Below are 113135 nucleotides of genomic sequence, written 5' to 3' on the forward strand. Positions count from 1 at the left end.
TCCAGCGGCGCTCCGGGCTCCGCCGACGCCTCCGGGGAGCATGCAGGGATGCCCATGGGGCACTGACGGCCGTCTCGATTCGGCAGCAGCTTGCCGGGCGGGTTGCGGTCACCACCGTCCGGCAAGGTAGCGTCGGGTCTTGCCATGAACCTTGCCTTCATTCCCAGTCCGTCGACGGGCGTGCTCCATCTCGGACCGATCCCGCTGCGCGGCTACGCGTTCTGCATCATCATCGGCGTCTTCGTCGCCGTCTGGCTCGGCAACAAGCGCTGGGTCGCGCGCGGCGGTAAGCCGGGCACGGTCGCGGACATCGCCGTGTGGGCCGTGCCGTTCGGCCTGGTCGGCGGTCGCCTCTACCACGTGATCACCGACTACCAGCTCTACTTCGGCGAGGGCCGCGACTGGGTCGACGCCTTCAAGATCTGGGAGGGCGGCCTCGGCATCTGGGGCGCCATCGCGCTGGGCGCGGTCGGTGCCTGGATCGGCTGTCGCCGGCGCGGCATCCCGCTGCCGGCCTGGGCCGACGCCCTGGCCCCCGGCATCGCGCTGGCCCAGGCCTGCGGACGCTGGGGCAACTGGTTCAACCAGGAGCTGTACGGCCGCGCCACCGACCTGCCGTGGGCGGTGGAGATCACCGACGGCCCGAACCGGGTCGCCGGGACCTACCACCCGACCTTCCTCTACGAGTCCCTCTGGTGCATCGGTGTCGCCCTGCTGGTGATCTGGGCCGACCGCCGCTTCAAGCTCGGACACGGGCGGGCGTTCGCGCTGTACGTCGCCGCGTACTGCGCGGGGCGCGGCTGGATCGAGTACATGCGGGTCGACGAGGCCCACCACATCCTCGGCCTGCGGCTCAACGTCTGGACCGCGATCGTCGTCTTCGTGCTCGCCGTGGTCTACCTGGTCCTGTCGGCGAAGCTGCGGCCGGGCCGCGAGGAGGTCGTCGAGCCGGGCGCTGACGCCGTGGCCGGCGCCGAGGACGGGGACACCCCGGCCGGCGAGGCCAAGGCCGACGACAAGGCCAAGGCCGAGGTGAAGGCAAAGGCTGCCGACGAGGCGAAGGCCGGGGCCAAGGGCGAGCCCACGGGCGAAGCCGCGGACAAGGCCGACACCGAGGCGGCTGCCGAAGGCAAGGACGCCGACGGCAAGGACAAGGAAAAGGCCGAAGCCGAGGCCCCCGGGGCCAAGAAGCTCTGACCGGAGCAACGGTCGAACGGGAGGGGCGCCGCGCACACCGCGCGGCGCCCCTCCCGTTCCGCGTTCACCGGCGCGGCAGCCGCGTGATCACCCCGCGCAGCAGGTGGACGTACGGACTCCAGCGCGCGGGCCGCGCGACCGTACCGGAGCAGGCCAGCTCCGCGCGGTCCAGGGCGTCCTCGGCGAGCGCGTCGTGCAGCCACCGGAACACCAGCGGCCAGCTGACCCGCGCCGGACCGTGCACGGTCATCGCGAGGGTGTGGCGCAGCAGCGTGCGCTCCCCGTCCTCCAGCGGGTGGACGGTGAACTCGTGGTAGCCGTCGAAACCGCGCGGGCCGGTGAACTCGAAGCGGGCGCGCACCCCCGGCTCGTAGGCCGACACGGTGTACCGGATCGGCCCGTGGCCGCCCCTCGCTCCGGCCGAAAGAGACGGGTCGAGCCGCATCGCCGGCCAGCTCGCGTACGGCCAGAGCCGGTCTTCGGCCCCGGAGGCCAGCGAGTCGACCAGTCCGCCGACCCGCTCCCCGTCCGCCTGCAGGATCCTCTCGTGCACGTTCAGTACTGCCATCGGAACACCCCCGACTCAGCGCGCCAGCGCTTCGTTGATCAGGAGGGTACCGGTGCGTCCCGGCGGGACAGGGTCATGATCCGTTCGGCGCCGGCCAGCATCGCCGGGTCGACGAAGCGGCCGTCGGGGAGGGCCACCGCGCCCGGGGTGCGGCGGGCCGCGGCCACGATCTCCGCGGCGGCGCTGACCTCCGCCGGGCCGGGCAGGTAGGCCCGCTCGATCACCGGGAGCTGGCGCGGGTGGATCGCCGCGCGGCCCAGGAAGCCGAGGGCCCGGCCCCGGGCGCAGGAGGCCGCCAGCGCCTCCAGGTCCCGGATGTCGGGGAACACCGACTGGGCCGGCGGCGCGAGCCCGGCCGCGCGGGCCGCGACGACCACCCGGGAGCGCGGCCAGTCCAGGCCGGACTCCGAGGTGACGCCCAGGTCGGCCCGCAGGTCGGCCTCGCCCAGGGACAGGCCGCGCAGGGCGGGGTGCGCGCGGGCGATCTCGTAGGCCCGTTCCACGCCGATCGCCGATTCCAGCAGGGCGTACAGGGCCACCGTCCCGGCGGTGCGGTCGGCGGTGGCGGTGATCTGCTCGGGCGAGGAGATCTTGGGCAGGCGCAGCCCGGCCAGGCCGTGCAGCCCGCCGAGGGCGCTGAGGTCGGCGCCGCCCCAGGGCGATTCCAGGGCGTTGACGCGGACGTGGACCGGCACCGGGTGGCGGTCGCCGAGCAGGTCGGCGGTGGCGTGGCGGGCGTACTCCTTGCGGGAGGCCGACACCGCGTCCTCCAGGTCCACGATGACGGCGTCGGCCCCGGCGTGCAGGGCCTTGGACACCACCTCCGGCCGGTCGCCGGGTACGTAGAGCCAGGTCAGGATCACAGGGCGCCTTCCGTGCGGAGAGCGGTGATCTCGGCCGGGGAGAGGCCGATCTCGGCGAGGACGGCGTCGGTGTCCGCGCCGTGCGGGCGGCCCGCCCAGCGGATGGAGCCCGGGGTCTCCGAGAGCCGGAAGAGGACGTTCTGCATGCGGATCGGGCCCAGCTCCGGGTCCTCGACCTCGGTGATCGTGTCCAGGGCCGCGTACTGCGGATCGGCCATGACGTCCCGTACGTCGTGGACCAGCGCCACCGCGGCCTCGGCCTCCTCGAAGGCGGCCGTCACCTCGTCCGCCTTGTGGCGGGCGATCCAGCCGCCGACCGCCTCGTCGAGCACGTCCGCGTGAGCGGCCCGTCCGGAACCCGAGGCGAACCACGGCTCGGAGATCAGCTCCGGCCGGCCCACCAGCCGCATCACGCGCTCGGCGATGGACTGGGCGGAGGTGGAGACCGCCAGCCAGCGGCCGTCCAGGCTGCGGTAGGTGTTGCGGGGCGCGTTGTTGGTGGAGCGGTTGCCGGTGCGCGGCTGGACGTAGCCGAGCTGGTCGTACCAGAGCGGGTGCGGCCCGAGGACCGTCAGGATCGGCTCGATGATCGCCAGGTCCACCACCTGCCCGTGCCCGGTGCGGTCGCGGCCGGCGAGCGCCGCCATCACGGCGTACGCGGTGGTCAGCGCGGCGATCGAGTCCGCGAGCCCGAAGGGCGGCAGGGTCGGCGGCCCCTCCGGCTCCCCGGTGATTGCGGCGAAGCCGCTCATCGCCTCCGCGAGGGTGCCGAAGCCGGGGCGGTGGGAGTACGGGCCCTCCTGGCCGAAGGCCGTCACGCGGGTCAGGACCAGCCGCGGGTTGGCGGCGGACAGCTCGGGCCAGCCCAGGCCCCAGCGCTCCAGCGTCCCGGGGCGGAAGTTCTCGATCACGACGTCGGCGGTGGCGGCCAGCCGCAGCAGGGTGTCCCGGCCGCCGGGGGTGGAGAGATCGAGGGTCATCGTCCGCTTGTTGCGGCCGAGCAGCTTCCACCAGAGGCCGATGCCGTCCTTGGCGGGGCCGTGGCCGCGGGAGGGGTCGGGGCGGGTCGGGTGCTCCACCTTGACGACCTCGGCGCCGAAGTCGCCGAGGAGGGTGGCGGCGAGGGGACCGGCGAAAAGGGTGGCGAGGTCGAGGACGCGGAGTCCTTGCAGGGGCGGGGCGGTGCCGGTGGGGGTCACGAGGTGGCTCCGGAGTGGGCGAAGGCGTCGGTCTCGGCGCGGGTCGGCATCGAGTCCTGGGCTCCGGGACGCTGCACGGACAGGGCGGCGGCGCACGAGGCCCAGGCGAGGGCTTCGCGCATCGGCCGGCCCTCGCCCAGGGCCACGGCGAGCGCCCCGACGAAGGTGTCCCCGGCGGCGGTGGTGTCCACGGCCCGTACGCGCGGCGCGGGCACGGTCAGGGGCTCGCGGTCGCGGGCGGCGTACAGGACCCCGGCGGCGCCGAGGGTGACGACCACCTCCGGCACGTCCTGGAGCAGCGCCGCCGCGGCCTGGTGGACGTCGGTGAGGCCGGTGAGGGCGGCGGCCTCGTGCTCGTTGGGCACCAGCAGATCGGTCGCGGCCAGGAGTTCGGGCGGCAGCGGCTGGGCGGGGGCCGGGGTGAGGATGGTCCGGACACCGTGGGCGCGGGCCGCGAGGGCGCCGGCCAGCACGGCCTCCAGGGGCAGTTCGAGCTGCAGGAGCAGGGAGTCGGCGGCCCCGATGCGGGCGTCGTCGCCCGGTTCCAGGGCGGTGACGCGGGCGTTGGCGCCCGGGATGACGATGATGCTGTTGCCGCCCTCGTCGTCCACGGTGATGTGCGCGGTGCCGCTGGCGCCCTCGACGGTGCGCAGGGCCGCCGTCCCGACCCCGGAGCCGGCGAGTGCGGAACGCAGCCGTACGCCGAACTCGTCGGCCCCGACCGCGCCGATCATCACCACCTCCGCGCCCGAACGGGCGGCGGCGACGGCCTGGTTGGCGCCCTTGCCGCCGGGCACGGTGCGGAAGGCGCGGCCGGTGACGGTCTCCCCGAGGCGGGGCGCCTTGGCCACGTAGGCCACGAGGTCCATGTTGGTACTGCCGAGCACGGCGATGGCCGTCATGAGCGGGCTGCCTCCTGTGCGGTGAGGTGGGCGAGGGTGTCGAAGCCGATGCCGTCGAAACCGGGGACGCTGGTGGCGAGGCGGTTCTTCAGCGGGGCGGTCCAGCGGTGCGGGATCGCCTCCGGGGAGCCGGCGACCAGCCCGGCGAGGGCGCCGGCGGTGGCACCGTTGGAGTCGGTGTCCCAGCCGCCCGACACGGCGCGGCAGACGGAGCGGGTGAAGTCCCCGTCGGCGTGGGTGAGGGCGGCGGCGATCACCGCGGTGTTGGGGACGGCATGGACCCAGTGGTAGTGGCCGTAGCGGGCGTGGAGCAGGTCGACGACGGTATCGAAGTCGGGCTCCGAGGCGGCGGCCCGGATCCCGAAGCGGACGGCCTCGGCGAGCCGGGAACGGGCCGGTACGACGGCCAGCCCGGCCCGGAGCGCGGTGTGCACGTCGGCCCGGCCGGTGGCCGCGGCGGCGGTGGCGGCCGCGACGAAGCCGGCGGCGTGGACGCCGTTGCCGGTGTGGGTGAGGGCGGCGTCCCGGTGCGCCTGGGCCGCGGCGGCGGCCGGGGCGCCCGGGTTGGTCCAGCCGTGGACGTCGGCGCGGATGAGGGCGCCGATCCACTCGCGGAAGGGGTTGTGGTGGGTGGCGGTGGCCGGGGGCTCCAGACCCTGGAGGAGATTGCGGTACGCGACCCGCTCGGCCGTGAACGTACGGCCGGCCGGGAGCTCGTCGAGCCAGAGCCGGCCCACGTCGGCGGTGGTGAAGTTCTTGCCGTGGCGCTGGAGGAGGAGCAGGCCGAGGAGGGGGTAGTTGAGGTCGTCGTCCTCGGGGGTCCCGTCGATGTTCTCGGCGAGGGAGGTGGGGGCGGAGCGGCGGTTCCAGGGGTGGGCGGCGAGCACCTGCGGCGGTACGCCGCGCTCGGTGAACCAGCCGTCGAGCGGCCAGTTCCCGGCGGCCCGCGCCAGGGCCCGGATCCCGTGCAGGGGCAGCTTCTCGACGGGCTTGCCGAGGACGCAGCCGACGGCGCGGCCGAGCCAGGCGGCCTCCAGCCTGCGGCGCAGGGCGGGGCCGCCTCCGGCGCCGGCTTCGGTGGGGGCCGGGCTTGCGGAGCCGTGCCCCCACCTCGGCCGGGAGCCGGGCCCGGCTTCGGCCGGGGCGGGGGAGAGTTCCCCCGCCCCGCCCCTTCCCGGAACCAGGGGCAGGCCCCTGGACCCCGGGTGGGCGCCCGTGGGGGCGGTGAGGGCCGCGAGGGCCGTCAGGAGGTCGGTGGCCAGGGCGCGGAGCTCCGGCGGGGCCGGGGTGGGGGAGGCGCCCGCCCGGGTGGGCGCGAGGTGCCCGCCCGCCGCGAGCCACACGCGCAGCAGCGGCTCCGCGGCCTCCCCGCGGCCGTCCTCCGCGGCCTGCCGGAACTCGTGCCCGACCAGATCCTCGGGCTGCACCCAGGTCAGCCGGACGGCCCCATCGGGCCCCGATCCGGTGGCCGGGGCCGGCTCGCCCCTGGTTTCGGGAAGGGGTGGGGTGGGGGAATCCTCGAGCGGGGGCGGGGCCGTCGTCGGGGCCGGACTCGTGGTCCGGTGCGGTGGCGGCGGGCAGGTGGGGGTCATCGGGGGGTCAGGGTGGTGAAGGCGGCTGCGTGGGCCTGGTGGCGGGCCCGGTCGCGGGTGAAGATCTCGCGGGTGACCGTGGCCAGGGTCGACGCCGGGGTGTGGAGGTCCAGGCGGCTGGCCTCCGCCACCCGGTCGGCCCAGGCGGCCGGGACCGCCGCCCCGCCCGACAGGGCGCCCGCGATCGCACCGGCCATGGTGGCGATGGAGTCGCAGTCCCGGCCGTAGTTGACCGCGCCGAGCACGGAGGCCTCGTAGCAGCCGTCCGAGACGAGCAACATGCCCAGGGCGATGGGGAGTTCCTCGATGGAGTGCAGGCGGGAGGGGCGCCGTGCGCCCAGGGAGGGGTTGCGGTAGTCCGGGCCGACCGAGTCGTACGGGGCGACCGCCGCCCGGAGCGGGGCCAGCGCCGGCTCGAAGTCCCGGTGGCCGGCGGCGACTTCGCAGACGGCCTCGATGGCCGCGCGGGTGCCGTCCTTGGCCAGGGAGAGGGCGGTGTCGACGACCGAGGCCGCCGTCGCCCCCGGCAGGCAGGCCGCCGCGACCGCCGCCGCGAACACGCCCGCCGCCTCCCGCCCGTACGAGGACTGGTGCGCGCCCGTGACGTCCAGCGCCTCCGCGTACGCCCCGGCCGGGTTGCCCGCGTTGACGAGGCCGACCGGCGCCATGTACATCGCCGCGCCGCAGTTGACGATGTTTCCGTTGCCCGCCTCCCGCGGGTCCGCGTGCGCGTAGTGCAGCCGGGTCACGATCCACTTCTCGGCGAGGAAGATCCGCTGGAGGGGGAGGGCGTCCGCCTCCAGTTCCGGGATCCAGCGGGGGGTCGTCATCAGGTCCGGGACCAGGTGCTCGGCGATCGCGTACGCGTCCAGGTGGTCCCGTACGGCCTCGTAGACCCGTACCAGCGCGTGCGTCATCAGGGTGTCGTCGGTGACGTGGCCGTCGCCCTTGTGGTACGGGGCGATCGGGCGGGCCGTGCGCCAGTCCTCGTGCCAGGGGCCGACGATGCCGCGCACCCGGCCGCCGTGCCGCTCCACGATCTGTTCGGGGGTCCAGCCCTCCACCGGGCCGCCCAGTGCGTCGCCGACGGCCGCGCCGACGAGGGCTCCGGTGATCCGGTCCTCCAGGGTGGGGCAGGTGAGGTGGGTGGTGGGGGTGGTGGGCGTGGGGGTCAGCGTCGTCATGTGCGGGGCTTTCCTTGGGGCTTGGGCGAGGTGAGTTCCGTACGGGTGAGCAGCGCGGCCAGTTCGACGAGGTCCGTGCCCGCGAGGCGGGGGAGGGCGCAGCCGGAGAGGGTGCGGCAGGCTTCGCGCCAGGCGGCGGGGAGCGAGTCGCCGCCGCCGAGGGCGCCGGTCAGCGCGCCGGCGAGGGCGGGGGCGGAGTCCGCGACGCGCGACAGGCAGGCGGCGGCGGGGACCGCCTCGCCCACGCGGCCGCGGGCGGCGGTGGCGAGGGCGAGGGCCACGGGGACGGTCTCGGCGGCGGCGATGCCGTAGCTGTAGACGTGGTCGACGATCTGGTGCTCCAGGAGCGGGACGATCGCGAAGGCTCCGCCGGTCCGCTCGGCGCGGGCCAGTTTGACGGCGTGCCGGGCGTTGCGGCCGATCTCGGTGGACTCGGGGAGCTGGGCGAGGGCGGCATCGACGGCGGCGTCGGTGTCCGCGGCCGTACAGGTCCCGGTGGAGGCCAGGGCGGTGGCGATGGCGGCGGCCATGGCGCGGGCGCCGTGGACCCCGTCGCCGTCCTGGGTGTAGCGGGCGTCGAACTCGGCGAGGTCCGCGGCGGCGTCGGGGTCCCCGGGGTGCACGACGGCGAGGACGCAGGCGCGGACGCAGGCGGCGTCGTCGAAGTAGTGCGGGTTGTCGTGGCCGGTGGCGGGCGGGCGCAGGCCGGCGGCGAGGTTGCCGAGGCCGGCGCGGACGGAGATCCGGGCGCGGAGGGGGAGGACCGCGGACTCGACCTCGGGCGCGCGTTCCGCTGCCGCGGCGACCTCGCTGGCCAGGGCGTTCCAGGCGAGGTCGATGGCGGCGCGCATGCGGCGGGACCGGGAGAGGTCGCTGAGCAGCACGCCGGCGGCGGTGAGGACGGACTCGGCGGCGAAGGCGGCCCACTCGGCGTCGTCGCTCGGGCCCAGCCGCAGGGGTTCCGGGGGCTGGTTGAGGGCGATGGGGACGGGGAGGGTGGTGGTGGCGTTCTGCTCGGCGAAGGTGTCGAGCTCCCGGGTGAGGCGGCGGGTCCACTCGGGCATCCGGCTGGCCCGGTGCCGGGCCGCGGGCCACCCGGCGGCGTCGCCGGCGGCGAGCCCGAGGAGCAGCCCCTCGATCCGGCGGGGCCCTGCCGGGGGCTGGGCGGGGGTGGGCGCGGGCTCGGCGATGGCCGTCGCCGTCCCGGTACGGGGCTGCGCATCCTGCGGGCCGGCCGCAGCCGGTGCCCCCGCCGGTGCCGGGCACGGCGCGGCGGCGAGCGCCCGGGCGGTGGCCTCCGCCGGAGCGGTACGGGCCTGCGGGCAGCCCGCGGTACCGGCCCCGGCGGGCGGCTCCGGGGCGGGGGGACTCTCCTCGTGCCCGCCCCTTCCCGAAATCGGGGGCAGGCCCCCGGGACCCCGGACCGGGTCACCCGCGAGGCGCTCCGGGACTGGGTCGGCGGAGGCGGTGGAGGACGGGCCGTGCGCGGCCCGGGGCGCCGCCTGCGCGGTAGCCGGGGCGGCGCGGCCCCGTACCGGGGTGCGGAGGAGCTCGGGCACTGGTGCGCCGGTGGCCCCGAACGCGGTCGCGGGCTCGGCGGCGTGCCCCGGGTCCCGCTCGGCCGGGGCGTCCGCCTGAGGGGTCGGTCCGTTCCGGTGGGCGGGTTCCGGGGTGTCCGGCTGCTGGGGCCGGTCCGTCGCGGCGGGGTCGGTCGGGGTCAGGGTCATCGGGTGGTCTCGGTTTCCGGGGTGAGGAGGTCCGCGATGTCCAGGACGTGGTAGCCGCGCATCGAGGGGAGGCAGCTGCCGCGGACCGGGCCGATCGCCGAGGACCAGGCGGCCGGGATGGCGGGGGCGCCGGACATCGCTCCGGCGAGGGCGCCCGCCACGGCGGCCGTGGTGTCCGCGTCGCGGCCCATGTTGACCGCCATGAGGACGGAGGAGGGGAAGTCGCCCCCGCACGCGGCGAACGCGCCGAAGGCGAGGCCGACCGCCTCCGGGGCCAGGTCCGTCCAGGGGTAGCCGCCGATGACCACCGCCGAGCGGACCGCCCGCTCGCCGCGCGGGGCGGCCGTCACCGCCCGGCGCAGGGAGCGGGCCGTCCAGGAGTCGGACGGGATGACGGAGAGGGCGGCCGAGATGACGGAGGCGGCCGAGCCCCCGGCCATCCCCGCCGCGACTCCGGCCGCGACGGCCTGGCCGCCGTAGATGCCCTCGCCGTCGTGGCTGACGCAGCCGTCGATGGCGACCAGCCGGGCGGCTTCGGCCGGGCGGCCCGCCGCGAAGACGCCGAAGGGGGCCGCCCGCATGGCCAGTCCGTCCGACCAGGCGTGCCGGTGCTGGGCGGAGATGGGGGCCGCCAGGCCCCGGCGCAGGTTCTCCAGGGTGCCGCGTTCGGAGAAGCCCGCGCCGCGGAAGGGGCCCTCGTCGAGGTCCGCGATCCAGTGATGCCAGGCCCGTTCGACGTGGGCGACGGTCAGCGCCGACCCGTGGCGGGCCAGCAGCAGGCCCGAGAAGATCGCGTACTCCGTGTCGTCCGTGCCCGCCGGGTCGTCCGAGACGAAGCCCTCGATCCGGCCCCATTTCGCCCGGATCTCCGAGGGCTTCATGTTCTCCGCGGGGGCGCCCAGCGCGTCACCGACCGCGAGTCCGAGAAGAGCGCCCCGGGCCCGTTCGAGGAGGACCTGCGGATTGCATGCAATCTGCTTCATCAGCTCCATGGCGCGCCTCTCCCACTTGGATGGGACTCATATTGAGCCCTTGGGGGATTTGTGCCATGGCATGTGGTTTGTCGCTCGTCGCGAAACACCCGCCGAAGGCCCCCGTCACCCGGTCGCCGATCCGCAAAACCCCAGGTAAGTACGGCCTTCCTTGCTGGCGGGGGGCGGAAATCGTGCGTAGTTTCGAGGTGTTCCGGGGGAGTGGGTGTCCGCGCGTCGTCCATGGCACAGCTCTGTGCACCCGCTCGTACAAAAGGGGAGATAGCCGGTATGTCCATCATCGATATCGAAGCGCCGCTTCACACCGCCCACCGCGACAACCACACCCACCGTGACGTCAACGGCGGATGGCTGCGCCCGGCGGTCTTCGGCGCGATGGACGGACTGGTCTCCAACCTCGCGCTGATGACCGGTGTGGCCGGCGGCGCCGTCGCCCCGCACGTCATCGTGGTCACCGGCCTGGCCGGCCTCGCCGCCGGCGCCTTCTCCATGGCGGCCGGCGAGTACACCTCGGTCGCCTCGCAGCGCGAGCTCGTCCTCGCCGAACTGGACATAGAGCGCCAGCAGTTGCGCAAGCACCCCATCGACGAGATGGAGGAGCTGGCCGAGCTGTACGTATCGCGCGGCGTCGAGCCGGCGCTGGCCCGCGAGGTGGCCATGCAGCTCTCCCGCGACCCGGAGCAGGCGCTGGAGATCCACGCCCGCGAGGAGCTCGGCATCGACCCGGACGACCTGCCCTCGCCGATGGTCGCGGCCGTCTCCTCCTTCGGGTCGTTCGCGCTCGGCGCGCTGATCCCGCTGCTGCCGTACCTGCTCGGTGCGGTCACCCTGTGGCCCGCGGTCCTGCTGGCGCTGCTGGGCCTCTTCGCCTGCGGCGCGGTCGTCTCCCGGGTCACGGCCCGGTCCTGGTGGTACAGCGGGCTGCGTCAGCTGGTTCTGGGTGGCGCGGCCGCGGGTGTGACGTACATCCTGGGAACCTGGATCGGTGGAGCCGTAGGCTGACCCGGCAGGGAGTGAGACACTATGCAGTACGCAACATAAGTAGTCAGTTACTCGGCGGTTTCGATTCCGTATCCGCCGGGCATCAGACCCTGGGCGCCGGGCAATGAGGCCCGCCCCGTGCCGGGACCTTCGTCCCGTGTCCCGATGGCAGGACACCTGCGAAAGTCCCCTCTTGTCTGCTCCGTGCAGTGTCCGCATGCTGGAATGACATATCCGCTTCTCGGGATTGTCGTCATCATGTAATCTGCACGAAATTTCGCAGAGGGCCAACGTCGTCCCTCGGCTATGCACATATGCCACGACGACGACGGGAGAGCCGATGCGTTCCGCATCCACGCACTCCGCGACCGGCCTCAGCAACACCGCCTGGTCGCCCATGGACGGTCGCCCCGCCCAGCAGGGCATGTACGACCCGCGCAACGAGCACGACGCCTGCGGCGTCGGCTTTGTGGCCAACCTCACCGGCGAGGCCAGCCACACGCTGGTCGAGCAGGCGCTGACCGTATTGCGGAACCTCGAGCACCGAGGCGCCACCGGCTCCGAGCCCGACTCGGGCGACGGCGCCGGCATCCTCTCCCAGGTCCCGGACGCGTTCCTGCGCGAGGTGGCCGGTTTCGACCTCCCCGAGGCCGGCGCGTACGCCGTCGGCATCGCCTTCCTCCCCGCCGACGGCACCGCACAGGCCGTCGCCGTGGAGCAGATCGAGGCCATCGCCGCCGAGGAGAACCTCACGGTCCTCGGCTGGCGCGAGGTCCCGGTCACCCCCGACCTGCTCGGCAACGGCGCCCGCGCCACCATGCCGGCCTTCTCGCAGCTGTTCGTCAGCAACGGGACCTCGGGCATCGAGCTGGACCGCAAGGCCTTCGTGCTGCGCAAGCGCGCCGAGCGCGAGACCGGGGTCTACTTCCCGTCGCTCTCCGCCCGCACCATCGTCTACAAGGGCATGCTGACCACCGGCCAGCTGGAGCCCTTCTTCCCGGACCTCTCCGACCGCCGCTTCGCGTCCGCGATCGCCCTGGTCCACTCCCGGTTCTCGACGAACACCTTCCCGTCGTGGCCGCTGGCCCACCCGTACCGCTTCGTCGCGCACAACGGCGAGATCAACACGGTCAAGGGCAACCGGAACTGGATGCGGGCCCGCGAGTCCCAGCTGGCCTCCGGCCTCTTCGGCGAGGGCGCCCTCGAGCGCATCTTCCCGATCTGCACCCCGGACGCCTCCGACTCGGCCTCCTTCGACGAGGTCCTGGAGCTGCTCCACCTCGGCGGCCGGTCCCTGCCGCACAGCGTGCTGATGATGATCCCGGAGGCGTGGGAGAACCACACCTCCATGTCGCCGGCCCGCCGCGCGTTCTACAAGTACCACTCCACGCAGATGGAGCCGTGGGACGGCCCCGCCTGCGTCACCTTCACCGACGGCACCCAGGTCGGCGCGGTCCTCGACCGCAACGGTCTGCGCCCCGGCCGCTACTGGGTCACCGACGACGACTTCGTCGTGCTCTCCTCCGAGGTCGGCGTCCTGGACATCGACCCGGCCAAGGTCGTCAAGAAGGGCCGCCTGCAGCCCGGCAAGATGTTCCTCGTCGACACCGCCCAGAAGCGGATCATCGAAGACGACGAGATCAAGGACGCGCTGGCCGCCGAGCACCCGTACGCCGAATGGCTGGAGACGGGCGAGATCGAGCTGACGGACCTGCCCGAGCGTGAGCACATCGTGCACACCCACGCCTCGGTCACCCGCCGCCAGCAGACCTTCGGCTACACCGAGGAAGAGCTCCGCGTCATCCTCGCGCCGATGGCCCGTACCGCCGGCGAGCCGCTCGGCTCCATGGGTACGGACTCCCCGATCGCGGCCCTGTCCGAGCGCCCCCGGCTGCTCTTCGACTACTTCACCCAGCTCTTCGCGCAGGTCACCAACCCGCCGCTGGACGCCATCCGCGAGGAGCTCGTCACCTCGCTGCTGTCCTCGCTCGGCCCGCAGGGCAACCTGCTGGAGCCGACCGCCGCGTCCTGCCGCAGCGTCACGCTGCCGTTCCCGGTGATCGACAACGACGAGCTGGCCAAGCTCATCCACGTCAACGCCGACGGCGACATGCCGGGCATGAAGGCCGCCACCCTCTCGGGCCTGTACCGGGTCTCCGGCGGCGGCGAGGCCCTGGCCGCCCGCCTGGCGGAGATCCGCGGCGAGGTCGACGCGGCCATCGAGAACGGCGCGCACCTGATCGTCCTCTCGGACCGTCACTCCGACGCCGAGCACGCGCCGATCCCCTCGCTGCTGCTCACCTCCGCCGTGCACCACCACCTCATCGCCACCAAGCAGCGCACCCAGGTGGGTCTGCTGGTCGAGGCCGGCGATGTCCGCGAGGTCCACCACGTCGCGCTGCTCATCGGCTACGGCGCCGCCGCGGTCAACCCGTACCTCGCCATGGAGTCCGTCGAGGACCTGCTGAGCGCCGGTACCTTCCTGTCCGGCCTGGAGCCGGAGCAGGCCATCAAGAACCTGATCTACGCGCTCGGCAAGGGCGTCCTGAAGGTCATGTCCAAGATGGGCATCTCCACCGTCGCCTCCTACCGCGGCGCGCAGGTCTTCGAGGCCGTCGGCCTGAACGAGGAGTTCGTCGCGGCGTACTTCGAGGGCACCGCCACGAAGATCGGCGGCGCCGGCCTGGACGTCATCGCCAAGGAGGTGGCCGCGCGCCACGCCAAGGCGTACCCGGCCTCCGGCATCGCGGCCACGCACCGCGCGCTGGAGATCGGCGGCGAGTACCAGTGGCGCCGCGAGGGCGAGCCGCACCTGTTCGACCCGGACACGGTCTTCCGCCTCCAGCACGCCACGCGCAACCGCCGGTACGACATCTTCAAGCAGTACACGGACCGGGTGAACGAGCAGTCCGAGCGCCTGATGACGCTCCGCGGCCTGTTCGGCTTCAAGACGGAGGACCGGCCCTCGATCTCCATCGACGAGGTCGAGTCGGTCGCCGACATCGTCAAGCGCTTCTCCACCGGCGCCATGTCGTACGGCTCCATCTCCAAGGAGGCGCACGAGACCCTCGCCATCGCCATGAACCAGCTGGGCGCCAAGTCCAACACCGGTGAGGGCGGCGAGGACCCGGACCGCCTGTACGACCCGGCGCGCCGCTCCTCCATCAAGCAGGTCGCCTCCGGCCGCTTCGGTGTCACGAGCGAGTACCTGGTCAACGCGGACGACATCCAGATCAAGATGGCGCAGGGTGCCAAGCCCGGCGAGGGCGGCCAGCTGCCCGGCCACAAGGTCTACCCGTGGGTCGCCAAGACCCGTCACTCCACCCCGGGTGTCGGTCTGATCTCCCCGCCGCCGCACCACGACATCTACTCCATCGAGGACCTGGCTCAGCTGATCCACGACCTCAAGAACGCCAACCCGGTCGCCCGCATCCACGTGAAGCTGGTCTCCGAGGTCGGCGTGGGTACGGTCGCGGCCGGTGTCTCCAAGGCCCACGCGGACGTCGTCCTCATCTCCGGCCACGACGGCGGTACGGGCGCCTCCCCGCTCACCTCGCTGAAGCACGCGGGCGGTCCCTGGGAGCTCGGCCTCGCCGAGACCCAGCAGACCCTGCTGCTCAACGGGCTGCGCGACCGCATCGTGGTCCAGACGGACGGCCAGCTCAAGACCGGCCGCGACGTCGTCATTGCCGCGCTGCTCGGCGCCGAGGAGTTCGGTTTCGCGACCGCGCCGCTCGTCGTCTCCGGCTGCGTCATGATGCGCGTCTGCCACCTGGACACCTGCCCGGTCGGCATCGCCACCCAGAACCCGGTCCTGCGCGACCGTTTCTCCGGCAAGCCCGAGTTCGTCGTCAACTTCTTCGAGTTCATCGCGGAGGAGGTGCGCGAGCTCCTCGCCGAGCTGGGCTTCCGCACGATCGAGGAGGCCGTGGGCCACGCCGAGCTCCTCGACACCAGCAAGGCCGTCACGCACTGGAAGGCGCAGGGTCTCGACCTGGAGCCGCTCTTCTACGTGCCGGAGCTGCCCGAGGGCGCGGTCCGCCACGCCCTGATCGAGCAGGACCACGGCCTGGAGAAGGCGCTCGACAACGAGCTCATCCGCCTCGCCGCGGACGCGCTGAACGCCGACTCGGCCGAGACCGCTCAGCCGGTCCGCGCCCAGGTCGCGATCCGCAACATCAACCGCACGGTCGGCACCATGCTCGGCCACGAGGTCACGAAGAAGTTCGGTGGCGCGGGCCTGCCCGACAACACCATCGACCTGACCTTCACCGGCTCCGCCGGCCAGTCCTTCGGCGCCTTCCTGCCGAAGGGTGTGACCCTGCGCCTGGAGGGCGACGCCAACGACTACGTCGGCAAGGGCCTCTCCGGCGGCCGCGTCGTGGTCCGTCCCGACCGCGGCGCCGACCACCTGGCCGAGTACTCGACCATCGCGGGCAACACGATCGGCTACGGCGCCACCGGCGGCGAGCTGTTCCTGCGCGGCCGCACCGGCGAGCGCTTCTGCGTCCGCAACTCCGGCGCCCTGGTCGTCTCGGAGGGCGTGGGCGACCACGGCTGCGAGTACATGACCGGCGGCACCGCGGTCGTCCTCGGCGAGACCGGCCGCAACTTCGCGGCGGGCATGTCGGGCGGCGTCGCGTACGTCGTCGACCTGAACCCGGACAACGTCAACGTCGGCAACACGGGCGCGGTCGAGGCCCTCTCCGACGCGGATGCCGAGTGGCTGCACGATGTGGTGCGCCGCCACGAGGAGGAGACCGGCTCCACCGTGGCCGCGAAGCTCCTGGCTGACTGGACCGCCTCGGCGGCCCGCTTCAGCAAGATCATCCCGACCACGTACAAGGCAGTGCTCGCCGCCAAGGACGCCGCCGAGCTGGCCGGACTCTCCGAGTCCGAGACCACCGAGAAGATGATGGAGGCGGCGACCAATGGCTGACCCGAAGGGCTTCCTCACCACCCCCCGCGAGACCGCCTGCTCCCGTCCCGTGGCCGAGCGCCTCAAGGACTGGAACGAGGTCTACGTTCCGGGGTCGCTGCTCCCGATCATCAGCAAGCAGGCCGGCCGCTGCATGGACTGCGGCATCCCGTTCTGCCACAACGGCTGCCCGCTCGGGAACCTGATCCCCGAGTGGAACGACTTCGCGTACCGCGAGGACTGGACCGCCGCCTCCGAGCGCCTGCACGCCACGAACAACTTCCCGGAGTTCACGGGCCGCCTGTGCCCCGCTCCCTGCGAGTCGGCGTGCGTGCTCGGCATCAACCAGCCGGCCGTCACCATCAAGAACGTCGAAGTCTCGATCATCGACAAGGCGTGGGACAACGGCGACGTCACCCCGCAGGCGCCCGAGCGCCTGTCGGGCAAGACGGCCGCGGTCATCGGCTCCGGCCCGGCGGGTCTCGCCGCGGCCCAGCAGCTGACCCGGGCCGGCCACACCGTGGTCGTGTACGAGCGCGCCGACCGCATCGGCGGGCTGCTGCGCTACGGCATCCCCGAGTTCAAGATGGAGAAGGTGCACATCAACCGCCGCATCGAGCAGATGCGCGCGGAGGGCACCAAGTTCCGTACCGGCGTCGAGGTCGGCCGCGACATCACCGCCACCGACCTGCGCAAGCGGTTCGACGCGGTCGTCATCGCGGCGGGCGCCACCGTCTCCCGCGACCTCCCGGTCCCGGGCCGCGACCTCAAGGGCATCCACTTCGCGATGGAGTACCTCCCCCTCGCGAACAAGGTGCAGGAGGGCGACTTCATGGCGCCCCCCATCACGGCCGAGGGCAAGCACGTGGTCGTCATCGGCGGCGGCGACACCGGCGCGGACTGCGTGGGCACCGCCCACCGCCAGGGCGCGGCCTCGGTCACGCAGCTGGAGATCATGCCGCGCCCGTCCGAGGACCGGCCGGCCGGCCAGCCCTGGCCGACCTTCCCCATGCTGTACAAGGTCACCTCTGCTCACGAGGAGGGCGGCGAGCGGATCTACTCCGTCTCCACCACCCACTTCGAGGGTGACGAGGACGGCAACGTCCAGGCCCTCCACCTGGTCGAGGTCGCCTTCGAGGACGGCAAGCTCGTCCAGAAGCCCGGCACCGAGCGCGTCCTCCCCGCGCAGCTGGTCACCCTGGCGATGGGCTTCACCGGCACCGACCAGGAGAACGGCCTGGTCCAGCAGTTCGGCCTGGCGATGGACGCCCGCGGCAACATCGAGCGCGACGCCTCCTACGCGACCAACGTCGACGGCGTCTTCGTCGCCGGCGACGCCGGCCGCGGCCAGTCGCTGATCGTCTGGGCCATCGCGGAAGGCCGCTCGGCCGCCCGCGGTGTGGACCGCTTCCTGACCGGCACCAGCGCCCTCCCGTACCCGGTCAAGCCGACGGACCGCTCGATCACCGTCTGACCCTCCTCCCGAGGTCTCGCGGTACCCCCGGCCCCGGCCGGGACCCCTCATACGGTCCGTACAACGAAGTACGGCACTTGACACAACGCCCGCCACGTCCCCGACCAGGGGTGGCGGGCGTTGTGGCGTTTCGGGGCGGGCTACTCGGCCCGAGGCGCGGTTGCTCCCGTTCCGGTCCATCCGGTGTCGCTCATGGCGCCTCCTGGGTGTCCGGGAGCCGTCAGAGGGGCTTGGGGGAGGTGTAGCCGACCACGTAGCGGGAGACCGCCGACTGCTTGGTGTTCTTGTAGTTGAGTTTCTCGCTGGAGTTTCCCTCCACCGAGAAGTAGGCCTTGTACCTGGTGCTGTAGGCGGTCAGCACGCCGACGTGGTCGATCACGCCGTCGCCGTTCCAGTCGTAGCTGACGGCGTCGCCCTTCTTGGGCACGTACGTGTTGGCCTCCACCTGGGCGCGGGTGTGCCAGGTGCCGTTGGCGCGGCCGTAGTCGCGGAAGGAGGCCGCCGCGGCGTTGAGGCCGGTCACCTTGGCGCCGCCCCAGTACCACGCGTACTTCGCGAAGTCGGAGCACCAGGCGCGGGACTTCCAGTTCACGGTGGTCCAGGTCCTGGTGTCGCCGATGTTGACGTAGCCCTTGCTCTTGCCGCAGGTGGCACCGTTGGTGCCGGTGCGCGGGGCGTTCGTACCGTCGAAACGGCGGTTGCGGGGGTCGGTCCAGAAGCCGGTGTAGAAGTTGCAGTTGTTCTTGGCGTTGATTCCGTTGGCCGCGCCCTCGTACCTGCGCTTGCGCACCTCGGCGTTGTCGCTGGTGTACTGGCCGAGGGCCTGCGAGGCGATGCGGTCGCCGAGCGCGGCGGCCTGCGCCGGCCCCGCCATGGTGAGCTCGCCGAAGGTCAGGCCGGCCGTCAGGGCCAGGACGGCCGTCGCCTTGAGCGTGCGGCGGCGGCCCGGGACGGGGACGGCTGCCGGGGGTATCGGAGGGGGCGTTGTCATGGCATGGCCTCACGAGTCGGATCGGATGGGAGTGGGGCGGGGCCGGGGCCGGTTGCCCGCCGACCGACCATCGGCCGGGCCGGGAAGTGGTGTCCAGCGATCTCCGTGTCCCGGACACCGGACGGATGTCCGGGCTGGTCAGGAGGTTTGAGGTGAGCAACTGGGCCTGGAAGATGGCGAGTTCTGGCGTAGCTGGCGGGCCCCGGGCTGGAAACCATGGGCACCATGGACACCACCGACGACCTGGAACCGGAAAGAGCCGACGACGCCACCGCGTTCATCGCGCTGCTCCGGGAGCTGAAGAGCCGTTCCGGACTGACCTACCGGCAGCTCGAACACCGCGCCGCAAGCCAGGGCGGGGTGCTGGCCCGCAGCACGCTCGCCGATGTACTGGCGGGCAAGAAGCTTCCGCGCCCCGAACTCCTGGCCGACTTCGTACGGGCCTGCGGCGACGGCGCGCGGGCCGATGAGTGGCTCAGGGCCTGGAGCCGCATCGCGGCGCTGCCGCACACCGGTCCTCCCGACGGGGAGGCGGCGGGGGAGGAGGCCCCGCCGCCGGACGGGCCGCCCGCCCGGCCCGGCGGGCGTCGTCGCCGACGGGTCCTGCTGGCATCGGGGACCGCCGGGGTGCTGGCGGCAGCGGCCGTGGCCGCGGGGCTCGGTGCCTGGCCGGGGGGCGGGTCCGGCGACGCGGCGAAGGCGGCCCTGCGGGAACCCCCTGCGACGCAGCTGCCCGTCGGCAGCGCCGTGTGGATCCAACCGGCCCTGGCACCGGGACTCTGCCTGAGCGACGGCGTCGTGCGGGACCACCGCTACGACTCCCTGGTGGCCGTACAGCGTCCGTGCGACGGGACCGCTCCGCAGCGCACGACCCTGGTGGACGCCGGCGCGGGTACGTACCGCATCCAGTGGTACCGGCCCGAGATGGGGCCCGGGTGCCTCCGGCTGCGCGGCCAGGGGGCGGGCGCCGAACTGCTGGAGCCGTGGGACAAGTGCGATCTCGCCAGCCACTTCCGCTTCGAGCCCGCGCGGGCGGCGAAGGCGAGCGGCTACCGCATACGGGTCAACGAGCAGGGCTGTGTGGGAGTCAGGGGCGGTGGCGCCGAGCCGGGGACCGAGGCCGTGGTCGAACCGTGTGTGGAGGACGGCAGGCAGATCTTCACCGTGACCCCGGCGACCCCGGAGTCGAAGACCCCGGCCCCGGCGGCCTCCGCCGCGCCGGCCGCCTCGTAGCCACGGTTCCGGCCGGGACCCCGGGCGGGCGGCGGACCGGGTGTGCCGGGCTGCGGGGTGGGTGGGGGCGGGTTATCAAGGGGGGAGGCGAGCCCGGGTGGTGTGGGGGTCGTCGGTCCCCGGCTGAGGAGTGCGTCCCGTGGAGTTCGAGGTCAATGGCGTTCCGTGTGCGGTGGACGTGGACGGTGATCCGGCCGCCGTGGAGGTGGTGCGGGAGCAGCTGGGGCTGACCGGGACCAAGCTGGTGTGCGCCGGCGGGGTGTGCGGGGCGTGCACGATCCAGGTCGACGGTGAGCCGCGGGTGGCGTGCCTGACGCCGGCGGTGCGGCTCGGCGGGCGGCGGGTGACGACGGTGGAGGGGCTGGCCGGTCACCCGGTCGGGCGTGCCTTCGCCGGTGAGGACGCCCTCCAGTGCGGGTACTGCACCCCCGGGTTCGTGGTCGGGGCGGCCGCGTTCTTCGAGCGGTGGCGGGCCGCGCACGGCCGGAGGAGGCCGGGGCGGGAGGAGATCGCGGAGGCGCTGGCCGGGCACCTGTGCCGGTGCGGGGCGTACGAGGGGATCTTCCGGGCCGTGGCCGCCGCCTGCGCGGGCGACTACGAGGGGGAGGCGCCGGCACCGCCGCGCACCGAGGCTCCGGAGAAGGTCGACGGGTCCGCCCGGTACACCACCGATCACCGGCCCGAGGGGCTGCTGGAGGGGGTGATCGTCCGCTCGCCGCACGCGCACGCGTACGTACGCTCCCTGGAGGCCGGGGATCTGCCGCTGGTGCCGCTGCTGCCGCCCGACGGCGTGGTGCGGTACGTCGGGCAGCCGGTGGCGGCGGTCGCCGCGGCGGACCGGGCCTCCGCACGGGCGGCCGCCGAGCGGGTCCGGGTGGAGTACGAGGTGCTGCCGGCCGCCCTCGACACGGGCCGGTCCCGGGCCGGCGAGGGACCGGTGGTCTACGGGGACAAGGCGGCGCGGAAGCTGGCGCCCGGGTCGGGGGAGGCCCCGCAGCTGACGCCCGCCCGCTGGCGCGGGAACCGGCGGGGGCCCTCCGCCATGAGCAAGCGGCCCGCCACGGCCGTGCGCCGCATCACCGAGGCACGGCGCAGCAGCCCCGAGCGGGTGGTCGAGGGGCTGTTCACGACCGCCGCGCAGACCCACACCCCGCTCGAACCGCACGCCTGCCTGGCCCGGTGGGACGAGGGCACCCTGCACCTGGAGGTGTCCACGCAGTCGGTCAGGGAGGTGGCCGTACAGGCCGCCGAGCGGTTCGGCGTGCCCCTCGAACGGGTGGTGGCCCGGGCCGTCCATGTGGGCGGCGGCTTCGGCTGCAAGATGGGGCTGACCTCGGACGTCGTCGCCGCGGTGGAGCTGGCCCGGCTGCACGGCGCCCCCGTGCGGGTGGTGCTGGACCGGGACGAGGAGCTCACCGACGGCGGGTACCGGCCCGGCAGCCGGATCCGGCTGGCGATGGCCGCGGACTCCGCGGGCGGGCTGAGCGCCCTGGCCATGGACGCGGACAGCGACGGCGGGGTCTCGGTGGGCGGCACCGTGGCGGCGCTGGCCCGGTTCATGTACGGCAAGGCCCCGCGCCGGCTGCGCGACTTCGACACCGTCACCCACCGGCCCCCGGGCGCGCCCTTCCGGGGCCCCGGCGGACCCACGATGTGCTGGGCCCTGGAACAGGCCGTCGACGAGATGGCCCACCGGCTGGGGGAGGATCCGATCGCCCTGCGCCGCCGCTGGGACGGCAACCCCAAACGGCACGCCCTGTACGACCTGGCCGCGGCCCTCCCGGCCTGGTCGGGCACCCGCGGCGGCACCGGGCGGTTCCGCCGCGGCGTGGGCGTCGCGGCGGCCAACTGGCTGTACTTCCTCGACCCCGTCACCGAGGTCGAACTCACCGTCGAGGACGGGATCGTGGTCGCCCGCTGCGCCGTGCAGGACATGGGTACGGGCTCGCGCACCGTACTGCGCCGGGCCGTCGCCGAAGGGCTCGGCGTGCCGCTGGAGCGGGTGCGAGCCGAGGTCGGACACAGCGACACCGCGCACGGCCCCACCTCCGGCGGCAGCCGCACCACGCCGTCGATCGTGCCCGCCGGCGCGGACGCCGCCGCCCGGCTGCGCGCGGCGCTCGGCGCCGGTGACGGTGACGGGGATCTGGGCACCCGGCTGGACGGGGCGAACGGCGTACGGGTCACCGGCCGGCGCACCCGCGACCGCAGGGGCTATGTCACCCCCTTCAACCTGACCGCCGGCGGCGTGGCGATCGGCCGCGGCTTCACCGGATCGGTGCAGGTCGCCGAGGTGGAGGTGGACACCCGGCTCGGCCGGATCCGCCCGCTGCGGGTGTGGAGCGGCATCGCCGCGGGCCGCATCCACGAGGAGCGCCTCGCCCGGAGCCAGTGCGAGGGCGCCGTCATCCAGGGCGTCGGCTACGCCCTGTTCGAGGAGCGGCGCACCGACCCGGCCACCGGACGGGTGCTGACCGACAACCTGGAGGACTACCGGATCCCCGGTATCGCGGACACCCCGGAGATCACCGTCCACTTCCATCAGGAGGGCTTCGAGCACGTCCCCGGCGGCGGGGTCGGCCTCGGCGAGATCGCCACCCTGCCCACCGCGGCCGCCCTGGCCAATGCGGTCCACGACGCCACCGGCCGGCGCCCGTACGACATGCCCATCCGCCCCGACCGGCTCCTGGAAGGACTGGCCACATGAGCACCGAGCCCGCCCTCACCGACCTCTCGGCCGCCGTCCTCGCCCGCGGCGGGGAGCTGCGCGCCGGCGGCACCGACACCACCGCCCGGCAGCGCTCCGGCATCGCCCCGGGCCCGTTCACCGACCTCGACGGCGCGGCCGGGCTGCGCGGCTGCACCCCGCTGCCCGGCGGCGGGCTGCGGATCGGCGCCCTGACCACGCTCGCCGAGCTGGCCACCGATCCGCAGGTGCGCTCCGGCTGGCCCGCCCTGGCGGTGTCCGCCGGGACGGCGGCGACCCCGCAGATCCGCGCCGCCGGCACCCTGGGCGGCAACCTGCTCCAGCGCAACCGCTGCTGGTACTACCGCAATCCGCACTTCAGCTGCCTCCAGAAGGGCGGCTCCGGCTGCCCCGCGCGCGAGGGCGACCACCACTTCGGCGTGGTCAGCGGCGACGGCCCCTGCGTCGCCCCGCACCCGTCGACCCTCGCGATGGCCCTGCTCACCTACGACGCCGGAGCCGAGGTCCACGGCGAATCGCCGCGCACGGTGGCCGCGTTGTACGGGGACGGGGACGGGGACGGGCTCCACCGGGCCGACCACCTGCTGGCCCCGGACCGCATCCTGACCGCGGTGCTGCTGCCGCCGCCCCTGCCGGGCGAACGCGCCGCCTGCCACCGGGCCACCAGCCGGGCGCAGGGCGAATGGCCCCTGGTCGAGGCCACCGCCCGGCTCGCGCTGGACGGGGACGGCGTCACCGTCACGCACGCCGCCGTCGCGGCGGGCGGGGTGGCGCGTGTTCCGCTGCGGCTGCTGGAGGTGGAGGCCGCCCTGATCGGCCGGAAGGCCACCCCCGGGCTCCTCGCGGACGCGGCCGCGACGGTGCTGGCCCGCTGTCGCCCGCTGTCGCAGACCGGCTACAAGGCCACCCTCTTCCGCGACACCGTCCTGGAGGTGCTGGAGCGCGCCGCGGACCTACCCGCGAGTATTGACTAATAGTCAATTCGGGCCCACGCTCGACGCGAGCCGTCGTGTCGTCTCTGGTGTGGGAGGTCGTCCCGTGCGTACAGATGAGGAAATGGGCCGTTTGGGCGGGGAGTTGGGGGGCGCCCGGCCGCCCGCCTCCTTCGCGGAGCTGGATGCCGGGGAGCTCGTACGGCTCGCCGAGGCGCTCCGGGCGGAGCGGGCGCGGCAGGCCGAGGGGCTGAACCAGGCCGCAGAGGAGGCGCTGGGGCTGGTCCCCGCCCTCGCCCGCGGGGCCGTGCGCAAGGTGCTGTTCCGGTGAGCCGCGCCGAAGTGGAGAAGATCGCCCGGCTGGTGGGCGCCGACCCCGGGGAGCTCGGCTTCCTGCGCGGGCTGCCCGACGAGGACGTACGGGCGTTCCGCGAGCAGGTCAGCGGCGTGCTGAACGACGGCGCGCCCGACATGCTCGACCGGATCGCCGCCGCGACCAAGCTGGTGCCGGCCGGGGTGGCGGCCGCGATCTCGCAGAAGGCGCTCGGCCCCCGGCTGGCCGCCGGCGTGGCCGGCCGGCTGGAGGCGGGCCGGGCCGCCGCCATCATCGAGAAGCTGCCGGTCTCCTTCACCGCAGAGGCCTGCGGGCACCTCGACCCCCGGAGGATCTCCGGGATCGTGGACCGGCTCGACGAGGGGCTGGTCGTACGCATCGCCACCACCCTCGCCGAGAGCCGCGACCACCTCACCATGGGCCGGTTCGTCGGCCACATGCGGGACCAGGTGCTCAGCCGGATCCTCGACCAGGTCGACGACGTGTCGGTGCTGCGCGCCGGCTTCTACGTGGACCTGCCCGAGCGGCTGCCCCGGATCCTGGAGCTCATGGGCGACGAGCGGCTCGGCGCGGTCGTACGGGCCGCTGCCGCCGAGGGGCTGTGGGAGGAGGCCCTCGGAGTCGCCGCGATGGTCGGCGGCGACCAGCGGCTGCGGATCGCCGAGCTCACCGCCCGCCTGGACGCGGCCGCGCTCGACTCGCTCGTACGGGTGACGCATGCGCAGGGTCTGTGGGAGTCGCTGCTCCCGCTCGTGGCGCTGCTCGGCGAGGAGGACCGGCTCGCGGTGGCCCGGCTGGAGTCCCTGCGGGACCCGCTCGTGCTGGCCGGAGTGGTACGGGCCGTCGTGGCGACCGCACTGTGGGGAGCCTTCCTGCCGCTGGTCGGCGTCCTGCCCGAGGAGGCGCGCAAGGTGGTGGCGGACGCCGCGGCCGGGCTGGGCGACGGAGAGCTCGACGGGCTCGTGCGCGAGGTCGACAAGCAGGACCTGTGGGAGCTGGTGCTGCCGCTCGTCGAGCTGATGGAGGAGACGGGGAAGGAACGGATCTTCGCCCTGCCGGCCTTCCAGGAGCAGGCGGAGTAGCCCCGATTGCCCGGCGGCTGCCCCCGGTCGCGCGCGGCGCCGTCGCCGGGGGCCAGCCCCCGGACCCCCGCTCCTCAAACGCCGGAGGGGCTGGAATTCGGCCGGCGTCAGCCTGCATGTGCAGGCCGACACCCGGAAGATCCGGCCCCACCGGCGGACGCTGCCGCGCGTCACATCGAGCCCCGCCCGGGGCCGTGTCGTGCGGCCGTCCCGTCAACAGGTGGGGGCGGGGTCTCGTGTCTCTGCGGGATGGTGCGGGCGTTCTGGTAACAGTGGGTCACATGCTCCCCTCCCACACGCTGTTGAGCTGCCTGCTGGGCGCCGCGCTGCTGGCCCCCGTCCCCCTCGGAGCCCCGGCCGCGGACGACCGGACCGTGGACTACCGCGGGCTGCGCCTCACCGTCCCCGCCGACTGGCGGATCGTCGACCTCGAGCGGAACCCCGACGCCTGCCTGCGCCTCGACCGGCCCGCCCTCTACCTCGGGCACGCCGGCACCCAGAGCGAATGCGGAGCCGCCCGCGCCGCCGCACGCCGCTCCGACACCCTGCACCTGGAGCCGCTCCACGGAGCCCCGCCGCGCGCCGACATCCCCACCGTCGGAGGCGACGGGGGCGACCCCCTGCCCAAGGTCCGGGGCGACAGCAACGAGATCCGCTACGCCCTGCGCCGCGCCGGACTGATGGCCACCGTCTCCTACGGGTCCACCCCCGAGGCCGTCCGCTCGGTCCTCACCCGGGCCCGCGCCCTCACACCCCCGGCCGCCCCCGGCCCGGGCCCCGTCGACCCGGTCGGCGCCCCCGGCCCGGGTCCCCGTACCACCGTCCAGGCACCCTTCACCGGCGAGGGGTTCGACGCCTGCACGGCCCCCACCCAGCGCACCATGGACGCCTGGCGGGCCGACTCGCCCTTCGGCGCCGTCGGCGTCTACATCGGCGGCCGCGCCCGCGCCTGCGCCCAGCCGCAGCTCACCGCCGGATGGGTGAGCCGGCAGGCCGCGGCGGGCTGGCACCTCATGCCGATCTGGGTCGGCCCCCAGCCCTGGAACAGCTCTTCCACCGGACTCTCCACCGACCCCTCGGAGGCCAACGAGCAGGGCCGGGCCGAAGCCGAGGGCGCGGCCCACGCGGCCGCGGCTCTGGGCATGGCCGAGGGCACGGTCCTCTACAACGACCTGGAGAACTACTCGGACCGGGCCACCTGGGACGCCCCGGTCGTCGCCTACCTCACGGCCTGGACGGTCCGGCTGCGCGAACTGGGCTACGCGTCCGGGGCCTACGTCTCGGCGAGCTCCGGGGCCAAGGCGCTGAGCGCCCACTACGCCCAGGCCCCGGAGGCCATGCCCGACGTGCTGTGGGTGGCCCGCTGGAACGGCGCGGCCTCGGTCACCGACGCCGACCTGGGGCTGCCCGCCGGTACGGTCCAGTGGACGGGGGGCCGCCGGGCCCACCAGTTCCGGGGGGACCACGACGCCACGTACGGGGACGTGACGCTCAACATCGACCGGAGCTGGCTGGACGTCGGCGCCCAGACCCCGGTGAAGGCTCCGAAGGTGCCGAAGGCCCCGGGCAAGGCCAAGAAGGCTCCCGCGAAGTCCCCGGCCAAGGCGCCCGCAAAGGTTCCGGCCAAGGCGCCCGCCAAGGCGCCCGCGGTGGTCCCGGCGAAGGCCCCGGCCGGGGTCTAGCTCAGCCCGCCGCCGGCTCCTCGCGGGCCGGCTCGTCGTCGTTGCCCCGGCGCAGGGTGCGCAGCCCCTGCTCCGGGGTCCACGAGCGGACCACCAGGTCGTCTCCCTCGACCCCGACGTGGACCACCTCCGTCAGATCGGCGCGGAACAGGTCGAAGGGGTGCGGGGTGTCGTTCTCCTCGGCCTCCTCCGCGTACCGGTGGAGCTCGGGCTGCTCCACGATCTCCACCGCCCGCCCGGAGATCCGTACGTCCCCGTCGGGCATGGTCTCGCCCGCGCCCGGGTTGGTGTGCAGGGCGAAGCGGGGATCGCGCCGCAGGTCCTTCCCCTTCATGGAACCCGGCATCATGCCGAGCCACAGCTCACCGCCGCGGATGTCGACATTGAGTCCGGTCGCGCGGGGGGAGCCGTCCTTGCGCAGGGTCGCGAGGACGTGGTGCGGGAACTGTGCGAAGCGGGCCTTGACGGCCGCCGCGAAGTCCGGTTCCGCCTTTTCGAATACGGCCCAGTTGTTCGTCGTCATACGTCCATCAAAGCGCGGGGCGGCGATGCCCGCCGGTCAGGCGCGCACGATTCCCGCCGCCCGGGCGGCGGCCAGCCATGCCGGGAACTCGCCGACCAGGCGGTCGTAGAGCTGGGCGTCCGGGACCGTCCTGGGGTCGGGGCCGGCGTGGAAGTAGCCGGCGTTGTCCACCACCCGCTTGTCCGGGACGGGCAGTTCGTCCAGCCGTCGCAGGAAGTCGAACTGTGTGCTGCGCGTGTTGCCGAAGCCGATGAACTGCCAGAAGAGCGGCAGCCGGGCCGCCTTGCACAGGTACTTCTCGGCGGCGAGCTTGTTGATCGGGCCGCCGTCGGTCTGGAAGACCACGAGCGCGGGGAGGGCGGACCCCGAGTCCAGGTAGTGGTCGATCACCGCGTCCATCGCCGCGTGGTAGACCGTCTTGCCCATGTGCCCGAGGCCCGCAGCGATCGCGGTGACCCGCCCCTCGTGACCGGCCAGGGAGATCTCCTCGACCGCGTCGACCTCGGTGGAGAAGAACACGACCGGCACGCGGGCGTCGTCATCGAAATGCGCGGAGAGCCCCAGCACCACGTCGGCGAGGGCCTGCACGCTGCCGTCGTTGTAGTACGGGCGCATCGAGCCCGAGTAGTCGAGGACCAGGTACACCGCGGCCCGTCCGCCCTCCAGGCCGTGGGTGCGCAGCGAGGTCCCGGCGCTCTTGTACAGGCTCACCAGCGCCGGGGCGGTCTCTTCGATCTTCCGGAGGTCTATCGCACTGCCCGTCATGGGCCCGAGGGTACGGGAGCGCCCGCCGGTTCGCGGGCCGTCAGGCCGGGAGGAACCCCAGCCCGGCCGCCAGCCGTTCGCGGTGCACGGCGGGGGAGCCGAAGAGCTGGGCCGAGCCGTGGGCCCGCTTGAAGTACGCGTGCGCCTCGTGCTCCCAGGTGATGCCGATGCCGCCGTGCAGCTGGATCATCTCGCCCGCCACGTACGCACCGGCCTCCGAGCAGGCCGACTTGGCGGCGGCCGCCTGCTCCGGGGCCGCATCGGAGGCGGCCGCCGCGAGGGCCAGCGAGCGGGCGCCCTCCACCGCGGTGTGCAGATCGGCGAGCCGGTGCTTCACCGCCTGGAAGGAGCCGATGGGCCGCCCGAACTGCACCCGCTCCTTCGCGTACCGGACCGTCGCCTCCAGTGCCCGCGCCGCCGCTCCCACCTGTTCGGCGGCGAGCGCCGTGCAGGCCAGGTCCCGGACCCGGGCGAGCACCCCGGTGCCGTCGGCCGAGAGCAGCCGGGCCGGGGTCCGGTCCAGGGTCAGCTCCGCGAGGGGGCGGGTGAGGTCCATGGTGGACCGTACGGTGAAGGCCGCGGGAGGGGCGAGGAGTTCGAACAGCCCGAGGGGTGCGTCGAGGCCGCCATCCATCCGGGCGAACGCCAGCAGCAGGGACGGCTCGGCCGGGCCCGCCAGGACGTACCGCTTGGTGCCCGTGAGCAGCCAGTCGGGCCCCACGGGCCCGGGTTCGGCCCGGGCCGACAGGTCGCCGGCCTCCCAGCCCCCGCCCGACGGTCCGTCCGGAGCCTCCGCCCAGGCCAGGGCGCCGACGACCGTGCCCTCCGCCAGCTGCGGCAGGTGCTTCGCGCAGGCCTCCCGGTCACCGGACGCCAGCAGGGCCGCCACGGTCAGCACCGCCGAGCCCAGGTACGGTACGGGGCTCAGCGCCCGCCCCAACTCCGCCATCACCACCCCGACTTCGGCCGGCCCGCAGCCGAGTCCGCCGTACTCCTCGGGGACCGCCAGCGCGGCCGCGCCGATCTGGGCCGTCAGCGGAGCCCAGGCCGCGTGGCCGGGGTGGCGGTCCAGGACCGCCCGTACCGCGTCCCGGAGTTCCTCCTGCTCCCGGGTCAGCTCCAGCGTCCTCACGCCGACTCCCCTCGCGCCGTGCGGCGCAGCTCCGTCTTCAGCAGCTTGCCGCCCGCGTTGCGCGGGAGCTCCGGCAGCACGGTGAAGCGCCTCGGCACCTTGAAGTTGGCCAGCCGTTCCCGGGTCCAGGCGGTCAGCTCCTCCGGGGTGACCGGCCCGGTGGTGACGACGTAGGCCACCCCGACCTCGCCGAGCCGCTCGTCGGGGGCGCCGACGACCGCCGCGTCGGTGATGGCCGGGTGGGTCAGCAGCACGTTCTCCACCTCGGCCGGATAGGCGTTGAAGCCGCCGACCACGTACATGTCCTTCAGCCGGTCGGTGATGGAGAGGTAGCCGCGTCCGTCGAGCACGCCGATGTCCCCGGTGCGCAGCCAGCCGCCGGGCAGCACGGCTTCGGCGGTGCTCGCCGGGTCGTCCAGGTAGCCCGGGGTGACGTGGTAGCCGCGGACCTGCACCTCGCCCGGCTCCCCGGCGGGCAGCACGGCGCCGAGCGGGTCGCAGATCCGTACCTCGGTGTCCGGCAGCGGCAGGCCGACGGTGTGCGCGAGGGTCCGGGCGTCGGCGTCGGTGGGGCAGACGGACACGACCCCGCCGGACTCGGTGAGCCCGTACGCGGTGAACACGTCGGGCGCCCCCAGTTCGGTGCGGATCTCCTCGACGAGGGAGGTGGGCACCGAGGCGGCTCCGGTGCCGGCCAGGCGCAGCGCGGACAGGTCGTGCGCGGCCCGCGCCGGGTGGCGGATCAGGCCGTGGAAGACCGTCGGCGGGCCCATCAGACAGGTGACGCGCTCGGCGGCCATGCGGTGCAGGATGCGGTCGGTGTCGTAGACGGCTTCGGGGAGCATGGTGACCCCGCGCAGCAGGCAGGCGAGCACCCCGGCCTTGTAGCCGAAGGTGTGGAAGAAGGGGTTGACCAGCAGGTACCGGTCGCCGGGGCGCAGGGTGACCAGGCCGGACCAGGAGGCGTAGAGCCGGAGGGTCTGGCCGTGTGTGGTCATGACCCCCTTGGACCGTCCGGTGGTGCCCGAGGTGTAGAGGATGTCGCTGAGGTCCCCGGGGCGCACGGCGGCCGCGCGCGCGGCCCGCTCGGCGTCGGGGACGGCCTCGCCGGCGCGCAGGTACGCCTCCCAGGAGACGGTGCCGGGCGGCGCGTCGGGGCCGGTGCCCGTGCCCTCCTCGCGCCCGTCGCGCAGGATCACCGTCGAGGCGAGCGCCCCGAGGTCCTCGCCGGAGGCGTGCAGGTCACGGACGTAGTCGGTACCGAGGAACCCGCGCTCGGTGAGCAGCACGCGGGCCCCGCTGCGCCGGATGATGTCGGCGGCCTCGGCGGGCTTGTAGCGGGTGTTGACCGGCACGAGGACCGCTCCGGCGCCGACCGCGCCGAGGGCGGCGGTGATCCAGTGGCGGCTGTTGGGGGCCCAGACCGCGACCCGGTCGCCGGGGCGGATGCCGTGGGCGATGGCGGCGCGGGCGGCGGCGGAGATCTCGGCGGCGAGGCGGGCGAAGGTCCAGCGGACCTCCCCGTCGGCGAGCGCCTCGAGTTCCCCGTACGCGGCGGCGGCGTACTCGGGGAGCCGGGCGAGCGTGGCGGGCGGCTGAGGCGGGGGCGGTGGCATCGGGGACCCTCCCTACTTGACGAGCGAGCGTGGGCGGTATCCAATCACAGGTGTTTCGGTTAGGCATATACCTAGTAGAAATAATCAGGGAGGGTTCTCATGAGCGAGGCAGCCTCGTCCGACATGAAGTCGGTCCTGTCCAGCTTCTGCACCGGCGTCGCCGTCATCACGGCGCGCGGAGCCGACGGCCGTCCCGTCGGGATGGCCGTCCAGTCCTTCTCGTCCGTGTCCCTGGATCCGCCGCTGGTCTGCTTCTGCCCGGCGCGCACGTCCACCACCTGGCCCCGGATCCAGGCGGCCGGAGCCTTCGCGGTCAACATCCTCGCCGCCGACCAGCAGGAGCTGTGCCGCGGCTTCGCCGTCACCGGGGGCGACAAGTTCGCCGGAGTCCCCTGGCGGGCCGGCTCCAACGGCGCCCCCCTGCTGGAGGGGGTCCTCGCCACCGTCGAGTGCGATCTGGAGGCCGTCCTGGACGGCGGCGACCACGCCATCGCCCTGGGCCGGGTCACCGCCCTGACGGCCCACCGCGAGGGCGCGCCGCTGCTCTACTTCCGGCGCACCTACGGGCGGTTGCCGGGCTCGCCCGGAGCCGGGGCGGAGGCCGACCCGCGCGCCTTCTCCAGCTCCGCGATGTCGTCGAGCATGGCGGCCGCGAGGTCCCGCTCGGAGGCGTAGTACCGCTCCGCCCACTTGAGGGTGAGGGTCGGGTAGGCCCACGAGGCCTCTTCCCGGGCCCCGTCCGCGTCGGCCACCGCGCGCCGCCGCATCTTCTCCGCGAACTCCTGGTGCTGTACGAGGACTTCGCGCATCTGCTCCGGCTCCAGCAGGTGGCCGAGCCACAGCCGCAGCATCGGCCCGTGCTTGAGCACCGGCGGGTCGACGGGCGCCTCGCGCGCCCAGCGCCGTACGGCCGTCATGCCCTCGTCCGTGATCCGGTACACCCGCTTGTCGCGGGAGCCGGTCTCCTGGGCGACCATCCGCGAAGAGGCGTAGCCGGCCTTCTCCAGCCGCTTGAGCTCGCTGTAGATCTGACTGAAGGACGGGCTCCAGTAGAAGAAGCGCAGTGACCAGTCCGACCACTTCTTGAGGTCGTAGCCGGAGAGCTCCTCCCCGAAGGAGAGCAGCCCGAGCACCGCCCAGCTGGTCGCGGGGAGCGTGCGCCCGTTCGTCTCTTCTGCCGCCTCGTTGGTCACGCAGCGCAGTCTACGACCGGTCTTCGCGGCGCCCCTTCCCCCGGAGGGGTATGCCTGCTAGAAGTATTCCTATTCGAAATAACGGAGGTACCGTGAAGTTCTCGATGATCTTCGAGGCGCAGCTCGTCGACCCGACGCCCGAACGCGAGCGCCAGGTCATCCACGACTGCGTCGAACAGGCCGTGTTCGCCGAGGAGATGGGCTTCGACCGGATCTGGGCCGTGGAACACCACGCCCTCACCCAGTACGCCCACATGAGCGCCTCCGAGATCTTCCTGACCTGGGTCGCCGCCCGGACCGAGAAGATCCGCATCGGCCACGGCGTCGTCACCATGCCCTTCGGCTACCAGCACCCCGTGCGCGTCGCCGAACGCGCCGCCATGCTCGACGTGCTCTCCGGCGGCCGCGTGGACATCGGCGCCGGCCGCGGGGCCACCCGCCAGGAGATGTCCATGTACGGGGTCCGCCCCGAGGACACCTACCCGCAGATGGAAGAGGCGCTGCGGATCTTCTCCTCCGCGTGGCGCGAGGAGAAGTTCGAATGGCACGGCTCCATCGACATCGGCCCCGGCGCGATCCTGCCCCGGCCGGTCCAGGACCCGCACCCGCCGCTCTTCATGGCCTGCTCCAAGCACGACACCCTCAAGCTCGCCGCCGAACTGGGCATCGGAGCCCTCGTGATGGGCTTCGCCGGAGCCGACGACGTCCGCACCATGCGCAAGGTCTACGACGAGGCCATCGCCACCCGCAGCGGCGACCGCTTCGTCTCCACCGAGGTCAACGACCACCTCTCCGCGCTCTGCCCCACCATCGTCCTCGACGACGCCGAACGCGCCCTGCGCCTGGGCACCCGCGGCCAGCGCTTCTTCGCCGAGTCCATCGCCCACTGGTACGGCAACGCCCCCGAGCCCACCGGCTGGTCCGAGGACGAGACCGCCGAGGAGCACGTGGCCGCGCTGGCGAAGGGCCGCGAGGAGCTGGTCGCCAAGCTCCACGACGCGAACATTCCGGCCCGCCCCATAGACACCGGCACCTACAACGCCGAGCATGCCTACGGCAACGCCCAGACCGCCATCGCCTACGTCGAGCAGCTGCGCGAGATCGGCGTCGACGAGGTCATGTGCCTGATCCAGATGGGCACCGTTCCGCAGGAGGCCTGCATGGAGACCATCCGCCAGTGGGGCGAGACGGTCATCCCGCACTTCCGCGCCCTGGAGGGCTGACCAGTGAGCGTCCGTCTCGACGGCAAGGTCGTCGTCATCACCGGCGCCGGACGCGGCCAGGGCGAGGCTGAGGCCCGGCTCTGCGCCGAGGCCGGAGCGCGGGTCGTGGTCACCGACATCCGGGAGGAGGAGGGCCGCGCGGTCGCCGCCTCGCTCGGCGACCAGGGGCTCTACGTACGCCACGACGTGGCCGACGCCGACAGCTGGGCGGAGGTGGTGCGCGAGGCCGTACGCGCCTTCGGCACGGTCTCCGCCCTGGTCAACAACGCGGCGCTGTGGCGCACGGCCCACGTCGAGCGCCAGGGCCTCGAAGACTTCGAAGCCCTGCTCCGGGTCAACCTGCTCGGGCCGTTCCTCGGCATCCAGGCGGTGGCCCCGGTGCTGCGCGCCGGAGGAGGGGGCTCCATCGTCAACGTCTCCTCCACGGCCGGACTGGTCGGCATCCCGGGCCACGCGGCGTACGGATCGAGCAAGTTCGCCCTGCGCGGGCTGACGAAGTCGGCGGCCCTGGACCTGGCGGGGGACCGGATCAGGATCAACTCCGTGCATCCGGGGGCGATCGACACCCCGATGGTCAGCGAGGCCGTCGCGGGGCGGGACTGGTCGCACCTGCCGCTGGGGCGGATCGGCCGGCCGGAGGAGGTCGGGGAACTGGTCCTCTTCCTCTGCTCCGACGGCTCCTCGTACATCACGGGCGCGGAGTTCACCGTCGACGGCGGGATGACGGCGCGATGAGCGGGACCGACCGGCTCTCCCCGGCGGCCCGCGGGCTGTGCGACGCGCTGGCGGCCGTCTTCCCCGGCCCGGGGGACGCGGCGGCCCTGCGGGCGGTGGCGTCCGCAGCCCCGCGCAGGGGCCCGGAGGTGGCCTCGGTCCGGGACGCGGTCGCCGACGGGGTCCCCGTCCGCATCTACGACCCGGCGCCGGGTGCCGAGGGCCGGCCCCTCACGGTGTTCCTCCACGGCGGGGGCTGGGTGATGTGCGGCCTGGACACCCACGACGCGCTGTGCCGGGACCTGGCCCTGGCCTCGGGGGCGGTGGTGGTCTCCGCGGAGTACCGCCTCGCCCCCGAACACCCGTGGCCGGCGGCGCCCGACGATGCGCTGACGGTGCTGCTGTGGGCCCGGGCGCGGGCGGCCGGACTGGGCTGCGACCCCGCGCGGCTGGTCGTCGCCGGGGACTCCAGCGGAGGCAACCTCGCGGCGGTGACGGCCCTGCGGGCCCCGGGGCTGATCGCCGGGCAGCTGCTGTTCTACCCGGCGCTGGACGCCTCGATGGAACACCCCTCCGTGGCCGAGTTCGCGGAGGGCCACTTCCACACCGCGGCCCACATGGCCTGGTACTGGGACCAGTACGGCGGAGACCCGGCCCACCCCCACGTCTCCCCGCTCCGGGCCCCCGACCTCTCGGGGCAGCCCCGCACCCTGCTGGTCCTGGCCGACTGCGACGTCCTGCGGGACGAGGGCCTGGCGTACGGGCGCCGGCTCGGCGGGGCGGGAGTCGACTGCGGGATCCACCTGGTCCCCGGCGTCTTCCACGGCTTCCTCGGCATGCCGCTCCCCGCCGCGCGGGCGGCGATCGAGGCGGCGGGGGCGTGGGTGGCGGCGACGGCCGCGAAGTAGAGGGGGCTGGGCGGCCGGATTCGAACCGGCGTCCTCCTCCATGCTGTGTAGGCGCACTACCTCTGTGCTACGACCCAGCCCTTGTTCCGGATCCTAGGAGCAACCCCGCATGACGCGCACGCGAATATCCCCGGCATGATGTGCGCATGTCGATATCGGTCCCGGGGGCCCTGGCGCGCAACTCCCTAGCCCTCGCAGCGGAGTTCGCCGCCGCCCTGCTCCTGCGCGGCTCCCAGCCGCACTGGCTGCCGATCCTGCTCGCCCTGGTCGCCCTCGTCTCCGGACTGCCGCACGGCACCGACGCCGGCTTCGTCCACCGCATCGTGCTCGCGCTCGGCGCGGTGGCGATCGCCCTGTCCGGCGCCCGGGTCCTGGACGCCCCCGACCCGCTGCTCTGGCAGGCCCTGACCGGAGCCCTCGCCCTGACCCAAACGGTCTCCCTGACCCGCCTCTCCCACCGCCCGGCCCCCTGAAACCGCCGGCCGGCGCCGCGGCCGCCCGCCTCAACGTCAAGCACGCACATCGTGGGCCGCATCGAGGTGGTCAGGGAGTTCCACCGCTGATTCCCGGCTGCCCGAAGGTGTCCGGGACCGGCAGGGTCGACCAGCGGGTGAGGGGCCAGGCGACGACGACGGCGCGGCCGACGACCTCATCGACCGGTACGAAGCCGTGGGTCTTCGGGTCGTCCATGTGGTAGCGGGAGTCGGAGGACTTCTGGCGGTGGTCGCCCATGACCCAGAGCTTCCCCTTGGGCACGGTCACCGGGCCGAACGGCTTGTCGCCGCAGGGGGTGTTCCCGGGGAAGATGTACGGCTCGTCCAGGGCCTTGCCGTTGACCTCGACCGGTCCGGTCCCGCGGCATTCCACCGTGTCGCCGCCGACCGCGATGACCCGCTTGATCAGGTCCTTCTCGTCGGCCGAAGGCATCAGGCCGATGGTGGAGAAGAAGTTCTGGACGGCGTTGCGCTCCGGGACGGGCTCGCCGTCCAGCCAGTCGCTCGGGTCGTGGAAGACGACGACCTCGCCGCGCTCCGGCTCGGCGCCGAACCAGGGCGTGAGCTTGTCGACCAGGACCCGGTCCCCGCGCTGGAGGGTGTTCTGCATCGAGAGGGAAGGGATCGAGAACGCCTGGAACAGGAAGGTCTTGATCAGGAACGCCACCACCAGGGCGACGGCGACGAGCAGCGGCAGCTCCTTCCAGAAGGGGCGCCGCTTGACTGCTGCCCGCTCGTGGGCCGTGTCGCCCATGGGGGCCTCCGAACTTTTCTCGACTGGGCCCAGGAAACACCATGGGCCGGTCGGCAGGCCGTAAAGGCGGACGGCGAGAACGGCTCCCCGGGGCACCGCCCCGGGGAGCCGGACCCGCCGCGGGTCAGAGGCGCTCGATGATGGTGACGTTGGCCTGGCCGCCGCCCTCGCACATGGTCTGGAGGCCGAAGCGGCCGCCCGTGCGCTCCAGTTCGTGCAGCAGGGTCGTCATCAGCTTGACGCCGGTCGCGCCCAGGGGGTGGCCCAGGGCGATCGCGCCGCCGTTGACGTTGACCCGCTCCGGGTCCGCGCCCGTCTCCTTCAGCCAGGCCAGGGCCACCGGCGCGAACGCCTCGTTGATCTCGACCAGGTCGATGTCGGCGAGGGACATGCCCGTCTTCTTCAGGGCGTACGCCGTCGCCGGGATCGGCGCCGACAGCATGCGGATCGGGTCCTCGCCGCGGACCGACAGGTGGTGGATGCGGGCCCGCGGGCGCAGCCCGTGTTCCCGTACCGCCCGCTCCGAGGCCAGGAGCATCGCCGCCGCGCCGTCCGAGACCTGGGAGGAGACGGCCGCCGTGATCGTGCCGCCCTCCATGACCGGCTTCAGGCCGGCCATCTTCTCCAGGGTGGTGTCGCGGCGCGGGCCCTCGTCCACCGACACCTCGCCGTACGGGACGATCTCGCGCTCGAAGCGGCCCTCGTCGATCGCGCGCAGCGCCCGCTGGTGGGAGCGCAGGGCGAACTCCTCCATGTCGAGGCGGGAGATGCCCCACTTCTCGGCGATCAGCTGGGCCCCGTAGAACTGGTTGACGGGGGAGTCCCCGTACCGGGCCCGCCACCCGGCCGAGCCCAGGTAGGGGCCCTCGGTGAAGCCCAGCGGCTCCGCCGCCTGCCGCGAGGCGAAGGCGATCGGGATCATCGACATGTTCTGGGTGCCGCCCGCGACCACCAGGTCCTGGGTGCCGGACATGACGCCCTGCGCCGCGAAGTGCACGGCCTGCTGCGAGGAGCCGCACTGGCGGTCGATGGTGACGCCCGGGACCTCCTCGGGGAGTCCGGCCGCCAGCCAGGCCGTCCGGGCGATGTCGCCGGCCTGCGGCCCCACCGTGTCGAGGCAGCCGAAGACCACGTCCTCCACGGCCGACGGGTCGATCCCGGACCGTTCGACGAGGGCTTTGAGGACGTGCGCCCCCAGGTCTGCGGGGTGGACCTCGGACAGGCCCCCCTTGCGCCGCCCCACGGGGGTGCGGACCGCTTCGACTATGTAGGCCTCGGGCATCGGAACTCCTCAGGGATATCCAGGCATCGGGCAGGTGCCGGGGATGTACGGGATTACGTGCGTGTGGCGATCCCGTCCAGGACCATCGACAGGTACTGGCGGGCGATCTCCTCCGGGCTGTGCTGGCCGCCCGGCCGGTACCAGGACGCCGCCACCCACACCGTGTCGCGCACGAAGCGGTAGGTGAGGCGGATGTCCAGGTCGGCGCGGAAGACCCCGTCCGCGACCCCGCGCTCCAGCGTCCCGAGCCACGCCTTCTCGAACTTGACCTGCGAGTCGGAGAGGTAGTGGAAGCGGGGCTGGACCGACAGGGTCCGGGACTCCTTCTGGTAGATGGCGACCGCGGCGCGGTGCCGGTCGATCTCCCGGAACGATTCGGTGACGAGGGCCTCGATGGTCTCCCTGGGCCCGAGACCGGCGGCGAGCACGGTGTCGTAGCCGTCCCACAGCTCGGTCAGGAAGGCGGAGAGGATCTCGTCGAGCATCGATTCCTTGGAATCGAAGTGGTAGTAGAGGCTGCCGGCGAGCATGCCGGCGGCGTCGGCGATCTTGCGGACGGTGGTGGCGTTGTAGCCCTGCGCGGCGAACACCTCGGCGGCGGTGTCGAGGAGTTCGCGGCGGCGCTCGGGCGACGCGGTCACCTGGGGCTTCTTCTTGTTCGTTGGCACGGGGCCATTCTGGGCCTACGCGTGCTGACTGCTGACCGACACGGTCTCGCCCGTCATGTACGACGAGTAGCCGCTGGCCAGGAAGACGATGACGTTGGCCACCTCCCAGGGTTCGGCGTACCGGCCGAAGGCCTCGCGGGCGGTGAGTTCGGTGAGCAGCTCCTCGCTGGTGACCTTCACCAGGTGCGGGTGCATGGCCAGGCTCGGCGCGACCGCGTTGATGCGTACGCCGAACTCCGCGGCCTCCAGCGCCGCGCAGCGGGTCAGCGCCATCACCCCGGCCTTGGCGGCGGCGTAGTGGGCCTGCCCGGTCTGGGCGCGCCAGCCGATGACGGAGGCGTTGTTGACGATCACCCCGCCCGTTCCGGAGGCCTGCATCGCCCGCATCGCGGCGCGGGTGCAGCGGAAGGTGCCGTTCAGGGTGACGTCGAGGACGCGGGACCACTGCTCGTCGGTCATGTCGACGAGGTTCGCCGTGCCGCCGAGCCCGGCGTTGTTGACGACGAGGTCGAGGCGACCGTGGAGCCGTTCGGCGAGCGCGAAGAAGGCGCCCACCTGCTCCTCGTCGGTGACGTCGCAGGGCAGGGAGGCGACCCGGTCCGCGCCGAACTCCGCGGCCAGCGCCTCCTCGCTCTCCTTGAGGCGGCGGGCGTGCGCGTCGCCGATGAGGACCCGGGCGCCCTCCTCCAGGAACCGGCGGGCGGTGGCCCCGCCGATCCCGGCCCCGGCGGCCGCGGTGATCACGGCGGTCCGTCCGGTCAGCAGGCCGTGCCCGGCCACGTACTCGGGTGCGTTGCCGGTCGGGTTCACGCGCGTACCTCCTTGGGAAGGCCGAGGATGCGCTCGGCGACGATGGTGCGCTGGATCTCGTCGGAGCCCGCGTAGATCGTGTCGGCGCGGGAGAAGAGGAAGAGCCGCTGCCAGTCGTCGAGGTCGTACGGATCCCCGTGCGCCCCGGCCGCGAGGAGCGAGGCGGCTCCGCAGACGTCCATGGCGAGCTCGCCGAGATCGCGGTGCCAGCGGGCCCAGTACAGCTTGGCCGTGGACGGGGCGACCCCGGGCCGCAGTGCGGAGGCGCGCATGGTCTCCAGCCCGATCCAGGCCCGGACGAGCCGGTCGCGGATCAGCGGATCGGCCATCGCCCCGTTGCGCTTCGCCAGCGCGGCCAGGTCTTCGAGTTCGCGGCGGAAGCCGACCTGCTGGCCGAGGGTGGAGACGCCGCGCTCGAAGCCCAGGGTGGCCATGGCGACGGCCCAGCCCTCGCCGGGCGCGCCGACGAGGTGGGCGGCGTCGGTGCGGGCCCCGTCGAAGAAGACCTCGTTGAACTCGGAGGTCCCGGTCAGCTGCACGATGGGCCGGACCTCCACCCCGGGCTGGTCCATCGGGACCAGGAGGTAGGACAGCCCCGCGTGCCGGCGGGAGCCCGGCTCGGTGCGGGCGACGACGAAGCACCACTGGGCCTCGTGCGCCAGGGAGGTCCAGGTCTTCTGGCCGTCCACCACCCACGCGCCGTCCACCAGGGCGGCCCGGGTGCGGATGCCCGCCAGGTCCGAGCCGGCGTCGGGCTCGCTGTAGCCCTGGCACCACAGCTCCTCCACGGCCCGGATGGGCGGCAGGAAGCGGCGCCGCTGCTCCTCGGTGCCGTGGGCGATGAGGGTGGGGCCGAGGAGCTGCTCGCCTATGTGGTTCACGCGCGCGGGCGCGTCGGCCAGCGCGTACTCCTCGTGGAAGGCGATCTGCTGCGCGGTGCTCGCGCCGCGGCCGCCGTACTCCACGGGCCAGCCCACGCAGGTCCAGCCGTGCGCCGCCATGTGCCGTTCCCAGGCGAGGCGTTCGGCGAAGGCCTCGTGCTCCCGGCCGGGTCCGCCGCGGCCCTTGAGGGCGGCGAACTCGCCGGTGAGGTGGGCCCGTAGCCAACTCCGAACCTCGGTGCGGAACTCCTCGACGCTGCTCATGGCCGTACGTTAACCTACCAAACACTTGTTAGGGAAGGATGCAGCGATGCCCGGAGAGATGTCCGACGAAACCCCCGTGCTCTACGAGCGCCGCGGCCCGGTCGCGTACGTGACCATGAACCGCCCCCGGTACCGCAACGCCCAGAACAGCGCGATGACCTACGCCCTCGACGACGCCTTCTACCGGGCCGCGGACGATCCCGCGGTCAAGGTGGTCGTCCTGGCCGGGGCCGGCGAGCACTTCTCGGCGGGCCACGACATCGGCACCCCGGAGCGCGACGCGCACCTGCCCTTCGAACGCCGGGCCGGTCTGTGGTGGGACCACTCCCAGCGCTCCGGCGCCGAATCCCGCTTCGCCCGCGAATCCGAGGTCTACCTCGGCATGTGCCGGCGCTGGCGCGAACTGCCCAAGCCCGTCATCGCCTCCGTCCACGGAGCCTGCGTGGCCGGCGGGCTGATGCTCGCCTGGGTCTGCGACCTCATCGTGGCCAGTGAGGACGCCTTCTTCGCCGACCCCGTCGTCCGCATGGGCATCCCGGGCGTCGAGTACTTCGCCCACCCGTGGGCCATGCCCCCGCGCATCGCCAAGGAGTTCCTCTACACCGGCGACCGGATGCCCGCCCGCCGGGCGTACGAGATCGGCATGGTCAACCGGGTCGTCGAGCGGGCCGAACTGGAGGAGGCCACCGACCGGCTCGCCCTGCGGATCGCCGAGATGCCCTCCTTCGGACTCGCCCTCACCAAGCGGGCCGTCAACCAGGCCGAGGACCTCCAGGGCCTGCACACCGGCATGGACTCCGTCTTCGGCCTGCACCACCTCGCGCACGCCCACAACGCCGAGACCGCGGCGGACTCACTCGGCGGCATGAACATCGCCGCGATGAAGATGAAGGAGGCGAACAGCTGATGGACCTCGACCACTCGGCGGACGTGGAGGCCTTCCGGGCCGAGGCGCGCGACTGGCTCGCCGCCCACGTTCCCGCCACCCCCCTGCCCTCGTTGGAGACCCGCGAGGGCTTCGCCGCCCACCGGGAATGGGAGGCGCTCCTGCACTCCGCCCGCTGGTCGGTGGTGTCCTGGCCCGAGGAGTACGGCGGCCGCGGCGTCGACATCGAGCGCTGGCTGGTCTTCGAGGAGGAGTACTGGGCGGCCGGCGCGCCCGGCCGGGTCTCGCAGAACGGCATCAACCTGCTCGCCCCCACCCTCTTCGACCACGCCACGGACGAACAGCGCGCCCGCGTCCTGCCCTCCATGGCCAGCGGCGAGGTGATCTGGGCCCAGGCCTGGTCCGAGCCCGAAGCCGGCTCCGACCTCGCCTCCCTCACCTCCCGGGCCGTGCGCACCGAAGGCGGCTGGCTGCTGACCGGGCAGAAGACCTGGTCCTCGCGGGCCGCCTTCGCCGACCGCGCCTTCGGTATCTTCCGCACCGACCCCGACACCCCCAAACCCCACCAGGGCCTCACCTACCTGATGTTCGACCTGCGCGCCCCCGGGGTCACCGTGCGGCCCATCGGCCGCCTCGACGGCAAGCCCGCCTTCGCGGAACTCTTCCTCGACGAGGTCTTCGTCCCCGACGCGGACGTCATCGGGGAGCCCGGACAGGGCTGGCGGATCGCCATGTCCACCACCGGCAACGAGCGCGGGCTCACCCTGCGCGCCCCCGGCCGCTTCCTCGCCGCCGCCGACCGCCTCGTCGACCTGTGGCAGAGCCACGGGGACCCGGCCGACACCGCCCTGCGGGACCGGGTCGCCGACGCGGTCGTCGGAGCCCGCGCCTACCAGCTGTTCACCTGGGCCAACGCCTCCCGCTTCGCCGCCGGGGAGACGATCGGCGCCGAGTCCAGCCTGAACAAGGTGTTCTGGTCCCAGTACGACATCGCCCTGCACGAGAGCGCCCTCGACCTGCTGGGCCCCGACGCGGAACTCGCCGACGGGGAATGGGCCGAGCCGTGGATCTTCTCCCTCGCCGGCCCCATCTACGCGGGGACCAACGAGATCCAGCGCGACATCATCGCCGAGCGGCTGCTCGGCCTCCCGAAGGGCCGCCGCTGATGCGCTTCCTGCCGTCCGAGGAACAGACGGACTTCGCCCGCACCCTGCGCACCCTGCTCGCCGCCTCGGAGGTCCCGGCGGCGGTACGGGCCTGGGGCGCGGGCGACCACGCCCCCGGCCGGGTCCTGTGGTCGCGGCTCGCCGCCACCGGACTGTTCGCCCTCGCGGCCGACGAGGCCCACGAGGGCATGGGCCTCATGCCCCTGGAACTGGCGACCGGGTTCGTGGAGCTGGGCCGGGCCGGGGTCCCGGGCCCGGTGGTGGAGACGGCCGCCGCCGCCGTACTCCTCACCCGGCTCGGCGACGAAGCACTGGCCAAGCGGTTCCTCCCCGGGCTCGCGGCGGGGGAGACCCCGGCCACCCTCACCCTGCCCGGCGGGGGCCCGTACGCCCTGGACGCCGACGCGGCCACCCACCTCTTCACGGTGTCCCCGTCCGGGGAGCTCCGGCTGGCCCCCGGCGCCGGACCGCTGCGCACCTCCACCGACCCCGCCCGCCGCCTCGCCCTCCCGGACGGCGGCGGCGAACTCCTCGCCGCCGGCCCGGCGGTCACCGCGGCGGCCCGGGACGCCGCGGACTGGGCCCGGCTGCTCACCGCCGCCCAGTGCCTCGGCACCGGCGAGGCACTCCTCGCGCGCACGGTGGAGTACGCGAAGCAGCGCACCCAGTTCGGCACGGCCATCGGCGGCTTCCAGGCGGTGAAGCACCGGCTCGCCGACACCCTGGTGGGCCTGGAGTTCGCCCGGCCGCTGCTGTGGGCGGCCGCGCTCTCCCTGGCCCCCGGGGAGATCGCCGCGGCGAAGCTGACCGCGGGCGAGGCGGCGTACGCGGCCGCCATGACCGCGCTCCAGCTGCACGGAGCCGTCGGCTACACCGAGGAACTCGACCTCTCGCTGTGGCTGCGCAAGGCACGCCCGCTGCGCGACGCCTGGGGGAGCCCCTCCCAGTGCCGGGCGGCGGTGCTTCAGGAGCGGGTGCGGTAGTACGTCGCCAGTGCAGTGTTCGCCACCACGATCACCGTGAACCACAGGGACGGCAGCCGCTGCCCGAGCGCGAGCAGCGCGAGGGCGGCGGCGCCGAACACCACCGCCTTCACCCCGAGCTGCGCGGCGAGCGGGACGGCGTACCGGGCCTTGGGCGCGGCGAACATCCCCCAGAGCACGGCGGCGGCGGCCGGCGCGGCCACTGCCAGGGCGATCGACCCCAGCCGCCCGATGTCACGGGTCCAGCCCCACCAGGCCAGCAGGCCCAGGGCCAGCAGCTCCAGCAGGAAGGCGAGGCCCTCGTTGGCGAGGAAGAAGGCGCGGACGGGCGCGGGCAGCGGAGAAGGGCTCATGGGAGCAGCCTCAGGGCCCCGGCGCGGACGGGTCCACTCCGCCCCGGTCCCGTCTCGGATGATGGCGTCGGATCGCGGGGTCAGACGACGGCCACGCTCACGCTCACCACGTACGGCTCCTCCACCACTCCGTCCGGGAAGAGCGGGCGCAGCCGCTCCCGCTCGGCGTCGAGGAAGGCCTGCGTGCCGGCCCCGCCCAGCATCAGGAACGCGGAGTGGCTGGAGAGGTTCGCCAGGTGCGCCTCGAGCGGGATCCGCCGGGACCAGGCCACCGACCGGGTGGCGAAGGCGGAGCCGAGCCCGCGCGGCAGCGTACGGAAGCCGCTGTCCGCCCCGCCTCCGCCGACCGCACCGGCCCCGCCGCCCGGGCCGCCCGCCTCGAAGAAGGCGTGGATCCGCGCGCTCTGCTCCGCGACCCAGGCCGCCGACCCGTCCAGGTCGTTCCACCAGATCGCGAGCGCGCCCCCGGGCCGCAGCACCCGGCGGGCCTCGGGGAGAGCCCGTTCCGGGTCCGTCCAGTGCCAGGACTGCGCGAAGGTCAGGAGGTCGAAGCGGGCCCCGGCCAGCGGCAGCCGGTTCCCGTCCCCGCGCACGATCGGGATCCCGGGGTTGCGGACGCGGAACTCCGCCGCCATCCCGTCCCCGGGCTCGACGGCCACCACCTCGGCCCCGCGGGCCCGCATCGGGGCCGTGCCGATCCCGGTGCCCGCCCCCACGTCGGCCACCCGCGCCCCCGCGAACCGGCGCCCGGCCAACTCCTCGACCGCGTCGTACAGCGCCTCCGGATAGCCGGGCCTGTGTGCCGCGTACAGAGCGGCGGCGGTGTCGAAGGACCGGGCCCGGGAGCGGGGAGTCGTCGTCATGCCGCCATTGTCCGCCCCGCCCCGCCCGGTTACGCGGCGCGGACCAGCCCCGCCTCGTAGGCGAGGATCGCGGCCTGGGTCCGGTTGGAGAGGTCGAGCTGCGTGAGGATCCGCGAGACGTACGTCTTCACGCTCGCCGGGGACAGGTGCAGCGCCTGCGCTATCTGAAGGTTCGTCCGGCCCTCGCCGACCAGCGCGAGGACGTCCCGCTCGCCGGGGGACAGGGTGGAGAGCTGCTCCGCGTGGTCGGGCGCCTCGGTGCGGGTGTCGGCACGCTCCAGCAGCACCCGCATCACCCCGGGAGCCAGGGCGCTGCCGCCCGCCGCGACCGTGCGGATGCCGGCGAAGAGCTCCTCGGGGCGCAGGTCCTTCAGCAGGAACCCGGCCGCTCCGGCCCGCAGCGCGTCCAGCACCAGGTCGTCCGCGGTGTAGCCGGTGAGGACGAGCACGCGCGGCGGCTCCGGTAGCCGCAGCAGCTGCAAGGTGGCCTCCATGCCGTCGACCTTCGTCATGACCAGGTCCATCAGCACCACGTCCGGCCGGTGCGTGCGCGCCAGCGGCACCGCCTCGGCCCCGTCGGCGGCTTCGGCGACCACCTCGATGTCGGGCGCGCTCGCGAGCAGGGTCACCAGTCCCGACCGTATGAGGCTCTGGTCGTCGACCACCATCACGCGGATCGCCATGTGACCCACCTCTCCTGAATCCCCGTCTTATTGCGGACATTACCGGCATAGCGGGACTTAAGTCCGCCCAACCCTCCCTTCCCAGTCCCCTTTTGCTGCCGCGCTTGTCCTCTTTCGGGGACTTCGGGGACCCCCCGCCCTCCCGGACGGTGGTTACCGAGGCCGAACGCACCACCGCTTCACCGGATGCACCGGCCTCCGCAATGTCCCCGAAGTCAGGAACTCCGCATGTCTTTCCCGTCTGCTCGTACCCTCGCCGGTCTCGTTGTCGCCGGTATCGCCGCACCCGCCGCCGTGGGTCTCGTGGCACAGCCCGCGTCCGCCGCGTCGGTCGGCACGTGGGACAAGGTGGCCCAGTGCGAGTCCACCAACGACTGGAGCATCAACACCGGCAACGGCTACTACGGCGGCCTGCAGTTCTCCTCCAGCACGTGGGCGGAGTTCGGCGGCCGGCAGTACGCCCCCCAGGCCAACCAGGCCACCAAGGCGCAGCAGATCGCCGTCGCCGAGAAGGTCCTCGCGACCCAGGGCCCCGGCGCCTGGCCCTCCTGCGGCAAGCTCGCCGGCCTGCAGCGCGGCGGACCGGCCCCCGAGGCCCCGGCCAAGGGCACCGGCACCTCCACGGCGAACAAGAACGCCGAGGCCCCGGCCGCCCCGGCCGCCCCGAAGTCCCAGGGCGCCAACAGCTACACCGTTGCCAGCGGCGACACCCTCGGCACCATCGGCTCCGAACTGGGCGTCAGCTGGCAGACCCTCTACTCCGAGAACCGCTCGGTGATCGGGTCCGACCCGGACGTGATCTTCCCGGGCCAGCGCCTCGCGTACGGCTCCGGCTCCGGTGCCTCCTCCGACTCCGGCCGCAGCAGCACCCCGGCCGCGCCGAAGTCCTCCAGCTCGTCGAGCTCCTCCGAGGAGTCCGACTCCGGGAGCTCCTCCAAGAGCAGCTCCCGCAGCAGCGCCGACGGCGCCCTGCCCGTCTCGGGCGGCACCATCTCCGCGCGCTACCACCAGGCGGGCGGCTGGTCCGCCGGCTACCACACCGGCATCGACTTCGCGGTGTCCACCGGCACCCCGGTCCGGGCCGCTGCCGCGGGCACCGTGGTCTCCTCCGGCTGGCAGGGCGCGTACGGCAACGCCGTGGTCATCAAGCACGACGACGGCCGCTACTCCCTCTCCGCCCACCTCTCCTCGGCGACCGCCTCCGAAGGCGAGCGCGTCTCCGCCGGCGAGCAGATCGGCCGCTCCGGCAACACCGGCAACTCCACCGGACCGCACCTCCACTTCGAGGTCCGCTCCAGCAACAGCTACGGCGCCGACATCAACCCGGTCACCTGGCTGAACGGCCACGGCGTCTCCCTGTAAGGAGCCGGCCGGGCCACCAAGAACGCGTCCCCCCGGGATGCCCCTTCGGCGGAAGAAGGGCAACCTGGGGGGACGCTTTGGCATGCTCTGCGCACATCTGTGTGCCGATGAGGGGGGTGGTGGGGTCATGCAGGCCGTGCCCGGTCGCACCGGACAGCTGCTGGAACGGGGTCTGCGCACCCTGACCGGGGAGAGCAGCGGGGCCCCGGACCCCGTGCGCGCCCGCCGCACCGACAGCTGGCTCGCCCTGCTCTGCGGACTGCTCACCACCCTCAACCTCCACGACGTCCACCGCTTCGGCCTCGTCACCGACTACCCCACGAGCCTGGCCGCCGGCTGGCTCGCGGCCGCCTGCCTGCTCTGGCGCCGCTCCCACCCCTGGATCCCGGCCCTCGCCGCCACCGCCGCCACCGTGATCTCCGACGACCGCGGCCCCCTCGTCTTCGCCGCCTACGCCCTGGCCGCGTACGGCCGGTCCCACCGCTGGGTCGGGGTCCTGCTGATGGGCGTCGTCTACGCCACCACCCGCGACCTCTTCCTGCCGCTCGGGTACGCCGGGCGCGACCCCGCCTCCTTCGTCCTCGGCTCCATCCTCGTGCCCGCCCTGTACGGGGAGACCGTGCGCCGCAACCGGCACGTCATGGCCGCGCTGCGCGAGCGGGCCCGCCAGGCCCATGCCGCCGTGGACCAGGCCGCCGACCTGGCGGTGGTCCAGGAACGCACCCGTTTGGCCCAGCGCACCCACGACGGGCTCGGCCACCGCCTCACCGCCCTCACGATGCAGGCCGCCGCCCTGCGGCTGGACGCCGGGGCCGACCCCCGGGTCCGGGAGGCGGCCGGAGCCGTGGAGGAATCGGCCCGGGCCGCAATGGCCGAGGTCAGGGAGGTGCTGGACATGCTGAACGACCCCGCGGGCAGTCGCGCCTACACCACACCCGTCGACGTGGGCCGCTTCCTGGGCTCCCTGGCCCGGAACATGCGGGCCACCGGCATGGAGATCACCCACCACACCCAGCCCGGCCTGGGATCCTTCCCGGCCGCCGACGGGCGGCTGCTGCTGCGGATAGCCCGCGAGGGGCTCACCAACGCGGCGAAGTACGCCCCCGGCTCCGCCGTTCGGATGAATCTTTACACCGGGGACGGGGAGGTCCGCCTCGACGTGGTCAACACCGCCCCGGAGGGGGAGCGGATCGTCCTGGACTCCGGCGGGATGGGCATTCCGGGGCTCCGCAGCGCCCTCGCGGAGGTGGGCGGGAAGCTGCGCGCCGGACCCACCCAGGACGGAGGTCACATGCTCGCGGCGACACTGCCCGACCGACGTGTGCTAGCTTAGAGCTCGTTGCAGTTGTGGTACCCATGAACTTTATGTGCGCCTGACGGGAATGCTCCGACAGGCGCTTTTATTGTTTTGCCGGAATCTCCGGATGGGGCCCTTTGCCGCCTATTCAGGAGATTCAAAAATGGCACTTGGCACCGTGAAGTGGTTCAACTCGGAAAAGGGCTTCGGCTTCATCGAGCAGGACGGTGGCGGCCCGGACGTCTTCGCCCACTACTCGAACATCGCCACCCAGGGCTTCCGTGAGCTCAACGAGGGCCAGCGCGTGTCCTTCGACGTCACCCAGGGCCAGAAGGGCCCCCAGGCGGAGAACATCCTCCCCGCCTAAGGCAGTCAGCACGCCGGGGTCCGCACCGAGTAGGTGCGGGCCCCGGCTTGTCTGCTGTTTCGCACCATTTGATTGCAGCGTTTTCTGCAGTACCTGCCGGTTTCAGGAGGGCTTTCTCGCATGACCAGCTCCAGCTCCGCACGACCCAGCCGCCGCCCCACCCGGGGTCGAGGTGCGGCCCAGGGACGTCCGAAGGCTGGCGCGGGACGGCAGAAGTCCGCCCCCGTAGCCAGGCCCCAAGAATTCACCATGCCCGAACCGCTGGCCCCGGCCCTGCCGCCGGTGGACTCCTTCGGGGACATGGACATGCCCGAGGCGCTGCTGAAGACCCTCGCCGCCCAGGGCGTCACCGAGCCGTTCCCGATCCAGGCCGCGACCCTGCCGAACTCCCTCGTCGGCCGTGACCTGCTCGGCCGCGGCCGTACCGGCTCCGGCAAGACGCTGGCCTTCGGCCTGGCCCTGCTCGCCCGCACCGCGGGCCGCCGCGCCCAGCCGAAGCAGCCGCTCGCCCTGGTCCTCGTACCGACCCGTGAGCTCGCGCAGCAGGTCACCGACGCCCTGGCCCCGTACGCCACGTCCGTCAACCTGCGCACCGCGACCGTGGTCGGCGGCATGTCGATCAACCGGCAGTCCGGCGCCCTGCGCCGCGGCGCCGAGGTGCTCGTCGCCACCCCCGGCCGCCTGAAGGACCTCATCGACCGCGGTGACGCCGACCTCTCGCAGGTCGCCATCACGGTCCTCGACGAGGCCGACCAGATGACCGACATGGGCTTCATGCCGCAGGTCACCGCCCTGCTCAAGCAGGTCGCGCCCGAGGGCCAGACCATGCTGTTCTCGGCGACCCTCGACAAGAACGTCGACAAGCTCGTCAAGATGTTCCTGACCGACCCGGTCGCCTTCTCCGTCGACCCGTCCGCCGGCGCGGTCAGCACGATGGAGCACCACGTCCTGTACGTCATGGACGAGACCGACAAGAAGGCCGTGGCCACGCGCATAGCCGCCCGTGACGGCCGGGTGATCATGTTCGTCGACACCAAGCGCGGGGTCGACCGCATGGTCAAGAAGCTCCTCGCCGACGGCGTCCGCGCCTCCGGCCTGCACGGCGGCCGCTCGCAGCCGCAGCGCAACCGGACCCTCGACTGGTTCAAGACGGGCGAGGTCACCGCGCTGGTGGCGACGAACGTCGCCGCGCGCGGCATCCACATCGACGACCTCGACCTCGTCGTCAACGTGGACCCGCCGACCGACCACAAGGACTACCTGCACCGCGGCGGCCGTACCGCCCGCGCCGGCGAGTCCGGCAGCGTCGTCACCCTGGTCCTGCCCGACCAGAAGCGCGATATGACCCGCCTGATGTCGGACGCCGGGATCTCCCCGCGCACCGCGCAGATCAAGTCCTCCGACGAGGAGCTCGCCCGCCTCACCGGCGCCAAGGAGCCCTCGGGCATCCCGGTCGTCCTGGAGGTGCCGCAGGCCACCCCGCCGCGCCAGCGTTCCGCCGGCCAGGCCGGCGGCGGCTCCGGCGGTGGCGCGCGCCGCCGCTCGAGCGGTCCGCGCACCGGCTCCGGCACGGGTGCGGCTCCGGCCGCCGGGGGCGGCCGCGGCCGTCGTACCGGCGGTGGCGCCGCAGGGCAGGCGGCGGCCTCCGGCTCCGGCCAGGCCCGTCGCGGCCAGGGCGGACAGGGCGGCTCCACGGGCGGCTCCGGCGAGCGCGGCCGTCGTACCGGAGGCGCACCCTCCGGTGGTGCGGCCGCGGCTTCGGCCCGCAGCCGCGTGGGTGGCGCCGGTCAGGGCCGCCGCCGCTCCGCCTGATCTGGAGCATTGATGTGAGAACCACTGCGCCGGGCGGCACGCGCCGCCCGGCGCAGTGGTGTTTTCCGGGTCCGGCGCCGCTTAGCGGACCATCTTCACCTGGAGCTTCGCCAGGGTCCGCAGGTCCAGGCCGAGGCCTTCGGTGAGGTAGCCGTAGAGGCTGCCGTAGTCGGCCTCCATCTGCGTGGTCGCCGCGTCCAGGTAGTCCTGGCGGACCTCCTGGAGCGGGATCAGCAGATCGGGGTTCTGCATCCGGCCGGACGCCTTGATGCCGGCCCGCACCTGGGCGTCGTACGCCGCGCGGAAGGTGTTCGAGGCCAGGTAGTCGCGCTCGGCCGTGGCCTGCGGGACGGCCAGCGCGTTCAGCAGGATGTAGCTCATCCAGCCGGTCCGGTCCTTGCCCGAGGTGCAGTGGTACAGCAGAGGGCCCTGGTTCCCGTCGGCGATCTCGCGGAGGGTGGCCGCGAACTGCGCCCGGTTCTCGGGCTTGGTCACGAAGCCGCGGTAGACGTCGCGCATGTACGCCTCGGCGCGGCCGCCGCCGAGCATCTGCTCCTGCTTGACGGGATCACCGCTGCCTATCGCAGAGATCAGCAGCCCGTACAGGCCGTTGTCGTTGACCGGGCGGGCGGTGGCGGCCAGCCCGGCGGGGAGCTTGTCGGCCCCGTCGTACTGGACCTCCATGGGGATGCGGAAATCGAGGACCTTCGTGAGGCCCAGACCGCCGACGGCTGTGATGTCCGAGGCGGTCAGCTTGCCCAGTGCGTCGGAGCGGTAGACCAGGCCCTGACGGACCCGGCCTCCGGTCCAGGTGCGGTAGCCACCGAGGTCGCGGACGTTGACCGCGCCCTGGAGGGGGATCTGGCGGATCGTTTCCGTCGACTGGGTGTGGGAGTGGTGACGGGAGGTGGCGGCACTGTCGGCCGGCGCGGCGTACGCGGCGGCGGGCAGGGTCCCGATGGCGAGGGCGGATGCGAGCACCGCGGTCGCCAGGCGGATTCGGGCACGGCTCATCTGGGGCAACTCCTGTAACGGAGAAGGGGAATCACCCTGGTGGTGGCAGGGTGCCGAGCGGGTGCGGGGGGAGGGAGAGAAGATGTGGGGGAGTGAGGCCCTGCAGCCGGTCCAGCACGGCGTGGGCCTCGGCCATGACGCGGGTGACGAGCTCCGCACAGGACGGAAGATCCTCGATCACGCCCGCGACCTGGCCCGATGCCATGACACCGAGGTCCGTACGGCCCTCGACCATGGACGCCTTGAGGAGCATGGGGGTGTTCGCGGCGAGCAGCACCTGGCTCCAGGACAGGTCCTTGCCGTGTTTCATCGCGAGGCCGTCCCGGACCATTTCCGTCCAGGTCAGGCCCGAGAGCTTCTTGAAGCCGGCCGCGTGCCGCACCGCCTTGGCCAGCGCCTTCGCGCGCCCGGCCCGCTCCAGGGAGGCGACCAGCTCGCTGCGCAGCATCCGGTGCGGGAGCCCGTCCACGGCGGTGGTGACGGTGACGTCCTTCACGGTCGCCTTCAGGTACTCGGCCTTCACCGCGTCCGGGACCGTCGAGTCGGAGGTCAGCAGGAACCGGGTGCCCATCGCGATGCCGGCGGCCCCGTAGGACAGGGCCGCGACCAGGCCGCGGCCGTCGCTGAAACCGCCCGCCGCGATCACCGGGATGTCCACCGCGTCGACCACCTGCGGCAGCAGCACGGTCGTGGCCACGTCACCGGTGTGCCCGCCGCCCTCGCCGCCCTGCACGATCACCGCGTCCGCGCCCCACGCCGCGACCTTCTCGGCGTGCCGGCGGGCCCCGATCGAGGGGATCACGACCACGCCCGCGTCCTTGAGCCGGGCGATCAGCTCCCTCGACGGGGCGAGCGCGAAGGAGGCCACCCGGACGCCCTCGTCGATGATCAGCTGCGCCCGCTCGGCCGCGTCCCCGGCGTCCGCGCGCAGATTGACCCCGAAGGGGGCGTCCGTACGGGACTTGACCTCGCGGACCGCCGCCCGCAGCTGCTCCATCGTCATCGTCGCCGAAGCCAGGATGCCGAGCGCGCCGGCGTTCGCCGCCCCCGAGACCAGGCGCGGACCCGCCACCCAGCCCATGCCCGTCTGCACGATCGGATGCTCGACCCCGACCAGCTTCGTGAATGCCGTCTCCATCGGATCAGACCCGCACTTCGCGGTCGCGCAGGCCCTTGGGGTCGATGACCTCGCGGATCAGCCGCAGCTCTTCGGCCGTCGGCTCCCGGGTGTACGGGACTTCGTCGGCGACGGCCAGCTCGAAGCCGGTGGCCGCCCGGACCTGCTCCACCGTGACGCCCGGGTGCAGGGAGGCCAGCCGCATCGCGTGGTCCGGGCCGGTGAAGTCGAAGACGCCGAGATCGCTGACCACGCGGGGGAGCCGGTGGAAGCGGGTCACCCCGGCCGCCTCGGCGCGGTCGTAGCCCACGCCGCTCACCATGTCGACGCGCTCGACGAACACCCGGGTGGAGTGCTTGGGGATCCAGTAGCTCACCGGATTGTTCAGGGTGTTCACGGGCGCGCCGCGCACCCCGAGGAGCTGTCGGGCCGGCTGCTCCCAGTCCCCGATGCAGGAGATGTTCTGGTTGCCGAACCGGTCGATCTGGCTGGCGCCCATCATCACGTGCCGGCGGCCCCCGGTGACCATGGTCAGGTGCCGGCGGTACGGGAGCCAGCCCTCGGCCGAGCCGTCGAGCCCGACCAGCATGGCCTCGCCGTCGGTGAGCAGCAGGTCGGGGGAGAAGGTCCGCTTCGCGAGGCGGGCTCCGAAGGAGGGCACCAGGCCCATCGGGCTGGCCAGCACCTCGCCGTTGTCCCGCCAGGCCTCGGCGCAGGCGATCACGCAGTATTCCGAACGGCTCACCGCGGTCGTCGTGCTCACTTCTGCTCCTCGTGCCAGGCCTGGACGGCCGACTGGTAGGCGTGCTCGCTGCCGCCGGAGAGGAAGCGCTCGGCGAACTCGGGCCAGGGGGTGGTCGCGTACAGCTTCTGGAAGGCCTCGTCGCGGCCGTAGTCGGGGGCGCAGGAGGTGAAGTGCGCGCCGTTCGGGGTCTCCACGACCCCGGTGACCGAGTGGCGGCTGACCAGCAGGGACTGCGGAGGCCCGGACTTGGAGAGCTCGGCGGTCTCCACGAGCTGCTCGCAGGAGACGTAGGCGGCGTCGGCGGCCTCGCAGAAGAGGTCGTCGAAGTACGGGTCGGGGCCCAGGTACTGGGCGTTGCCGAGCCGGTCGGCGCGGTTGAGGTGGACGAGCGCGGCGTCCATGCGCAGGGCGGGGACCGCCACGAACTCCTCCCCGTCGGCGTACGGGGAGGTGACGGTGCGCAGCTCGGGGTTGACGCGCATGACGTCGGAGCCGAGGCCGGCCCGGACGGGGAGGAAGGGCAGCCGGTTGGCGGCCGCGTGCAGGCCCCACATGAACATGGCCTCGTCGAGCTCGGTGAGGGCGAAGGCGCCGCTCTCGCGGGCGGCCCGGTAGTGCGGCTCCAGGGGGATGGAGTCGAGGGTGACGAAGGGGGTGACCAGCTTGCGGATCCGGCCGGCGGCGGCGAGCAGGCCGACGTCGGGGCCGCCGTACGAGATCACGGTGAGATCGGTGATCCCGGAGCGGAGCAGTGCCCGCACCAGGGCCATGGGCTTGCGCCGCGAACCCCAGCCGCCGATGCCGATGGTCATCCCGCTGTGCAGCCGGCCGACCGCTTCTTCGGGGGTCATGCTCTTGTCGGTCATGCCGATTCCGCCTTTGCTCCGCTGGTGCCGAAGGTGTCGCGGACCCGGTCGGCCACGCCGCTGAGGTTGGCCTCGAAGGTGAAGCCCTGCTCGAAGCGGTAGCTGCGGCGCACGTCCACGGGGTCGATGCCGTTGATGGCCGCCTTGGCGAGCCGGATGAGGTAGCCGTCCTTCTTCGCGATCTCGGCGGCCAGCTCCAGGGCGGCCGTCCGCAGTTCCTCCCGCGGGACCACCTTCCACACCGAGCCGTGCGCGTGCAGTTCGGCGGCGGTGGCGGTGCGCGAGGTGTAGTACAGGGTCCGCATGAGGTGCTGCGGGACGAGCCGGGCCAGGTGGGTGGCGGCCCCGAGGGCGCCCCGGTCCAGTTCCGGCAGTCCGAAGGTCGCGTCCTCGGAGGCGACGATGGCGTCGGCGTTGCCGACCAGGCCGATCCCGCCGCCGAGGCAGAAGCCGTTCACGGCCGCCACGACCGGGACCTCGCACTCGTAGACGGCGGCGAAGGCCTCGTAGCAGCCCCGGTTGGCGCCGATGAGCGCGGCGTGGCCGGTATCGCGCTGCATCTCCTTGATGTCGACGCCGGCGTTGAAGCCGCGGCCCTCGGCGGCCAGCACCACGCAGCGGACCTCCGGGTCGCGGCCGGCCGCGCGCAGGGCGTCGGCCAGGTCGTACCAGCCCTGCACGGGCAGTGCGTTGACGGGCGGGAAGTCGACTGTGACGAGTGCGATGCCCTTGTCGGGGCTTGAGGTGGAGACACCCATGAGCGGATCAGCTACCTTTCCACCAAACATTTGTTAGGTGAGGAAGGTAGCAGCCGATGGAGCTCAACGGGAGGGTTGTCGTCGTCACCGGCGGAACCCGGGGCGTCGGCGCCGGGATCGCCCGGTCGTTCCTCGCGGCGGGGGCCGAGGTCCTCGTCTGCGCGCGCCGGCCGCCGGAGGAACCGGTGGCGGAGGGGGGCCGCTCGGCGTCGTTCACCGCCGTCGACCTGCGCGATCCGGCGGCCGTGCGGGAGTTCTTCGCATCGGTCGCCGCGCGCCACGGGCGGCTCGACTGCCTGGTGAACAACGCCGGCGGGACCCCGTACCGGCTGCTGGGGGAGGGCGAGGCGGAGCGCCACGCACGGGTCGTCGAACTCAACCTGATCGCCCCGATGACCGCCTCGGTCGCCGCGTACCCCTGGCTCCGGGAGACCCGGGGCTCGATCGTGATGATCGGCAGCGTCAGCGGGACCCGGCCCTCGCCGGGCACGGCGGCCTACGGGGCGGCGAAGGCGGGCCTGGAGAACCTGGCCCGCTCCATGGCCGTGGAATGGGCCCCCGAGGTACGGGTCAACTCGCTGGTCCTGGGCATGGTGCGGACCGAGCTGTCGCACCTGCACTACGGCGACGAGAGCGGGATCGCGGCCGTCGGCGCGACCGTACCGCTGGGGCGGCTGGCGGAGCCCTCGGACGTGGGCGAAGCGGCCGTCTTCCTGGCCTCCGACCGGGCGGGGTACGTGAGCGGGGCCAGCCTGCTCGTGCACGGGGGCGGCGAACGGCCGGCCTTTCTGGATGCGGCAACTGCGAACAAGGAGAAGTGACATGGGACTTGCCGAAGGCCGTGTGGTCATCGTGACGGGCGCCGGGCGGGGGCTGGGCCGGGCCCACGCGCTGGCCTTCGCCGAGGAGGGCGCGAAGGTCGTCGTCAACGACCTCGGGGTCGGCCTGGACGGGCTGCCCGGGCCGGACAGCCCGGCGGCGCAGGTCGTCGCCGAGATCCGGGCGAGGGGCGGGGAAGCAGTGGCGCACGGCGGCGACATCGCCACGACCGAAGGGGCGGCGTCACTGGTCGGGACGGCCGTCTCGGCCTTCGGACGGCTGGACACCCTGGTCAACAACGCCGGGTTCCTGCGCGACCGGATGCTCGTGAACCTGGACGAGGACGACTGGGACGCCGTGATGCGGGTCCACCTGAAGGGGCACTTCCTGCCGCTGAAGCACGCGGCGGCCTACTGGCGGGCCGAGGCGAAGGAGGGCCGGCAGGTCGCCGCGCGGGTCGTCAACACCTCCTCCGGAGCGGGGCTGCTCGGCTCCGTCGGCCAGGGCAACTACAGCGCCGCCAAGGCCGGGATCCTGGGGCTGACCCTGGTCTCGGCGGCGGAGATGGGCCGCTACGGGGTCCAGGTCAACGCGATCGCCCCGGCGGCCCGGACCCGGATGACGGAACAGACCTTCGCGGACACCATGGCGGCCCCCGAAGCCGGGGCCTTCGACGCGATGGCCCCCGAGAACGTGTCCCCGCTGGTGGTGTGGCTCGGCTCCGACGCCTCGGAGGGGGTCACTGGCCGCGTCTTCGAGGCGGAGGGCGGCCGCATCACGGTGATGGAGGGCTGGCGGCCGGGCCCCACGGCCGACCGCGGAGCCCGATGGACCCCGGCGGAGGCGGGGGAGGCGGCGGCCAAGCTCCTCGCGGCATCGGAGCGGCCGCAGCCGGTGTACGGGGCACGCTAGCGCCGTACCGGCCACCTGCGGCCGCGGGGTCAGAAGCGGAACCAGCGCCGCCGGGGAGCCGAGAGCGGGATTCCACGTGATGTCCCCGGCCGCGGGCACCTCCCGGTCGTGGAACGCGCCGGAGGCGGCGATCTCCGCAAGGTCCGTCCGGCGTCGGCTCAGCCCTTTGACCAGATAGATCCTGTGCTCGGTCCGTCCGGTCTCCTCGAAAGCGTCGTACAGCCCGGGCAGGAACGACACGGGCAGGTCCCTCGCCGCGAGCGCGAGCAGGTGGTCGGCCTGCTCGTCCGCACCCTCGTCCCGGAGTGCGGCAACGGCGCGCGCCACCTCCGGCGGGTCGGCCGTCCAGGGGGTCGGCGCGTTGCCGCGCCACACGGAGATCTCCGCGCTGGTCTCCCGCTGGGCCTGCGCACCGCGCTCGGCATCCCCTTGGAGGAGGCGCAGCTCGGACTCGTGCTGCCGCACCAGGTCCTCGAGCTCCCCGAGGCGGTGCCCGACCCGGTCCAGCTGCTCCTCCAGCCCCTGCACCTGCTGCTGGGTGCCGTCCGCCCGGGCGAACGCGTCGGCGAGGCTCCCTTCGAGCTGGTCGCGGTGCTCACGCTCCCGTTCGAGCTGCTCGCGCAGGGCGGCCAGGTCGCGTGCGGTCTGCACGCGGTGCTCCTCCAGCGCGATCCGGGAGGCCTCCTCCTTGTACTCGCGCGCCACCAGCGGCCCCTTGGTCCGGGCGGCGGTGCAGAGCAGGTTCCAGCCCTGCGCCATCCGGTCCGGGTCCACGGCCTGCCGGGTGGCCAGGAGCCGGTACAGGGCCGGGAGCAGCGAGGGCCTCGGCAGGTCGGCGCCGCTCAGGAACCGGGAGAGCCTGCTGGCATCCACCGCGGCCGCGGGCCCCCGTAGGCCTCCCGGCGGGCCGGGGCCCGGATGGGTCCCGGCCCGAACCCCTTCCCGCTCAGCGGGAACGGGACCTCCCGCCCACCCCCGGCCCCGTCCTACCGTCTGCCGCACCACACACCACCTCAGCCGGGAGGCCCCATGCTGAACGACCCCCTCCGGCGCGAGGCCGCCGCACACCTGCGCGGGGCGGAGCTGCGCCGGGCGCCCGTACCGCCGCTGACCGAGCGGTACGAGGGCATCGACACCGAGGACGCCTACGAGATCCAGCTCCTCAACATCCGCCACCGCCTCGCCGCCGGGGACCGCGTCACCGGGCACAAGGTCGGGCTGTCGTCCCCGGTCATGCAGGCCATGATGGGCGTCGACGAACCCGACTACGGGCACCTGCTGCACTCCATGGAGCTGCACGAAGACGCCCCGGTGCCCGCCGCCGCGTACTGCGCGCCGCGCGTCGAGGTCGAGGTCGGCTTCGTGCTCGGCGCCGACCTCCCCGGCGAGGGCTGCACCGTGGCCGACGTGCTGGCCGCCACCGAGCGGGTCGTCCCGGCGCTGGAGCTCATCGACAGCCGGATCGCCGACTGGCGGATCTCCATCGCCGACACCATCGCCGACAACGCCTCCTCCGCCGGATACGTCATCGGCGAGGGCCGCGACCCGCGCGAGCTCGACCTGAAGGCCGTCGAGGCCACCCTGACCAGCGGATCCGACACCCTGGCGAGCGGCCGCAGCGACGCCGTGCTCGGCGATCCGGCCGCCTCCGTCGCCTGGCTGGCCCGCACCGTCGCCCGCTTCGGGGTCCAGCTCCGCAAGGGCCACCTCATCCTGCCCGGGTCCTGCACCCGCGCCGTGGACGTGGCCGCCGGCCGGACGTACACCGCCGACTTCACCGGGCTCGGCCCGGTGTCCCTCTCCTTCATCTGATCCATCTGAGGTGCCATGACGAACACGCCGAAAGCGACCGCCGCCATCGTCGGCTCCGGGAACATCGGAACCGACCTGCTCTACAAGCTCCTGCGCTCCCCGCACATAGAACCCCGCTGGATGATCGGCGTGGACCCCGCCAGCGAGGGCCTGGCCCGCGCCCGCCGCGCCGGAGTCGAGGCCTCCCACGAGGGCGTGGACCGGCTGCTGGCCCAGGACGAGCTGCCGGACCTGGTCTTCGAGGCCACCTCCGCCTACGTACACCGGGCCAACGCCCCGCGCTACGCCGAACTCGGCATCAAGGCGATCGACCTGACCCCCGCCGCCGTCGGCCCCGCCGTCGTCCCGCCCGCGAACCTCACCGCCCACCTCGACCGGGCCAACGTCAACATGATCACCTGCGGCGGCCAGGCCACCATCCCCATGGTGTACGCCGTCTCCCGCGTGGTCCCCGTCGCCTACGCGGAGATCGTCGCCTCGGTGGCCTCCGTCTCGGCCGGACCGGGCACCCGGGCCAACATCGACGAGTTCACCCGTACCACCTCCCGGGGCATCGAGGAGATCGGCGGCGCCGCCCGCGGCAAGGCCATCATCATCCTCAACCCCGCCGATCCGCCCGTCATCATGCGCGACACCGTCTTCTGCGCGATCCCGGCCGACGCCGACCGGGGCGCCATCGCCGCCTCCGTCAAACAGGTCGCCGAGGACGTGGCCTCGTACGTACCGGGCTACCGGCTGCGCACCGAGCCGCAGTTCGACGACCCCTCCCCGCTCAACGGCGGCACGGCCCGGGTCGCGATCTTCCTGGAGGTGGAGGGCGCCGGCGACTACCTGCCGCCCTACGCCGGAAACCTCGACATCATGACCGCCGCCGCCACCAAGGTCGGCGAGGAGTTCGCGAAGGGGATGCAGAAGTGACCGCCGTGAGGACGTACTCCGACACCCTCGACATCCGGATCACCGACTCCTCCCTGCGCGACGGCTCGCACGCCAAGCGCCACCAGTTCACGGGCGAGGACGTACGGGCCGTCGTCTCCGCGCTCGACGGAGCAGGGGTCCCCGTCATCGAGGTCACCCACGGCGACGGACTCGGGGGGTCCTCCTTCAACTACGGCTTCTCGAAGACCCCCGAGCAGGAGCTCATCAAGATCGCCGCCGATACGGCCCGTCAGGCGAAGATCGCCTTCCTGATGCTCCCCGGGCTCGGCGTGAAGGACGACATCCGCGCCGCCCACGACAACGGCGGGCAGATCTGCCGGATCGCCACCCACTGCACCGAGGCCGACATCTCCGTCCAGCACTTCGGGCTCGCCCGCGAGCGGGGCCTGGAAACCGTCGGCTTCCTGATGATGGCCCACTCCACCACCCCCGAGAACCTGGCCCGGCAGGCCCGGATCATGGCCGACGCCGGCTGCCAGTGCGTGTACGTGGTCGACTCAGCCGGCGCCATGGTCATGGACGAGGTCACCGACCGGGTCGCGGCGCTCGTCGCCGAGCTCGGCACCGACGCCCAGGTCGGCTTCCACGGCCACGAGAACCTCGGCCTGGGCGTGGGCAATTCGGTCGCCGCCGTCCGCGCCGGCGCGCTCCAGATCGACGGATCCACCCGGCGCCTGGGCGCGGGCGCCGGGAACACGCCCGTCGAGGCCTTCGCCGCCGTCTGCCAGAAGATGGGCATCCGGACCGGCATCGACGTCCTGAAGATCATCGACGCGGCCGAGGACGTGGTCCGCCCCGTCATGGAGGACGAGTGCACGCTCGACCGCATGGCCCTGCTCATGGGCCACGCCGGGGTCTACTCCAGCTTCCTCAAGCACGCCTACCGGCAGGCCGAGCGCTACGGGGTCTCCGGCGCGCAGATCCTCCTGCGCGCGGGCGAACGCCGCCTCGTCGGCGGCCAGGAGGACCAGCTCATCGACATCGCGGTCGAACTCGCCGCCGAAGCCCGCTAGTCACCCCCCCCAACCCGCGCAGCACACCCACAACGAAGTGGAGGGCCATCCCATGGCCGAAAAGACCGAAGTCGACGAAGCACCCCGTGTCATCGAAGCCGCCCCCACGCCGACCCGCTTCGCCCGGGGCTGGCACTGCCTGGGACTCGCCGCCACGTTCCGGGACGGAACCCCGCACGAGATCGAGGCCTTCGGCACGAAGCTCGTCGTATTCCAAGGACAGTCGGCGACGGGAGAGAACTCCGGTGAGCTCAGCGTCCTGAACGCCTACTGCCCCCACATGGGCGGCAACCTCGCCCACGGCACCGTCAAGGGCGACACCGTCGCCTGCCCCTTCCACGACTGGCGATGGTCCGGGGACGGCCGCTGCGCCGCCATCCCCTACGCCCGCCGCGTCCCCCCGCGCGCGCGGACCCGCGCCTGGACCTCCCTGGAACGCAACGGCCAGCTCTACGTCTGGCACGACCCGGAGGGCAACCCGCCGCCGCCCGAGGTCGCGATCCCCGTCATCGAGGGCTTCGGCGACCCCGAGTGGAGCGACTGGAGCTGGAACTTCCTGCGCGTCGAGAACTCCAACTGCCGCGAGATCGTCGACAACGTCGTCGACATGGCGCACTTCTACTACGTGCACTACGCCTTCCCGCACTACTTCAAGAACGTCTTCGACGGACACGTCGCCACCCAGTACATGGAGTCCACCCCGCGCGGCGACGTGGACCTCGGCACCCTCTCCACCGGCGGCGGCCTGCGCTCGGACGCCTCGTACTACGGCCCCTCGTACATGATCGACAAGCTGTGGAGCGATGTCGGCGGCGGCGTCGAGCTCGAATCCGTCCTCATCAACTGCCATTACCCCATCGACGGCAACAGCTTCATGCTCATGTACGGCACCATCGTCAAGAAGCTCCCCGGCATGACCGACGAACAGGCCGCCGACGCCGCCCGCCTCACCTCCGAGGGCCTCGCCGTCGGCTTCGAGCAGGACGTCGAGATCTGGAAGAACAAGACCCGCATCGACAACCCCCTCCTCACCGAGGAGGACGGCCCCGTCTACCAGCTCCGCCGCTGGTACGAGCAGTTCTACGTGGACGCCGCCGACGTCAAGGACGAGATGGTCCGCCGCTTCGAGTTCGAGATCGACACCGCCCGCGCCACCGCCGCCTGGAAGGCAGAGGTCGCCGAGAACCTCGCCCGCCGCGCGGCCGGGGCCCCGTGATGACCCCCGTGGCCTGCGGGGAGTGCGGAACCCAGGTGCTGTGCGAGAAGTTCAGCCCCGCCCACACGCAGGTCCAGTGGACCGAGGAGGCCGTGGAAGTCTGCCCGCGCATCGCGGCCGAGGTCGCGGCCGGCCGCCCCAGCGCCCGCGTCCGCTCCTGCGAGGCCCTGCGCGCGGGCATCGAGGCCGCCGTCCTGGCGGGCCGCCTGGAGGTGCCGGCCGATGTCTGACACCGAAGGCCTTACGAGGTCCCGCGCCGCGGAGGTGCGGAGCCCGGCCCCGGCTGCCGCCCCGGGCGGAGCCACCAGCAGGCTGCTGGTCCGTGTCACGGACCGGATCCAGGAGACCCCCGAGGCGGTCTCCCTCGTACTCGACGCGGAACTCCCGTACCGACCCGGACAGTTCCTGACCGTCAGGGTGCCTGGCGGCGCGGCCCGCTGCTACTCCCTGGCCGGGTCCCCGCACGCCGGGGACCCGCTGCGCATCACCGTCAAACGGGTCCCCGGCGGGGTCGGCTCCGGCTGGCTGTGCCAGGAGGTGCGCATCGGCGACGAGCTGGAGGTCCTGCCCCCCGCGGGCACCTTCACCCCGCCTGACCTGGACCGGGACCTGCTGCTCGTGGCGGGGGGCAGCGGCATCACCCCGGTGCTCTCCGTCGCGAAGTCGGCGCTGCTGGCCGGCGCGGGCCACGTCGCCCTGGTGTACGCCAACCGCGACCCCGGCGCGGTGATCTTCCGCGACGAGCTGTGGGGGCTCGCCGAGGAACACCCCGGGAGGCTCACCGTCGTGCACTGGCTGGAGACCCTCCAGGGACTGCCCACCACCCCGCAGCTGGGCCCGCTCCTGGCCCCGTACGCGGGCCGCGAGACCTACCTGTGCGGGCCCGCTCCGCTGATGGACGCCGCCGAGGCGGCGATCCGCTCCGCGGGCGGAGCGGGGCGGGCGATCCACCGCGAGCGGTACTTCTCGCTGAGCGGGGATGTCTTCGCCCCGGCGGGGAGCGGGCAGGACACCGCCGACGCCGGCGGCGCCACCGCCGAGGTGGAGTTCGAGGGGGCCGTGCACACCGTGGACTGGCCCGCCGGGACCCCGCTGCTCGACGCGCTGCTCGACGCGGGCGTCTCCGCCCCGTACTCCTGCCGCGAAGGCGCCTGCAGTGCTTGCTGCTGCCGGGTGCTGGAGGGCGAGGTCAAGATGGTCCGCAACGAGGTCCTGGACCCCGAGGACCTGGCCGAGGGCTACGTCCTGGCCTGCCAGGCCCTGCCGCTCGGCGACCGGATCCGCATCAGCTACGACGGCTGAAGCCACGACGGCTGAACGGCCGCGGGCCCGGCCCCCTGGCGAGGGGTCGGGCCCGGACTCGTTCACTCGTGCGCTGCGGTACCACTACCCACTACATCCACTCGCTGAACCGCAGCCACCCCATCATGTTGTCCATCGCCTGCGCCGAGACCGCCGGCTCCAGGTCCCGGGCCGGCGCGGCCGCGGCCCGCCCCGGCCGGCCCGGCCCGTACAGCTCCCGCCACACCGACCGCGCGCAGGCCAGTACCGCCGGCGCGAGGCGGGCCGTCTCCCGGTCGCCCCGGCAGGAGGACACCGACACCGCGGCCACCGCCCGCCCGGCGCCCCGCAGCGGGGCGGCCACGCAGGAGATGCCCCGGAAGCTCTCCTCCCGGTCGTACGCCACCCCGCGCTCGCGGACCGACGCGAGCTCCGAACGCAGCGCGAGGGGCCGGATCAGGGTGCGCGCGGTGCGCGGGCGCAGCCCCTGCGCGAGGACGTGCTCCACCGCGGCGGGGTCGCTGAAGGCGAGGATCGCCTTGCCGGCGGCCGTGCAGTACGCGGGCATCCGGCCGCCGACCCGCGAGGGCACCGTGGTGGCCTCCGAGCCGCCGATCCGCTCCAGGCACACCACCTCGGCGCCGTCGAGCACCGACAGGTGCACCACCCGGCCCGTCTGCTCGTGCAGCGCGTGCAGCAGCGGCAGCGCGGCCCGGCGCAGCCGGTTGTGGTGGGAGGCGAGCGCGCCCAGCTCCAGCATGCGCATGCCCATGCGGTAGTCCCGGCCCTCGCGGTCCAGCCAGCGCAGCTGCACCAGCTGGTCGAGGATCCGGTGGGCGGAGGAACGTGGGATTCCGGAGCGGCGCACGACCTCGGTGAGCGACAGCCGCGGCTGCGGACCCTCGAAGGCGCCCAGCACCTTCGCGGCCTTCTCCAGCAGCGAAAGCGGTGCGAGCCCGGTCTCCGCGACCTGCTCCATGAACTGGTCAAGCACGAGAAAACCCCCTGCGTGAGGCGTTGGGGCGACCCTGCCACGCACCCCCGGCCGGAGGGAAGCACCCGGAGGGGTCTATTTCATTCAGTAATACTTCAAGTAGTCGTTTCTGAGAGTTCGGACCGGCTTCCCGCTCAGCGGGAACAGCTCGTTCCGCGCCCGCAGCACCCGGCGTACGTTCCTCGCCATCGATCCCGAACACCCGAAGATCCTTGATCTGAGAAGGGGACACCATGAGTGACGAAGAGGTCCTCGCAGCGGTCCGCGCCCTCGCCCCCGCCCTCCGCGAGCGCAGCGCAGACGCCGAAAACCTGCGCAAGGTCCCCGAGGCGAGCATCAAGGAACTCGCCGCCACCGGCTTCTTCCGGCTGCTCCAGCCCAAGGCCCACGGCGGGTACGCCGCCGACCCCGCCCTCTTCTACGCCGCCGTCAAGGACATCGCCAAGGCCTGCGGCTCCACCGGCTGGGTCGCCTCCGTCGTCGGCGTCCACCCCTGGCACGTCGCCCTCTACGACCCCCGCGCCCAGGAAGAGGTCTGGGGCCAGGACCGCGACACGCGGATCTGCTCCTCCTACGCCCCCACCGGCAAGGTCACCCCCGTCGACGGCGGCTTCACCCTCAGCGGCCGCTGGCACTTCTCCTCCGGCTGCGACCACACCGACTGGGCCCTGCTCGGCGGACTGGTCACCGACGCCGAGGGCCGCCCCGTCGACATGCGGACCTTCCTGGTCCCGCGCTCCCAGTACCGCATCGACGAGGTCTGGGACACCGTCGGCCTGCGCGGCTCCGGCTCCAACGACATCGTCGTCGAGGACGTGTTCGTCCCCGAACACCGCGCCCTCAGCTTCGGCCCCGTCACCGCCCTCCAGGTCCCCGGCCACCGCCTCAACCCCGAGCCGCTCTACCGGCTCCCCTACGCCTCCGTCTTCACCACCACCATCTCCACCCCCATCGTCGGCATCGCCGAAGGCGCCTACGAGGACTACGTCGCCGCGACCCGCGAACGCTTCCGCATCTCCTACGGCCAGCAGGTCGCCGAGGACCCCTTCGCCCAGGTCCGCATCGCCCGCGCCGCCAGCGACATCGACGCCTCCTGGCTCCAGCTCCAGCGCAACATCGCCGAGCTCTACGCCCTCGCCGAACGCGGCGAGGAACTCCCCACGCCGCTGCGCACCCGGGCCCGCCGCGACCAGGTCCTCGCCACCGAGCGCTGCGTCGCCGCCGTCGACCTCCTCATGGAGAACGCGGGCGGCAGCGCCATGCGCACCGGCCCCAACCCCGTCCAGCGCGCCTGGCGCGACGTCCACACCGGCCGCGGGCACGCCGCCAACGACCCGGAGCGGGCCCTCGTGCTGTTCGGACAGGGCGCACTCGGCCTCGACATCCAGGACACGATGCTGTGAGCGCGCAGGTACTGACGTACGAGAACACCTCCCGCACCGCCAAGGCCGGCGCCCTGAACCTGCACTACCACGAGGCCGGTCCGTCCGAGGCGCCCGTCGTGATCATGCTGCACGGCGGCGGGCCCGGCGCCTCCGGCTGGTCCAACTTCGGCGGCAACCTGCCCCACTTCGCGCAGCACTTCCGCACCCTGCTCGTCGACCAGCCCTGCTACGGCCGCTCCGACAAGCCGGAACCCGACCGCGACTACTTCGGCTTCAGCGCGAACGCCGTCATCGCCCTCATGGACGAACTCGGCATCGAGCGGGCCCACTTCATCGGCAACTCCCTCGGCGGAGGCACCGCCACCCGGCTGGTCCTGGACCACCCCGAGCGCGTGGACAAGCTCCTGCTCATGGGCCCCGGCGGGATCTCCCTCAACCTCTTCTCCGCCGACCCCACCGAAGGCATCAAGCGGCTCTTCGAGTTCAGCCTCGCCCCCGAGCCCACCCGCGAACAGATGCGGACCTTCCTCACCACCCTCGCCCACGACCCGGCGATCGTCACCGACGCCCTCGTCGAGGAGCGCTACGCCCAGGCCACCGACCCCGAGGCCAGGCTCGGCAACGCCCGCATGGGCGCCTCCTTCGCCAAGTGGCCCGAGGCCGCGATGCTCTGGCGCGAAGCGCACCGCATCAGCCGTCCCGTCCTGCTGACCTGGGGCCGCGAGGACCGCGTCAACCCGGTCGACGGCGCCTTCCTCGCGCTGAAGAGCATCCCCGACGCCCGCCTGCACGTCTTCCCGCACTGCGGGCACTGGGCGCAGACCGAGGCCCGCGACGAGTTCAACCGCCTCGCCACCGACTTCTTCCTCCACTGACTCCACTGACTCGACTGACTCCACTGACTTCTTCAGGAGCCACCCCATGGACATCCGCGCACTCGGATACCTCCGCATCGAGACCGCCGACCTCGCCGCCTGGCGCACCTACGTCCTCGACATCCTCGGCATGGCCGAAGCGACGGGCAGCACGGACACCCTGCTCAACGTCCGCATCGATGACCGCGTCCACCGCTTCCAGTTCGTCGCCGGCACCCAGGACCGGCTGCTCGCCGCCGGCTTCGAGGTGGCGGGCGCCCGCGCCCTCGAAGACGCCGCCGCCGAACTGGAGAGCGCCGGATTCCCGGTCAAGCAGGGCGACGCCGAAACCCTCGCCGACCGCCGCGTCCAGGGCCTCATCCACTGCGAGGACCCCAGCGGCAACCCCCTGGAGATCTACTGGGGCCAGGCCCAGGACCACACCCCGCTCGCGGCCCGCTACGGCAACCGGTTCGTCACCGGCGGCCGCGAGGGCAGCCTCGGCCTCGGCCACGTCGTCCTGCCCGCCGCCGACACCGAGACCACCCTCGACTTCTACGAGAACCTCCTCGGCTTCCAGCTGCGCGACTCGATGCGGCTGCCCCCGGTCGCCGTCCCCACCGGCAAGCCCGGCCAGGACTTCTACTGGATGCACTTCCTCAGCCCCAACCGCCGCCACCACAGCCTCGGGCTCTACCCCGGGGCGCTGCCGCCCGGCATCGTCCACTTCATGGTCGAGCTGGAGACCCTCGACGACGTCGGCTACTGCCTCGACCGCATGAACAAGGCGGGCATCCCCATCGCCTCCACCCTCGGCCGGCACTCCAACGACCACATGGTCTCCTTCTACGCCCAGGCCCCCGGCGGCTTCCAGGTCGAGTACGGCTGGGACGGCCTGCTTGTCGACCCCGCCACCTGGACCGCGAAGGAGATCACCGCCGACAGCTTCTGGGGCCACCAGTGGAACGGCTGACCGGCCCCACCGCGGCGGCCGGCGCGGTCGACCCGGCCCTGTTCCGCGAGGTGCTCGGCGCCTTCGCCTCCGGCATCACCGTCGTCGCGGCCGTCGCGGACGACGGCCGTCCGGCCGGGCTGGCCTGCCAGTCCTTCGCCTCCCTCTCCCTCGACCCGCCGCTGGTCCTGCTCTGCGTGGGCAAGGGATCCTCCAGCTGGCCCAAGGTCCGGGCCGCCGGCCGGTTCGGCGTCAGCATCCTCGCCGAGGAGCAGCGCGCCGTGTGCGAGGCGCTGGGCCGCCGCGGCGAGGACAAGTTCGCGGACGTGGACTGGGAGCTCTCCGCCCACGGAGCCGTCCGCGTCACCGGCGCCCTCGCCACCGTCGACTGCGCCCTCGAAGAGGTCCACGAGGCGGGCGACCACTACCTCGTCACGGCCCGAGTCCTCGAACTGAACGCCCGCGACGGCGGCTCCCCCCTCCTCTACTACCGCAGCGACTACGCGACGGGAGCCTTCGGATGACAGCCGAGCACGCCACCGAACACGCCACCGAGCACGCCTACGACGTGGTGGTCGTCGGCTCCGGCGCCGCCGGATTCGCTGCCGCCGTCACCGCCCGGCTGCGGGGCCTCAGCGTCCTCGTCGTGGAGAAGACCGACCGCTACGGGGGCTCCACCGCCCTGTCCGGCGGCGCGATCTGGGTCCCCGGCAACTTCCACCTCGACCGCGCCGGCCTCGCCGACACCCGCGAGAAGGCCCGCGCCTACCTCGACGCCACCGTCGGCGACCGGGTCCCGGCCGCGCGCAAGGACGCGTACCTCACGCACGGGCCGCGCATGGTCAGGGAGTTCCACGACCGCACCGAGATCCGCTTCATGTACACCCCCGGCTACTCGGACTACTTCCCCGAGGCCCAGGGCGGCATGGCGCAGGGCCGCTCCATCGAACCGTGCATCGTCGACTTCAAGCGGCTCGGCCCGCTCGGCGCCTCCATGCGCCGGGCCGGACTGCCCACGTACGGGCTGACCATGACCTCGTACGACTTCCGCTTCCTGAACATGGTCAGCCGGACCTGGGCGGGCAAGAAGACCTCCGCCAAGGTCGGCCTGCGCGCCGTCAGGGCCCTGGCCACCGGCCGCAAGCTGCTCTCCCTCGGCGAGGCGCTCGTCGCCCGGATGAGGCTCTCCCTGGACGCGCTCGGCGGCGAACTGTGGCTGTCGGCGCCCCTGACCGGCCTGGTCACGGACCCGGCCGGCCGGGTGACGGGCGTACGGGTCCTGCGCGCCGGGCGCGAAGTGACCGTAGCGGCGCGGGGCGGGGTGGTGCTGGCCTCGGGCGGGTTCTCGCACGACCAGGCACTGCGCGAGAAGCACCTGCCGGCGCCCACGTCCACGGCCTGGACGCACGCCTCGGAGGGGCAGACCGGCGACGCCCTCAGGCTCGGTGAGGAACTGGGGGCCGCCACCGATCTGCTCGACAAGGTCTGGGGCGCGCCGTCGGTCTGCCCGCCGGGGGAGAAGCCCTTCTTCCTCGTCGCCGACCGCGGCATCCCCGGCATGGTCATCGTCAACGAGGCGGGGGAGCGCTACGCCAACGAGGCCCTGCCCTACCACGCGTTCGTGGACCGGATGTACGCCGCCGACCGGCCCGAGGCGTCGACCGTGCCCTCCTGGCTGATCCTGGACGCCCGCTCCAAGGCCCGGTACATCTTCGCCGGCCTCTTCCCCGGGCAGCCCTTCCCCAAGAAGTGGCTGGAGAGCGGCTTCCTGAAGAAGGCCGGCACCGTGGAGGAACTGGCCCGGCAGATCTCCGCCCCCGCCCTGCCCGCCGCGATCAGCCGCTTCAACTCCTTCGCGGAGGTGGGCAAGGACAAGGACTACGGGCGCGGCGAGAGCGTCTACGACCGCTACTACGGCGACCCGACCCTGCCCAACCCGAACCTGGCGCCGATCGACAAGGGCCCCTTCTACGCGGTCCCCGTGCACCCGGGGGACATCGGCACCAAGGGCGGCCTCGTCACGGACGCCGACGGCCGGGTGCTCCGCGAGGACTCCACCCCGATCCCGGGCCTCTACGCCTCCGGCAACTGCTCGGCGGCGGTGATGGGGGAGACCTACCCCGGTCCGGGAGCGACGATCGGCCCCGCGATGGCCTTCAGCTGGGCCGCCGTCAACGCGATCGCCGCCCGGCTCGGCTAGCCCGGCTCGGCTCGGCTCGGCTAGGAGAGCTTGCCGCCGTAGTCGGGGAGCTTGACGGTGAGCTCGGCGTGGCCGCCCACCAGGTCGCTCTGCTTGTTGCCGATGTTGGCGATGATCGTGTAGCCGCGGGCCTCGATCTCCGCGCGCTTGGCCGTCTTGTAGGCGCTGACCTCGCCGAACAGATCGGGCAGATCGCGGACGTAGAGGCCGGAGACCGGGTAGCCGACCGCCTTGAGGTTGCGCTCGGTGAGGGAGTAGACGATCCCCGGGCGGGCGGTGACGAAGAAGATCGCGACCCCGCGGTCGTGCGCGTACCGGGTCAGCTCGCGGACCTGGGCGATCGCGGGGGTCGGGAAGGTCCAGAACCAGTGGAAGTCCGTCTCCAGCGAGGAGTTGTCGATGTCGAGGACGATCGCAGGCTTCTCACCGGCCGGCGAGGCGGCGATGCGCTGCTCGATCCCGGGGCGGGCCGCGTCGATGACGGCGGAGACGTCGCGCTGCCAGGTGGCGTAGTCGATGCCCAGGATCGCCGCGTTGCCGCCGGGGGCGGAGGCGGTGACGGCGGTGACGGCGGCGGCGCCGACCGGCTTGGCGGGGGCCGCCTGGGAGGCGGTGGCCGGGACCAGGGCCAGGAGGGCTGCGGCGACGGTCACTGCGGCGGCCGTGGTGCGGGTGCTGCGCATGGGGGACGCTCCTCGATCACAGGGTGGCATGTACGTGACCAGGCTGGAGATCACCCGCCCGCATGTCTACTGGCCGGTAAGTAACTTTTCGTGGACGGTTGGTGAACCTCCGTCACGTATCGCTTCAGGTGTCGCAGTCCAGCACCGTGCGGCACAGCCCGCAGCGCGCCAGGATCGGCCCGCGGCGGGCCGGCAGCCGCAGCCGCTGTCCGCACACCGGGCACGGGAAGCTCACCCGCAGCCCGCCCGCGTGCTCCTCGAAGCCGTACGGGGCCCCGGGCGCGGCGGCCCCGGCCCGGCGGGCCGCCGCGTACCGGAGCCGCTCCGGCCGGCCGGCGGCCGCGAGGGGGGCCCGGCGCAGTTCCCGGTCGGCCAGGGCGCGGCCGCGCACGTACGCCTCGTAGGCCCGCGGACTGGTGAACCATGCGGAGAGGTCCTCGCCGCCGAGGAACCGGCCGCGCCGGGCGAGGACGTAGCCGAACTCCTCCGGGGTGAGGTAGCCGAGCTTCTGGTGCGTGAGCTCGTCCTCCCGGTAGGCGTCGAGGAGCAGCCAGCCGGCGCCGAGGTAGGCGGCGGCGGTGTCGGTGAGGATCTCGTTGTCGGGGGTGGTGGGGAAGCGCAGGTCCAGCCAGTGCAGCAGCACGTGCGTGACCTCGTGGGCGAGGGCGGCCGCCAGATCGCGGCGGTGGACCCGGAAGCGGTCGCTGACCTCGACGAAGTACTCGGGCCCGGCCGTCAGTTCCACGGTCGCCGCCTCCTCCATCGGCCGGAAGGCCACGATCAGGCGCGCGTCGGGCAGCCGCAGGGCGCGGACCATCGCGGAGGCCACCCGGTGGGCGCCCGGGTACAGCTCCTCGGAGGCGGGGAATTCCGCGTCGGCGGGGGCGAAGGGGGTGCCGTAGGCGCGGATCCCGTCGGCGGTCAGGCGCCGGAACAGCGCGGTGACGGCCGCGCGGACCGTCTCCAGATGAGGAAATCCGTGCTCGACGGGGCTGTCGCGCCGACGGTTCTGCGTCATGAGGCTCCTCCGGCCGGAAGTTGTCCGAAAACGCGTTCTTGATGACCCTCGCGTGGCCGGTGTGTCATGTCCCCGTCACCCATGCGGTCCAACCCGCCCGTCATGGAGCGACGCGCACGGCCCCACCCCCCACGAAAGGCAGTGTGACGACTGTGTCCAGCCTCGCCACCCTCAAGACCACCCTCAAGCGCGCGGTCGCCGTCGCAGCGGTGACCCTCGCCGCCGTCAGCCTCCAGCCCGGCACCGCCAGCGCCGGCACGGCGCCCGTCGTCGGCGGCACCCGCGCCGCCCAGGGCGAGTTCCCCTTCATGGTCCGGCTCTCCATGGGCTGCGGCGGCGCCCTCTACACCCAGCAGATCGTGCTCACTGCCGCCCACTGCGTGAGCGGCTCCGGCAACAACACCTCCATCACCGCCACCGCCGGAGTCGTCGACCTCAAGAGCTCCAGCGCCATCAAGGTCAAGTCCACCAAGGTGCTCCAGGCGCCCGGCTACAACGGCACCGGCAAGGACTGGGCGCTCATCAAGCTCGCCCAGCCCATCAACCTGCCCACCCTCAAGATCGCCGAGACCAAGGCCTACGACAACGGCACCTTCACCGTCGCCGGCTGGGGCGCCGCCCGGGAAGGCGGAGCCCAGCAGCGCTACCTGCTGAAGGCCACCGTCCCCTTCGTCTCCGACGCCTCCTGCAAGGAGTCCTACGGCAGCTCGCTCGTGCCCGCCGAGGAGATCTGCGCCGGATTCGACCAGGGCGGCGTCGACACCTGCCAGGGCGACTCGGGCGGTCCCATGTTCCGCCGGGACAACGCGAACGCCTGGATCCAGGTCGGCATCGTCAGCTGGGGCGAGGGCTGCGCCCGCCCCGACTACCCCGGCGTCTACACGGAGGTCTCCACCTTCGCGGCGGCCATCAAGAGCGCGGCCGCCACGCTCTGACCGCTCCACCGCGCCGTCCGCCTTCCGGTGCACTGCCCGACAGTGGCCGGAAGTATGAGGCGCAATGCCCCACATGTCCGTAAGGTCGACCGAAGTCCCGCAAGGCCGGAACGACGCCGTTCCGGCCTTGCGGCATGCTCCCGGCGGTCTGCTGTGCGGTTGCGGGCCGAGGCGCCCGCAGGTCCCATGGAGAGATCCCACCGGGTGGGACGGCCGGAAAGGCCGGGACGGCCGGGACGGCACGGGCAACGGGCGACAGTGACAGTGGGGCAGGCGGCGCATGGCGATCAGGGTGATCATCGCGGACGACCAGGAGATGGTCAGGACCGGCTTCCGGATGATCCTCGAAAGCCAGCCGGACATCGAGGTGGTCGCCGACGTCGTCGACGGCGAAGCGGCCCTCGCGGCCGTCGCCGAGCACCGGCCCGACGTCCTGCTCCTCGACATCCGCATGCCCAAGCTCGACGGGCTCGAAGTCACCCGCCGGCTCTCCGGCCGCGACACGCCCCGCATCGTCATCGTCACCACCTTCGACCTCGACGAGTACGTCCACGCGGCGCTCCAGGGCGGAGCGTCCGGCTTCCTCCTCAAGGACGCGAGCCCGGCCATGCTGGTTGAAGCGGTGCGGGCGGCAGCCGTCGGGGACTCCCTCGTCTCGCCCGCCATCACCGTACGGCTGCTGCGCGAAATGGCTCACCGCACCCCGGCCGCCGCAGCCGCCGCCCGCCGCCCCGCGGAGCCCCTGACCGACCGGGAACGCGAGGTCGTACGCTGCCTCGCGCGCGGGCTGACCAACGCCGAGATCGCCGGCGAACTCTTCGTCTCCCTCTCCACGGTCAAGACCCACCTGGCCAACGTCCAGGCCAAACTGGACGCCCGCAACCGCGTGGAAATCGCCGCCTGGGCCTGGGAAAGCGGCCTGGCAGGCACCCCGGCGTGACCGAGCTTCAGCCTCGCCAGCGCTCGAGGCGCGGGGTCCGGGTAGGAGCCTGCTGGGCTGCCGGCGTTACGGTGGGCATTCGCCTCCCGGGCTGTGCTTGCCGTGCCCGCGCCTGCTGCTTTTCCGGTACGGACGGGCAGATTCAGCCTCGCCGGCGTTTGAGGCGCGGGGTCCGGGGCGGGGCCCCGGGAAGCCGGCGCACACCGCTCCCGCCGACCCAGGCCGACACGGGTCCGGGCCGAGCCCCGGCACACCACCGCAACCCCGGCGGAGCCGCCCGGCCGGCCGGGGGAGTCGCCGCGAGGGGGTCTCGTACCGCCGGCGGAGCCGCCTGGGCCCCGACGGGCCACCGCACCCCCGGCGGAGCCGCCCGGCCGGCCGGGGGAGCAGCATCGGGGGAGCCCCGTACCGCCACCGGCGGAGCCGGGGTGCACCCGTGAGCCCCCTGGGCCCGTGGGCCCGCCGTCATCCCTACGCCGCGGACTGGATCCGCATCCTCCTCTCCGTCACCCTCCTCTCCCTCGTCACCTTCGAGGGAGTCGTCCTCGCCCGCCAGCCCAGCACCCCGCACGCCGCCGTCTGGGTGTCGGGCATCCTCGTCTGCCTCAGCGCCGCGCCCTGGCCGCGCATCCCGCTCCTGGCCCGCGCCTGGTTCGCCTCCGCCGTCACCTGGACCGTCACCCTCTCCCTCCTCTTCAGCAACCTCCCCCTCGTCGTCTGGGGCGGCGGCGAAGCCATAGCCCTGCTCGTCCTCCTCACCCAGGTCCTGCTGCACGCCCCCGCCCGCACCGCCGCCGTCCTCGCCCCCCTCCTCGCCCTCGGCTCCATGGCGGCGCCCGTCCGCGACGCCGATCCGGGCCGCTTCACCCTGCTCTTCTCCGTGCTCGCCGTCGTGGTCACCGTGTACTCCCTGCTCCTGCGCCTGCAGTCGGTCCAGCGCGTGCGCGAGCTGCGCGCCGTGCGCAGTGCCGAGCGCCTGGAGCTGGCGCGCGAGCTCCATGACCTCGTCGCCCACCACGTGACGGGGATCGTCGTCGAGGCGCGCGCCGCCCGCTACACCAAGGTCTCCGCCGAGCGCGCCGGAGAGATCTTCGGCCGCATCGAGACCGCCGGGGACGAGGCGCTCGGCTCCATGCGCCGCCTGGTCAAGATCCTCCGCGAGGGCGCCGCGGACACCGGCGCGGCCGGCTCCGCGGGACGGACCCCCGTGGCGGGCCTCCGGGAGATCCGCGAGCTGACGGAACGGTTCGCCGCCACCGGTCCGCCCGTGGTCCTGTACGTGGAGGAGGGCCTGGAGGCCCGGCTCCCCGCGGACGTCGCCGCCACCGCGCACCGCATCGTCCTCGAAGCCCTCACCAACATCGGCAAGCACGCCGCCACCGCCACCGCCGTCCGGGTCGGCCTGCGCACGGTTCCGGCCGGCCTGGAAGTGCGGATCGCCGATGACGGCGGCCACCCCGTGAAGCTCTCCGAGAACGCCCGCGGCGGCGGATACGGACTCGTCGGCATGGCCGAACGCGCCGAAGCCCTCGGCGGCTCCCTCACCGCGGGCCCCGCCCCCGAGGGCGGCTGGCTGGTGACGGCGACCCTTCCCCTCTGATCCCCTCTGACGCCGCCGGCAGCCATGAGGCTTGTCGATTATCGATATGGTCCCCTAGGGTGAGGCATATCGAAATTCGATACGGGGGAACGCAGTGAACACACGACTCACCAAGATCCTGGCCTCAGTGACCTTCGCGCTGGCGATGCTCTGGGGGCTCACCTTCATCGGTACGGCCGTCACGCACATGGTCGACGACGGGGCGGTCTGCGTGCAGAGCGGCTTCTGGGCCAACGCCTCCCTGGAGGGCGGCCTTCCGGTCGGCCCGGGCGTCGACGCGTCCAGCAGCGAGGCGCGGCTCTGCCAGGACGACCCCTCCGCGGCGCAGCGCGCCGCCGACCTCGGGGGTCAGCTGCCCTGGATGCTGTTCGCCTGTCTCGCGCTGCTGTTCTTCTCCCGGCTGCTCGACGCCGTCGTCTCGCAGGGGCCGTTCACCGACAAGGTGGCGCGAAGGCTCACCGTCCTCGGCTGGTTCGTCACGATCGGCACACCGCTCGCGGGCCTCGTCGTAGGCTGGTCGCAATCCTGGCTCGTCGACAGCATGGTGCCGATGGGCGGCTCCGGGGTGTCGGTCTCCGGACCGCAGGCGCTGATCCTGGCGGGCCTCGCGGCCGTCATCATGGGGAAGATCATGCGTGAGGGCGTACGCATGCGAGAGGACCTCGAAGGGACCATCTGATGCCCGAGGAGGAACTCCACTCCATCAGGATCCACCTCGACCGGGTCCTCGCCGAGCGCGGCATGACGCTCACCGAACTGGCCGCCCAGGTCGGCATCACCGTCGTCAACCTGTCCGTGCTCAAGAACGGACGCGCCAAGGCCATCCGCTTCTCCACGCTGTCCCGGATCTGCGAGGTCCTCCACTGCCAGCCGGGCGACCTGATCACCCACACCCCCACCGACCCCGCGTAGCCGCCCCCGCGCACCCAGGCCGCCGCTCCCACCGCCCCGACGACGCCACCAGCCCCGGTCCACCGACGCAGCCCGGCCAGGTCCGCCGCCGCCCAGCCATACCGAGCGACCCGCCCGCGCTCCCCGGCCGGGTCCGCCGGTCCGGCCTGGTCGCTGGGGTCGGCGGTGTCGCTTGGTGTGGTCCGCCGGTTCGATCGTGCCGTCCGTCCGGTCCGGAGGGTCGACCGAGGCGTCCGCCCGGGTCCGCCGGTTCGGCCGTGTCGTTCGGTGTGGTCCGGCGGTTCGGCCGAGCCGTCCGGCGGGGTCCGCCGGTTCGGCCGTGCGCCGTGCGGTCCGGTCCGGCCGTAGGCCTGGCTCTTGGAGTGCGCCCCCCTGTGTCGCCCGTACGGTCCGGCAGTTCGCCCGGCGGCGAGGCCGGGGCCGCGCCCGTCGGCCCCACCTGGCCGAGCCTCTATGGTCCGGCCGCGCCGGCCGGCCGGGCGGTTCGGTGGTGTCGCCCGGACATGCCCGGGCGGTCCGGTGGTGGCGCTCGGCCCGGCCCGGACTTGCCCGCCGGTCCGGCCGCGCGGCCCGACCCGTACGGCCGATCCCGCCGGCCTCGCCCGTAGGGTCCGGCGGGGGACCGGGGGCCGGGTCGCCCCGTCCCTCGCGGGCTCCCGGGGGCATGGCGCCGCACGCCGTCTCAGTGGCCGACCGGCCGAGGAAGCGACCGCGCTCGCCACGTATTCTCGGTGACCATGAACACCAGGGACATCGACGAGAACGTCACCGCCGAACTGGCCCGGCTCAGGGACAGCATCGACAACATCGACGCGGCCGTGGTCCACATGCTCGCCGAGCGGTTCAAGTGCACCCAGCAGGTCGGCCACCTCAAGGCCCGCCACCAGCTGCCCCCGGCCGACCCGGGCCGCGAGGCCAGCCAGATCGCCCGGCTGCGCCAGCTCGCCGAGAACGCCAAGCTCGACCCCGCCTTCGCCGAGAAGCTCCTCAACTTCATCATCGCCGAGGTCATCCGCCACCACGAGACGATCGCCGCCGGCGAGGGCGAGGCAGAGGACGAGGCAGAGGACAAGGCAGAGGGCTAGGCAGAGCCGCTGGGGCCCGGCGCCGCCATCCGGCAGCATGGGCCCCATGTCCGTACTGACGCGCAACGAAGCGCAGCTCCGAGCCCAGCTCCTCGACGTCCACCACTACGAGGTGGCCCTCGACCTCACCACCGGCGACGAGACCTTCGAGTCCCGCACCGTCATCCGGTTCGCCGCCCGCGCCGCCGGCGACACCTTCGTCGAGCTGAAACCGGACGATCTGCACTCCGCCGCCCTCGACGGGCACCCACTGGATCCGGCCACCCTCACCGACGGCCGCCTCCCGCTCACCGCCCTCACCGAAGGCCCCCACGAGCTCCGCATCGCCGCCCGCATGCGCTACTCCCGCACCGGCGAAGGCCTGCACCGCTTCACCGACCCCGCGGACGGGGAGACGTACGTCTACACCCAGATGTTCCTCGACGACGTCCAGCGCGTCTTCCCGGCCTTCGACCAGCCCGACCTCAAGGCCGTCTTCGAGTTCAACGTCACCGCCCCCGCACACTGGACCGTCCTCGCCAACGGCATCACCACCCGCATCGGCGAACGCCTCGGCGACAGCGGCGGAGGTTCGGGCGACGGCTCCGCCCCCGAGGCCGGCATCTGGGCGTCCGCCCCCACCCCCGTCATCTCCACCTACCTCGCCGCCGTCGCCGCAGGCCCCTGGCACAGCGTCCGCACCGAGCACGCCGGCCTCCCCTTCGGCATCCACTGCCGCCGCTCCCTCGCCCCGCACCTCGACGCCGACGCACAGGAGATCCTCGACCTCACCACCGCCTGCTACGACCGCTTCCACGAGAAGTTCACCGAGCCCTACCCCTTCGACTCCTACGACCAGGCCTTCGTGCCCGAGTTCAACGCCGGCGCCATGGAGAACCCGGGACTGGTCACCTTCCGCGACGAGTACGTCTTCCGCTCCGCCGTCACCGACGCCGAACGCCAGCGCCGCGCCGTGACCATCGCGCACGAGATGGCCCACATGTGGTTCGGCGACCTCGTCACCCTCAGCTGGTGGGACGACATCTGGCTCAACGAGTCCTTCGCCGAGTTCATGGGCTACCAGACCCTCATCGAAGCCACCCGCTTCACCGAGACCTGGACCGGCTTCGCCATGGAACGCAAGCCCTGGGGCTACGACGCCGACCAGCGCCCCTCCACCCACGCCGTCGCCCCGGACGCCGCCGCCGTCCCCGACACCGCCTCCGCCCTCCTCAACTTCGACGGCATCTCCTACGCCAAGGGCGCCTCCGCCCTGCGCCAACTCGTCGCCTGGCTCGGCGAGAAGGACTTCCTGGCCGGCATCAACACCCACTTCGCCCGCCACAAGTTCGCCAACGCCTCCCTCGCCGACTTCGTCGACTCCCTGGCCGCCCACACCGACCGCGACGTCCACACCTGGGCCGAGACCTGGCTGCGCACCACCGGCGTCGACACCCTCACCCCCCGCCTCGAAGAGAGCCACGGAGGCTGGACCCTCACCGTCGACCGCACCGGTAGCCGGCCCCACCACATCGCCGCCGGCCTCTACGACCGCGCCCACGACGGCGCCCTCGAACCGCGCGAGGTCCTCGCCCTCGACGTCCCCTCCGACGAGGTCCTCTCCGTGAGCGGCCCCCGCCCCGCGCTCCTCGTCCTCAACGACGGAGACCTCACCTACGCCAAGGTCCGCCTCGACGAGACCTCGCTGGAAACCACCCTGCGCGGCATCTCCCGCATCCCCGACCCGCTCACCCGCGCCGTCGTCTGGAACTCCCTGCGCGACATGGTCCGCGACGGCGAACTGGCCGCCTCCGACTACCTGGCCACCGCCGAAGCCCACATCCCCGAGGAAACCGACCTCGCGATCGTCCAGGGCGTCCTCACCTTCACCCGCGCCCAGATCGCCGACCGCTACCTCACCCCCGACCGCCGCGGCGACGCCCTCACCGCCCTCACCACCATCGCCCGCGACCTGCTGCGGCGCACCGAGGACGGCTCCGACCCCGGCCTGCGGCTCCTCGCCGTCCGCACCCTCGCCGACAGCGCCACCCAGCCCGCCACCATCGCCGGCTGGCTCGCCGAAGGCACCGTCCCCGGCGGCCCCGAACTCGACCCCGAACTGCGCTGGCGCATCCTCGCCCGCCTGTCCGTGCTCGGAGCGGCCGGCGAAGCCGAGATCGCCGCGGCCCTCGCCGCCGACCCCAGTGCCACCGGCCGCGAAGGCGCCGCCCGCTGCCGCGCGGCCCTCCCGACGGCCGAGGCCAAGGCCGCCGCCTGGGAACGCCTCTTCCGCGACGACTCCCTGTCCAACTACCTCTTCACCGCCACCGCCCAAGGCTTCTGGCAGCCCGAACAGGCCGACCTGGTACGGGAGTACGTGCCCCTGGCCTACGCCGAGGCCGTCACCCTCGCCGCCCGCCGCGGCCCCGCCATCGCCGAAGCCGCCGGCCGCTGGGCCCTCCCCGGCCACGAGATCACCGAAGCCAACCTCCAGGCCGGCCACGCCGCCCTGGCAGCCCCCGGCATCACCCCCCTCCTCCACCGCAAACTCACCGACCACCTCGACGACCTCACCCGAGCCCACCGAGCCCGCCGCTAACCCCACCCCCGGCCTCAAACGCCGGCGAGGCTGGATTTGTCAGCCCCTCCGGCGTTCGAGGAGTGGGAGTCCGGGGGCTGGCCCCCGGCAACGGGTCCGGGCGGAGCCCGGGGAACGGTGGAAGGGCGGGTAGGGGACCCAGCCCCGCAGGGTCCGGACACTCCGGCGGCTTGAAATCAACCCCGCATAAACCCGGGCGGTTACCCCATTCGGGTCGGATCGTTGTACCCCCCGGGTCCCCGACCCCGCAGAGCGGCACCACCGCCGCCACCCGTTCCCGTGAGGACAACCGCATGACAGCGCCCCCCGGCACAGGCAGACGCGGCACCGCCCCGCTCGCCGGCGGACCCCACGGCGCCGACGCCCTGCAACCCCTCCTCGCCACCGTCCTCGACGCCCTGCGCACCGGAGCCCGGGCCCGCGGCGGACCGCTCCCGGCCGGCGGGCCCGAGGCCGTCACCGCCCGCGTCACCGCCGCACTGGGCGAGGTGTTCCCCGAGCACGGGCACGGCGACCACGAAGCCCTACGGACCCTCGTCCACGCCCTCACCGCCGGCGCGGCCGATCCCGCCGACCCCCTCTGCGCAGCCCACCTGCACTGCCCGCCCCTCGCCGTCGCGGCCGCAGCCGACCTCGCCGCCAGCGCCCTCAACGCCTCCCTCGACTCCTGGGACCAGGCCCCCGCAGCCTCCGCCCTCGAATCCCTCCTCACCCGCACGCTCGCCGCGGAGTTCCACGACACCCCCCACCCCGACGCCGTCCTCACCACCGGCGGCACCGAAGCCAACCACCTCGCCCTCCTCCTCGCCCGCGAACGCCACGGCCCCCACCTCACCGTCCTGCACGGCGCCAACGCCCACCACTCCGTCCCGCGCGCCGCCTGGCTCCTCGGCCTGCCCCCCGCCCGCAGCCTCCCCACCCCCACCGGCACCCTCACCCCCGCCACCCTCGCCGAGGCCCTCGCCGCCACCACCGGCCCCGTCCTCGTCACCGCCACCGCCGGCACCACCGACGCCGGCCTCATCGACCCCCTCGACGCCCTCGCCGACCTCTGCGACGAACACGGCGCCGACCTCCACATCGACGCCGCCTACGGCGGCCTCCTCCACCTCAGCCCCCGCCACCGCCCCAAACTCACCGGCCTCCAACGCGCCCGGTCGATCACCATCGACCTGCACAAACTCGGCTGGCAGCCCATCGCCGCAGGACTCCTCACCGTCCCCGACACCACCCTGCTGGCCCCCCTCACCCACCGGGCCGACTACCTCAACGCCCCCGACGACACCCGAGCCGGACTCCCCGACCTCCTCGGCCGCTCCCTGCGCACCACCCGCCGCGCAGACGCCCTCAAGATCGCCGCAACCCTGCGCTCCCTCGGCCGGGACGGTCTCACCCACCTCATCGACCGCACCTGCGCCCACGCGGACCGGCTCGCCCGGCTCCTCGAAGCACACCCCGCCTTCGAACTCCACGCGGCGCCCACCATCAGCACCGTCCTGTTCCGGCCCACCCACGCCGACGACACCGCACTGGCCGCCCTGCGCCGCACCCTCCTCCACGACGGCACCGCCGTACTGGGCCGGGCCACCGCCGACGGCCGCCTGTGGCTCAAGGCCACCCTGCTCAACCCCCACACCACGGCGGGGGACCTGGACGCCCTCGTGAACCTCCTGGAAGGCAGCACCCACCGATGACCGCCCAGCTCGATGCACCCCACGACCTCGTCGGAATCGGCATCGGCCCCTTCAACCTCTCCCTCGCCGCCCTCGCCCACGGCCTGCCCCAGCAAGGCGCTGCAGAACTCGCCACCGCCTTCTACGACCAGCGCCGCGACTTCCGCTGGCACCCCGGACTCCTCATCGACGGAGCCACCCTCCAAGTCCCCTTCCTCGCCGACCTCGTCACCCTCGCCGACCCTTCCAGCCCCTGGTCGTTCCTCAGCTACCTCAAGCACAAGGAGCGCCTCTTCCCCTTCTACTTCGCGGAGAGCTTCCACATCCAGCGCGCCGAGTACGACGCCTACTGCCGCTGGGTCGCCGGCCGCCTGCCCGGACTCCACTTCGGCCACCAGGTCGACGCCGTCCGCTGGAACCCCGAACGCGACCTCTTCGAAGTCGACTTCACCCAGGTCGACGCCGACGGAGAAGCAGAAGCCCTCGGCCGCACCTACACCCGCAACCTCGCCCTCGGCATCGGCACCGCCCCCTACGTCCCCGAACCGCTGCGCCCCCTCGCCGAAGCACCCACCGTCCCGGTGATCCACTCCTCCGAGTACCTCGACAACCGGCAGCGCATCCTCGGAGCCGACCACGTCACCGTCATCGGATCGGGCCAGTCAGGAGCCGAGGTCTTCCTCGACCTGCTCCGCTCCCGCCCCGCCGGCCGCGAACGCCTCACCTGGCTCGCCCGCACCCCCTCCTTCGCCCCCATGGAGTACTCCAAGCTCGGCCTGGAGCACTTCACCCCCGACTACACCCGCTACTTCCACTCCCTCCCCGAGCCGGTCCGCGACCGCCTCGTCCCCGCCCAGTGGCAACTCCACAAGGGCATCGACGCCGCCACCATCGCCGCCATCCACGAGGAGCTCTACCGCCGCACCCTCGACGGAGGCTGGCCCGACGCCGTCCTCACCCCCGGAGTCAGCGTCCGCACCGCCGGCCGCGTCGCCACCACCAAGGTCGAACTGCACCTCGAACACGTGGACCAGGGCGCCCGCTCCCGCCTCACCACCGACGCCGTCGTCCTCGCCACCGGCTACCGCGAACGCCCCCTCGGCCGCCTCCTCGCCGGACTCGACCCCTACCTGCGCAAGGACTCCTCCGGCCGCCCCCGCATCGACGACCGCTACCGGATGATCACCGACCCGGCCGTCACCGGCAGCATCTTCGTCCAGAACGGCGAACGCCACACCCACGGCGTCGGAGCCCCCGACCTCGGCCTCGCCGCCTGGCGCAGCGCCGCCATCCTGAACACCCTGACGGGCAAGGAGCCCTACCCCCAGCCCACCCGCACGGCCTTCACCACCTTCGGCCTCGAACAGCGGGAACACACCCGGCCCCAGCCCGCCGGCGAACTGCTCCCACTGGTCGAGCACCCGTAAGGAGAAACGTTTAGAGCACCATCTGCTAGAAGACCGGTGTCCCGGCTCGGGTCAGCCGCCAGTCCACGGACGCGAACTGCGCCGGGTCCACCGTCCCCTTCGCCTTCACCCACTGGATGATCGTGTTGCGTATTTCATCCGAGTTCGCCCACAGCTGCTTGGACTGCGGCACGTGCGGGAAGTTGCCGCCACCCGAAGCCCGGTAGTTGTTCACCGCCAGCACGAACTGCGCCGCCGGATCCACCGGCTTCCCCTGGAAGGACAGCCCCGATATCCGCGAACCCACCGGCTCCGAGACATCGATGTCGTACGTCAACCCGTACACGGCGTCGTAGTTGTAGTCCGGAGTCCCCTCCGCGTTGGTCAGCTTCGCCGGATCCACCACATCACCGGGAGCCGTCCGCACGAAGTACTTCGCCGAGTACTCCAGATACTCCTTGACCTGCGCACCCGTCAACAGCCGCGCCTCCAGCGTGTTCTCGAACGGGTACAGACCCGCCGCGTCCCTGATCGTCACCTGCCCGGCCGGAATCGCCGCCGTCCGCGAGAAGCACGAAGCCTGCGACAGCACCGGCAGCGCGGCCCACTCCGTGCCCGCCAGCGCACCCTTCACCGTCTCCGCCTGCACGTGGTTGATCAGATCGATGATCGCCACGTCCTTGACCGGGCCGTCCACCGAGGACATCGCCTGCGTCGACGTACCGATCACCTGGTTCACGTACGCCACGACCTTGCGGTGCTCGTCCGACAGCAGCCCCACTATCTCCGGGTCCTCCACCGCCGTATTCGAGTTCAGCACCCGGGCCGACACCTTCGACACCGACCAGCAGCCCTTCGCCCACGTCAGCTCGAAGTCGAACAGCGTCAGCCGCTGCCCCCACTTCAGCGGCTCGGACAGCACCACGTCCTTGCCCGTCGCCTTGTTCCGCACCCGGTACTCCGGGATCTCCGTGTGCGCGTGCCCCACCAGGATCGCGTCGATCCCCGGCACCTGCTCCGCCACCAGACCCGCCGCGTTCTCGATGTGCGGCAGCTGGTCCCCGTAGCTCGACGTACCGCTCGAACCCGAATGCGCCGACACGATCACCACATCCGCGCCCAGCGACCGCAGCCGCGGCACGTACTTCGCGGCCTGCTCCTCAAGACCCGGGAACGTCATCTTCCCCTGCACGTTCGCCTTGTCCCAGATCGCGATCCCCGGATTCGTCAGACCCAGCACCGCGACCTTCACGTCCCGCCCGTGCGGAGTGCGCAGCCGGTGCATGCTGTACGGCGGAAACGCCGGCCGCAGCGTCTTCGCATCCAGCGCGTTCGCCCCCAGCAACGGGAACTCGCACTGCTCCTCGAACTTCCGCAGCACCGGAATGCCGTAATTGAACTCGTGGTTCCCCAGCGCCGCCGCGTCGTAACCGATCGCGTTCATCGCCTGCGCCATCGGATGCACCGGACCGCGCCGCGCGGTGATCGGATCCACCTTCGCGTAGTAGTACGAAAGCTGCGTCCCCTGAATGGTGTCCCCGGCGTCGATCAGCAGCGTGTTGCGCCGCCCCTTCTCCGCCCGCACCTGCTTCACCAGCGTGGAGATCTTCGCCAGACCGACGTCGTTGTGCGCCTTGTCGTCGAACTCCTTGTCCGTGAAGTAGTCCCAGTTGAAGACGTTCCCGTGCAGGTCCGTCGTCCCCATCACCGTGAACGCGTACGTCTTCGGCCCCTTGCCCGAAGCCCCGCCGGCCGCAGCGCCGGCCGCGGCGGCCGGGGTGCTCGTGGCCCCCGCCAGCGCCACAGCCGCACCCGTCGCAGCCGAAGTACCCAGAAATGTCCTACGGTCGAACGCCATGCCATCTCCCCTTGTGAGGTGCGTGTGCACAGATAGGCAACGCGCGTAGATTCTGACCCAGCAGTAACAAGCCGCAACACCCCCACCAGGTTTCGATCCGATGACCACCCCCGTACGAGCAGCAGTGCGAGAGTGAATCCATGACCCAGGACGCATCGCACCAGCCCTACGGAACCCCCGAAGTCCCCCGCGTCGCAGTCCGCGGCGAAGCCACCCTCGAAGTCGACCCCGAGATCGCCCGCATCGGCATCACCGTCAGCGCCCGCGGCACCGACCGGCGCACCGCCCTCGAAGACCTCACCCGCCGCAACAATGCCGTCCTCGACCTCGTCAAAAGCTACGGCGACCCCGTCGAAAAACTCGAAACCGGCGCCTTCTCCATCACCCCCGAACTCACCCGCCACGGCCGCGGCGAACGCATCCGCGCCTACCACGGACGCGTCCACCTCACCGCCGAACTCAACGACTTCACCACCCTCGGTGAACTCACCACCCGCCTCGCCGACCTCGAACTCACCCAGGTCGACGGCCCCTGGTGGGCCCTGCGCCCCACCTCGCCCGCCCACGGCGAAGCCCGCCGCCAAGCCGTACTCGAAGCCGTCCAGCGCGCCCGCGAATACGCCGCCGCCCTCGGAGCCGAACTCGCCGCCCTCGTCGAACTCGCCGACCTCGGAGCCGAGAACGCCCCCGCCCCCTTCCACGCGGCCGGCGCCGGAATGCGCGCCATGGCCTTCAGCGCCGCCGAAGAGGCAGGCCCTCCCGCCCTCGACCTCGAACCCCAGCGCCAGACCGTCTACGCACAGGTGAACGCACGCTTCACGATGACCCCTCCCCGCCTCTGAAACCCCCGAAGAATCGATGCCCGGGGGTGCTCATCAGAGCACCCCCATGCACATTCAACAATTGTCAACAAGCTTTTGCTCAAAGGTTGTTGAGTGGACACTCGGAACCAATTTCCTACTCCCTGGTAGGGGCATACGCTCACCCCATGCGCCGAGCGAAAATCGTATGTACCCTGGGCCCCGCCACCGACTCATACGACCAGATCAAAGCCCTGGTCGAAGCCGGAATGGACATCGCCCGCTTCAATCTCAGCCACGGCACCTACGCCGAACACGAGGACCGCTACCAGCGCGTCCGCAAGGCTGCCGACGAAACCGGCCGCAGCGTCGGCATCCTCGCGGACCTTCAAGGCCCGAAGATCCGCCTGGGCCGCTTCCGCGAAGGCCCCGTACTCCTTGAACGCGGCGACGAATTCACCATCACCGTCGAAGACCACGAAGGCGACCGCCACACCTGCGGCACCACCTACAAGGGCCTCGCCGGCGACGTCACCACCGGTGAACGCATCCTCGTCGACGACGGCCGCGTCACCCTCGAAGTCACCGCCGTCGACGGCCCCCGCGTCCACACCCGCGTCATCGAAGGCGGCATGGTCTCCGACAACAAGGGACTCAACCTCCCCGGCGTCGCAGTCTCCGTACCCGCCCTCTCCGAAAAGGACATCGAAGACCTCCGCTGGGCCCTGCGCATCGGCGCCGACGTCATCGCCCTCTCCTTCGTCCGCAGCGGCAGCGACATCGAAGACGTCCACCGCATCATGGACGAAGAAGGCCGACGCCTCCCCGTCATCGCCAAGGTCGAAAAGCCCCAGGCCGTCGAGAACATCGACGACATCGTCGCCGCCTTCGACGGCATCATGGTCGCCCGCGGCGACCTCGGCGTCGAAATGCCCCTGGAACAGGTCCCCATCGTCCAGAAGCGAGCCATCAAGCTCGCCAAGCGCAACGCCAAGCCCGTCATCGTCGCCACCCAAATGCTCGACTCGATGATCGAGAACTCCCGGCCCACCCGCGCCGAAGCCTCCGACGTCGCCAACGCCGTCATCGACGGCACCGACGCCGTCATGCTCTCCGGCGAAACCAGCGTCGGCAAATACGCCATCGAAACCGTCCGCACCATGGGCCGCATCGTCGAAGCCGCCGAAGAAGACATCCTCGCCAAGGGCCTCCCCCCGCTCACCGAGCGCAACAAGCCCCGCACCCAAGGCGGAGCGGTCGCCCGCGCCGCCGCCGAAATGGGCGACTTCCTCGGCGCCAAGTTCCTCGTCGCCTTCACCCAGAGCGGAGACACCGTCCGCCGGCTCTCCCGCTACCGCTCACCCATCCCCCTCCTCGCCTTCACCCCCGACCCCGCCACCCGCTCCCAGCTCAACCTCACCTGGGGCGTCGAAACCTTCCTCGGCCCCCACGTCGACTCCACCGACGCCATGGTCGCCCAGGTCGAAGAAGAACTCCTGCGCATCGGCCGCTGCGTACCCGGCGACATCGTCGTCATCACCGCCGGCTCACCCCCCGGCGTCACCGGATCCACCAACCTCGTCCGCGTCCACCACATCGGCGACGCAGTCCGCTGACACCGCCCGCAGGCGACTACAGCACCTCACGTATAAGACGCACCGCGTCGGGCAACACCAACCGGCTCTCACCCGTACTCGGGAAGTGCCCGCCCGACGCGGTCACCCGCGCCTCGGCGCCCAGCTCCCGCACGAACCGCAACACGTGCTCACCCGTAGCCTCCCCGGTCACCGGGTCATCCGCCGCATGCAGCACACGGAACTCCCGCGCGGCCCTGCGGATCCGCTGCCAGTCGAACTCCGGCGAGAAGAACGGCGCCAACGCGTCGTACCCCACCTCGCCCGACATCGACGCCACGAACACCGCCCCCGCGAACGCCCCCTCGGCCTCAGTGTCGTGCTCCTGCAGCAGCCGCAGCACATTCACCCCGCCCAGGCTGTGACCCACCAGCACGGTCTCCCCGGCCGGCGCGCCCTCCGTCGCCGCCCCCAGCTCCTTCAGCCACACCCCGGCCTCCGGAGCAAAGGGCTCGGGAAAGTTCGGGATCCGCACCTCATGCCCCTCGGCGGCGAACTCCTCACCCGTCGCCGTGTACCAGTGCTCCCCGGCGCTCATCCCGTACCCGTGCGCGATCACGATCCTGCCCATGACTCCACCCCTCGTGTTCCCCGGATGACCCCTCGGTCGATCCATCTATCGAAACGCTACGCCGCGTTTCGATAAAACGCTAGGGCTATCGTGAAGCCGTGTCAATCACTCCTTCGAGCAACTCTTCGAGCACCCCGCCCCGCACCGGCGGCCGGCTCCGCAACGAAGACGCCCACCACTCCGTCCTCGAAGCCACCGCCGCACTCCTCGTAGAAAACGGCTACGGCGCCCTCACCATCGAAGGCGTCGCCAAACGCGCCAACGTCGCCAAGAGCACCGTCTACCGCTGGTGGAAGTCCAAGCCCGCCCTCGTCATGGACGCCTACGCCCACGAAACCGCCACCCGCGTCCCCGAACCCGACACCGGCACCCTCACCGGCGACCTCACCGCCTTCGTCACCGACCTCTACCGCATCGGCGGCGACCCCGTACGCACCAAAGCCCTCACCGGCCTCATGGCCGAAGCCCAGCTCGACCCCGCCTTCGCCGACCCCTTCCGCGCCTGGGTTGCCACCCGCCGCGAAGTCGTTGCCACTCTGTTGACCCGGGCAGTCACACGCGAGGAGCTCCCCGCAGCCACGGACCTCGACCACGCCACCGACCTGGTCTTCGGACCGTTCTGGTACCGCCTCCTCGTCGCCCACGCCCCCCTCGACCCCACCGACGCCGAAGCCCACGTCGCCACCCTGCTCGACGGCCTGCGGGGCCGCCGCTGAGGTTTGGCGCGATCTTCGAAGTGGGACCTCTTCCCCGACGGAACGCAGGTCAAGTGAAGTCGCTTGACCTCAAGCTGACTTGAGGTCGTAGGTTCACCGGCATGACGACGACCACGACGTACACACAGGACCAGCTCGCCGCCCAGCCCATCGGCTACTGGGCACGCGAGGCCGCCAACCTCGTCATAGGCGGCCTCCGCGCCGCCCTCGCCGAGGAGAACCTCACCCAGCCCCACTGGTGGACCCTCAACCACGTGTCCGCCTCCCCGGCCCACTGGAAGCGCGCGGCCCTCACCGAGAAGCTCACCCCGTACGACGACCAGGACACCGACTTCGACGCGGTCTACGACGACCTCGCGGCGCGGGGCTGGCTCACGCAGGTGGACGGCGTGCTGACCCTCACGGAGCAGGGGGAGGCCGGCCGGATCCGCGCCCGCGACCGCAATGCGAAGGTGCACGCGCAGATGCGGGAGGGGGTGGACGATGCGGCGTACGCGGCGACGATCGACGGGCTGCGCCGCATGGTTGCCAACCTGGGCGGCAGCGGTGACCTGCCGGTCTAGTACTTCGGCCCGATGTGGGCGTCCATGAGTGCGACGGACGCCTTGCGGGCGATGGAGACGTTGAAGGGGTCGCTGCCGCGGGCCAGGATCGTCCACTGGACGCCGACCTTGGCGAGGGTGTCCGTACAGAGCTTCCGGATGTCGTCGGACTTGTTCGTGAAGAAGTACCGGGGGTACTCGTAGCGCTTGCCGTTGCGGACGGTCCAGTTGGTGATCCGGCACCCGTCGGAATGGATCAGCCCCCGGACGAATTCCCACGGGTGGGCGTCCACGATGGCCTGTTGCCAGCCTTCGAGGATGATGCGGCGCTCGTGCTTCCTGCCGGGGCCGTGCTGCGGGAACAGGCAGCGGAGGTGCTTCGAGTACACCTTGACGTCCTGGCAGCCGACCTTCCGTGCCCGGCAGACCCGGTTGAACGGGAATACGCGGCGCATCGCCTCTTCTGCGGCATCCATGAGGCCCGGCCACTTGTTGTCGCAGGTGATCCTGAGGCTTGGCGCGCGGTGGCTCGCAGGCTGGCTTATGTGGCCATCGCCGAGATAGAGGCCGAGCAGGTAGGCGTAGGAGGCTGTGTCGGTGAGGGGCGGGCAGGGGCTGGTCCGTTGCTGGCGTGGCAAGGGCTCGACCCGGACTCGCCAGGAGCGGATGGATGCTCTGGAGACGCCGGTTTCCTTGCTGACCGAGCTCATGCTGCGCCCGTCGGCGAGCAAATTCAGCGTGTGCAGGCGCGTAGCCATGTCGTACATGTGATCGACGCTGGCAGGGGCGATTCGCTCACCTTGCACATTTCGTCACGCTTCGCCGAAACGAGTGAAGGTCACGCGATTGATGCGTGACCTTGGAAAAGAAGGAAAAGTGCCCCAGGTCGGACTCGAACCGACACTGTATGGGTTTTGAATCCATTGCCTGCTGCCAATTGGGCTACTGGGGCCCAGTGAATCGAAGGTTATCTCCGACCCGCTGCGTGTCCACCATACCGTAGCTAGGTAGGCTCGGGGGAGCTTGATATGCCCCGCAAAGAGGAGCCCTCCGTGACCGCCGAGCACGAGTCGACGCCCACGCCCGACGCCGACCAGTCGCACGTTCCGCCGCTGACGACGCGCGTCGTCATCGCCGAGGACGAGGCGCTCATCCGTCTCGACCTCAAGGAGATGCTCGAAGAGGAGGGCTACGCCGTCGTCGGTGAGGCCGGGGACGGGCAGACCGCCGTTGAGCTGGCCCGGGAGCACCGGCCCGACCTGGTGATCCTCGACGTGAAGATGCCCGTGCTGGATGGCATCTCCGCTGCCGAGAAGATCGCGGAGGAGTCCATCGCCCCCGTGCTGATGCTGACCGCGTTCTCGCAGCGGGATCTCGTGGAGCGGGCGCGGGACGCCGGCGCCATGGCTTACCTCGTGAAGCCCTTCAGCAAGAGCGATGTCGTCCCCGCCATCGAGATGGCGGTGTCGCGCTTCGCCGAGCTCCGTGCGCTGGAGAAGGAGGTCGCGGACCTCTCCCTCCGTCTGGAGACGCGCAAGCTCGTGGACCGGGCGAAGAGCATCCTGCAGACGCAGTACGGGCTCTCCGAGCCGGCCGCCTTCCGGTGGATCCAGAAGACCTCCATGGACCGCCGGATGTCCATGCAGCAGGTCGCCGAGGCCGTCATCGAGGACGCCGAGGAGAAGAAGGCCGCCGCGGGCAAGGGCGAGTAGCACGCCTAGTACGCAAACAGTGAGGCCCGCCTCCGGATCCTGGATCCGGAGGCGGGCCTCACTCGTAAGGACAGGGCGGGGATCAGTCCTCGCCGAGGTACGCCTTGCGGACGTCCTCGTTGACCAGGAGCTCGCGGCCCGGGCCCGACAGGACGACCTTGCCGATCTCCATCACGTGGCCCTGGTCGGCCAGGGAGAGCGCCGCCTGGGCGTTCTGCTCGACCAGCAGGATGGTGGTGCCCTGCGACTTGAGCTCGGCGATGGTCGCCATGATCTTCTGCATCATGATCGGCGAGAGGCCCATGGAGGGCTCGTCGAGCATGAGCAGCTTCGGGCGGGACATGAGCGCGCGGCCCATGGCGAGCATCTGCTGCTCGCCGCCCGAGAGGGTGCCCGCGGCCTGCTTGCGGCGCTCGCCCAGGATCGGGAAGAGGTCGTAGGCACGCTGGACGTCCTTCTGGATGCCGTCCTTGTCCTTGCGGAGGAAGGCGCCCAGGAGGAGGTTGTCCTCGATGGTCATGCGCGGGAAGATGTGCCGCCCCTCGGGGGAGTGGGCGAGTCCGAGCGCGACGATGTCGTGCGCGGGGATCTTCTTGAGGGACTTGCCCTGGAACTTGATCTGGCCGCCGCGCGGCTTGATCAGGCCCGAGAGGGTGCGCAGGGTCGTCGTCTTGCCGGCGCCGTTGGTGCCGATGAGGGTGACGATCTGGCCGGCGTCGACGCTGAACGAGATGCCCTTGACGGCCTCGATCTTGCCGTAGGCGACGCGGAGGTCTTCGACTTCCAGGAGTGCGGTCATCGGGTTTCTCCGTCCGTGCTGGTCGTGCTGTCCGTCGCCTCGGCGGCCGGGGCCGCCTCGCCGTGTGCGGCCTCGCTGTGTGCTTCGGCGGCTTCGACCTCGGCGAGTTCTTCGGCGCCGGGGGCGCCTTCGAACGGTTCGCCGAGGTAGGCGGCGATGACGCGCTCGTCGCCCTGGACCTCGGCGGCGGTGCCCTCGATGAGCTTTTCGCCCTGGACGAGGCAGGCGACGCGGTCGCAGAGGTTGAAGATGAAGCGCATGTCGTGCTCGATGACGAGGACGGCGATGCCCTGGTCCCGGATGGCGAAGATGAGTTCTTCGGTGGCCCGGGTCTCCTGCGGGTTCATGCCGGCGGTGGGCTCGTCCAGGAGGATGAGGCCGGGGTCGCTGGCCAGCGCGCGGGCGATTTCGAGCTTGCGCTGTTCGCCGTAGGGGAGGTTGCGGGCGAGGTGTTCGGCCTTGTGGGCGAGGCCGATGAACTCGAGGAGTTCCATGGCCTTCTCGCGGCTCGCCGCTTCTTCCCGGCCGAAGCTGGGGAGGCGCAGGAGGGCGGCCCAGAGGCCGACCTTGGTGCGGGTGTGGCGTCCGACGAGGACGTTTTCCAGGACCGTCATGTTGTTGAAGAGACGGATGTTCTGGAAGGTACGGGCGACGCCGGCGTCGGTGACCTTGTACGACTTGGGCGGCAGGACCTTGTCCTTGTACCGGACTTCACCCTCGGTGGGGATGTAGAGGCCGGTGAGGCAGTTGAAGAAGGTGGTCTTGCCGGCGCCGTTGGGGCCGATGAGTCCGACGATCTCGCCGCTGCGCACGGTCAGGTCGACGTTCTTGACGGCGGTGAGGCCGCCGAAGCGCATCGTGACGCCGCGTGCGTCGAGGACGGTCTCCCCCGTGGTGGCGGGGGGCGTGTCGGTGGTGGTGGTCGTCATGGGTTCAGACCCCTGCCTTGCCGAGGACCGTGGGCGCTTCCATGTTCTCGTGGAGTTCGAGTTGGTTGCGCTTGTTGGGGATGAGGCCTTCGGGGCGCAGTCGCATCAGGACGATGAGGGCGAAGCCGAAGACGAGGAGCTGGTATTCGCCGAGGAACTGGAGCTTGTTGGGGATCAGGAAGAGGAGTGATCCGCCGACGAGGGGTCCGGCGATGGTGCCCATGCCGCCGAGGACGACCGCGGCGAGCAGGAACGCGGAGTTCGGGGGCACGGAGTTGGCGAACTGGTACTGGTCGGGGGTGACCGTGTACTGGACGTGTGCCTGGACCGCGCCGGCGAGGCCGGCGAGGGTGGCGCCGAGGGCGAAGGCGATGAGCTTGACGCGGAAGCCGTTGATGCCCATGGCTTCGGCGGCGGTCTCGTCCTCGCGGATGGCGACCCAGGCGCGGCCGATGCGGGATTCCGCGCTGCGGCGGAACACGAGGACCACGATGAGGGTGATCAGCAGCATCAGCAGGAAGTAGTTCGCGAAGCGGCCGATGGTGAACCCGAGGATGGTGTGCGAGGCGCCGAAGTCGAATCCGAAGAGGTTGACGTTCGGGATGCCTGCGATGCCGTTGGGGCCGTTGGTGATGTCGGGGCCGGAGGTTCCGTCGAGGTTGTTCATGGAGATGCGGAAGATCTCACCGAAGCCGAGCGTCACGATGGCGAGGTAGTCGCCGCGCAGGCGCAGGGTGGGTGCGCCGATGAGGACGCCGAAGACCATGGACGCCGCGGCGCCGATGAGGATGGCGGCCCAGAAGGGCATGTGCACGCCGAAGGGCGAGTTGGGGGAGCCGGAGACCAGGGCCGCGGCGTAGGCGCCGACGCCGAGGAAGGCGACGTAGCCGAGGTCGAGGAGGCCGGTGAGGCCGACGACGATGTTCAGGCCGAGTGCGACGGTGGCGAAGATCAGGATGTTGACGCCGAGGTTCGCGTACTGGTCGTCGGTCTGGGTGAGGGGGAAGAGGGCCGCGGCGGCGAAGGCGCCGACGAGGGCGACGTTGCGGTGGCGGTTGGTGAGAGTGGTGACGCGGGCGAGGAGGCCCGCCTTGTTGAGCGCTGCGGCACCGAAGCAGGCGGTGAGCAGGAAGCCGACGAAGAGCTCCTGGTACGGGGTGGTGATGCCGTAGGTGAAGACGGTGAGCGCGAGGCCGAGGACGGCTGCGATCAGGAGGATTTCGACCGAGGCCGGGAGGGCGCGGGCGGGGGTGAGGGGGCCGGAGGCGAAGGCGGCCTTGAAGGTCGTCCAGCGGTTGCCGGCTTCGTGCTTGAACTTCTCGTAGCCGGTGTCGTCGGGGTCGGGGCCTTCGAGTGCGGGGCGCTCGAAGGGGAGCGCGAAGGCGCCGATGACGGCGAGGAGGCTGGCGAGGGCGGCGACGCCGGCTCCGGGTTCGAGGTCTACGAGGAGTCCGAGTTCGAGGACGATCGAGACGACGGTGTACCAGGTGGTGGCGAACGCGGCGAGGGCGGCGAGTTTGATCGCTGCGTCGGCGCCGGCGGGGATGAGCCAGCGCAGGCCCTTGGTGCCGTAGGAGGCGAGGCCGAAGAGGGCGGTGAGGGCGCCGCCGATGAGGACCAGCCACTGGAGGCCCGCGGGGGAGCCGTAGTAGGTGAGGTCGCCGGGGAAGGCGTCGTCCCAGGTCCAGGCGAGGAACGCGGAGGCGGCGGTGAGTGCGCCGCCTGCGGTGGCGAGGGCGCGGGCCGTCTTCTCGGGGAGGGGGATGAATCCCTTGGCCGGTGCGGTGGTCTTCACGGTGGTCGCGGTGTCCGCGGTGATGTTCGTCATGGAGGTCACACCCTGTCCGCCACGCGCTGGCCCAGCAGGCCTTGCGGCCGGAAGAGGAGCACGAGGATGAGAAGTACGAACGCCCAGGTGTTACCCCAGGACTGGCCGCCGAGCTGCTCGAAGCCGGGGATGTCGGCGACGTAGACGGTGGTCAGGGTTTCGGCGAGGCCGAGGACGAGGCCGCCGACCATGGCGCCGTAGATGTTGCCGATGCCGCCGAGGACGGCTGCGGTGAAGGCCTTGAGGCCGAGCAGGAAGCCCATCTTGAACTGGACTTCGCCGTACTTGAGGCCGTAGGCGACGGCTCCGATGGCGGCGAAGACGGCTCCGAGCGCGAACGCGGTGGTGATGATGCGGTCGGTGTTGATGCCCATGAGCTTGGCGGTGTCGGGGTCCTGGGCGGTCGCCTGCATGCCGCGGCCGGTGCGGGTCTTCTTGACGAAGAAGCCGAGGAAGGCCATGGAGATGGGGGCGGCGATCAGGAGGAAGACGTCGCCGGTCTGGATGGTGACGCTGCCGAGGTGGAAGGGTCCGCCGGGGATCTCGGGGAAGATCAGGGAGGATTCGGCTCCGGGGTACCAGGCCCATACCGCCTGCTGGAGGGCGATGGAGAGGCCGATGGCGGTGATGAGCGGGGCGAGCCTGGGAGCGTTGCGCAGGGGTCGGTAGGCGAAGCGTTCCGCACCGACGGCGATCAGGGTGGCGACGACGATCGCGCCTATGATCATGAGGGGGAGGGCTATCCACATGGTGGTGCCCCCGGGGAGCATCAGCCAGACGGTGAGGGCCCCGAACCCGCCGGTCATGAAGATCTCGCCATGCGCGAAGTTGATGAGCTGGACGATGCCATAGACCATCGTGTAGCCGATGGCGACGAGCCCGTACATGGATCCCAGTAGCAGGCCGTTGACCAGCTGTTGCGGCAGTTCGTGCACCGCAGGTCCTCCGAGTCTTTCGACGGATGTGACTCCGCGCGGGGCGCTTTTTGTGCGCGCCCCGCGCGGCAGGTTGGTGGTGCTCCCGTGGCCGGCCGTTCGAGCGGACTACCGGCTACGGGGTGGGGTGGTCAGTGGTGTCAGCCGAGGGTGCCGGACTCGACGGACTTCCACTCGGTGCCCTCGACCTTGTAGACGGTGAGCTGCTTGTTGGTGGCGTCACCGAACTCGTCGAAGGAGACCTTGCCGGTCACGCCCTCGAAGGAGACACCCTGGACGGCGGCGAGGACCTTGGCGCGGGCGTCGGCGGGGAGCTTGCCGCCGTTGGCGTCGACGGTGGCCTTGACGGCCTCGATGATCGCCCAGGCGGAGTCGTAGGAGTAACCGCCGTAGGCGGCGAAGGGCTCCTTGTATCCGGCCTTGGTGTAGTTGGCGACGAAGTCCTTGGCGGAGGGCAGGCTCTCGACCGGGGCGCCGACCGAGGTGGCGAGGTCGCCCGCGGACTCGGCGCCGGCGAGCTCGACGTACTTCTTGTCGTAGATGCCGTCACCGCCGACGAGCGGGATCTTGGTGCCGGAGGCCTTGATCTGCTTGCTGAGCGGGCCGGCCGCCGGGTACTCGCCGCCGTAGTAGACGACGTCGGCGCCGGAGCTCCGGACCTCGGTCACGATCGCGGAGAAGTCCTTGCTCTCCGGGTCGATGTGGCCTTCGCCGACGACCTGGCCGCCGAGCTTGGTGAACTCGCCCTTGAAGGTGCCGGCGAGGCCCGCACCGTAGGTCTTCTTGTCGTCGATCAGGAAGACCTTCTTCTTGCCCGCCTTGTTGAAGAGGTACTGCGCCGCGAACGGGCCCTGGATGGCGTCCGTGGTGGCGGTGCGGAAGTAGCTCTTGTAGGTGCGGACCTTCTCGCCGGTGGCCCACTTCGGTCCCTGGGAGAGGGACGGGCTGGTGTTGGCCGGGGAGATCTGGGCGAGCTTGGCGTCGTCGAAGACCTTCTGCATGGACTCCGAGACGGAGGAGTTCAGGGGGCCGACGACACCGAGCACCTCCTTGTCGGCGACGAGCTTGGTGGCGTTCTGCTGGCCGGAGGCGGCCTGGGCCTGGTCGTCGAGGGCCTGGATCTTGAAGGTGACGCCCTTGACGTACTTCTTCTCGTTGGCCTGCTTGGCGGCGAGGTCGGCGGAGTTCTTGATGCCGAGGCCGAGGGCCGAGAGGTCGCCGGTGAGGGGGGCGTCTACGCCGATGACGACCGTGGTGTCGCCAGAGCCGGCGTTGTCGCCGCCCTTGTCGTCACGCGAGCCACAGGCGGTGAGAGTGAGGGCACCCGCGGCGAGAGCGGCGGTGACGGCAATGAGAGAACGCTGACGCACGATCAGTCCTTTCCTGGCACTGCGCCCCCCGTGGGACGCACCGTGTCGAACGCGGGGAACCGAACTGAAGGAAATCCGGCTGGTCGCGGTGACTGGCCGTGACTCTAAGCGGGTCTTAGGACGTTATGGAGGGCTGAGGCCAATGATGTGACTCTCTTGTTATGCCACGGCGTAATACATAGCGGATCTCTGCGGGTGGAAAGGGGGAAATCCGGCCGGTTCGTCTTGTCCGCATGATGAGACAGGTGAGGACCGTTGGGTGGTTTGAGTACTGTCGCGCCAGGACTCTGGGCCCTTTTGGTCATGACGGCGACGGGGTGCCCGCGTCTCGATCTTCGGGACAGGCCCTGGTCAGGGCCGTGGAGAGATCCTTCGCATAACGGTCACCGGGGATGTAGCTGTGATCCTCTTTCTCAAACCCATTACTGAGGGTTACTTCCAGGAAAGGGAGTCCGGAATTCCGTGCCACCTGCACGCAGTTTGTGACCCGAATCCGTACGGCGAGGTCACGGGCCTCGCCCGGGGCGAGCGTGGCCGGAAGTGGTGGTTCGACCTCGAGCGCCAGGGCCCGTGAGGGCTGCGTCAGCCGCTCCAGGGTGATGGCCGGCCCGGACGCGGCGCGCACACGCACGGTGAACGCGAAGGCTGTGCCCGGGGGAGTCCGCCCGGCCTCCTGTCCGGTCTCCCGTCCTGCCTCCTGCCCCGCCTCCCCGGCCGGGCCCACGTAGGCGAGGGAGAACACCTGCGAGGGCGCGGGCGGGCTGTACGGGACGGGGCGCGGCCGGGCCGCGTACAGCGCGGCTCCCGCGGCGATCACGGCGGACGCGCAGGTCAGGGCCCCGAGGGCCAGGACGGCCCGCCGGTGGCCCTCGTAGGCCTCGCGGACCCTCCGGACGGCCGGAGGCGTACGGGGAACGGGGCGCGGGCCCTCGTGGGCCTCCGTGCCCTCTCCCGGCTCGATCGGGCCGATACCGCCGCTCACTGCCAGGGGCCGCCCGTCGGGGCGCCCGACCGGTAGCGGTCCGCGCAGCGGCGCTCCGCCTCCCGGGCGGTGAGCTCGCGCGCGGCGGCCGGGCCCCTGGCGTCCCGCTCGGCGCGGGCGTCGGCGAGGACGGCGCGCAGGATGTCGTTCTGGCCGCCGGACAGGCCCATGGCCTGGTAGTCGAGGCGGACGGCGTCCTCGCCCTCCCCGGCGTCGAGGATCACGCCCGCCCAGTGGGTGATCAGGCGGGTGCAGAGCTCCTGGGGTGCCGTGGGGGCGGGGGTGGCGGAGGCCGGGGGGCGCGGTCCGTCGCCGGCGCAGCCGAGCGGTGCGGCGGCCAGCAGCGCCGTGGTGGCGGCTGCGGCCAGGGCGCGCCGCGGCGCCGGTCCGGATCCCATGGCGGGAACGCTAGACCGGCGCCGCTGGGAGGGCAACGGCTAGTTGTTGCCGTCCTGTTGCGGGTTCGCGTCGCGCAGCAGGCAGGTCAGGCGGGCGGTGCAGACCCGGCGGTCCTGTTCGTCCGTGATGACCACCTCGTAGGTGGCGGTGGAGCGGCCCCGGTGCACGGGGGTCGCGACGCCGGTGACCAGGCCGGAGCGGGCGCCGCGGTGGTGGGTGCAGTTCAGGTCGACGCCGACGGCGACCTTGGTGATGCCGCCGTGCATCATCGCGCCGACCGAGCCGAGGGTCTCGGCGAGCACGGCGGAGGCCCCGCCGTGCAGGAGCCCGTAGGGCTGGGTGTTGCCCTCGACGGGCATGGTGGCGACGACCCGCTCGGCGGAGGCCTCGAGGATGCGGATGTCCATCCGCTTGCCGAGGTCGCCCGCCGAGAACAGCGCGGGCAGGTCGATGCCCAGGGCCGAGTACTCGTCGAGGACCTCCTGCGGGAACTTCACCGCGTGCTGCTGCTCGCCCATGGGCCGACTCCGTTCGTCAACGCTCGTTAACCACCTTGTACTCGAGTCGTTCTATCAGGCCGGCTCGAAGCGCACGACGACGGACTTGCTCGCCGGGGTATTGCTGGTGTCCGCCGTGGAGTCGAGGGGCACCAGCACGTTGGTCTCGGGGTAGTAGGCGGCGGCGCAGCCGCGGGCGGTCGGGTAGTGCACGACGCGGAAACCGGGGGCGCGCCGCTCCACGCCGTCGCGCCATTCGCCGACGAGGTCGGTGTACGAGCCGTCGGCGAGCCCGAGTTCGGCGGCGTCCTCGGGGTTGACCATGACCACGCGGCGGCCGCCGGTGATCCCGCGGTAGCGGTCGTCGAGGCCGTAGATGGTGGTGTTGTACTGGTCGTGGCTGCGCAGGGTCTGCAGGAGCAGGCGCCCCGGCGGGAGGTGCGGGTACTCCACGGGCGCGGCGGTGAAGTTCGCCTTGCCGGTCTTCGTGGGGAAGCGGCGCTCGTCGCGCGGGGCGTGCGGCAGCTGGAAGCCGCCGGGGCGGGCGACGCGGGCGTTGAAGTCCTCGAAGCCGGGGACGACGCGGGAGATCCGGTCGCGGACGGCGGCGTAGTCCTTCTCGAACTCCTCCCACGGGGTCCTGGTCGCCCCGCCGAGGACGGCGCGGGCCATGCGGGCCACGATCGCGGGCTCGGAGAGCAGGTGCGGGGAGGCGGGGGCGAGGTTGCCGCGCGAGGAGTGGACCATGCCCATGGAGTCCTCGACGGTGACGAACTGCTTGCCGGAGGCCTGCACGTCCTTGTCGGTGCGGCCGAGGGTGGGCAGGATCAGGGCGCGCCGGCCGGTGACCGCGTGGGAGCGGTTGAGCTTGGTGGAGACGTGCACGGTCAGGGAGGCGCGGCGGATCGCGGCCTCGGTGACCTCGGTGTCGGGGGTGGCGCCGACGAAGTTGCCGCCCATGGCGAAGAGCACCTTGGCCTCGCCGTCGCGCAGTGCCTGGATGGAGCGGACCACGTCGAAGCCGTGCCCGCGCGGCGAGGTGATGCCGAATTCCTTGTCGAGCGCGTCGAGGAAGGCCGGCGCGGGGCGTTCGAAGATCCCCATGGTGCGGTCGCCCTGGACGTTGGAGTGGCCGCGGACGGGGCAGACGCCGGCGCCGGGGCGGCCGATGTTGCCGCGCAGGAGCAGCAGGTTGACGACCTCGCGGATGGTGGCGACGGAGTGCTTGTGCTGGGTCAGGCCCATGGCCCAGCAGACGATGGTGCGCTTCGAGGCCAGGATCATGGCCAGGGCGCGTTCGATGTCGGGGCGGGTCAGGCCGGTGGCCGTGAGGGTCGCGTCCCAGTCGGTGTCCTTGGCGGCGGCCGCGAACTCCTCGTAGCCGTGGGTGTGCTCGCGGATGAACTCCTCGTCGGTGGCGCCGCCGGCCTCGATGACCAGCTTGTTGAGCAGGCGGAAGAGGGCCTGGTCGCCGCCGATGCGGATCTGGAGGAACAGGTCGTTGAGGGCGGTGCCCTTGAGCATGCCGAGGGGGGTCTGCGGGTTCTTGAACCGCTCCATGCCGGCCTCGGGCAGCGGGTTCACCGAGATGATCTTCGCGCCGGCGGACTTGGCCTTCTCCAGGGCGGCGAGCATGCGCGGGTGGTTGGTGCCCGGGTTCTGCCCGGCGACGATGATCAGGTCGGCCTGGTGGAGGTCCTCCAGGGAGACGCTGCCCTTGCCGATGCCGATCGTCTCGTTCAGCGCGGAGCCCGAGGACTCGTGGCACATGTTCGAGCAGTCGGGGAGGTTGTTGGTGCCGAACTCGCGGACGAACAGCTGGAAGAGGAAGGCGGCTTCGTTGCTGGTGCGGCCCGAGGTGTAGAAGAGGGCCTCGTCGGGGGAGGCCAGGGCCTTCAGCTCCTCGGCGATGATCGCGAAGGCGCGCTCCCAGCTGACGGCCTCGTAGCGGTCGGAGCCCTCCCCCAGAAGCATCGGCTGCGTGATCCGGCCCTGCTGGCCCAGCCAGTAGCCGGAGCGGCCGGCGAGGTCGGACACGGGGTGCTCGGCGAAGAAAGAGGGGGTGACCCGGCGCAGGGTGGCCTCTTCCGCGACGGCCTTGGCGCCGTTCTCGCAGAACTCGGCGGTGTGCCGCTTGTCGCCCTCGGGCCAGGCACAGCCCGGGCAGTCGAAGCCGCTCTTCTGGTTGACCTTGAGGAGGGTGCGGGCGGTACGGGCCAGACCCATCTGCTCCTGCGCGATCCGCAGGGTGTGCCCGATCGCGGGCAGGCCGGCGGCCGCGTGCTTCGGGGGTGCGACCTGCGGCGCGTCCTGTACGGGGTCCCCTGCGGGCGGCTTGGTCGCCATGGCGCTCCTCTTCGAGCGTGCGTACGAATGCAGCATGTTTGCCGCATCTCCGATCCTTGCACGGCCGCCGGGGCGTGAGGAGGGCGGTACGGGGCGTCCGCGGGGCGGGACGCGTGCGCCGGGGGCGTCCGCTGCGACGGGTGCGCCGGGGGTGGCCGAGGCGCCCGGTGCGCCGGGGGCGGCAGCTGCGGCGGAGGCCACGGGCGGTGATGGCAGCGGCTGCGCCGGGAGGCCCGGTGGGAGGGCCCGGTGGGAGGTGCCGGGGGAGGCGGCGGGCGGGGTCCCGTGGGGGCAGGGTCCGGGGGCCGGGTGCCGACCGGGTGACGGGGGGCGCCGGAATTGTCAGTGCGGCGGCCTAGGATCGGGGGCGTGGCAGATTCAGCATCGAAGAAGACCGACCAGCCGACCGCAGCGGACCGCCCCCGCCTGATGCTCATGGACGGGCACTCCCTGGCGTACCGGGCGTTCTTCGCGCTCCCCGCGGAGAACTTCACCACCGCGACGGGGCAGCCGACCAACGCCATCTACGGGTTCGCGTCGATGCTGGCGAACACGCTGCGCGACGAGGCGCCCACGCACTTCGCGGTGGCGTTCGACGTGTCGCGCAAGACGTGGCGCTCGGCGGAGTTCCCCGAGTACAAGGCGAACCGCTCCAAGACCCCCGACGAGTTCAAGGGGCAGGTGGAGCTGATCGGCGAGCTCCTGGACGCGATGAGCGTGCCGCGCTTCGCCGTCGACGGCTTCGAGGCCGACGACGTGATCGCGACGCTCGCCACGCAGGCCGAGGCCCTCGGCTTCGACGTGCTGATCGTCACCGGTGACCGGGACTCCTTCCAGCTCGTCTCCGAGCACACCACCGTGCTCTACCCGACCAAGGGCGTCTCCGAGCTGACCCGCTTCACCCCCGAGAAGGTCGAGGAGAAGTACGGGCTCACCCCCCAGCAGTACCCGGACTTCGCGGCCCTGCGCGGCGACCCGTCCGACAACCTCCCCGGCATCCCGGGCGTCGGCGAGAAGACCGCCGCCAAGTGGATCACCCAGTTCGGGTCCTTCGCGGAGCTCGTCGAGCGCGCCGAGGAGGTCAAGGGCAAGGCCGGGCAGAACTTCCGCGACCACCTGGACGCCGTGAAGCTCAACCGGGTCCTGACCGAGATGGTCAAGGACGTCGCCCTCCCCAAGACCCCCGCCGACCTGGCCCGCGCCCCCTACGACCGGACCGCCGTCACCGGAGTCCTGGACGTACTGGAGATCCGCAACGCCTCCCTGCGCGAGCGGCTCCTCGCCGTTGACCCGGGCGCCGCCGAGGAGCAGGCCCCGGCCCCGGCGGCCGCCGCCGTGGAACTGGACGGCTCCGTGCTCGGCGCCGGAGAGCTCGCGCCGTGGCTGGAGCGCCACGCGGACACCCCGCTCGGCATCTCCACCGTCGACAGCTGGGCGCTCGGCACCGGCAACGTCTCCGAGATCGCGCTGGCCTCGGCCGGGGGAGCGGCCGCCTGGTTCGAGCCGTCAGCGCTGGACGAGGCCGACGACCGGGCCTTCGCCGCCTGGGCCGCCGACGCCGCCAAGCCCAAGGTGGTGCACAACGCCAAGGGCCTCATGCGGGTCTTCCCGGAGCACGGCTGGACCCTGGCCGGCGTCACCATGGACACCGCGCTCGCCGCCTACCTGGTCAAGCCGGGCCGCCGCTCCTTCGCGCTGGACGTGCTCTCCCAGGAGTACCTGCACCGCGAGCTGGCGCCCGCCGCCGCCGACGGGCAGCTCGCCTTCGGCGCCGACGACACCGCCGAGGCCGAAGCCCTGATGGCGCAGGCCCGCGCCGTCCTGGACCTCGGCGAGGCCTTCGCGGTCAAGCTGCCCGAGGTGGGCGCCGCCGAGCTGCTCCACGACATGGAGTTGCCCACCTCCGAGCTGCTGGCCCGCCTGGAGCGCGCCGGCATCGCCGTCGACCGGGACCACCTGGAAGGCATGGAGCAGCAGTTCGCCGGGGCCGTGCAGCAGGCGGTGAAGGAGGCGCACGCCGCGGTGGGCCACGAGTTCAACCTCGGCTCGCCCAAGCAGCTCCAGGAGGTCTTCTTCGGCGAGCTGGACCTGCCGAAGACGAAGAAGACCAAGACCGGCTACACCACGGACGCCGACGCCCTCGCCTGGCTGGCCACCCAGACCGATCACGAACTCCCCGTGATCATGCTGCGCCACCGGGAGCAGGCCAAGCTGCGCGTCACCGTCGAGGGCCTGGTCAAGATGATCGCCGCCGACGGCCGGGTGCACACCAGCTTCAGCCAGACCGTCGCCGCGACCGGCCGGCTGTCCTCCACCGACCCCAACCTGCAGAACGTGCCGGTGCGCACCGACGAGGGCCGGGCCATCCGGCGCGGCTTCGTCGTCGGCGAGGGCTACGAATCCCTCATGACCGCCGACTACAGCCAGATCGAGCTGCGCGTCATGGCCCACCTCTCCGAGGACGAGGGCCTGCTCGAAGCCTTCCAGTCGGGCGAGGACCTGCACACCACGGTCGCCTCCCAGGTGTTCGGCGTCGAGCGCTCCGAGGTCGACGCCGAGATGCGGCGCAAGATCAAGGCCATGTCCTACGGGCTGGCCTACGGGCTCTCCGCGTTCGGCCTGGCCCAGCAGCTGAACATCGAGCCCGGCGAGGCCCGCGGCCTGATGGAGACCTTCTTCGAGCGCTTCGGCGGAGTCCGCGACTACCTGGGCCGCGTGGTCGAGGAGGCCCGGGCCACCGGCTACACGGCCACCGTCTTCGGCCGCCGCCGCTACCTCCCGGACCTCAACAGCGACAACCGCCAGCGCCGCGAGGCCGCCGAGCGGATGGCGCTGAACGCCCCCATCCAGGGCACCGCCGCCGACATCGTGAAGGTCGCGATGCTGCGCGTGGACAAGGCGCTCACCGAAGCCGGGCTGACCTCGCGGATGCTGCTCCAGGTCCACGACGAAATCGTGCTGGAGATTGCCCCGGGGGAGCGCAAGCAGGTGGAGGAGCTGGTGCGCCGCGAGATGGCCGCCGCCGTCGACCTGCGGGCCCCGCTGGACGTGTCCGTGGGCGTCGGCCCCGACTGGGAGTCCGCCGCGCACTGAGCACCCGCACCACCGGTCCGGGCAGCGCCCGTCCCCGCCTACGCGGTGGGGACGGGCGTTCGCGCGTCCGCGTCCGCGTCCGTGTCGTCCCGCCGGCCACGGACCGGCCGGTGCAGCAGGCGTACGAGGACCCCGTACAGCAGCAGCCCCACGGCGAGACCGCCGCCGGCGCCGAAACAGACGGTCGGGATGATGTCGAGCGGGGTGCGGATCCGGTCGAAGAAGGTGAAGAAGCGCAGCACGCGCAGGGTGATCCCGACCGCCACGCAGACGAGGACCAGCGCGAGCGCGCCCGCCACCCGGGCCCGGCCGAGCACCGGGACGGACGCGGGGGCCGGCCCGTCCGGCAGCCGGCGCAGCGCGGTCACCGTGAACCAGACCAGGAAGCAGGCCGAGAGCGCCGAAGTCCCGTACTGCAGGTACGAGTAGAGGGGCAGCCCGAAGGCGAGCGGCTCGCCCAGCTCCGGCAGGGTGCGGGTGCCGAAGCGGTCGATGTGCGTGAAGGCGTCCCACACCACGTGCGTGAGGGAGCCGATGACCGCCGAGAGGTAGAACCAGAGGGCCAGCGCGGGCAGTCGGCGCCCGCGCCACTCCTCGCCCCGGAGGAAGGCGTGCACCCTGCCCTGCCGGCGGCGCGGCAGGAGCGCGATCAGCGGCTCGCGCAGCAGCAGCCAGCACGCCGCGAGGACGGCGGTCAGCACCGCATCGGCGGTCAGGATGCCGGGCAGGGAGTGCGTGAAGGTGCCGTACGGCCTGAGGCCCGCGACGACCGTGTCGGCGAAGTAGAAGCTGTCCGGGGCGAACGACCCGAGGATCAGGGCCGAGGCGACGAGGGGGCCGCGGGCCCGACCGGACCGCCGGACGGCCGGAAGCACGGCGGCCGCGTGGCTGAGGGTGAACGGCATGCGAGCTTGCTCCCGGAACTCGGCTCATCGACCGGTGCGTCCGGTGCGATCGGTGCGTCCAGTATGGGCGGCCTGTGCAGCGCATGAGGAAATCGTGAATTCCGGCTCGGGATGCGTGCCCTGTCCAGCGAGTTGACGTAGGGTCACGCGGACGTCGAGGGGGAGGGGGGTCCGGCTCATGACGGCTCGGACGCGGATACGGATACCGGGGCGAGGGTCCGCGGGATGGGGGATGCCGACGCGGTTCGGCCGGGTGGCGCGCAAGGGCGCGGCCGCCGTGGTCGTCTCCGCCGTCGTGGCCGCCGTGCTGACCGCCTCGCAGGGGCCGGTCGCGGCAGGCGCCGGGGCCGACGCGGCACCGGTCGCGGAGCCCGCGCCCGTGCCCGGCGGCTCCGCGGGCGACTCCTCCTACTTCACCGCCCTGCCACCGCTGGTGAGCCCCGAGCCGCCGGCCGTGCTGCTGCCCGAGGACGGGGCGGCTCCGGCGCCCGCGCCCGCGCCTCCCGCGGTCCCGGCCGCCGTGGATCCGGGGGCCCGCGAAGAACCGGTGGCCCGGGGCGGGGCCGAGGGCGCGCAGGGGATACCGGCGAGCGTGCTCGCGGCCTACCGGGGCGCCGAGCAGGCGGTCGGCCGGACCGACCCCGGATGCGGACTGCGCTGGCAGCTCCTCGCGGCGATCGGCAAGGTCGAGTCCGGGCAGGCGCGCGGCGGGCAGGTCGACGCCGCCGGTACGACGCTGCGGCCGATCCTGGGGCCCGTGCTCGACGGCAACGGCTTCGCGAACATCTCGGACACCGACAACGGGGCCTACGACGGGGACACCCGCTACGACCGGGCGATCGGGCCGATGCAGTTCATCCCGTCCACCTGGGCCTCGTGGGGCCAGGACGCCAACGGCGACGGCCGCCGCGACCCCAACAACGTGCACGACGCCGCGCTCGCGGCGGGCCGCTACCTGTGCGCCGGTACGCGCGACCTGCGGGTCGACGCGGACCTGGACCGGGCCGTGCTGTCGTACAACCACTCCTCCGCGTACCTGCGGACGGTGCGGTCGTGGTTCACGTACTACCTGAAGGGCGCCCACGAGGTCCCGGACGGCCGCGGCGGCGGCACCGGAGGCGGCGGCACCCCGGTGACCCCGAAGCCGACCCCGACCCCGACCCCGACCCCGACCCCAACCCCGAAGCCCACCCCTCCGCCGTCGCCGACACCCAAGCCGACGCCTACGCCGACTCCTACGCCGACGCCGTCGCCAACCCCTACGCCGACGCCGTCTCCCACGCCCACCCCGACGCCCACCCCGACCCCGACGCCCACCCCGTCGCCGACTCCCACGCCTACGCCCACCCCGACTCCGACGCCGACGCCGACGCCCACCCCGACTCCGACGCCGACCCCCACGCCGAGCCCGACGCCTTCGCCGAAGCCGACTCCCAGCCCCACCCCGAGCCCGAAGCCCACCTCGACCGCGCCCCCGAGTCCTTCGCCCTCCCCGAAGCCCACCGCTTCCGTCTCCCCGCCGCCGAAGCCCAAGCCGTCGCCCAAGGCCTCCCCGTCCGCCACCGTGCCACCGGCACCCGCACCCACGCCGACTCGCTGACGCGCCCCGGCGCCCGCCCCCTCCCTCCGAGCGGGGCGGGTCCCCGGTGCGCGTCAGCGCACCCCCGCGCAAACGGTTCTCATCTGTCACCCGCATTGCTACGGTGCCACCGCCCTGACGACCAATCAGATTCCGGAGGCCCCGGCATGCGCGCAATCGTCGCCGCCGCCAGCGGTCTCGTCCTCGCGGTGCTCCTCGTGTTCGCCATCACGGCGACGGGGGCGCCGGAAGGCAAGACCTCACCGAAGCCCCTGCTCACCACCGCGCCCGCCGCGCCCGGAAAGTAGAGGAGGGCCCGGCCGTGCGACGTAGAGCAAGCCTCGTCCTGCTAGCCGTAGCCGTGTTCTGCGCAGCCCTCGCACCGATGCTGCGCTGGTACGCGTACCCCAGGCTCGCGAAGATCCCGCCGAACCAGTACCAGGAGGTGGTCCTGGAGGCGAAGGACGCGACCCTGCTCGACTACACCGCGGGCATGCAGCCCAAGAAGGTCGACAAGGTCACCATCGTCCAGACCCTCAAGGGCAACGTGGAGGCCTCGAAGGAGATCGAGGCCAGTGCCGGCAAGGACGTGGTGGTCTGGGACACGCTGACCCACATCATGGGCCCGGACGGGCAGATGGTCTCCCAGATCCCCGAGCGCTACATCTTCGACGCCCACACCCAGGACCCGGTGCACGCCACGGGCGAGGCGGTGGACGGGGACCCGGTCAAGCGCGAGGGCATCGAGTTCAAGTGGCCGTTCTTCACCGAGCCGCGCGACTACCTGTACTTCGACCAGCAGACCCGCAGCTCCTCGCCCATCCACTACGTGGGCCCGCGCAAGTTCAAGGGCATGGACGTCTACTACTACGAGCAGACGATCCCGTGGACGAAGGTCTCGCTGCCCAAGAAGATGCCGATCGAGGGCATCGACCCGGCCACCTTCGAGCAGAGCACCGGCACCTCCCTCTGGTACTCGACCAAGGCGATGTTCTGGGTGGACCCGGTGACCGGTGCGCCCGTCAACGCCGAGCAGCAGATCCAGCAGGAGATGCGCGGCGGGAGCATCGCGGGCAGCGCGCCCGACGGCAGGCTCACCGTCTTCGCGGGACACGTGAAGATGCGCGAGGACTACAGCAACCACACCGTCGCCCTGGTCAAGTCGAACCGGACCATGGTCCTCGCGCTGCACACCTACGCGCCGATCGGCCTCGCCGCCGGCGGGCTCGCACTCTTCGGGCTCGCGCTGTGGCTGGAGGCGCGGAGCCGGCGCCCCCGGGAGGGGGAGCAGTTCAGCGCCTGAGCCGGGCGTTGGTGTGCCGGGTGGGCTCGGCGGTCGCCGGGTCCTCCGGCCACGGGTGCTTGGGATAGCGGCCGCGGAGCTCGGCGCGGACGGCGCGGTAGCCGCCCTGCCAGAAGGACGCGAGGTCGGCGGTGACCGCGGCCGGCCGTCCGGCGGGCGACAGCAGGTGGACGAGTACGGGGACCCCCGCGACCCGGGGGGTCTCGGCCAGCCCGAACAGCTCCTGCAGTTTGACGGCGAGTACGGGCTGGCCGTGCTCGGCGGCGTAGTCCACGCGGATCCGGGAGCCGCTCGGCACCTCGATCCGCTCCGGGGCCAGCTCGTCGAGCCGGGCGGCCTCGCCCGTCGCCCAGGGCAGCAGCCGGTTCAGCGCCTGCCCGGCGTCGATCCGCGCGAGGTCGGCGCGGCGGCGGGCCCGCGACAGCTCCGGCTCCAGCCAGTCGTAGGCGCGCTCCAGCAGCTCCAGGTCGTCCTCCACCCCGGGCCAGGGCGCGCCGAGCGTGCGGTGCAGGAAGCCGAGCCGGGCCCGCAGCGCTTCCGCGTCCGGGGTCCAGCGGAGCAGGCCGAGCCCCTCTGTACGGAGTCCGTCGAGCAGTGCGGCCCTGACGAGGGCGCGGTCGGGGTCGCGCAGGGGCCGCGCGGCCAGCTCGATCGCGCCGAGCCGTTCCACGGAGCGGGCGACGAGGTCTCCGTCCTCCCAGTGCACCTCTTCGCCCGCGCGGAACAGGTGGCCTGCGGCCGCTCGGGCCGTCTCCTCGTCGACGAGGGCTCCGAGCCGGACGCGGGCGGACGCCGAGTGCGGGGGCCTGTCGGCGACGGCCACGGCCAGCCAGGGCGCGCTGCGCAGCGGTGACCCGTCGCCGAGCTCGGCGGCCGTGCCGCTGGCCATGAGGAACGAGCCCTGGCCCTTGGATCTGGCGACCCGCTCCGGGAACGCGAGTGCGGCGACGAGCCCGGCGGCGGCGTCGTCGGGTGCAGCGCCGCTGCTGGGGCTCCGCCCCGGACCCCGCTCCTCAAACGCCGGAGGGGCTGGGTTTCGGCTGATGCCGCCCGAAGGGGGCCGGGGCGGAGTCCCGGTTTCGGGAAGGGGCGGGGTGGGGGAAGGCCCCGCAGGGCTCCCCTCGGCGGCGGCGCGCTCCAGGCGGCGGGCCTCCGCGCGCCAGCGCGAGCCGTACGGGTCGCCGCCCGCGCGGGCCCGGCGCCAGGCTGCGGCCAGGTCGTCCCCGTACTCGCGCGGCGGCTCCTCGCTGAGGAGGGCCACCAGTTCCGCCGCCCGCCGGGGGCCCAGCGCGGCGGAGCCGTCGAGCAGGGCCCGGGCCAGGCGGGGTGCAGGCCGAGCCGGGCCATCCGCAGCCCCCGCGGGGTCGGCCGGCCCGCCGGGGACACCGCGCCCACCGCGAGCAGCACCTCCCGCGCCGCGGCCATCGCTCCGCCCGGCGGTGGATCGAGCAGGGCCAGGCCGCTCGCGTCCGGGTCGCCCCAGCAGGCGGCCTGGAGGGCGAACTGCGCGAGGTCCGCGATCCGGATCTCGGGGGAGGGGTACGCGGGCAGCCGCCCGTCCTCGGCTTCGGCCCAGCAGCGGTACACCGTGCCCGGGGCCTCACGCCCGGCCCGGCCCGCGCGCTGGCGGCCGGCCGCGCGGGACGCCCGTACGGTGGCCAGCGCGCCCAGGCCCCGGGCGTGGTCGACCCGGGGTTCGCGGGCCAGCCCCGAATCCACGACGATCCGTACGCCGGGCACGGTCAGGCTGGACTCCGCGACGGCGGTGGAGAGGATGACCCGGCGGTGCGCAGCGGGGGACAGCGCCGCGTCCTGGACGGAGGCCGGAGCCCGGCCGTGTATCTGGAGGACCTCCGCGTCGACGGCGCCGAGCTGCCCGGCGACCCGGGCGATCTCACCGACGCCGGGCAGGAAGCACAGGATGTCGCCGGAACGTTCCGCCAGCGCCCGCCGCACCACCGAGGCCACGTGCGTCAGCTGCGCCGGGTCCACCCGCATCCCGTGCGGCGGCCGCACCGGGCGGGCCGGCGGGGCCCACACGGTCTCCACCGGGTGGGAGACGCCGGCCGCCTCCACGACGGGCGCGTTCCCCAGGAGCCGTGCCCAGCCGGCCGCGTCGGTGGTCGCCGAGGCGGCGAGGAGCCGCAGCTCGGGGCGCAGGGTCTCCCGTACGTCCAGGAGGAAGGCGGCGACCGTGTCCGCGTCGAGGTGCCGCTCGTGGCACTCGTCCAGCATCACCAGGTCGGCCCCGGAGAGCTCCTGGTCGCGCTGGAGCCGCTGGAGCAGCACCCCGGTGGTGACCACCTCGACCACGGTGGACGGTCCGACCACCCGCTCCCCGCGCACCGTGAAGCCGACGGAGCCGCCGACCTGCTCGCCGAGCAGCCAGGCCATCCGCCGGGCGGCCGCGCGGGCGGCGATCCGGCGAGGTTCGGCGACCACCACGCGACGCCGTGGTCCGCCTCCCACCAGCCCCGCCAGCACCAGCGGCACCAGCGTGGTCTTGCCCGTGCCGGGCGGGGCGCAGAGCACGGCGGCGCCGTGCGCGTCGAGCGCCGAGACCAGGGCGGGCACGGCCTCCTGTACGGGGAGGGCGTCGAGGTCGGCCGTACGGATCACGCGCTGTTCCGGCACCGGCTCAGTCCCGCTCGCACACGAAGATCGCCGTACCGGGGATGAGGTTCCCGCGCAGCGGGGACCAGCCGCCCCACTCCTGGCTGTTCCACGCGGGCCATTCCGGTTCCACCAGGTCGAGGAGGCGGAAACCGCCCGCGACCACGTCCCGTACCCGGTCGCCGAGGGTGCGGTGGTGCTCCACGTACACGGCGCGGCCCTGCTCGTCCTGCTCGACGTAGGGGGTGCGGTCGAAGTAGGAGGCGGCGACGGAGAGCCCCTCGGGGCCGGGCTCGTCGGGGAAGGCCCAGCGGATGGGGTGGGTGACGGAGAAGACCCAGCGGCCGCCGGGCCGCAGGACCCGGCGCACCTCGCGCATGACGTTCACGGGGTCGGCGACGAAGGGGACGGCGCCGTAGGCGGAGCAGGCCAGGTCGAAGGAGGCGTCGCGGAAGGGGAGGCGTCCGGCGTCGGCCTCGACCAGGGGGACGTTATCGCCGATCCGCAGGGCGTGCTGGAGCTGGCGGTGGGAGAGGTCGAGGGCGACGGGGCGGGCGCCCTGGGCGGCCAGCCAGCGCGAGCACTGGGCGGCGCCGGCGCCGATCTCCAGGACGTCCTTGCCCTTGAGGGAGGCGGCGGGGCCCAGCAGGGCGGCCTCCGCCTCGTCCAGGCCCTCCGGGCCCCATACAAAGCGGTCGTCGCCGAGGAAGGCCCCGTGCTCGCTCTGGTACTCGTCGGCGTTGCGGTCCCACCAGCCCCGGCTGGCCCGGCTGCTCTCCGCTTCCCCCGCGTCACGCCGGGTGGCCTCGGAATCGTCTTCGACGGCCGATCCGGCTTCGTACGCTTCTTCGGGGGCGTAGTCCTCTTGGTTCATGGGGCCCGTCGTCGTAGTCTGCGAATGTCTGCGGAAAGTGGGCGGGAAGGGCCATCGGCGCCTGCCTGCCCACTAATTGTGCCGGTTGTGCGGTGATCCGCCCGGGGTGTGCGCCTTCGCGCATTGACCCTGTCCGGCTGCCCCCGTATGCTACAAGTTGCGCTGCGAGCCTGTGCTCCTCAGACCTAGCAGGCTGCGCTTGTATCTGTTGATGACCCCTCGGTTTTCGAGGCCCCCACCCCGCGTTTCGCGGAACTGGGGCTTCCTTGGCTGTCCGGCTTCTTCGGCAGATGCCGATAAGGGCTCCCGGCGTAGCAGTACCTACGACTTTCTGTCCGTAACCGGAGCCCTTACCCACATGACGAGCAGCACCGAGACCACCGCCACCACTCCGCAGGTTGCGGTCAACGACATCGGTGACGAGGCAGCGTTCCTCGCCGCGATCGACGAGACGATCAAGTACTTCAACGACGGCGACATCGTCGACGGCGTCATCGTGAAGGTGGACCGGGACGAGGTTCTCCTCGACATCGGTTACAAGACCGAAGGCGTCATCCCGAGCCGCGAGCTCTCGATCAAGCACGATGTCGACCCGAACGAGGTCGTCAAGGTCGGCGACGAGATCGAGGCCCTGGTTCTCCAGAAGGAGGACAAGGAAGGCCGTCTGATCCTGTCCAAGAAGCGTGCGCAGTACGAGCGCGCCTGGGGCACGATCGAGAAGATCAAGGAAGAAGACGGCATCGTCACCGGTACCGTCATCGAGGTCGTCAAGGGTGGTCTCATCCTCGACATCGGCCTCCGTGGCTTCCTCCCGGCTTCCCTCGTCGAGATGCGTCGCGTCCGCGACCTCCAGCCCTACGTGGGCAAGGAGCTCGAGGCGAAGATCATCGAGCTGGACAAGAACCGCAACAACGTGGTCCTGTCCCGCCGCGCCTGGCTCGAGCAGACCCAGTCCGAGGTTCGCCAGACGTTCCTCACCACCCTGCAGAAGGGTCAGGTCCGCTCCGGCGTCGTTTCCTCGATCGTCAACTTCGGTGCCTTCGTGGACCTGGGTGGCGTCGACGGTCTCGTCCACGTCTCCGAGCTGTCCTGGAAGCACATCGACCACCCGTCCGAGGTCGTCGAGGTCGGTCAGGAAGTCACCGTCGAGGTTCTCGACGTGGACATGGACCGCGAGCGCGTCTCCCTGTCGCTGAAGGCGACGCAGGAAGACCCGTGGCAGCAGTTCGCCCGGACCCACCAGATCGGCCAGGTCGTCCCGGGTAAGGTCACCAAGCTGGTTCCGTTCGGTGCGTTCGTCCGCGTGGACGAGGGCATCGAGGGTCTGGTCCACATCTCCGAGCTGGCCGAGCGCCACGTGGAGATCCCGGAGCAGGTCGTCCAGGTCAACGACGAGATCTTCGTCAAGGTCATCGACATCGACCTCGAGCGTCGCCGGATCTCGCTGTCCCTGAAGCAGGCCAACGAGTCCTTCGGTGCCGACCCGGCGTCGGTCGAGTTCGACCCGACCCTGTACGGCATGGCCGCGTCGTACGACGACCAGGGCAACTACATCTACCCCGAGGGCTTCGACCCCGAGACCAACGACTGGCTCGAGGGCTTCGACAAGCAGCGCGAAGCCTGGGAGGGCCAGTACGCCGAGGCGCAGCAGCGCTTCGAGCAGCACCAGGCGCAGGTCATCAAGAGCCGCGAGGCCGACGAGGCCGCCGCTGCCGAGGGTGCGGCCGCTCCGGCCGCCGGTGGCAGCAGCAGCGCCGGTGCGGGCATCTCGGGTGGTTCGTACTCCTCCGAGGGTGCGGACGAGACCTCTGGCGCCCTGGCGTCGGACGAGGCCCTGGCCGCGCTCCGCGAGAAGCTGGCCGGCGGCCAGAGCTGATCGCAGATCGCATCAGCACGGTGTGAGCTGAGCTGAACGATTCACCGGTAAGGCCCGTCCCCTCAGGGGGGCGGGCCTTACCGCGTTGTGCGTGCCATGCCGCCACACCCGTTCTGTGAACACCGCGCCAACTGGGGAATGGTCACGGGCCCTTGGACGTTCTTCCAGGAGAACGCGGCGGAGGAGGAGTGGTGGCGGTGCTTGATCCACAGGGTTTGTACGAATGGGACGCCAAGGGCCTGGCGGTGGCCGACCTGGCGCTCACCCAGGACTCGGCCGGGCTGGTCATGCTCTACCACTTCGAGGGGTACATAGACGCGGGCGAGACCGGCGAGCAGATCGTCGAGCGGCTGCTCGACGCGCTGCCCCACCAGGTCGTGGCGCGCTTCGACGCGGACCGTCTGGTGGACTACCGGGCGCGCCGTCCGCTGCTGACCTTCCAGCGCGACCACTGGACCGAGTTCGAGGAGCCCCTGCTCGAGGTGCGCCTCGTGCAGGACGCCACGGGCGCGCCCTTCCTGCTGCTCTCCGGCCCCGAGCCGGACGTGGAGTGGGAGCGCTTCGCCGTCGCCGTCCGGCAGATCGTCGAGCGCCTGGGCGTGCGGCTCTCCGTCAACTTCCACGGCATCCCCATGGGCGTCCCGCACACCCGGCCCGTCGGGATCACCCCGCACGGCAACCGGACCGACCTCATGCCGGGGCACCGCAGCCCCTTCGACGAGGCCCAGGTCCCCGGCAGCGCCGAGTCGCTGGTCGAGTTCCGCCTCGGTCAGGCCGGGCACGACGTGCTGGGCGTCGCCGCCCACGTACCGCACTACGTGGCGCGCTCCCCGTACCCCGATGCCGCGCTGACCGCCCTGGAGGCGATCACCGCCGCGACCGGGCTGGTCCTGCCGTCGGTCGCGCACGCGCTGCGCACCGAGGCGCACCGCACGCAGACGGAGATCGACCGGCAGATCCGGGAGGGCGACGAGGAGCTGGTCAGCCTCGTGCAGGGGCTGGAGCACCAGTACGACGCGGCGGCCGGCGCCGAGACCCGCGGCAACATGATCGCGGAGCCCGCGGAGATCCCGTCGGCCGACGAGATCGGCCTCGAGTTCGAGCGCTTCCTCGCGGAGCGCGAGGGCGAGGGCTGAGCGGAGCCGTCGCCGCGTCCGCCGTCGCCCGGTCCGCCGTCTCCCCGCCCGCTGGCTCCCCGGCAGCCCTGCTCGCAGGGGGCTGTACGGGGCCCCGGGCGCGGGGGTTAGTCTGCCGGGCATGTTGAAAGTTGGCCTGACAGGCGGAATCGGCGCCGGCAAGAGCGAGGTCTCGCGGCTGCTGGCGGGGTACGGGGCGGTCCTCGTGGACGCCGACCGGATCGCGCGGGAGGTCGTGGAGCCGGGTACGCCCGGGCTCGCGGCGGTGGTGGCCGCCTTCGGGGAGTCCGTACTGACTCCGCAGGGCGGGCTGGACCGGCCGAAGCTGGGGTCGATCGTCTTCGCGGACCAGGCGAAGCTGAAGATCCTCAACGGGATCGTGCACCCGCTGGTCGGGGCCCGGTCCGCCGAGCTGGAGGCCGCCGCGGGGCCCGACGCGATCGTGGTGCACGACGTACCGCTGCTCGCGGAGAACGGGCTCGCGCCGCTGTACGACCTGGTCGTCGTCGTGGACGCGGCCCCCGCCACCCAGCTGGCCCGGCTCACGGGGCTGCGGGGCATGGAGGAGTCGGAG

General features: G+C 72.5%; 101 protein-coding genes, 2 tRNA genes and 1 pseudogene (1 of these 104 running past the window's edge). 57 read left to right on the forward strand and 47 right to left on the reverse strand.

Features of this window, described 5'->3' with window-relative positions; translation table 11 throughout:
- The first annotated feature begins 144 nt into the window (after positions 1-144).
- On the forward strand, positions 145-1197 hold the full coding sequence (gene lgt / locus NLX94_RS16885) for a prolipoprotein diacylglyceryl transferase (RefSeq protein ID WP_254383622.1): 1053 nt from the start codon (positions 145-147) through the stop codon (positions 1195-1197).
- A gap of 64 nt (positions 1198-1261) precedes the next feature.
- Here lgt and NLX94_RS16890 read toward each other — a convergent pair whose 3' ends face one another.
- The 8 genes from NLX94_RS16890 to NLX94_RS16925 all read right to left on the reverse strand — a co-directional run bounded on the left by NLX94_RS16890 (position 1262) and on the right by NLX94_RS16925 (position 10215).
- Positions 1262-1765, reverse strand: coding sequence for an SRPBCC family protein (locus NLX94_RS16890; RefSeq protein ID WP_254383624.1), 504 nt, complete (start codon positions 1763-1765; stop codon positions 1262-1264).
- A gap of 38 nt (positions 1766-1803) precedes the next feature.
- Positions 1804-2628 carry a CoA ester lyase gene (locus NLX94_RS16895; RefSeq protein WP_254383626.1) on the reverse strand — a complete coding sequence of 275 codons (825 nt, stop codon included), beginning with the start codon at positions 2626-2628 and terminating at the stop codon, positions 1804-1806.
- Positions 2625-3827 (reverse strand): CoA transferase, encoded by a 1203-nt coding sequence (locus NLX94_RS16900; RefSeq protein WP_254383628.1) that lies wholly within the window; start codon positions 3825-3827, stop codon positions 2625-2627. Before NLX94_RS16900 ends, NLX94_RS16895 begins: the two co-directional genes overlap by 4 nt.
- Entirely contained in the window at positions 3824-4729 is a 906-nt protein-coding gene (rbsK, locus tag NLX94_RS16905; RefSeq protein ID WP_254383630.1) for a ribokinase, read from the reverse strand. Before rbsK ends, NLX94_RS16900 begins: the two co-directional genes overlap by 4 nt.
- Complete coding sequence (locus NLX94_RS16910; RefSeq protein WP_254383632.1) at positions 4726-6156, reverse strand: ADP-ribosylglycohydrolase family protein; 1431 nt, start codon at positions 6154-6156, stop codon at positions 4726-4728. Before NLX94_RS16910 ends, rbsK begins: the two co-directional genes overlap by 4 nt.
- A gap of 161 nt (positions 6157-6317) precedes the next feature.
- A complete protein-coding gene (locus NLX94_RS16915; protein ID WP_254383634.1) occupies positions 6318-7505 on the reverse strand; it encodes an ADP-ribosylglycohydrolase family protein in 1188 nt (395 codons plus the stop codon).
- Positions 7502-8695: an ADP-ribosylglycohydrolase family protein gene (locus NLX94_RS16920; RefSeq protein ID WP_254383961.1), complete on the reverse strand. Its 1194-nt coding sequence runs from the start codon at positions 8693-8695 to the stop codon at positions 7502-7504. Before NLX94_RS16920 ends, NLX94_RS16915 begins: the two co-directional genes overlap by 4 nt.
- A gap of 533 nt (positions 8696-9228) precedes the next feature.
- The gene (locus NLX94_RS16925) at positions 9229-10215 is read right to left on the reverse strand and encodes an ADP-ribosylglycohydrolase family protein (RefSeq protein WP_254383636.1); all 987 of its coding nucleotides are present in this window, start codon (positions 10213-10215) and stop codon (positions 9229-9231) included.
- Positions 10216-10494: 279 nt separating this feature from the next.
- On the opposite strand from NLX94_RS16925, the gene NLX94_RS16930 reads away from it, so the two are divergent.
- The 3 genes from NLX94_RS16930 to NLX94_RS16940 all read left to right on the forward strand — a co-directional run bounded on the left by NLX94_RS16930 (position 10495) and on the right by NLX94_RS16940 (position 17597).
- Entirely contained in the window at positions 10495-11226 is a 732-nt protein-coding gene (locus tag NLX94_RS16930; RefSeq protein WP_243330296.1) for a VIT1/CCC1 transporter family protein, read from the forward strand.
- A 376-nt stretch (positions 11227-11602) separates the two neighbouring features.
- A complete protein-coding gene (gene gltB, locus NLX94_RS16935) occupies positions 11603-16144 on the forward strand; it encodes a glutamate synthase large subunit (protein WP_254383962.1) in 4542 nt (1513 codons plus the stop codon).
- Positions 16137-17597 (forward strand): glutamate synthase subunit beta, encoded by a 1461-nt coding sequence (locus tag NLX94_RS16940; protein ID WP_254383638.1) that lies wholly within the window; start codon positions 16137-16139, stop codon positions 17595-17597. The genes gltB and NLX94_RS16940 overlap by 8 nt, the downstream gene beginning before the upstream one ends.
- Positions 17598-17817: 220 nt before the next feature.
- On the opposite strand, the gene NLX94_RS16945 is transcribed toward NLX94_RS16940, so the two are convergent.
- Entirely contained in the window at positions 17818-18588 is a 771-nt protein-coding gene (locus NLX94_RS16945; protein ID WP_254383640.1) for a CHAP domain-containing protein, read from the reverse strand.
- A 225-nt stretch (positions 18589-18813) separates the two neighbouring features.
- Here NLX94_RS16945 and NLX94_RS16950 point away from each other — a divergent pair, with 225 nt between their 5' ends.
- The 6 genes from NLX94_RS16950 to NLX94_RS38960 all read left to right on the forward strand — a co-directional run bounded on the left by NLX94_RS16950 (position 18814) and on the right by NLX94_RS38960 (position 26558).
- Positions 18814-19821, forward strand: coding sequence for a helix-turn-helix domain-containing protein (locus tag NLX94_RS16950; RefSeq protein WP_254383641.1), 1008 nt, complete (start codon positions 18814-18816; stop codon positions 19819-19821).
- A 139-nt stretch (positions 19822-19960) separates the two neighbouring features.
- Entirely contained in the window at positions 19961-22528 is a 2568-nt protein-coding gene (locus NLX94_RS39370; RefSeq protein ID WP_254383642.1) for a molybdopterin-dependent oxidoreductase, read from the forward strand.
- Entirely contained in the window at positions 22525-23502 is a 978-nt protein-coding gene (locus tag NLX94_RS16960; RefSeq protein ID WP_254383643.1) for a xanthine dehydrogenase family protein subunit M, read from the forward strand. Before NLX94_RS39370 ends, NLX94_RS16960 begins: the two co-directional genes overlap by 4 nt.
- Before the next feature lie 64 nt (positions 23503-23566).
- Positions 23567-23791 (forward strand): hypothetical protein, encoded by a 225-nt coding sequence (locus NLX94_RS16965; protein WP_254383645.1) that lies wholly within the window; start codon positions 23567-23569, stop codon positions 23789-23791.
- Positions 23788-24876, forward strand: a complete 1089-nt coding sequence (locus NLX94_RS16970; protein ID WP_254383647.1) for a hypothetical protein — start codon at positions 23788-23790, stop codon at positions 24874-24876. The genes NLX94_RS16965 and NLX94_RS16970 overlap by 4 nt, the downstream gene beginning before the upstream one ends.
- Before the next feature lie 281 nt (positions 24877-25157).
- Positions 25158-26558, forward strand: coding sequence for a DUF1906 domain-containing protein (locus NLX94_RS38960; protein ID WP_302169650.1), 1401 nt, complete (start codon positions 25158-25160; stop codon positions 26556-26558).
- A gap of 1 nt (position 26559) precedes the next feature.
- Here the strand turns inward: NLX94_RS38960 and NLX94_RS16980 are convergent, their stop codons facing one another.
- The 4 genes from NLX94_RS16980 to NLX94_RS16995 are packed head-to-tail and all read right to left on the reverse strand — an operon-like array spanning position 26560 to position 30594.
- Positions 26560-27081 (reverse strand): pyridoxamine 5'-phosphate oxidase family protein, encoded by a 522-nt coding sequence (locus NLX94_RS16980; protein ID WP_254383648.1) that lies wholly within the window; start codon positions 27079-27081, stop codon positions 26560-26562.
- Positions 27082-27117: 36 nt separating this feature from the next.
- Positions 27118-27846: a VWA domain-containing protein gene (locus NLX94_RS16985; RefSeq protein WP_254383649.1), complete on the reverse strand. Its 729-nt coding sequence runs from the start codon at positions 27844-27846 to the stop codon at positions 27118-27120.
- A 40-nt stretch (positions 27847-27886) separates the two neighbouring features.
- Complete coding sequence (locus tag NLX94_RS16990; RefSeq protein ID WP_308402438.1) at positions 27887-28978, reverse strand: acyl-CoA dehydrogenase family protein; 1092 nt, start codon at positions 28976-28978, stop codon at positions 27887-27889.
- The gene (locus NLX94_RS16995; RefSeq protein ID WP_254383650.1) at positions 28975-30594 is read right to left on the reverse strand and encodes a FadD3 family acyl-CoA ligase; all 1620 of its coding nucleotides are present in this window, start codon (positions 30592-30594) and stop codon (positions 28975-28977) included. Before NLX94_RS16995 ends, NLX94_RS16990 begins: the two co-directional genes overlap by 4 nt.
- A 99-nt stretch (positions 30595-30693) precedes the next feature.
- On the opposite strand from NLX94_RS16995, the gene NLX94_RS17000 reads away from it, so the two are divergent.
- A complete protein-coding gene (locus NLX94_RS17000; RefSeq protein WP_254383651.1) occupies positions 30694-31269 on the forward strand; it encodes a flavin reductase family protein in 576 nt (191 codons plus the stop codon).
- Here the strand turns inward: NLX94_RS17000 and NLX94_RS17005 are convergent.
- Positions 31155-31796: a helix-turn-helix transcriptional regulator gene (locus NLX94_RS17005; RefSeq protein WP_374683978.1), complete on the reverse strand. Its 642-nt coding sequence runs from the start codon at positions 31794-31796 to the stop codon at positions 31155-31157. The genes NLX94_RS17000 and NLX94_RS17005 overlap by 115 nt on opposite strands.
- A gap of 83 nt (positions 31797-31879) precedes the next feature.
- Between NLX94_RS17005 and NLX94_RS17010 the strand changes: the two genes are divergently transcribed.
- From NLX94_RS17010 to NLX94_RS17020, 3 genes are read left to right on the forward strand one after another with little or no spacing between them, the layout of a single operon-like run.
- A complete protein-coding gene (locus tag NLX94_RS17010; protein WP_254383653.1) occupies positions 31880-33010 on the forward strand; it encodes an LLM class flavin-dependent oxidoreductase in 1131 nt (376 codons plus the stop codon).
- 3 nt (positions 33011-33013) lie between these two features.
- The gene (locus tag NLX94_RS17015) at positions 33014-33745 is read left to right on the forward strand and encodes a glucose 1-dehydrogenase (protein ID WP_254383654.1); all 732 of its coding nucleotides are present in this window, start codon (positions 33014-33016) and stop codon (positions 33743-33745) included.
- Entirely contained in the window at positions 33742-34632 is an 891-nt protein-coding gene (locus NLX94_RS17020) for an alpha/beta hydrolase (RefSeq protein WP_254383656.1), read from the forward strand. The genes NLX94_RS17015 and NLX94_RS17020 overlap by 4 nt, the downstream gene beginning before the upstream one ends.
- 4 nt (positions 34633-34636) lie before the next feature.
- Here NLX94_RS17020 and NLX94_RS17025 read toward each other — a convergent pair.
- Positions 34637-34711, reverse strand: a tRNA-Ala gene (locus tag NLX94_RS17025).
- A 67-nt stretch (positions 34712-34778) separates the two neighbouring features.
- Between NLX94_RS17025 and NLX94_RS17030 the strand changes: the two genes are divergently transcribed.
- Positions 34779-35105, forward strand: a complete 327-nt coding sequence (locus NLX94_RS17030) for a hypothetical protein (RefSeq protein ID WP_254383657.1) — start codon at positions 34779-34781, stop codon at positions 35103-35105.
- 70 nt (positions 35106-35175) lie between these two features.
- Here NLX94_RS17030 and lepB read toward each other — a convergent pair whose 3' ends face one another.
- The 5 genes from lepB to NLX94_RS17055 form a co-directional block, all read right to left on the reverse strand.
- Positions 35176-35880 (reverse strand): signal peptidase I, encoded by a 705-nt coding sequence (gene lepB / locus NLX94_RS17035; protein ID WP_254383659.1) that lies wholly within the window; start codon positions 35878-35880, stop codon positions 35176-35178.
- A gap of 124 nt (positions 35881-36004) precedes the next feature.
- A complete protein-coding gene (locus NLX94_RS17040; protein WP_254383661.1) occupies positions 36005-37162 on the reverse strand; it encodes an acetyl-CoA C-acetyltransferase in 1158 nt (385 codons plus the stop codon).
- A 53-nt stretch (positions 37163-37215) separates the two neighbouring features.
- Positions 37216-37830, reverse strand: coding sequence for a TetR/AcrR family transcriptional regulator (locus NLX94_RS17045; RefSeq protein WP_254383663.1), 615 nt, complete (start codon positions 37828-37830; stop codon positions 37216-37218).
- A 15-nt stretch (positions 37831-37845) separates the two neighbouring features.
- The gene (locus tag NLX94_RS17050; RefSeq protein WP_254383665.1) at positions 37846-38640 is read right to left on the reverse strand and encodes an SDR family oxidoreductase; all 795 of its coding nucleotides are present in this window, start codon (positions 38638-38640) and stop codon (positions 37846-37848) included.
- On the reverse strand, positions 38637-39785 hold the full coding sequence (locus NLX94_RS17055; RefSeq protein WP_254383667.1) for an acyl-CoA dehydrogenase family protein: 1149 nt from the start codon (positions 39783-39785) through the stop codon (positions 38637-38639). The genes NLX94_RS17050 and NLX94_RS17055 overlap by 4 nt, the downstream gene beginning before the upstream one ends.
- Positions 39786-39831: 46 nt before the next feature.
- On the opposite strand from NLX94_RS17055, the gene NLX94_RS17060 reads away from it, so the two are divergent.
- Genes NLX94_RS17060 through NLX94_RS17070 form a run of 3 tightly spaced genes read left to right on the forward strand, consistent with a single transcriptional unit; the run spans position 39832 to position 42820 of the window.
- Complete coding sequence (locus NLX94_RS17060) at positions 39832-40692, forward strand: enoyl-CoA hydratase (protein ID WP_254383668.1); 861 nt, start codon at positions 39832-39834, stop codon at positions 40690-40692.
- Positions 40692-41837, forward strand: a complete 1146-nt coding sequence (locus NLX94_RS17065) for an acyl-CoA dehydrogenase family protein (RefSeq protein ID WP_254383669.1) — start codon at positions 40692-40694, stop codon at positions 41835-41837. Before NLX94_RS17060 ends, NLX94_RS17065 begins: the two co-directional genes overlap by 1 nt.
- The gene (locus NLX94_RS17070; RefSeq protein WP_254383670.1) at positions 41837-42820 is read left to right on the forward strand and encodes an acyl-CoA dehydrogenase family protein; all 984 of its coding nucleotides are present in this window, start codon (positions 41837-41839) and stop codon (positions 42818-42820) included. Before NLX94_RS17065 ends, NLX94_RS17070 begins: the two co-directional genes overlap by 1 nt.
- On the opposite strand, the gene NLX94_RS17075 is transcribed toward NLX94_RS17070, so the two are convergent.
- The 3 genes from NLX94_RS17075 to NLX94_RS17085 all read right to left on the reverse strand — a co-directional run bounded on the left by NLX94_RS17075 (position 42802) and on the right by NLX94_RS17085 (position 44719).
- Entirely contained in the window at positions 42802-43173 is a 372-nt protein-coding gene (locus tag NLX94_RS17075; RefSeq protein ID WP_254383671.1) for a YrdB family protein, read from the reverse strand. The two genes, NLX94_RS17070 and NLX94_RS17075, sit on opposite strands and share 19 nt — an antisense overlap.
- Positions 43174-43253: 80 nt before the next feature.
- Positions 43254-44036: a class I SAM-dependent methyltransferase gene (locus NLX94_RS17080; protein ID WP_254383672.1), complete on the reverse strand. Its 783-nt coding sequence runs from the start codon at positions 44034-44036 to the stop codon at positions 43254-43256.
- A gap of 29 nt (positions 44037-44065) precedes the next feature.
- A complete protein-coding gene (locus tag NLX94_RS17085) occupies positions 44066-44719 on the reverse strand; it encodes a response regulator transcription factor (protein ID WP_254383673.1) in 654 nt (217 codons plus the stop codon).
- Between the two features lie 228 nt (positions 44720-44947).
- Between NLX94_RS17085 and NLX94_RS17090 the strand changes: the two genes are divergently transcribed.
- The 4 genes from NLX94_RS17090 (at position 44948) to NLX94_RS17105 (ending at position 49557) form a co-directional block, all read left to right on the forward strand.
- On the forward strand, positions 44948-46081 hold the full coding sequence (locus tag NLX94_RS17090) for a peptidoglycan DD-metalloendopeptidase family protein (RefSeq protein ID WP_254383674.1): 1134 nt from the start codon (positions 44948-44950) through the stop codon (positions 46079-46081).
- Positions 46082-46208: 127 nt separating this feature from the next.
- Complete coding sequence (locus tag NLX94_RS17095; RefSeq protein WP_254383675.1) at positions 46209-47414, forward strand: sensor histidine kinase; 1206 nt, start codon at positions 46209-46211, stop codon at positions 47412-47414.
- A gap of 127 nt (positions 47415-47541) precedes the next feature.
- Positions 47542-47745, forward strand: coding sequence for a cold-shock protein (locus NLX94_RS17100; RefSeq protein WP_112447913.1), 204 nt, complete (start codon positions 47542-47544; stop codon positions 47743-47745).
- A gap of 120 nt (positions 47746-47865) precedes the next feature.
- Complete coding sequence (locus tag NLX94_RS17105) at positions 47866-49557, forward strand: DEAD/DEAH box helicase (RefSeq protein WP_254383676.1); 1692 nt, start codon at positions 47866-47868, stop codon at positions 49555-49557.
- 81 nt (positions 49558-49638) lie between these two features.
- On the opposite strand, the gene NLX94_RS17110 is transcribed toward NLX94_RS17105, so the two are convergent.
- Genes NLX94_RS17110 through NLX94_RS17130 form a run of 5 tightly spaced genes read right to left on the reverse strand, consistent with a single transcriptional unit; the run spans position 49639 to position 54057 of the window.
- Complete coding sequence (locus tag NLX94_RS17110; RefSeq protein WP_254383678.1) at positions 49639-50571, reverse strand: tyrosine-protein phosphatase; 933 nt, start codon at positions 50569-50571, stop codon at positions 49639-49641.
- A 31-nt stretch (positions 50572-50602) separates the two neighbouring features.
- The gene (locus tag NLX94_RS17115) at positions 50603-51709 is read right to left on the reverse strand and encodes a nitronate monooxygenase family protein (protein ID WP_254383680.1); all 1107 of its coding nucleotides are present in this window, start codon (positions 51707-51709) and stop codon (positions 50603-50605) included.
- Between the two features lie 4 nt (positions 51710-51713).
- Positions 51714-52451: a CoA-transferase gene (locus NLX94_RS17120; protein WP_254383682.1), complete on the reverse strand. Its 738-nt coding sequence runs from the start codon at positions 52449-52451 to the stop codon at positions 51714-51716.
- A complete protein-coding gene (locus NLX94_RS17125) occupies positions 52448-53299 on the reverse strand; it encodes a CoA transferase subunit A (protein WP_254383684.1) in 852 nt (283 codons plus the stop codon). Before NLX94_RS17125 ends, NLX94_RS17120 begins: the two co-directional genes overlap by 4 nt.
- Positions 53296-54057, reverse strand: a complete 762-nt coding sequence (locus NLX94_RS17130) for an enoyl-CoA hydratase family protein (protein WP_254383686.1) — start codon at positions 54055-54057, stop codon at positions 53296-53298. Before NLX94_RS17130 ends, NLX94_RS17125 begins: the two co-directional genes overlap by 4 nt.
- 56 nt (positions 54058-54113) lie before the next feature.
- Here NLX94_RS17130 and NLX94_RS17135 point away from each other — a divergent pair, with 56 nt between their 5' ends.
- The 9 genes from NLX94_RS17135 to NLX94_RS17175 all read left to right on the forward strand — a co-directional run bounded on the left by NLX94_RS17135 (position 54114) and on the right by NLX94_RS17175 (position 62070).
- A complete protein-coding gene (locus NLX94_RS17135; protein ID WP_254383688.1) occupies positions 54114-54878 on the forward strand; it encodes an SDR family oxidoreductase in 765 nt (254 codons plus the stop codon).
- A 1-nt stretch (position 54879) separates the two neighbouring features.
- Positions 54880-55788: an SDR family oxidoreductase gene (locus NLX94_RS17140; protein ID WP_254383690.1), complete on the forward strand. Its 909-nt coding sequence runs from the start codon at positions 54880-54882 to the stop codon at positions 55786-55788.
- A gap of 183 nt (positions 55789-55971) precedes the next feature.
- Positions 55972-56682, forward strand: a complete 711-nt coding sequence (locus tag NLX94_RS17145) for a hypothetical protein (RefSeq protein WP_254383691.1) — start codon at positions 55972-55974, stop codon at positions 56680-56682.
- Positions 56683-56817: 135 nt separating this feature from the next.
- Entirely contained in the window at positions 56818-57600 is a 783-nt protein-coding gene (locus NLX94_RS17150) for a 2-keto-4-pentenoate hydratase (protein WP_254383693.1), read from the forward strand.
- A gap of 15 nt (positions 57601-57615) precedes the next feature.
- Positions 57616-58518 (forward strand): acetaldehyde dehydrogenase (acetylating), encoded by a 903-nt coding sequence (locus NLX94_RS17155; RefSeq protein WP_254383695.1) that lies wholly within the window; start codon positions 57616-57618, stop codon positions 58516-58518.
- Positions 58519-58523: 5 nt separating this feature from the next.
- Positions 58524-59552, forward strand: coding sequence for a 4-hydroxy-2-oxovalerate aldolase (dmpG, locus tag NLX94_RS17160; RefSeq protein WP_254383964.1), 1029 nt, complete (start codon positions 58524-58526; stop codon positions 59550-59552).
- Between the two features lie 52 nt (positions 59553-59604).
- Complete coding sequence (locus NLX94_RS17165) at positions 59605-60768, forward strand: Rieske 2Fe-2S domain-containing protein (protein WP_254383696.1); 1164 nt, start codon at positions 59605-59607, stop codon at positions 60766-60768.
- Positions 60768-60998 carry a ferredoxin gene (locus NLX94_RS17170; protein WP_254383697.1) on the forward strand — a complete coding sequence of 77 codons (231 nt, stop codon included), beginning with the start codon at positions 60768-60770 and terminating at the stop codon, positions 60996-60998. The genes NLX94_RS17165 and NLX94_RS17170 overlap by 1 nt, the downstream gene beginning before the upstream one ends.
- The gene (locus NLX94_RS17175) at positions 60991-62070 is read left to right on the forward strand and encodes a ferredoxin--NADP reductase (RefSeq protein WP_254383699.1); all 1080 of its coding nucleotides are present in this window, start codon (positions 60991-60993) and stop codon (positions 62068-62070) included. The genes NLX94_RS17170 and NLX94_RS17175 overlap by 8 nt, the downstream gene beginning before the upstream one ends.
- A 91-nt stretch (positions 62071-62161) precedes the next feature.
- Here NLX94_RS17175 and NLX94_RS17180 read toward each other — a convergent pair whose 3' ends face one another.
- Positions 62162-63043 (reverse strand): IclR family transcriptional regulator, encoded by an 882-nt coding sequence (locus tag NLX94_RS17180; protein ID WP_254383701.1) that lies wholly within the window; start codon positions 63041-63043, stop codon positions 62162-62164.
- Between the two features lie 233 nt (positions 63044-63276).
- On the opposite strand from NLX94_RS17180, the gene hsaA reads away from it, so the two are divergent.
- The 5 genes from hsaA to NLX94_RS17205 are packed head-to-tail and all read left to right on the forward strand — an operon-like array spanning position 63277 to position 68434.
- Complete coding sequence (hsaA, locus tag NLX94_RS17185; protein WP_254383702.1) at positions 63277-64446, forward strand: 3-hydroxy-9,10-secoandrosta-1,3,5(10)-triene-9,17-dione monooxygenase oxygenase subunit; 1170 nt, start codon at positions 63277-63279, stop codon at positions 64444-64446.
- The gene (gene hsaD, locus NLX94_RS17190; protein WP_254383703.1) at positions 64443-65303 is read left to right on the forward strand and encodes a 4,5:9,10-diseco-3-hydroxy-5,9,17-trioxoandrosta-1(10),2-diene-4-oate hydrolase; all 861 of its coding nucleotides are present in this window, start codon (positions 64443-64445) and stop codon (positions 65301-65303) included. Before hsaA ends, hsaD begins: the two co-directional genes overlap by 4 nt.
- Positions 65304-65349: 46 nt before the next feature.
- Positions 65350-66255 (forward strand): VOC family protein, encoded by a 906-nt coding sequence (locus NLX94_RS17195; protein WP_254383704.1) that lies wholly within the window; start codon positions 65350-65352, stop codon positions 66253-66255.
- The gene (locus NLX94_RS17200; protein WP_254383705.1) at positions 66243-66758 is read left to right on the forward strand and encodes a flavin reductase family protein; all 516 of its coding nucleotides are present in this window, start codon (positions 66243-66245) and stop codon (positions 66756-66758) included. The genes NLX94_RS17195 and NLX94_RS17200 overlap by 13 nt, the downstream gene beginning before the upstream one ends.
- Positions 66755-68434 (forward strand): FAD-dependent oxidoreductase, encoded by a 1680-nt coding sequence (locus NLX94_RS17205; protein ID WP_254383706.1) that lies wholly within the window; start codon positions 66755-66757, stop codon positions 68432-68434. Before NLX94_RS17200 ends, NLX94_RS17205 begins: the two co-directional genes overlap by 4 nt.
- 20 nt (positions 68435-68454) lie before the next feature.
- Here the strand turns inward: NLX94_RS17205 and NLX94_RS17210 are convergent, their stop codons facing one another.
- Both NLX94_RS17210 and NLX94_RS17215 read right to left on the reverse strand, forming a co-directional pair.
- The gene (locus NLX94_RS17210) at positions 68455-69117 is read right to left on the reverse strand and encodes an HAD family acid phosphatase (protein WP_254383707.1); all 663 of its coding nucleotides are present in this window, start codon (positions 69115-69117) and stop codon (positions 68455-68457) included.
- Between the two features lie 124 nt (positions 69118-69241).
- Positions 69242-70135 (reverse strand): hypothetical protein, encoded by an 894-nt coding sequence (locus NLX94_RS17215; protein WP_254383708.1) that lies wholly within the window; start codon positions 70133-70135, stop codon positions 69242-69244.
- A 143-nt stretch (positions 70136-70278) separates the two neighbouring features.
- Here NLX94_RS17215 and NLX94_RS17220 point away from each other — a divergent pair, with 143 nt between their 5' ends.
- The 9 genes from NLX94_RS17220 to NLX94_RS17260 all read left to right on the forward strand — a co-directional run bounded on the left by NLX94_RS17220 (position 70279) and on the right by NLX94_RS17260 (position 81285).
- A complete protein-coding gene (locus NLX94_RS17220; RefSeq protein WP_374683970.1) occupies positions 70279-71070 on the forward strand; it encodes a serine protease in 792 nt (263 codons plus the stop codon).
- A 280-nt stretch (positions 71071-71350) separates the two neighbouring features.
- Positions 71351-72010: a response regulator transcription factor gene (locus NLX94_RS17225; RefSeq protein ID WP_254383709.1), complete on the forward strand. Its 660-nt coding sequence runs from the start codon at positions 71351-71353 to the stop codon at positions 72008-72010.
- 436 nt (positions 72011-72446) lie between these two features.
- A complete protein-coding gene (locus NLX94_RS17230; RefSeq protein WP_308402440.1) occupies positions 72447-73610 on the forward strand; it encodes a histidine kinase in 1164 nt (387 codons plus the stop codon).
- Between the two features lie 94 nt (positions 73611-73704).
- Positions 73705-74289, forward strand: a complete 585-nt coding sequence (locus tag NLX94_RS17235) for a DUF2975 domain-containing protein (protein WP_254383711.1) — start codon at positions 73705-73707, stop codon at positions 74287-74289.
- Positions 74289-74522: a helix-turn-helix transcriptional regulator gene (locus tag NLX94_RS17240; RefSeq protein ID WP_254383712.1), complete on the forward strand. Its 234-nt coding sequence runs from the start codon at positions 74289-74291 to the stop codon at positions 74520-74522. Before NLX94_RS17235 ends, NLX94_RS17240 begins: the two co-directional genes overlap by 1 nt.
- A 737-nt stretch (positions 74523-75259) precedes the next feature.
- Positions 75260-75607 carry a chorismate mutase gene (locus NLX94_RS17245; protein WP_254383713.1) on the forward strand — a complete coding sequence of 116 codons (348 nt, stop codon included), beginning with the start codon at positions 75260-75262 and terminating at the stop codon, positions 75605-75607.
- A 37-nt stretch (positions 75608-75644) separates the two neighbouring features.
- A complete protein-coding gene (gene pepN, locus NLX94_RS17250) occupies positions 75645-78185 on the forward strand; it encodes an aminopeptidase N (RefSeq protein WP_254383714.1) in 2541 nt (846 codons plus the stop codon).
- A 293-nt stretch (positions 78186-78478) separates the two neighbouring features.
- Entirely contained in the window at positions 78479-79879 is a 1401-nt protein-coding gene (locus tag NLX94_RS17255; RefSeq protein ID WP_254383715.1) for an aminotransferase class V-fold PLP-dependent enzyme, read from the forward strand.
- Entirely contained in the window at positions 79876-81285 is a 1410-nt protein-coding gene (locus NLX94_RS17260) for a lysine N(6)-hydroxylase/L-ornithine N(5)-oxygenase family protein (RefSeq protein WP_254383716.1), read from the forward strand. The genes NLX94_RS17255 and NLX94_RS17260 overlap by 4 nt, the downstream gene beginning before the upstream one ends.
- 25 nt (positions 81286-81310) lie before the next feature.
- On the opposite strand, the gene NLX94_RS17265 is transcribed toward NLX94_RS17260, so the two are convergent.
- Complete coding sequence (locus NLX94_RS17265; protein WP_254383717.1) at positions 81311-83122, reverse strand: bifunctional UDP-sugar hydrolase/5'-nucleotidase; 1812 nt, start codon at positions 83120-83122, stop codon at positions 81311-81313.
- Positions 83123-83262: 140 nt separating this feature from the next.
- Between NLX94_RS17265 and NLX94_RS17270 the strand changes: the two genes are divergently transcribed.
- On the forward strand, positions 83263-83964 hold the full coding sequence (locus NLX94_RS17270) for an SIMPL domain-containing protein (RefSeq protein WP_254383718.1): 702 nt from the start codon (positions 83263-83265) through the stop codon (positions 83962-83964).
- 146 nt (positions 83965-84110) lie between these two features.
- Positions 84111-85538: a pyruvate kinase gene (pyk, locus tag NLX94_RS17275; RefSeq protein WP_254383719.1), complete on the forward strand. Its 1428-nt coding sequence runs from the start codon at positions 84111-84113 to the stop codon at positions 85536-85538.
- A gap of 16 nt (positions 85539-85554) precedes the next feature.
- On the opposite strand, the gene NLX94_RS17280 is transcribed toward pyk, so the two are convergent.
- Positions 85555-86127 (reverse strand): alpha/beta hydrolase, encoded by a 573-nt coding sequence (locus NLX94_RS17280; RefSeq protein WP_254383720.1) that lies wholly within the window; start codon positions 86125-86127, stop codon positions 85555-85557.
- A 98-nt stretch (positions 86128-86225) separates the two neighbouring features.
- On the opposite strand from NLX94_RS17280, the gene NLX94_RS17285 reads away from it, so the two are divergent.
- Positions 86226-86843: a TetR/AcrR family transcriptional regulator gene (locus NLX94_RS17285; RefSeq protein ID WP_254383722.1), complete on the forward strand. Its 618-nt coding sequence runs from the start codon at positions 86226-86228 to the stop codon at positions 86841-86843.
- Between the two features lie 101 nt (positions 86844-86944).
- Positions 86945-87406 carry a MarR family transcriptional regulator gene (locus NLX94_RS17290; protein ID WP_254383724.1) on the forward strand — a complete coding sequence of 154 codons (462 nt, stop codon included), beginning with the start codon at positions 86945-86947 and terminating at the stop codon, positions 87404-87406.
- Here the strand turns inward: NLX94_RS17290 and NLX94_RS17295 are convergent.
- A complete protein-coding gene (locus tag NLX94_RS17295; RefSeq protein ID WP_254383725.1) occupies positions 87403-88152 on the reverse strand; it encodes a transcriptional regulator in 750 nt (249 codons plus the stop codon). The genes NLX94_RS17290 and NLX94_RS17295 overlap by 4 nt on opposite strands.
- Positions 88153-88262: 110 nt before the next feature.
- A tRNA-Leu gene (locus tag NLX94_RS17300) sits at positions 88263-88337 on the reverse strand.
- Between the two features lie 100 nt (positions 88338-88437).
- Here NLX94_RS17300 and NLX94_RS17305 point away from each other — a divergent pair.
- Positions 88438-89097, forward strand: coding sequence for an ANTAR domain-containing response regulator (locus NLX94_RS17305; protein WP_250744985.1), 660 nt, complete (start codon positions 88438-88440; stop codon positions 89095-89097).
- Positions 89098-89179: 82 nt separating this feature from the next.
- Here the strand turns inward: NLX94_RS17305 and NLX94_RS17310 are convergent, their stop codons facing one another.
- From NLX94_RS17310 to NLX94_RS17350, 9 genes are all read right to left on the reverse strand, one after another.
- A complete protein-coding gene (locus NLX94_RS17310; RefSeq protein WP_250744986.1) occupies positions 89180-89896 on the reverse strand; it encodes an ABC transporter ATP-binding protein in 717 nt (238 codons plus the stop codon).
- A complete protein-coding gene (locus tag NLX94_RS17315) occupies positions 89893-90825 on the reverse strand; it encodes an ABC transporter ATP-binding protein (protein ID WP_254383726.1) in 933 nt (310 codons plus the stop codon). Before NLX94_RS17315 ends, NLX94_RS17310 begins: the two co-directional genes overlap by 4 nt.
- Before the next feature lie 4 nt (positions 90826-90829).
- A complete protein-coding gene (locus tag NLX94_RS17320; RefSeq protein ID WP_254383727.1) occupies positions 90830-92653 on the reverse strand; it encodes a branched-chain amino acid ABC transporter permease in 1824 nt (607 codons plus the stop codon).
- A gap of 5 nt (positions 92654-92658) precedes the next feature.
- On the reverse strand, positions 92659-93588 hold the full coding sequence (locus NLX94_RS17325) for a branched-chain amino acid ABC transporter permease (protein ID WP_254383728.1): 930 nt from the start codon (positions 93586-93588) through the stop codon (positions 92659-92661).
- Between the two features lie 140 nt (positions 93589-93728).
- Entirely contained in the window at positions 93729-94958 is a 1230-nt protein-coding gene (locus tag NLX94_RS17330; protein ID WP_254383729.1) for a branched-chain amino acid ABC transporter substrate-binding protein, read from the reverse strand.
- Positions 94959-95259: 301 nt separating this feature from the next.
- Positions 95260-95940 (reverse strand): Tat pathway signal sequence domain protein, encoded by a 681-nt coding sequence (locus tag NLX94_RS17335; RefSeq protein ID WP_254383730.1) that lies wholly within the window; start codon positions 95938-95940, stop codon positions 95260-95262.
- Positions 95937-96338, reverse strand: coding sequence for a hypothetical protein (locus tag NLX94_RS17340; RefSeq protein ID WP_254383731.1), 402 nt, complete (start codon positions 96336-96338; stop codon positions 95937-95939). Before NLX94_RS17340 ends, NLX94_RS17335 begins: the two co-directional genes overlap by 4 nt.
- A 39-nt stretch (positions 96339-96377) precedes the next feature.
- Entirely contained in the window at positions 96378-96857 is a 480-nt protein-coding gene (locus tag NLX94_RS17345) for a PaaI family thioesterase (protein ID WP_254383732.1), read from the reverse strand.
- 54 nt (positions 96858-96911) lie between these two features.
- Entirely contained in the window at positions 96912-99182 is a 2271-nt protein-coding gene (locus NLX94_RS17350) for an FdhF/YdeP family oxidoreductase (RefSeq protein ID WP_254383734.1), read from the reverse strand.
- A gap of 369 nt (positions 99183-99551) precedes the next feature.
- Between NLX94_RS17350 and polA the strand changes: the two genes are divergently transcribed.
- Positions 99552-102275 (forward strand): DNA polymerase I, encoded by a 2724-nt coding sequence (gene polA / locus NLX94_RS17355; RefSeq protein ID WP_254383736.1) that lies wholly within the window; start codon positions 99552-99554, stop codon positions 102273-102275.
- Between the two features lie 38 nt (positions 102276-102313).
- Here the strand turns inward: polA and NLX94_RS17360 are convergent, their stop codons facing one another.
- Entirely contained in the window at positions 102314-103180 is an 867-nt protein-coding gene (locus tag NLX94_RS17360; protein WP_254383738.1) for a DUF4184 family protein, read from the reverse strand.
- A 232-nt stretch (positions 103181-103412) separates the two neighbouring features.
- On the opposite strand from NLX94_RS17360, the gene NLX94_RS17365 reads away from it, so the two are divergent.
- The 3 genes from NLX94_RS17365 to NLX94_RS17375 all read left to right on the forward strand — a co-directional run bounded on the left by NLX94_RS17365 (position 103413) and on the right by NLX94_RS17375 (position 106062).
- The gene (locus tag NLX94_RS17365) at positions 103413-104780 is read left to right on the forward strand and encodes a lytic transglycosylase domain-containing protein (RefSeq protein ID WP_254383740.1); all 1368 of its coding nucleotides are present in this window, start codon (positions 103413-103415) and stop codon (positions 104778-104780) included.
- A gap of 146 nt (positions 104781-104926) precedes the next feature.
- Positions 104927-105067, forward strand: a complete 141-nt coding sequence (locus NLX94_RS17370) for an SPW_0924 family protein (protein WP_254383742.1) — start codon at positions 104927-104929, stop codon at positions 105065-105067.
- Positions 105068-105081: 14 nt separating this feature from the next.
- A complete protein-coding gene (locus NLX94_RS17375; RefSeq protein WP_254383744.1) occupies positions 105082-106062 on the forward strand; it encodes a DUF3068 domain-containing protein in 981 nt (326 codons plus the stop codon).
- Here NLX94_RS17375 and NLX94_RS17380 read toward each other — a convergent pair.
- Together NLX94_RS17380 and NLX94_RS17385 are read right to left on the reverse strand one after the other, a co-directional pair.
- Positions 106052-108681: pseudogene (locus tag NLX94_RS17380) on the reverse strand (ATP-dependent RNA helicase). The gene NLX94_RS17375 and the pseudogene NLX94_RS17380 sit on opposite strands and share 11 nt — an antisense overlap.
- Positions 108682-108700: 19 nt before the next feature.
- Positions 108701-109549, reverse strand: coding sequence for a class I SAM-dependent methyltransferase (locus NLX94_RS17385; protein ID WP_254383746.1), 849 nt, complete (start codon positions 109547-109549; stop codon positions 108701-108703).
- 358 nt (positions 109550-109907) lie between these two features.
- Here NLX94_RS17385 and rpsA point away from each other — a divergent pair, with 358 nt between their 5' ends.
- From rpsA to coaE, 3 genes are all read left to right on the forward strand, one after another.
- Positions 109908-111425 (forward strand): 30S ribosomal protein S1, encoded by a 1518-nt coding sequence (rpsA, locus tag NLX94_RS17390; RefSeq protein WP_254383748.1) that lies wholly within the window; start codon positions 109908-109910, stop codon positions 111423-111425.
- A 197-nt stretch (positions 111426-111622) separates the two neighbouring features.
- Positions 111623-112561, forward strand: coding sequence for a PAC2 family protein (locus NLX94_RS17395; RefSeq protein WP_254383750.1), 939 nt, complete (start codon positions 111623-111625; stop codon positions 112559-112561).
- Between the two features lie 121 nt (positions 112562-112682).
- Positions 112683-113135, forward strand: the 5' portion of a protein-coding gene (gene coaE, locus NLX94_RS17400; protein ID WP_254383752.1) for a dephospho-CoA kinase. The gene runs 153 nt beyond the window's last position; only the first 453 of its 606 coding nucleotides appear in the window; it begins with the start codon at positions 112683-112685; its stop codon lies beyond the right edge, outside the window.

Origin of the sequence: Streptomyces sp. TBY4, from assembly GCF_024213195.1 — a bacterium.
Taxonomy (GTDB): domain Bacteria; phylum Actinomycetota; class Actinomycetes; order Streptomycetales; family Streptomycetaceae; genus Streptomyces.

Bases quoted from the DNA above. Each gene is read 5' to 3' on its own strand.
- lgt (WP_254383622.1), top strand. From the start codon at position 145: ATGAACCTTGCCTTCATTCCCAGTCCGTCGACGGGCGTGCTCCATCTC.
- NLX94_RS16890 (WP_254383624.1), bottom strand. From the start codon at position 1,765: ATGGCAGTACTGAACGTGCACGAGAGGATCCTGCAGGCGGACGGGGAG.
- rbsK (WP_254383630.1), bottom strand. From the start codon at position 4,729: ATGACGGCCATCGCCGTGCTCGGCAGTACCAACATGGACCTCGTGGCC.
- NLX94_RS16915 (WP_254383634.1), bottom strand. From the start codon at position 7,505: ATGACGACGCTGACCCCCACGCCCACCACCCCCACCACCCACCTCACC.
- NLX94_RS16925 (WP_254383636.1), bottom strand. From the start codon at position 10,215: ATGAAGCAGATTGCATGCAATCCGCAGGTCCTCCTCGAACGGGCCCGG.
- NLX94_RS16930 (WP_243330296.1), top strand. From the start codon at position 10,495: ATGTCCATCATCGATATCGAAGCGCCGCTTCACACCGCCCACCGCGAC.
- gltB (WP_254383962.1), top strand. From the start codon at position 11,603: ATGGACGGTCGCCCCGCCCAGCAGGGCATGTACGACCCGCGCAACGAG.
- NLX94_RS16940 (WP_254383638.1), top strand. From the start codon at position 16,137: ATGGCTGACCCGAAGGGCTTCCTCACCACCCCCCGCGAGACCGCCTGC.
- NLX94_RS16945 (WP_254383640.1), bottom strand. From the start codon at position 18,588: ATGACAACGCCCCCTCCGATACCCCCGGCAGCCGTCCCCGTCCCGGGC.
- NLX94_RS16950 (WP_254383641.1), top strand. From the start codon at position 18,814: ATGGACACCACCGACGACCTGGAACCGGAAAGAGCCGACGACGCCACC.
- NLX94_RS16960 (WP_254383643.1), top strand. From the start codon at position 22,525: ATGAGCACCGAGCCCGCCCTCACCGACCTCTCGGCCGCCGTCCTCGCC.
- NLX94_RS38960 (WP_302169650.1), top strand. From the start codon at position 25,158: ATGCTCCCCTCCCACACGCTGTTGAGCTGCCTGCTGGGCGCCGCGCTG.
- NLX94_RS16980 (WP_254383648.1), bottom strand. From the start codon at position 27,081: ATGACGACGAACAACTGGGCCGTATTCGAAAAGGCGGAACCGGACTTC.
- NLX94_RS16985 (WP_254383649.1), bottom strand. From the start codon at position 27,846: ATGACGGGCAGTGCGATAGACCTCCGGAAGATCGAAGAGACCGCCCCG.
- NLX94_RS16995 (WP_254383650.1), bottom strand. From the start codon at position 30,594: ATGCCACCGCCCCCGCCTCAGCCGCCCGCCACGCTCGCCCGGCTCCCC.
- NLX94_RS17000 (WP_254383651.1), top strand. From the start codon at position 30,694: ATGAGCGAGGCAGCCTCGTCCGACATGAAGTCGGTCCTGTCCAGCTTC.
- NLX94_RS17020 (WP_254383656.1), top strand. From the start codon at position 33,742: ATGAGCGGGACCGACCGGCTCTCCCCGGCGGCCCGCGGGCTGTGCGAC.
- NLX94_RS17030 (WP_254383657.1), top strand. From the start codon at position 34,779: ATGTCGATATCGGTCCCGGGGGCCCTGGCGCGCAACTCCCTAGCCCTC.
- lepB (WP_254383659.1), bottom strand. From the start codon at position 35,880: ATGGGCGACACGGCCCACGAGCGGGCAGCAGTCAAGCGGCGCCCCTTC.
- NLX94_RS17040 (WP_254383661.1), bottom strand. From the start codon at position 37,162: ATGCCCGAGGCCTACATAGTCGAAGCGGTCCGCACCCCCGTGGGGCGG.
- NLX94_RS17055 (WP_254383667.1), bottom strand. From the start codon at position 39,785: ATGAGCAGCGTCGAGGAGTTCCGCACCGAGGTTCGGAGTTGGCTACGG.
- NLX94_RS17060 (WP_254383668.1), top strand. From the start codon at position 39,832: ATGCCCGGAGAGATGTCCGACGAAACCCCCGTGCTCTACGAGCGCCGC.
- NLX94_RS17065 (WP_254383669.1), top strand. From the start codon at position 40,692: ATGGACCTCGACCACTCGGCGGACGTGGAGGCCTTCCGGGCCGAGGCG.
- NLX94_RS17070 (WP_254383670.1), top strand. From the start codon at position 41,837: ATGCGCTTCCTGCCGTCCGAGGAACAGACGGACTTCGCCCGCACCCTG.
- NLX94_RS17075 (WP_254383671.1), bottom strand. From the start codon at position 43,173: ATGAGCCCTTCTCCGCTGCCCGCGCCCGTCCGCGCCTTCTTCCTCGCC.
- NLX94_RS17080 (WP_254383672.1), bottom strand. From the start codon at position 44,036: ATGACGACGACTCCCCGCTCCCGGGCCCGGTCCTTCGACACCGCCGCC.
- NLX94_RS17085 (WP_254383673.1), bottom strand. From the start codon at position 44,719: ATGGCGATCCGCGTGATGGTGGTCGACGACCAGAGCCTCATACGGTCG.
- NLX94_RS17090 (WP_254383674.1), top strand. From the start codon at position 44,948: ATGTCTTTCCCGTCTGCTCGTACCCTCGCCGGTCTCGTTGTCGCCGGT.
- NLX94_RS17095 (WP_254383675.1), top strand. From the start codon at position 46,209: ATGCAGGCCGTGCCCGGTCGCACCGGACAGCTGCTGGAACGGGGTCTG.
- NLX94_RS17100 (WP_112447913.1), top strand. From the start codon at position 47,542: ATGGCACTTGGCACCGTGAAGTGGTTCAACTCGGAAAAGGGCTTCGGC.
- NLX94_RS17105 (WP_254383676.1), top strand. From the start codon at position 47,866: ATGACCAGCTCCAGCTCCGCACGACCCAGCCGCCGCCCCACCCGGGGT.
- NLX94_RS17110 (WP_254383678.1), bottom strand. From the start codon at position 50,571: ATGAGCCGTGCCCGAATCCGCCTGGCGACCGCGGTGCTCGCATCCGCC.
- NLX94_RS17115 (WP_254383680.1), bottom strand. From the start codon at position 51,709: ATGGAGACGGCATTCACGAAGCTGGTCGGGGTCGAGCATCCGATCGTG.
- NLX94_RS17125 (WP_254383684.1), bottom strand. From the start codon at position 53,299: ATGACCGACAAGAGCATGACCCCCGAAGAAGCGGTCGGCCGGCTGCAC.
- NLX94_RS17130 (WP_254383686.1), bottom strand. From the start codon at position 54,057: ATGGGTGTCTCCACCTCAAGCCCCGACAAGGGCATCGCACTCGTCACA.
- NLX94_RS17135 (WP_254383688.1), top strand. From the start codon at position 54,114: ATGGAGCTCAACGGGAGGGTTGTCGTCGTCACCGGCGGAACCCGGGGC.
- NLX94_RS17140 (WP_254383690.1), top strand. From the start codon at position 54,880: ATGGGACTTGCCGAAGGCCGTGTGGTCATCGTGACGGGCGCCGGGCGG.
- NLX94_RS17150 (WP_254383693.1), top strand. From the start codon at position 56,818: ATGCTGAACGACCCCCTCCGGCGCGAGGCCGCCGCACACCTGCGCGGG.
- NLX94_RS17155 (WP_254383695.1), top strand. From the start codon at position 57,616: ATGACGAACACGCCGAAAGCGACCGCCGCCATCGTCGGCTCCGGGAAC.
- NLX94_RS17165 (WP_254383696.1), top strand. From the start codon at position 59,605: ATGGCCGAAAAGACCGAAGTCGACGAAGCACCCCGTGTCATCGAAGCC.
- NLX94_RS17170 (WP_254383697.1), top strand. From the start codon at position 60,768: ATGACCCCCGTGGCCTGCGGGGAGTGCGGAACCCAGGTGCTGTGCGAG.
- NLX94_RS17175 (WP_254383699.1), top strand. From the start codon at position 60,991: ATGTCTGACACCGAAGGCCTTACGAGGTCCCGCGCCGCGGAGGTGCGG.
- hsaA (WP_254383702.1), top strand. From the start codon at position 63,277: ATGAGTGACGAAGAGGTCCTCGCAGCGGTCCGCGCCCTCGCCCCCGCC.
- NLX94_RS17195 (WP_254383704.1), top strand. From the start codon at position 65,350: ATGGACATCCGCGCACTCGGATACCTCCGCATCGAGACCGCCGACCTC.
- NLX94_RS17205 (WP_254383706.1), top strand. From the start codon at position 66,755: ATGACAGCCGAGCACGCCACCGAACACGCCACCGAGCACGCCTACGAC.
- NLX94_RS17210 (WP_254383707.1), bottom strand. From the start codon at position 69,117: ATGCGCAGCACCCGCACCACGGCCGCCGCAGTGACCGTCGCCGCAGCC.
- NLX94_RS17215 (WP_254383708.1), bottom strand. From the start codon at position 70,135: ATGACGCAGAACCGTCGGCGCGACAGCCCCGTCGAGCACGGATTTCCT.
- NLX94_RS17225 (WP_254383709.1), top strand. From the start codon at position 71,351: ATGGCGATCAGGGTGATCATCGCGGACGACCAGGAGATGGTCAGGACC.
- NLX94_RS17240 (WP_254383712.1), top strand. From the start codon at position 74,289: ATGCCCGAGGAGGAACTCCACTCCATCAGGATCCACCTCGACCGGGTC.
- NLX94_RS17245 (WP_254383713.1), top strand. From the start codon at position 75,260: ATGAACACCAGGGACATCGACGAGAACGTCACCGCCGAACTGGCCCGG.
- pepN (WP_254383714.1), top strand. From the start codon at position 75,645: ATGGGCCCCATGTCCGTACTGACGCGCAACGAAGCGCAGCTCCGAGCC.
- NLX94_RS17255 (WP_254383715.1), top strand. From the start codon at position 78,479: ATGACAGCGCCCCCCGGCACAGGCAGACGCGGCACCGCCCCGCTCGCC.
- NLX94_RS17260 (WP_254383716.1), top strand. From the start codon at position 79,876: ATGACCGCCCAGCTCGATGCACCCCACGACCTCGTCGGAATCGGCATC.
- NLX94_RS17265 (WP_254383717.1), bottom strand. From the start codon at position 83,122: ATGGCGTTCGACCGTAGGACATTTCTGGGTACTTCGGCTGCGACGGGT.
- NLX94_RS17270 (WP_254383718.1), top strand. From the start codon at position 83,263: ATGACCCAGGACGCATCGCACCAGCCCTACGGAACCCCCGAAGTCCCC.
- pyk (WP_254383719.1), top strand. From the start codon at position 84,111: ATGCGCCGAGCGAAAATCGTATGTACCCTGGGCCCCGCCACCGACTCA.
- NLX94_RS17280 (WP_254383720.1), bottom strand. From the start codon at position 86,127: ATGGGCAGGATCGTGATCGCGCACGGGTACGGGATGAGCGCCGGGGAG.
- NLX94_RS17290 (WP_254383724.1), top strand. From the start codon at position 86,945: ATGACGACGACCACGACGTACACACAGGACCAGCTCGCCGCCCAGCCC.
- NLX94_RS17295 (WP_254383725.1), bottom strand. From the start codon at position 88,152: ATGTACGACATGGCTACGCGCCTGCACACGCTGAATTTGCTCGCCGAC.
- NLX94_RS17310 (WP_250744986.1), bottom strand. From the start codon at position 89,896: ATGACCGCACTCCTGGAAGTCGAAGACCTCCGCGTCGCCTACGGCAAG.
- NLX94_RS17315 (WP_254383726.1), bottom strand. From the start codon at position 90,825: ATGACGACCACCACCACCGACACGCCCCCCGCCACCACGGGGGAGACC.
- NLX94_RS17320 (WP_254383727.1), bottom strand. From the start codon at position 92,653: ATGACGAACATCACCGCGGACACCGCGACCACCGTGAAGACCACCGCA.
- NLX94_RS17340 (WP_254383731.1), bottom strand. From the start codon at position 96,338: ATGGGATCCGGACCGGCGCCGCGGCGCGCCCTGGCCGCAGCCGCCACC.
- NLX94_RS17345 (WP_254383732.1), bottom strand. From the start codon at position 96,857: ATGGGCGAGCAGCAGCACGCGGTGAAGTTCCCGCAGGAGGTCCTCGAC.
- NLX94_RS17350 (WP_254383734.1), bottom strand. From the start codon at position 99,182: ATGGCGACCAAGCCGCCCGCAGGGGACCCCGTACAGGACGCGCCGCAG.
- NLX94_RS17360 (WP_254383738.1), bottom strand. From the start codon at position 103,180: ATGCCGTTCACCCTCAGCCACGCGGCCGCCGTGCTTCCGGCCGTCCGG.
- NLX94_RS17365 (WP_254383740.1), top strand. From the start codon at position 103,413: ATGCCGACGCGGTTCGGCCGGGTGGCGCGCAAGGGCGCGGCCGCCGTG.
- NLX94_RS17370 (WP_254383742.1), top strand. From the start codon at position 104,927: ATGCGCGCAATCGTCGCCGCCGCCAGCGGTCTCGTCCTCGCGGTGCTC.
- NLX94_RS17385 (WP_254383746.1), bottom strand. From the start codon at position 109,549: ATGAACCAAGAGGACTACGCCCCCGAAGAAGCGTACGAAGCCGGATCG.
- rpsA (WP_254383748.1), top strand. From the start codon at position 109,908: ATGACGAGCAGCACCGAGACCACCGCCACCACTCCGCAGGTTGCGGTC.